The organism is Pedobacter sp. N23S346 (genome assembly GCF_048515415.1).
Taxonomy (GTDB): domain Bacteria; phylum Bacteroidota; class Bacteroidia; order Sphingobacteriales; family Sphingobacteriaceae; genus Pedobacter.
Map to the genome: position 1 here is coordinate 1 of NZ_JBLYEE010000013.1, position 115,343 is coordinate 115,343.

The following is a 115,343-nucleotide window of genomic DNA, read 5'->3' on the forward strand; positions in this document are numbered from 1 at the left end:
ATTTAGGTGCCTATATCGGTGGTGTCCACCTCTTCCCATTCCGAACAGAGAAGTTAAGCCCACCAGAGCCGATGGTACTGCGGTAACACGTGGGAGAGTAGGTCGGTGCCAAATCTTAAAAGCCCAAAAGGCGTTTAACAAGAACCCTTGCAGTAACAACTGCAGGGGTTTCTTCGTTAGTGAAAAGTTGTAGGTTATAAGTTACAGGTTGAAGGTTACAGGTCTGGGAGCAGATAGCGATAGATGACAAGCAATAGTTTATAAGAATTGAAAGTTATAGGTTTAAAGGCCAGCAACGAACAGCAACAAACGATATCAAAACGAAATCAATTCAAAAATCCTTCGTATATCCATCACGCGTCTTCCTGAACTTGATTCAGGATCTCTTCATAGCTTATGAAACAAACGAAAAACGAGCAAACTCACTATTACTTCCCGCAGATTTCAGGGATCTCGCAGATTAATAAAAAGTTGTTAGTGGTGTTTTAACGGAAGTAATACTTAGGTTGAGGATTCTTCGCTATGCTCTGAATGATAGGAAAATTGAATAAACTTCCCTCATTTAGTTATAGTTTGAAAGTTAAAGGTTATAAGTTGAAAGTTCAAAGCGCATAAACCAGCAACGAACACTGATGGACGGCAGACGATAAAAACAAACCCATTACTTCTACTAACAATAGTGCAAAACTATAAACGTTATAATGATTACTAATCTAGATTTAATGTATTGGTAATAGCAAAGTTAAATCTATGTATTTACATCTATAGGGGTTAACATTTATGGTAAACGCTATAGTTACTAGATCGATAAATTTTATATTTGTGAAAATTTGTATTCTTATGCAGACGTTAGAGCAATTGAAATGTGGAGTATTGGAGGGTTGTTCTTCCTTAAAACTATCTGAAGGATTAACAAGCTTTCCAATAGAGATTTTTACATTATCAGATACCCTGGAATATCTGGATTTATCATCCAATAATCTGTCTGAGTTGCCTAAGGATTTCGGAAGGCTAAAAAAACTAAAGGTCTTTTTTTGTTCTAATAATGAGTTCGTCACTTATCCTCAAGTTTTAGCAGATTGCCCAAAATTAGATATTATTGGCTTTAAGGCTAATCGTATTATTGATATTCCTACTAATGCAATAAGTGCCAATCTGCGGTGGTTGATTTTAACAAATAATCAGGTATCAGCAATACCGGCATCTATCGGTGAATGTTATCGTTTAGAAAAATTAATGCTTGCTGGAAATCGGTTAACTGCCTTGCCTGATGAGTTACAAAATTGTAAAGCTTTAGCACTTTTAAGGCTTTCTGCGAATGAGATCGAAATTATACCCGAATGGTTATTTACCCTGCCAAAATTATCATGGTTAGCATTTGCTGGAAATCCTTGCAGTAGAAATTCTACTGCGGAGATTGAAGCTCCGGTTATTGCTTATGATAGCTTGCAAATTAAGGATAGGTTAGGGGAAGGTGCTTCAGGAACGATTTACCGTGCATCGAGAGCAGGCATACTTCAAGATGTGGCAGTAAAGGTTTTTAAGGGAGACGTAACCAGCGACGGATATCCGGAAGATGAAATGAGTTCGAGTTTGCAAGCAGGTGAACATGATACATTAGTTAAAATTCTCGGCAAAACAGATAACATTGTTGAATCTAAAACTGGCCTGGTAATGGAACTCATCCCGAAACATTATATAAATCTAGGTAATCCGCCAAGTTTGAAGTCATGCACGCGGGATGTTTTTGAACCTAATGTTCAGTATTCTGCTAAACAAATTATAAATATATTAATTTCTATTTCTTCGGTTGCAAATCATTTGCATGAGCGGGGAATTATGCATGGTGATTTATATGCACATAATATGCTGATCGATGATGAGGGTAATACCTTATTTGGGGATTTTGGGGCAGCTACGATGTATGATCGAACCAAACTGAGCAATGTTTATGCTTTAGAGCAGATAGAGGTAAGTGCTTTTGGATATTTGGTTGACGATCTTTTATCATTATATGCCGCTAATCATAATGATGAATTCAGTATGGCATTGGGGTCAATAAAAGATGCCTGCCTTTCAACAGAAACTCATAGCCGGCCGAATTTCGAGGAAATTGAATTACAACTGGCAGAAATTAAGCTGGCTGTTTAGGCTTAGCTTTCTTTTACAGCCAACTGACCACAAGCTGCATCAATATCTTTTCCGCGACTACGGCGAATGTTGGTTGTAATCCCTTGCGATTTCAGATAATTTGCAAAGGCATCAATTTTATCTCCTTCTGCATTTGTAAAATCAGCAAATGAGATCGGGTTGTATTCAATTAGATTTACTTTACAAGGAATGTGTTTGCAAAACTTTGCCAAATCCATTGCATCTGATATTTCATCATTGAAATGGTTAAAAACAATATATTCGTAAGTGACAGGATTTTTTGTTTTTGCGTAGTAGTATTTTAGTGCTTCTGATAATGCCTTTAAGGTGTTAGCCTCATTTATTGGCATGATTTCATTTCGTTTTTTATCATCCGCAGCATGAAGCGAAAGGGCCAGGTTAAATTTTGCGCCGTCGTCTCCTAATTTTTTAATCATTTTTGCAATTCCGGCGGTAGAGACCGTGATGCGTTTGTAACTCATATTTAAACCATCGGGCGCAGTAATGCGTTCAATCGATTTTAATACGTTGGCATAATTCAGTAAAGGCTCACCCATACCCATATATACGATATTGGTAAGCGGGTTATTGTAGTTTTGTTTGGCTTGTTTATCAATCAGTACTACCTGATCATAAATTTCATCTGCATTCAGATTTCTTTTACGGTCCATATAACCTGTGGCACAGAATTTACAGGTTAAGCTACATCCAACCTGAGAACTTACGCAAGCAGTCATGCGATCTTCCAGCGGAATCAATACACCTTCAACAATATTGCCATCTGCTAAACGGAACGTATTTTTAATGGTATGATCGTTACTGAATTGTGAGTTATTTACCTGAACGGCATTAATGATAAAACCTTCATCCAATGTTTTACGCAAATCTTTAGAAAGATTGCTCATCTCATCAAAATTAGTAGCTGATTTCTCCCATAACCACTGATAAATCTGCTTGGCCCTGAAGGCAGGCTGCTGCATAGCCACCAGGTGCTGCTGCAACTGTGCTAAATCAAGTGAGCGGATATCGATCTTTTTTGCTATTACCATTTGCTGCAAAGGTACTTAAAAAGCTTTTAAGCTAAAAGGCTAAAGCAAAAAGCAAATGGTTTTGATTCAGAATTTTACAATTATTTAGTTTTATATCTTATTTGCTGAAGAATGTAAGAGGGATTAGGGAAAAGGTAATAGGGAAGATGGTAGAGGGAAATTGAGGTGCCAACTTACAATAATTTAGCTTTGCACTATCTTCCTCTGCCTCTGGTGTTTGATTTTGCAGCTACTTTACCTTTTGGTGGTCTGGAATTTCTGTTGCCAGTATTACTTTTTCCAGTTGGCTTTGCTCCGGAATGACCCGTATTTTTTTTAGCTGCTGATTTAGGGCCCGATGGTTTGGGTTTGAATGATTTCTTAGGTTGATCTTCCTTGAGTTCAGGAATTTCTTCCCAGGTGTTTGACTTTTTCTTCACAGAACTTTTAGCTTTCGGACTTGCCTCTGAAGATGATTTTTCTACGCTTTTCATTATCCCAGACATTTCTTCTTCAGAAAGTTCTCTGAATTCGCCAGTGGGAATACCCTTTAGATTGATGTTCATGATGCGTGTCCGTTCTAATTTTGTTACTTCATAGCCAAAATGTTCACACATCCTTCGGATTTGCCGGTTTAATCCCTGAATTAAAATGATATTAAATACGAAGGTACTTATTTGCCGAACTTTACATTTTCTGGTGTTTACGCCAAGGATAGGCACACCGTTACTCATTTCAAAAACAAAATCTTCGGTTATCGGCTTGTTTACCGTAACCACATATTCTTTTTCGTGCTTATTGCCAGCCCTAAGGATTTTATTAACAATATCTCCGTTATTGGTCAGGAAAATGAGACCGGAAGAATCTTTATCTAATCGCCCGATAGGAAATATGCGTTCGCTGTGGTTAATATAATCAACGATGTTATCTTTTACATTAGATTCTGTTGTACTGGTAACGCCTGTTGGCTTATTAAAAGCCAGGAGGATGAAATTGCTTTCTTCTTTTGGCTCGATGTTATGCCCATTCACCATCACCCTATCGCCGGCGAAAACCTGATCACCAATTTTGGCTCTTTTTCCGTTGATAAATACATTTCCCTTTTCTATAAACCGATCGGCTTCCCTTCGGGAGCATAATCCACTTTCGCTGATGAATTTATTTAATCTGGTTGCAGGGTTATTGTTCATGCTACAATTTTACGGAAATATATTTAGTATAATCCATCATGTTGGATGAAAGCTGAAACTTTGCCTGCTCCTTTCAAAAGGAATTTCTTTCTTCGCTAAGTTTGAAGATTTAAGACATGATTGCCAATAAATACTCAAACTTTCACACTTTACAGGTTCGTTTTGTGTAAAAAGAATACAACATTGTGGAGGATAAAGCTGAAAATTTATCTTATTTTTGATCAGTTAATTACGGCAATTGTACCAGTTTGTTTTATCAAAACTATAAATGATATATAATCATTCAGATGATTCATTTGATCTGTTTTTGTAATAATGGTATTAAAAAGTAATTTATATTCCACCATGTTTCCCATTGCAAGATCCAGAAGAATAATTTATAAGCAACTAATAATTAAATCGAATGTCTGCTGAAGTTCCCGGTACAAATCCTTTATTTAAAATAAAAGATACTGCATACACTTTTAATGTTGAAGAGTACATTAGTTTTCTAAATCAATGTGAAGACTTTATGTCTGTAGATAAAGAAAATTTTGAAGTAATGCTTGAATGCATTTCTGAGCGGTTAATTAATTGCGCAGATGCTAAGACTCCAATTGGAGAAATCAGGCCTCAAATCAAGTTGCTTAAAGAACTTGGTTTCTTTCTTAAAAATATAGTAAGTGTTGCAGCGACAGAATAACTAATACGGTACTTTTGTTTTTGATGCAAAATTGTAAGAGCTCATTGTATTTCTCCAGCAAATCGATGTATTTATCTTTCCAGTTTGAATCGCCCGTACCCACTACATTTTCTGTAGATTCTGTATAGTGAAGTGTATTTTTGCCAATGGTTTCACCTTTAACAAATAAGGATGGGAATTCTGATGAGAAATCATGATTTAATACGGATCCTATCCTGAATATAATTTCAGGTTTAAGGTGTCTTTGATTAAACCAGTTATATACTGATCTACGGTTTACCTGAATAATTCTTGCAAGTTCGGCGATGCTGTATCCGTTTCTTCTAATTATTCTTTCTACTGTTTGGCCATGATGGAGTTCCATAATGATTATGAAATTGGGATTAAGTGATTTAATTTAACGATTGGATGAAATTGTCTTTGCCTGATCAGCGATGATATTACCAATATCTACTCTAATTTTTGCAACCAGGGCACAATCTAGTTGGCTTAGCACCAGTAATACTGTTTTTTCTTCCACTTCTAATACCTCTGCCTGGCTGCCAGCTTTAAAGCCTTTATTAATTAACACCTTATCACCAACAACCAATTGCTTACAATTGATTGTTTCTATTCCATTATAATTAGAAAGAATACCATTAATCCTGCTGATGTCTTCATCTGGCATCACCGCTGGCTTACCGCAGAAATTTACATAATTTAAAATGCCGGCAGTAGCCAATACTTTATGTTCTTCTACAGCACTTACATATACAAATAGATAAGATGGGAAAAGTGGTTTCTCTATAAGCTTATACCGGTCTGCCCATTTACTCTTAATGGTAATAACCGGGCAAAAACTGTGCAATCCGTATTGAGCTAATAGCTGATGTGCTTTCTTTTCATAGTTGGATCGTGTATACACGACCTTCCATTTTCTTTTATTCGCAACCTGTTGCGGGAGGGGTTTTAAACTCATATTTATAGGTAAGACGTTGTAAAATAACCGAAAATACGCCAAATATGTAGCTTAAAGATTACATTTGTATATCATTATGTGAATTTATGTAAACCCACTTCTTTGATAATTAGTGTTTTGTACTCTTTTTGTGTTTAAGTATTGATTTATTGGTAGTTATCTACAGGTTAGGTTTCCATAAGTCAACACATTTTCACTTTTGTGAAGTATTTTGCCAGGAAAACCTTCCCAAAATACCACGTTCTGCTAACCAACCCATTCGAAAATTCGTTCGAAAATAAAATCTCCCCTACTTTCGCAGAAGCTTTTTAGGACGCTCAAAAATTAAATCCCCGAGCAACCAATTCGTCAAAAAGGATCACTGTAAGTGAAATGGCGAAGCTATACCCCCCAGTGTAATCAACATTATTATGAAAAACAAATTTCTATTGCTTTACGCAGTAGCAGCCATGTTGTTGCTTTCTGCGTGTAACGCTTACAAGAATGTACCCTACTTTCAGGATCTAGACAAGAGTAAGCAAACTACTGAAAACATTGAAAACTTCAGTGCCTTAACCATTCAAAACTCTGATATACTAAGTATTACAGTTAGTAGTTTGAATCCAAAGGCCTACAGCGATTCCAGTGCAAGAGTATCAGGTTATTTGGTAGATCAGAAAGGTGAAATCAGATTGCCGCTTATCGGTAAGATTCCGGCTGCAGGTTTAACAACAGGTGTTTTGGCTGATCAGATCCAGGCAAAACTGCAAACTTATTTAAGAGAGCCAGCCGTAACGGTTAGAATGCTCAACTTCAAAGTATCTGTAATGGGCGATGTTTTAAAACCTGATGTGTATAAGATTCAAAGCGAACGTGTAACCGTTACTGAAGCCTTAACAATGGCGGGTGATTTAAATATTACCGCGAAAAGAAAAAACATCCTGCTTATTCGTGAGGTGGATGGTAAAAGAGAATTTATACCGATAGACATTACATCTGCAAAGCTTTTTACTTCGCCATATTATTATCTAAAGAACAATGATGTTCTTTATGTACAACCAGACAAAACCAAATATGCATCAGTAGACGGAGGTTACCGGACAGTGAGTCTGGTACTTTCGGCACTGTCTATCGTTGCAATCGTTCTTTCCAATTCATTAAGATAAATTATGAAAACTAATAATGAACAATTTATTTACACTCCGTTTGTAGAACAGGCAGAGGTAAAGCAAAATAAAATATCAGAGCTGGTGAGTAATTTACTTTATCACTGGCCACTTGTGTTGTTGAGTTTAATCGTAGCGATTGTACTTGCATTTGTATATATCGGTTCTACTAATTCGGTTTATAATGTAAAGGCGAAGATATCCATTAACGACAATAAAAATAAAGAGACGAATGTAAAGGAGGCTGCTATGGAACAGCTATCGCTATCTACCGGCAACAAATTGGTGGAAAGTGAAGTAGAGATTATCAAATCTCGTCCATTAATTAGAAACGTGGTTGATTCTTTGCAATTGTGGGTGAATTACAGCGTTAAGCAAAGCCTTAAAACGGTTGATATTTATACCTCATCACCTTTTCGCCTTCAGCTGATTAAACCTAAAACTTCCTTATCAACACAAAATTTTGAAGTAAAAATTATTGATGGCAAAGAATTCAAAATCATCCACAATGAAGATGAGATTCCAGGAAAGTTCGGCGCACCGGTAAGTACCAGCTTCGGAAGCTTCACTTTACTGGCTACCGATAAATTAAAAAACTATGAAGGCGAAACCATTCAGGTAGATATGGTTCCGTTGGAAACTGCAGTAACTGCTTACCAAGAAAAAATATCGACCAGTTTTAATAAACAGGCCCCATTGGTTGAGCTTAATATTGAAGACCAGGTTCCATTAAGGGGGATCAGAACTTTAAATACATTGATCAGCGTTTATAAAAATTCTAATATCCAAAACAAGAATAAGGAAACGCTTAATACCTTAAAGTTTATTGATGATCGTTTAACCTCTTTAAGAAGAGAATTATCACAAGCAGAAAAAACAGTTGAAGGTTATAAGAGTAGTGTCGGTTTAACGGAAATTTCTTCGAAAAGCCAGTATTATTTAGATAATGCACAATCGAATGATGGAAAACTTGGTGAAGTTAGCGTACAGTTAAATATCATTAATGGCATTGAGCGGTATGTAAACTCTGAGAAAAATTCATCTAGTCCGCCGGCAACAATCGGGATCGAAGATCCGGGATTGGTAGCATTGGTTGGGAAACTGAGTGCATTATTATTGGAAAGGGATCAGTTATTGGCTACTGCGCCAGAAAGTAACCCAATATTTTTTCCGATAAATTCTCAGATAAAAAGTACTAAAACGGCAATTAAAAACTCCATCAGCAATATTAAAGCTTCATTGGTTTCTACCAATCGTGAGTTGCGTAAAATCAGTTCAGGGTTTGAAAGTTCGATAAAGGATATTCCGGTACAGGAACGCCAATATGTAAGTTTTAAACGCCAGATGGATATTAAGCAGGGTCTTTACATCTATCTTTTGCAAAAAAAGGAAGAGGTAGCGCTGAGTTATGCTTCAACATTGAAAGATGCACGTATTGTAGAAAATGCGTATGCCGGTAAACCGGAGTCGAAGAAAAAAGGACCGATCACGGTTGCCCTTCTTTTAGGGATGTTGTTTCCGGTAGGCTTATTGTCTTTCAGAAAAAATCTTCGCAACAAGGTATTAACGGTTAATGATATCCAAATTGGTACATCGGTGCCGGTAATTGCAGAATTGATTCACGAAAGTGGAAAAAATGAGTTGGTGATGCTTAAAAAAGGTGCTTTTGCCATTACAGAGCAAATTCGAAATCTCCGTACCAATATCTTACAGCAAACCAGCGGCTCAGTTAACCAGGTGATTTTGTTTGGATCTAGCGTAGCTGGAGAAGGCAAGAGTTTCGTAGCGAGTAATTTCGCCTTATCATTGGCGGCTACAGGCAAAAAAACAATCATTCTTGAGCTGGATCTGAGAAAGCCACGGATAGCCAAAATATTTAAAGTCAAAAATTCAGCTTTAGGTTTAAGTACCTTCCTGGAGGGTAAAACTGATCTTCATTCCATTATAGAGCCATCTGTTTTTAATGAAAACCTATCGATTATTGGTGCCGGTCCTATCCCGATGTATCCATCAGAGTTACTGGAAGGTGATAGAATGGCAGATCTTATTATGCAGTTGAGAAGTGAATATGATCACATAGTGATTGATTCGCCACCTATGCACCTGGTTACCGATGGATTAATTCTTTCGCAGTTTGCAGATGTTTGTTTGTATATGGTAAGACATAATCATACCGCTAAGAGCGAACTTAATTTCGTTGAGAAATTGTATCAAGAGGAAAAAGTAAGAAATATGTTTATCGTTTTTAACGGTATTTATATGGATAGCAGATTTGGTTATGCATTGGATTATGGCTACTACGCCGAAAAAAGTAATAGAAAACTGGATTCAGGAGCATTCACCGATCTTTCGCTGAGGTTTTAAAACCACTCCTTCCATTTTAATAAAATCACTTTCCATGTCTGCCTCAAAGAGAATACTTTCCGGAACAATTGCCTCATGGGTACAAATTGCTGTAGCGATGTCTGCGCAAATATTATTGGTACCCCTTTATTTGAGCTTTTGGGATGCAGCAACTTATGGGTTATGGCTCGCTGTATTGTCTTTTTCGAGTTTGCTTAGTGCTTTCGATTTAGGTTTTCAGGAATACATGACTTACGAGTTCTTAAAACTTGGAGATCGGTTTCCGAAGAAGATGAGTAAACTCCTGTCGTCAGGGATGATGGTGGCCGTAATTTTAGGTCTGATCCAGGTTGTGGTGGTTTTACTGATTTACTGGCTGGATATTTTACCTATGATTTTTAAAGATCTGGGATCATCCTTAAAGGGAAAAGCCATTCAGGCCTTTTATGTTTTATTCATCCAATCTATTATCTGGCTTCTTTGCAACACTGTTGGTGGTTTGTTAAACCGGGTAATGGCCACTTTTGGTTATTTCCCGAGGATGGCCTGGTGGAGTGTATTAACCAATACGGTTTTACTGGTATCGCCAGCAATTGCAGTGGTGTTTGGTGCAGATTTGCTAACAGCAGGTTTGGTAATGGCTATAGCTAAAGTGGCTTTTGATATTCCTGTTTGGTTTGATATGTTAAGGCTGTTGAAAAGACATCATATAAAAGTGATATCGCCTTCTTTTGAATTAGGCTGGATTAGTTTTCGAAGATCTACCAACTTATCGGTGACTGGCTTTTTAGAAAATGTTCGTCAGCAGGGTGCACGGCTAATTATGTCGCCACTAATTGGCGCTACAGGTATTGCTGTGTTTTCAACCATCAGAACAGGATCTAATGTGGCATTGCAAGGCTTAAGGACGATTATCAATCCATTGATGCCCGAACTGATGACATTTTTGCACAAACGTGATCAGGAAAGAACGGAAGTTGCCTTTGGAACACTTTGGCTGGTTACTATTGCTGTAATTGCACCGTGTTTATTGGTTGTGCAAACTTTTATCCCGGTCATTTATAATGCATGGACGAGGGGTAAGCTGAGTTTTGATCCCTGGTTATTTGCATTGCTTTCGCTGGGTGTATTGGTTTTTGCTTTATCTCAACCCAGTATTGCGGTGGTAAAAGGGAATAATCTTTTAAAGCCACAGTTAACCATTTCGATTATGAGCGCGATAATAGCGGTACTGGGTATCATTTGCCTTGTTCCTTTATTTGGAATTAAAGGTGCGGGTATGGCTTTACTCTTATCGGAAATTGCAGCTTCAGTTGCTTTCACCAAAATTGCAGAGAAGTGGCTTGTAGATGCAGGTCTTCAATGGCCGCATCAAGGTTTTAGAATTGCATTATCATCCGTAGCCTTAACAAGTCTTGGTGTGGTACTGATGATCATTATACCCAATTACGAACATTTAATTCTCTGTATCTCGATCCTTTTATTGGTCTGGAATCTTTACCGTTACTGGTTAACCTTACCGCAACTGGCGGTGATAAAGGCTAAGGCCATATTGAACGGATTCGGGAGTAAAAATTAAATCATATTATGAATATTTCGGCATATCAAAAAGATAAATCCTTTCAAGGCAGGAAAACCATGCCACTTGTAAAAGTGATGGTAGGCTCTGCATTTTTGGGGCAAGCGAAATTTTATTCAAGGTTGATCCTGTTTATTGCACTATGTTTTCAGTGTTATTTCTTTTGGACAACTGATAACATTATCGTACTGGCCAACATTGCAATAGTTTGGTTAATTGTAACTGAGTTTATCATTACTGATGAAATGGTTAAAAAATATCCATTATCATTATTTATCATTATTGGCTTTGCCTCTACACAATTTTACTTTCCATTACTGTTTACGTCAATGGAATTTAAGGCTGTTGTTTACAATTTAGAGAAACCGCAGGATGTATTTTTTCATTCCAGCCTGGTTTTAATTGTCCTGTTCATTGCACATTACATTTACAGGCTCTTGCCGGTACAAAGAGACCGGGAATCTTCTATTTTAAGAAGATTGGGTTTCTTCCAAACGCCCAAGGATACACAATTGTGGATTATGGGTTTGATTGGATTTCTCGCGAATATTTATGTATTGGTATTTAACCAGGCCTTGGCAACCGAGATTAGTGGAGATGCCTCTGGAAAAGCAATTCAGGCGCTGTTTCCTTTTGCTTATGCACCTTATTTCATTCCTTTTAAAAGCCTGTTTGGCGGTGTAGGTAAAGTTAAAAAATCTACCATCTACCTTTTGGTTGGCTTTACGATTATGCTTTTCATTGTAAGTATTGCCAGAAATAGCCGTGGTGTGTTTATGATCGGGTTTACCTCTATCGGCTTTGCTTATTTTTTAGGCTTGTTAATCGGGATTTTCAGCGTACCGAAGATTAATTACAAGATGGTGATTCTGGCTATTTTCGGAATCTGGTTTATTAATGGCCCGCTGGGTAATTTAGGAACAGCAATGTTGCTTGTGCGTTCAGAACGTTCCGATCTCAGCAAAAAGGAGCTGATTGAAAAAACCTGGATTGCGATGAAAGATGATCGGGCAATCGCCTTACGCCGACTGGAGGATAAGCAGTTTGAAAGTGATTGGGATGAACGTTATTTAGATAATGCTTTTGCATCTCGTTTCGCAACCATTAAATATAGCGATGCCAGTTTGGTTCAGGCCGAAAAAGTGGGGTTGAATAATCCGCAAATGAGGTCGCATACCATCAATTATGTTTGGGGTGCGCTTCCTGATCCAATATTGAGGGTAATCAAACCAGGAATTGATAAAGAGAGTTTATATGCTCAATCTTTCGGAGATTACATCTACAACCTGGCAGGTGCCGGAAATTCGACCTTTGGTGGTTATAGATTAGGAAATATGTCTGGTACGGGAATGGCCGCATTTGGTTATTGGTATTTGGTTATTCTTGGCCTGGTGATGATTCCTGTGTTTATGTTGTTCGATAAGTTTGTGATTAAAGGAACCCGAAAATACAAGCTTAAAGGCAAGCTGGAGCATAATATTGTGTTCAGCGTATGTGGTTTACTGGCCTTGACTTCTATTTTTCAGTATTTACCTACAGAAAGTGTTGCCGGCCCTTTTACTTTCTTAATCAGGGGTTATGTGCAAAGTTTGTTTCTATACTTTATCGTTTTTAAATTTTCGGGTTTATTCGTTAAATCTGGTCAATAATCCAATTGGGTTAATATAAACCGTTTTCAAAATCAAATTACAGGTAATGCTTAACATATTATATTTCGGTGATAATCGCCATTTTTCTACTGCCTTTCATCGCGCAAAGGCACTGGAAAGAATTGGGCACAGGATATTGCTTTATCACAATCCTGAAGAAGCCTTACCAGGTTATTTCAAATCTTCTGTAATGAGCGCTGTAAACTTTAGAAGTGGTTATCGCCTCGTTCAGCCCGCTATTCAGGGTGAACTGAAAAAGATTTTACAATCTGGCATAAAACCAGATATCATCTGGGTAGATAATGGTGAGTTTTTTGGTGAAAAATGCCTGCAGATCTTAAAGCAGTTTAACTGTCCTGTTATTTTATACAGCATTGATGATCCGACAGGGAAAAGAGATGGAAGAAGGTTTGATAGTTTCTTAGCCGCTATAAAATTATACGATTTAATTGCTGTGGTGAGAAAAGAAACTGAGGATGAATGCAAATTACTTGGCGCTAAAAATGTTTTACGGGTAATGAGAAGCTATGATGAAGTTGCACATGCACCGTATGAAAATGCGGATGAAATCCCTGCAAGTTTTAAATCTGAAGTGGCCTTTATTGGTACCTGGATGCGGAACGAAAATAGAGATGAATTTCTTAAGGTACTAATTGATGCTGGAATTTCTGTTTCCATTTGGGGAGATCGCTGGCCTAAAAGTCAGCATTTTGATTTGCTGAAGCCGTTCTATCGCGGGCCAAATTTAGGTGGGAAAGATTACATCGCAGCCATACAGGGTGCTAAAATTTGTCTCGGTCTTCTTTCAAAAGGAAATCGTGATTTACATACCACCCGATCTATGGAAGTGCCTTATGCAGGCGGCATGTTATGTGCAGAACGCACCAGCGAACATATAGAACTTTATGAGGATGGTAAGGAAGCTGTTTTTTGGAATGATGCACAAGAATGTGCAGCACTTTGTAAAAAACTACTGGCTGAAAAGAATATCGAAACGATTAAAAACGCCGGGATGAAAAAGGTTAGAGACCTGAAACTGGGAAATGAAGATATCTGTAAACTCATCCTTGAAAAGGGATTATCAATGGCAATTTAACTGCTCAATTATATGCTCAATGAAAGGGATAAACAACGACAAAAACGCCATCGCAAGCGGCTTGAAGCCAGGATAGATGCATCGGCGATTGTAGTTGCAATTAATGATTATTGCTTCAAGCCCGAATTATTTAGCTTGATTTATTCAATGCTGGGTGAGTTGCCAGATCACATCCGATCTAGAATTCATTTATATGGAATTGATTCCGGAGATGCTGCTAATCAGTTTACCGATCTTGGATTGAAATCGTTAATCGATCATGGCGTGCCTTTACATTATGTCGGTATGGATGATCAGCATGATTTATCCAGTCATTATGATGCCATTGATGTGCTACTAGTTACTGAAGATAACGAACCAGGTTTAAGTGCAGTAAAATCTGCACTATCTGCAGGTTGCTCGGTGGTTACAAAGCTTAAAATAGCAGAAAAAATTAACCTGAATATTAAAGAACGTTTACGGGTAATCGATAAACCGAATGCCACCGAACTTTCGGATCATATTACTGCATTTGCTGCACAACGAAGAAAATTTGATTGTGCCTTAGCAAGCTAACCCATTTAAACCTGCCTCAACCTAAATATTATGCAAATTATTTTCTTTTCAAACCCTGATTTTTTTGGATCAGAGAAAAGGCCAGCGTTTTCCAGTATGCCACGCTTTACCAATATGCTTGTTGATGGCATGAAGGATAAAGCACACGACGTGAGCGTTTGGACACCGAAGTCTACCTTCTTCGATTTGCCTTTTCCGACTAAACTGAAAAAATGGATGGGCTATATAGATCAATATGTAATGTTTCCCATCCAGGTAAAAAGAAGGCTTAAAAAAGTAAGTCCGGAAACCATTTTCGTATTTACAGATCAGGCACAGGGGCCATGGATACCATTGGTACAACATAGAAATCATGTGATGCATTGTCACGATTTTCTATCTCAATGGGCCGCAATGGGCGAAATTAAAGGTCAGGAAGTTGGTTTCACCGGAAAAATATATCAGAAGTTTATTCGCGATGGATTTAAAAAGGGAAAACATTTCATCACCAGTTCTTATAAAACGGATGCTGATTTAAAGAAATTATTGCCTGAGGCCAAGATGAATACCTACATGATTTATAACGGACTTGAGGCATTTTACAAACCGTTAGATAAAATTAAGGTTCGGGCTTCCTTGTCGCTTGCTTTGGGGATCAACTTAAGTAACGGCTATTTGTTGCATGTTGGCGGTAATCACTGGTATAAAAACAGAAATGGCGTAATTGAAATCTACAATGCCTGGCGATCGATGACTAAAAAAAGAATTCCATTGCTACTGGTTGGTCCACCTCCTGATGATTTTATAGGAAAGGTTCAGAAAGAATCGTCTTACAGAAGTGATATTCATTTTCTGGTTGGGCAAAGCGATGAAATTGTAAGCCAGATTTATGCAGGCGCTTCACTTTTCCTTTTTCCATCTTTTGCTGAGGGCTTTGGCTGGCCTAGTGCAGAAGCCATGGCCTGTGGTTGTCCGGTAATTACGAGTAACGAAGCACCGATGACAGAGGTGGTAAGTGATGCAGGGTTTCTTATTCCGCTGAGGGATACAGAAAATCCACGCCAGTGGGCAAATGATGCTGCATTCGTTGTAGAAGAGGTTTTGAATGCGCCAAATCAGGAAGCGTTAATTACAAAATCGATAGAAAATGCCAAACGGTTTAACAAGAAAAAAGCGATGGATGACTTTGAGCAGGTCTACGTTCGGATAGTGAGCTAAATTAATAACTACTGCTTAAAATTTACCTATGGTTACTCTAGTTACTTCGCAAATTCCAAAAGCGAGCCCGGATATTTCACATTTAATGGCGTTTGAAGATTATTGTAAAGATCAAAGCAGCTGGACCATTAAACGCGGCCCTGTTCTATATAATCCACGATCTTTTTCGCTCCGGTTTTATTCTGCCATACAAACACTGATTAAACCCGTGTTGAAACGGGTAAAAATTAAAGGTGCGGTACTGTCACTTGGCTTGCCATATTACTATTACCTCACTGCAAAAACATTTCCATACTATGGTACCAATTGTGATTTGCGGGTATTGTGGACTTATGATGTTTGGGAGCCTGATTATGAGCGGGTAGCAGAACTGGTGACTAAGAGTAACCTGGATCTGCTATTGCTTTCGTCTTATCAGGCAACCGAGCATTTCAAAAAGTTAAACTTAAGCACCTGTAAGGTTCATTGGGTACCAGAAACTATCGATGTGCATGCCTATCAACATAAAGAATGGAAAGACAGATCAATTAATCTACTTTCATTCGGCAGATCATGGCAACAGTATCACGAAGTTATTGTAGACGGTTGTGAGGAACATCATATCAATTATCAGTACCAGGAACGTTCTGCAACACATGATGTTGCGGTTCATGGCTTAAAAAAGAAATTACAGTTTCCAACCACAGCTGATTTTACAGCGGGACTTGCCGATTCGCAAATTTGCATCTGTTTTCCACGTTGTGTTACGCACCCGGCATTGGCTGGAGAAGTTTCTACGCTAACGATTCGCTATTTGCAGGCCATGGCTTCGAAATGTGTTATTCTTGGCGCAGCGCCGAAAGAAATTACGCAATTGTTTGATTATAATCCGGTTGTTGAAATAGACTGGGAAAAGCCTGTAGAACAGATCAGACATATTCTTGATTACCCGGAAGAATATATGGCCATTGTAGAAAAGAATTACCAAATGGTTCATCAGCATTTTCATCACCAGAATGCGATAGATCAAATTAATGAACTTGTCAAATCCAATTTGACTTAAAAACTAAATATTATCATAATGAGCGAGCAGCCAGTGCAAAAGATTCTCCACGTCGTATCCTCTATGGATCCAAAAGAAGGGGGTGTGTGTCAGGCAGTAAGGACAATCGTTGCGGGTTTATCTACCAGAAACATTTATAGCGAAGTTGTTAGTTTAGACGATGCTGAATCTTTTTTCTTCAAGTCTGATCCATTCACGGTTCATGCGCTAGGGCGTGGAAAAGGGCCGTGGAGATACAATAAAAGACTTACATCATGGTTTGTAACCAATTTATCTTATTTCGATAAGATAATTGTACACGGACTTTGGACTTACATGGGCTTCTCTTTGCAGAAAGCCATTAAAACCATATCTGCAAAAAAAGACGAAAAAGTACCTCAGGTATTTGTAATGCCACACGGCATGCTCGATCCTTATTTCCAACGGGCATCGGGAAGGAAAATGAAAGCATTGAGAAATACTTTCTACTGGAAGTTTATCGAGAATAAACTAATCAACACCGCTGATGGGATTTTATTTACCTGCGAGGAAGAAGCTGCCTTGGCTAAGTTGCCATTTAAGCCTTACCAACCGAAGAAAACCTACATTACGGGTTTAGGCGTAGAGCATCCGCCAGTATATGTTGATGAAATGAAAATTGAATTTGAGAGCCGTTGTCCGCAATTGGATAATTCACCATATATCCTTTTTCTAAGTAGAATAAACGAAAAAAAAGGAGTTGATTTATTGCTGGATGCTTATTTATCCATTATAGAATCAGTGGAAGTAAATCCACGTTCAGAACTTGCCGGCTTATTGCCAAAACTGGTTATTGCAGGGCCAGATTTAGAAAGTGAATTTGGTAAAAAGATTCAGAAGCAGGTAGATCAACATCATTTGCTTCGGAAATCGGTCATTTTTACAGGCATGTTATCCGGTCTTTCTAAATGGGGTGCATTTTATGGCTGCGAAGCCTTTATCCTGCCCAGTCACCAGGAAAATTTCGGAATTGCCGTGGTAGAGGCACTTGGCTGCTCGAAACCGGTTTTAATTTCCAATCAGGTAAACATCTGGCGGGAAATTAATGAAGATGGAGGCTGTTACGTTTCCAATAATACCATCGATGGTACGAAGAAGTTGTTGGAATCGTGGGGGCAAAGCTCTTATAAAACAAAGAAAATGATGTCTAAAAATGCATTTTATTCCTTCACCAAAAACTTTGCTACCGTATCGGCGACGACCAAATTTGTTGATGCCATCTCTAATCCAAACTAAAATGAGTGTTGAAACCGCAAACCTATTAGAAAGTGATCTTTCGAAGTTCGATATCGGAGATTATAATGCCGGGAATAAATGGAAGGATGTACTTTGGTATCCCTTTAATTACCTGATTTTTAACAGTTGCATTCCATGGCCTAGTTCGATGAAAGCGAGTTTACTCAGGTTATTCGGGGCTAAAATTGGAGCAGGTTTAATTATCAAACCAAGGGTGATTATTAAAAGCCCAGGCAGGCTAACTATTGGCGACAACTGTTGGATTGGTGAATCGGTTTGGATCGATAACCTGGACGATGTTGAAATTGGCAGCAATGTTTGTATCTCTCAGGGGGCAATGTTGCTTACCGGAAATCACGATTATAATAAAATAGATTTCCCTTACCGTTTAGGTACAATCATTTTAGATGATGGTGTTTGGGTAGGTGCAAAATCGGTGGTGTGTCCGGGAGTGAAGTGTTTATCACATGCGATACTTACTGTAAATTCTGTGGCGACAAAAAATCTCGAGCCCAGAAAAATTTACTCCGGAAACCCTGCGGTATACATTCGGGATAGAAAAATTACAGATTAATTAATCTTTAGCTATTATTAAACCGCTTATCGAAATAAATTGCCAATACTAATAACCAATGGTGTTCCGGTTTGCGGTAATCATCAGCTCATCATAACATTCTTTTTAAAGAATAAAAATATTGCCTCTTTCTGCTAACCAGTAAGCATACACAAACGCATCAATCTTTGGATGTGCTCGCTCAAAACAAATTTTATGGAACAAATCAACATCGCAAAAAAGCGCATTTTATTACTTGGAATTAATTTTTCGCCTGAACTTACTGGTATTGGGAAATATTCAGGAGAGATGATTGATTGGTTAGTCAAGAATGGATATGATTGTACGGTAGTTACTTCATTTCCTTATTATCCAAACTGGAGTGTTCAACAGCCTTACAGAGGATTATTCTATAAGAAAGAGGTGAATGAAACGGGAGATCTGAAAATTTACAGGTGTCCGCTTTATGTACCCTCTACACCAACAGGGAAGAAGAGAATTCTGCACGATATCAGTTTCTTTCTCACCTCCTTATTGATGATGATTTACCTGCTGTTTAAGCCGAAAAGCGATTATGTTTTTTGTGTGGCACCACCATTTCACCTTGGTTTTTTAAGTAGTTTTTACTGCTTTATTAAAGGAAGTAAAATGGTATATCACATTCAGGATTTGCAGATAGAAGCCGCCAGAGATCTAGGTGTAATCAAGAATCAATCGTTATTCGGCCTGATGCTGAAAATGGAAAAATTTATCCTCAAAAGAACAACATACGTTTCTACTATTTCTGAGGGAATGTTAGAAAAAGTAGCACTAAAGACAGATAAGAAAGTGCTCATGTTTCCAAATTGGGTAGATGTAGAGGAATTTCATCCTATTAATAAAAGAGATGAACTGAAAAAGCAATGGGGCTTTACGCCAGATGCTAAAATTGTATTGTATTCCGGAAGCATCGGTGAGAAGCAAGGTTTAGAAAGTTTGATTTCTATTGCCGATAATTTTCAGCAATATCCATTAATTCAGTTTATTATCTGTGGAAACGGCCCATACCGGAATAAGCTGCAACAAATCGCAAGTGATAAAAAACTAATGAATATCAGCTTCCTGCCCTTACAGCCACTTCATATTTTTAATGAGTTTTTAAATATGAGTGATGTCCACCTGGTGCTGCAAAAGAAAAATGCCTGTGATTTAATGATGCCATCTAAACTGGCTGGAATACTTTCTTCGGGCGGCTTAGCGCTGGTTACTGCAGAGCAGGGAAGTACACTGCATAAAATTATCAAGGAGCATAATATGGGCGTGGTAATTAATTGTGAAGATGAAAATCTTTTAGCCAGTACCATACTGGCCTGCTGTTCAGGCGATCACCAGGCGAGAACACATAATGCCCGCGCATATGCCATGAGAGAGCTGAACAGGGAGGTGATTTTAAAACGGTTATTCACTGAGATAGAAACCGGGAAAGAATCAAAAGCCATTGTGCCGAAGATTAAGGAAATTAAAACAGAATTGGTTTTCAGCAATAATAATTAAGCCTCAACAGCCATGAACAATTTCAACTTATCTGATGAATCGATTATAGAACATTACGAAACCGAACTATCAGGAAACTTAAACGGCCAGTTTGTTTTGGGTGACCCACTTGAAGCAGCCAACCGGGAATATTTATTTCAGCAACAGCTGAAAAGAGTGTTTGATGTTTTATTCAGTTTAACGGTTTTGGTTGCTTTTAGCTGGGTTTACGTCATCATTGCGATCCTGATCAGAGCAGATAGCAAGGGTAAAGTAATATTTAAGCAAAAGCGAACGGGTAAGGATGATCAGGCATTTTGGTGCTATAAGTTTCGAACCATGGTGGTGAATGATCACGCACACACTAACCATGCGCAAAAGAATGATGCCAGAATTACGGGTATTGGCCGGTTCTTAAGAAAATCCAGTTTAGATGAATTACCGCAATTTTTCAATGTGCTTAATGGCACCATGAGTGTGGTTGGTCCACGGCCACATATGTTAAAGCACACCGAAGAGTACAGGCAAACCATTGATAATTTTATGGTTCGCCACAGCATCAAACCTGGTATTACAGGTTGGGCACAGGTGAAGGGTTTTAGGGGAAATACAACCGGAAACGAAATGATGGAGAACCGGGTAAAACACGACATCTGGTATTTAGAAAACTGGTCGAATAAACTTGATTTAAAGATAATCATACTTACTGCAAGACAGGTTTTCAAAGGTCATGAAAACGCATTTTAAAGAAAAAATAAAAATATTTAAATAAAAAAGGCAATGAAAAAAAAGGCATTAATTACAGGGATAACCGGTCAGGACGGTGCGTATCTAACAGAACTTTTATTAGAAAAAGGTTATGAAGTACACGGAATTAAAAGAAGAAGTTCACAGTTTAATACCGATAGGATTGATCATTTGTATCAGGGACCGGAAGTAGAAAACAGAAATTTGGTTCTTCATTATGGTGATTTAACAGATTCAACCAACCTGATCAGAATCATTCAACAGGTACAGCCTGATGAGATTTATAACCTTGGCGCAATGTCTCACGTACAGGTAAGTTTTGATGTTCCGGAATATACTGCAAATGCAGATGGGATTGGAACATTGAGAATTTTAGAAGCCATCAGAATTTTAGGCCTACAAAAGAAAACCAGAATTTACCAGGCTTCTACTTCAGAACTTTATGGATTGGTACAAGCGGTGCCACAAAGTGAAACCACTCCTTTTTATCCACGTTCGCCTTATGCAGTAGCCAAAATGTACGCGTATTGGATTACTGTAAATTATAGAGAAGCCTATGGCATGTATGCTTGTAACGGGATTTTATTTAATCATGAAAGCCCACTTAGAGGCGAAACTTTTGTAACCAGAAAAATTACAAGGGGTGTTGCTAAAATTGGTTTAGGCCTTCAGGATATGCTTTATTTAGGGAATCTTGATGCCAGAAGAGATTGGGGCCATGCGAAAGATTATGTTGAAGCCATGTATTTAATTCTTCAACAAGAATCGCCATCAGATTTTGTAATTGCAACAGGAATTACGACGCCGGTACGCGAATTTGTAAAATTGGCATTTGCTGAAATTGGTATCGAAATTGGTTTTTCTGGTACTGGTGTAGACGAGAAAGGATTTGTAGTATACTGTAATCACCCTGATTATCAGTTGGAAATTGGAAGAGAAGTGGTTGCAGTTGATCCGAAATATTTCAGACCTACTGAAGTTGATCTTTTGGTTGGAGACCCGACTAAATCAAACCAATTATTGAACTGGAAACCTAAATATGACCTGCAAATGCTGGTAAGTGAAATGGTTGAAGCAGATGTTGAGCTTTTCAAAAAAGACCAGTTACTTAAAGAATCAGGTTACGTAATAAAAAACCAATATGAATAAAATGGAGCAGACGGATTTAAAAGATTTAGACGCGAAGATATACGTTGCTGGGCACAAAGGAATGGTAGGTTCGGCGATAGAGAGAGCCCTTATTAAACAAGGTTATACCAATATCATTAAAAGAACTTCAAAACAACTGGATCTTACTGATAAGTTGGAAGTAGACCATTTTTTTGCAACACATAAGCCAGATTACGTTTTTTTAGCTGCGGCCAAAGTTGGCGGGATTCTGGCCAATAATACTTACCCGGCAGATTTTTTAGTTCAGAATATCAATATTCAGAACAATGTGATCCATGCATCGATGGTTAACAAAGTAAAAAAGCTTTTATTCCTGGGTTCGTCTTGTATCTATCCTAAACTTGCACCGCAGCCCATAAAGGAAGAATATCTTTTAACTGGCGCCCTGGAGGCAACTAATGATGCGTATGCGATCGCCAAAATTTGCGGAATAAAAATGTGTCAGGCTTATGCTAAGCAATATGGTGTGAATTATATTAATGCCATGCCGACCAATTTATACGGTAAAAATGATAATTATCACCTGGAGAATTCTCACGTTTTACCCGCTTTGATTCGCAAAATCCATGAAGCAAAACATGAAGGTACTCCAGAGGTTACCGTATGGGGCACCGGAACGCCCAAAAGAGAATTTTTATATGCTGATGATTTAGCAGAAGCCTGCGTTCACCTGATGAAAGTTTATAACAGTAGCGAGATTGTTAACATTGGCACAGGTGAAGATCTGACCATTAAGGAACTGGCGACTACCATTTCAAAAGCTTTAGAATATGAAGGGAATTTAATTTTCGATGTTTCGAAACCAGATGGAACGCCAAGAAAACTGCTTGATGTTTCAAAAATTAAAAACACGGGTTGGCAGCCTATAGTGGGGTTAGAAAAAGGTGTCCTGCTCGCTTACCAGGATTATTTAGAACAGATAGATTACCCAAAAATAGCTGTCGGCAATAAATCGCTTTGTGCATAAGGCACTGAGCAATTTATACTGATGGTAAATCCAGTATAATAAAGAAACACTTTTGTTATAGTGTGTCACTGGGGACAATTGAGAAACCCTGTGCCGGATGGCCAGGGTTTTATTATTTTCTAGTTTTTCAGCGATTAAAAGCTTTGATCATCAGCACTTGGGCCATAGCTGCCAGGGATGGGGATATTTAAAATTCTTAAATAAACACCTAGCTGTGCACGGTGGTGAATGATTTGACTCAATGCGGTGCGCATCATTTCATACTTGGTCCAGTCGCCTAAAATATGCTCGCCGTTACGCAAAATCCACTGCTTATCGAAATCTTCTACTTTCGATTGCGCCAATTCTGATTTCCCTTTCTCATAGCTTTCTTCCAGCAGCTTAAGCAAATCATCATTATTTTCTACCTTTTTTTCCTGATAAGGAGCAGTCTCAAAATCCAATCCATCGGTAGTAAGCGCCAGGCTAACCCATTCAGGAAGTTCTGCAATGTGGCTAGCAAGTGATTTCATTTTCATGCTTTTCTCATGTGGTGCCCAATCAAATTTATCTGCTGGTACAAGTGCCAGAAATTTCTTAGTCGTGATAAATTCTGATTCCAATTCCTTTAATAATGCTTTAATAATATCCATATTTTGTTGTTTTGATTTTTCAATTCCTTGTAATTCCATTAATAATATGTCAGCGAAACTCATAGTTTTTTGTTTTGGTGATACAAAGGAAATACGCCGTACTGACAACCCTATGGCAGTGCTAAAATTAAAATGAAATATTTTTAATCGTACGGAGATATGACTATACATTTTGCTAACTAACTTTAATAAAGTACAGGCCTCACCGAAGAGCGCCGTTAATCCCAAGGGCCGGGGAAATCAAAAAAACAGTTGTACAGTAGTATAATATTGCACTGACAAACCTTAAACGCAGTGGTTTTGTGTATATAAAGCGGATTCAAAGCTTTAAAAGGTATTGAACACAAAACGAAGTGCTGCTGTTTTTTTGATGAGTGTGGGACGTGTGAAAGGCCCCTAGTTGGATTGACAAAGCATTTTGGGTACTTTGGCGCTCCAAAATGCGCAGCATTCTTGAACACCGCTAAAAACAATATTAACTGTGAAAAATTACCATGCCTCCGCGGCAAAGAGCGGGCAAAAGATCTTTATAAATTTATGGTGTCTACGTGATAGTCCAACGGAGGGGGTGGTCGCAGACCGGGATGTAAAAGGCAGTAAATATTATCAAAATCAGGTTAAGAAAAACGGAGGGCATTAAAAATTAACAGGTAACATACTCATATAGTCGCTTAAAGGCATATGGTCTTTTTTCGAGAATGGTGTTTCCAGGTTTTTTAAACAAAGAATTCTGGTTAGATTGAAATCGCGGTATTGATTTCTGAAATGACACCATGCAATCATGTGCCAGCTGAAAGCATAGAAGATAAGTCCAATGGGCTCAACACAGCGTTTGCTTGCCACTTCCTGTACATTTTTATATTCCAGTTCTATTAAATTTTTTTCGGAAATGGCATGCTGAATAAGGGAAAGGTAAGTATAGTTGAAGGTTAAGCGTTCTGGAATCTGTAGTTTGATGTGTTGATTTAACGATTCTAATTTCTCTTTTTGTGCGGTTTTCAATACAGCTTTTACTTTCGTAAGCGCGGTAGAATAATGAGAACGGATGGAGTGATCTGCAAAACCATTTACCAGGCTTTCTACCAGTAGTAAGGCATTTGCTTCATCTGTATTGAAAGAAACCGGAGGTAAAAAATATCCCTGAACAAGAAAATAACCCTTATTATGCTCAAAGCTGATCGGGATTCCCTGTTCGCCTAAAGCCTTTACGTCACGGTATACCGTACGAATACTCATGTCAAAACGCTGCGCAATTTTCTCTGCCGTAATGTATTTAGCAGATTGAAGGAGGGTTAATATGCCGAAAAGGCGATCGATGCGGTTCATGTTTTCAGGGTTGCCATAAAATTAGCAAATAAATCAAACCTTTAAGAGGAAGCATTGTATTCTAATGTTTGTTATGTCTTTTTAGCGAAAAATTCGTTAATATTAACATATACTCAATAGTTCATGGCAGCCGCAATTCAAAAGCGTTTTTTCAGGGCAATCAAAAGTAAGGTAATCATCGGGTTTCTATTCGCCTGTTTTGCCTTATTACTGGCTTGGGGAATCAGCAAGTTTGCCTTTACGCGGATGCTGAACACGGTAGAAGAAATTTCTGCGCCAAATGATCGGTTAAGAATAGTAAATGATTTATCACACAAGATAGCAAGGCTGGATCAACTGCAGCGTGACGAAGCTTTTAATAAGCAGGGCAATTATAATTTCTTGCGCGAATCCAGAAGGTTAAGATCAAGTTTAGATACTCTCCGAACGCTCTACGCCGGCGATTCCCTGCAGCTTAACCGAATAAAATCGATTAAAAGTTTATTAATACAACGAGATAAACAGTTCATTGCCTACCTTAAAGTCAGGGAGACGTTGGTAAACACCAAATCGTTTTCAAACGAAGTGCAGAAGCTAAATGAACTGGTAGCTACGCGGGCACGCCAAACCGATAGTGCTGTTTTAACCACCGAAACCACCACATCTACTACCACTGTTGCACCAGAAGAAGAACAGAAATCAAGAGGGTTTTTAAGTAAGCTTTTCGGGAAAAAGAAATCTGATGTTTATAAAATCATCAACGAAGAATTTAAGGTGAAACGTGATACACTGAACGCGAAAGCGGAAGACAGTATTATGAAGAGTATGACGGGCTCGTTGAAAAACATTGAGAGTGAGCAACGTCGAAAAAGCCAGAAATTCTTAAAACGTGAAGCAGACTTATCTACCGCAAGTAATGCTTTAACCGGTCAGATGCTGCAAATTCTAAGAGAAGTAGAAGGTGAGGCAGTGGCTCAGGTAGATTTGAATGGCATTCAAGCCAAGGAAGTGGTGAACGATGGGATAACACAAATCACAGTGATCATCATTACTTTCTTTTTTCTTACGGTTATCCTGCTGTATTTAATCCTGACTGATATTACCCGGAGTAATAAATACCGTAAAGCGCTGGAAGAGGCTAAAGATCTGGCCGAATATCATGGCAAGGCGAAGCAACGCTTTCTTTCTAATATGAGTCATGAGATCAGAACACCATTGCAGTCTATTTTGGGCTATGCAGAATTGATTGCTCAACAAGAGCAGCCAAAGAAAAAAGATGTTTATGCCATTTACCAATCTTCTATTCATTTGCTTCAGATTGTAAATGAGGTGCTGGATTATAACAGGATTATTTCTGGCGAGTTCAGCTTTAATCACCAGGTTTTTGATGTTAAAAAGATTATTGAGGAAGTTACGTCCGTTATCCGTCCGTTGGCTGCACAGAAATCACTCACACTGGTTACAAACTTAAATTTAAGTGATGTGGAATTTGTCAGTGGCGATGCTTTCCGGCTGAAACAAATCCTTTTCAATTTGTTGGGGAATGCGGTAAAGTTCACTTTAAAGGGAGAAATTACCCTCTCTGTAACCTGCAAAAAGCAGGATGGAAACCTCCATTTTAATTTCACCATTAAAGATACGGGGATTGGCTTTGACGAAAAAGACATTCCGAAAATATTCAACGAGTTTGAACAGATCGAATCTCCTGAAAAATATGTGCTCAATCAAACCGGAACAGGTTTGGGCCTGCCTATTGTAAAGGCTTTAATTGATGGCCAGGGCGGAAGAATCCATGTGAAAAGTAAAGCGGGGATTGGAACTATATTCAATATTTACCTTACCTATCAGGAAACTACAGAAAAGGTAATTGATCCATTGGATCTGGATCATTATGCCATTGTAAACCCTGGAATGGTTTGGGTTATTGATGATGACAGGTTAATTCTGGAACTCTGCGAATTAATTTTTGAGAAAAATAAAATTCCATATAAAAGCTTCAATCAGGTTGCCGATATTTTGCATGAGGAGGCTGATCCTGAGCTAAAGTATGTTTTGGTAGATATGCGTTTGCCTGAGATAACTGGCCTGGAACTATGTCATATCCTGAAGAAAAAACTCCCTGCTAACATTAAATTCTATGCCATTACTGCCCAGGTATTGCCAGAAGAGCGGGAGATGGTATTAAGTGAAGGTTTTGATGGATTGATCTTAAAACCTTTCCGTGCGGTGGATTTACTTTCCATTTTCGAAAAAACGGAACTTTTAATCGAATCACCTGAATTTGACTTTTCTTCCATTGAAAAAATGACCTTTGGTGATCGGCAGATGCTGGAAAAGATCATCGCAAGATTTAAACAGGATTGTATCGATGATGCGGAAATATTGAAAACCAATCTGGAAGAAAATGATCAGGATAAAAGCCGTTTAATTGTTCACAGGCTTGCTGGCCGAACGGCACAAATGGGCTCGAAAACTTTGGCGCAAGCATTGCGGCAGCTCGAAATAGAAATTGCAGAAAATGGTTTAAACCCGGAGATAAAAGATGCGGTATGTGAGCAGCTTAAGAAGTTAGCTGCATTAATTGCAATGATGGAAGAGCTGGAACCACAATAGTTACAGACTATCGTGTGGAAGCAATTAATTTGTTAAGATAAGGTATTAATGAAAAAGCTTAAAAATTAGGCAATCCCATATCTTTCCATTTTTGAATAAAGCGTTTTCCTGTCGATATTAAGCATTTTCGCTGCCTTCGATTTGTTGTGCTTGGCTTTAATTAAGGTTTCAGCAATTAATGTTTTTTCATTTTGCTCGGTCACTGCTTTTAAATCAGAAGAACTTCCGGGCATGGTTTGCCGGTTTACTGAAATCATCATTTCATCTGGTAAGGCATTTACCTGGGCCACCTCTCCGGGCGTTAGCAACACCATGCGTTTAATTACATTGCTAAGTTCCCTTAAATTTCCTGGCCAGTCGTAATTGAGGAGCAAAGATTTTGCTTCTGCAGAAATACTCTTTACATTTCTATCCAGATCACGGTTAGAAAGTTGTACAAAATGATTGATAAATAATTCAAGATCACTACCACGCTTTCTAAGTGGGGGTAGCTGGATTTTAAATTCATTCAGGCGGTGATATAAATCTTCTCTGAATTCGCCACCCGCTATACTGTTCAATAAATCATCATTGGTGGCTGTAATAATTCTAACATCTACAGTAACATATTTCGTGCTTCCTAAAGGTTGAATTACCCGCTCCTGAAGTGCACGTAGTAATTTAATCTGCACTTCGTAGCTCAAATTCCCCACCTCATCTAAAAATAGAGTTCCGCCATTTGCCGCTTCAAACTGTCCTTTTTTATCATTTAAGGCACCTGTAAAGGCACCCTTTACATGTCCGAATAGTTCGCTTGCCGCTAAATCTTTTGATAAAGCACCACAATCTATTGCTACAAATGGTTTATTGGCGCGTTTACTTTGCTGATGTAAAGTTCTGGCTGCGAATTCCTTTCCCGTACCACTTTCACCCTGAATAATAACCGACATATCTGTTGGTGCAACCAGGTCAATGTGTTCATACAACCGATCGGCAATGGCACTTTTACCTTTTATCAGATCGGCATCAGCAGTTTCAATTTCAACAGTTTTTGATTCCTTTTTAGTTAAGGAATTTTTAATCACCATTAAAAGTTCGTCGGGATTAACAGGCTTGGTAATGTAATCGAAGGCTCCCATTTGCATGGATTTTACTGCCGTACGAACATCATTAAAGCTGGTCATGATAATGATTGGTGTGGAGATACCCAGGTTTCTGTTGTGCGTAATCACATCAAAACCGATTCCATCAGGTAGGCGATAATCGATTAAAAATAGATCGAAGGTTTCATTTTCAATCAATTTAAACGATGGTTTTATATGCGTAGCCAAAGAAATTTCATGGCCATGTTTTGTCAAAAAACCTTCGAGTAATTGGGCAAATGTTGTATCGTCTTCTATAATCAGGATTTTGGCCATACAACAAAAATAAGAAAAGCCAGTTAAAAACTGGCTTTCTTATACTAGGTAGATGTAATATTTGGGATTATTCAACTGGTTTACCGTCTTTATCAATTTTAATAGAACCTGTTTCAGCTTCTTTTTTCACATTGATAATGTAGTATTCTTTTGTTCCTTCTTTAACAGACCATGCTTCGGTAGGCGTCCAACCTTTATAAGTATCGGATTTTAATGCTGTTGTTATTGGCTCTGGAAGTTCTTCCAATTTTACTGGTGTTTTTACTGCACTATCCTGAACTGCAACAATTGCAGCATTTTTCATTGTATTTACTTCACTCGCTTGTACTGCTGAGAATCCTGCAAAAGCTAAGAACGCAGCTGATAAAATTAATTTTTTCATCTTATTATATATTTAATGGTGATGAAACTATCAAATAGTTTCGTGATTCGTTTAGTTGAGCGCAACCAAAAGGTTATGCTTATTGATTATGCCTCTGGGGCAATTTATTATTGAACTGGTTTACCGTCTTTATCAATTTTTACAGAACCTGTTTCTGCTTCTTTTTTAACATTGATTAAAAAGTATTCTTTAGTGCCTTCTTTAACAGACCAGGCTTCTGTTGCTTCCCAACCTTTATACGCATCTGATTTTAATGCTGTTGTTACTGGCTCTGGAAGCTCCTCTAATTTAACCGGAGTTTTTACTGCGCTATCTTGAACTGCAACAATTGCAGGATTTTTAATTGTATTTACTTCACTTGCTTGTACTGCTGAGAACCCTGCGAACGCTAAGAATGTAGCTGATAAAATGAACTTTTTCATAGTATGTAAATTTTAATATTTAATATGTGTAACAATACTTGCTCATGTTTCATAATGGTGCCAAATCACGATAATATGTTAAATTGCTTTATTTCAATTGTTTAAGTATGTGTCAAAAAAACAAAAGTGGGGAATATCTCTACAACTTGTGGGGATTGGCAACAAGTTTGGTCTACAAATCACTTAATCTTCCACCTATCAAGACTGATTTTCTCTCTAAATGGTGATACTATGATATTAATCTTCTATTTAAGAAGCTGTCTAAAAATTATAGTTTATCAACTTACGAAATTTCAAAAGGCTGTGCGCTGAAGAATTTCACAAGTTCTAGTAACGGTACCCCAAAACTTTCGAAGTATTTCCCCAACAAAGGCTAGCAAAACTTCGCATTTGATCTTCATTAATGAAATTAGACCAGTTTTAAAAAAAGATAAAATAAAATTTTTACCAAAAGAATATTTTTTCTATCATTGCAGCCCGATTAAAAGCCTCCTTAGCTCAGCTGGTAGAGCAACTGACTTGTAATCAGTAGGTCATTGGTTCGATTCCGATAGGAGGCTCTTTTAATTTACGATTGTAAATTTATGATTTTAGATCGTTCTTTCAATCTCAAACTACTTTTCGCTAAATCTTCTTGCATACTGGCAAATCGTAATTCGTAAATCAAAATTCCTAAATTTGTTTCATGCTAAAATACTTATCGGCCGATTGGGTCTTTCCAGTAAGTACACCACCTATCAAAAATGGTGTAGTTTCAGTTAACATAGGTGGAACAATACAAGAAATTCTATCTGAAGCCACGGCTCAGCAACTCAATTTACCAATAGAGAAATATAAAGGTGCCATCGTTCCTGGCTTTGTTAATACCCATTGCCATTTAGAGTTATCGCACATGTTAGGCCAGATTCCGGAACAAACGGGGCTGGTAGAATTTGTGCAAACCGTTATTAAAAGCAGATCGGCTGATACGGAGGAGATTCAATTATCTATGCGTAAGGCCGACCACCAAATGTTTGCAAATGGGATTGTAGCTGTTGGTGATATCTCCAATCAAATCATCTCAAAGGAAATTAAGCAACAGAGTAAAATCTATTACCACACCTTTGTTGAAGCATTGAGCTTTAATCCGGAAAGGGCAATGGCTACTATGGATTTCGCCAACGCGATCAAAGATCAGTTTTTACCTTTGTCTGCGTCTGTGGTGCCGCATGCCCCATATTCTGTTTCACCTGAACTTTTTAGCTTAATTAATAAGGCTGCAGAAAAAGATCATGCATTCATCAGTGTGCACAATCAGGAAACGGCTAATGAAAATGAATTTTTTGAAAGTATGTCTGGAGGATTTCTACAGCTCTATGAATTTTTAGGTTTGAATTTATCATTTTTTAAGCCATCAGGAAAAACTTCCTTACAAACCTGGCTACCTTATATTAAAAAGCAAAAAACATTGCTGGTTCATAATACGGTTTCCAGTAAAGCAGATATTGCCTTTGCAAAACAGCATCATCCTTATTTGTATTGGTGCTTATGTCCGCAGGCTAATTTATACATTGAAAATTCCCTTCCCGATGTTGATTTATTTCTTTCAGAAGAATTAAAAATCACCTTAGGAACAGACAGTCTGGCAAGTAATCATCAGCTTAATATTTTATCTGAGATGAAAACATTGCAATCTTTAAAGAAGGTAGAATTTGAGAGGCTTTTGGAATGGGCTACGATCAATGGTGCTGAATTTCTTGGGCTGGCGGATAAATTAGGGTCTATAGAAATTGGTAAATCTCCAGGATTAAACCTGATTAAATTATCAGCAGATTTTACCATCGAAAATGATCAGGTGGTAAAATTGGTATAGTATATTATACTTTATAAATGAATTTACTTATCTTCGCATCAACAGTACACGCCACGCTACCCTTAAGAACAGCGTCCCAGGGCGTGTCTTTTGCTTTATAGGCTTTTTGTTTTTTTATTATGTACAATAAGCAATCACTAAAAATAGATGAACAAATAGCTCAATTGATAGATCGAGGTTTATCAATCTCTGATCCTGATCTAGCTTTTCATTTTTTGTCTCATATTAGTTATTATCGCCTGGCAGGCTATTGGTGGCCAATGCAATCTGAGCCGAAGGATGACCACATTTTTAAATTCGGCAGTAAATTTGAAGATGTAATCTCGTTATATAATTTTGACAGAGAACTTCGTATGATTGCTTTCGATGCCATTGAAAAGATAGAAATTAGTTTACGAACAAAGTTAATTTATCATTTATCTCACGAATTTGGCCCTTGGTGGTTCCAAAAATTGGAGATATTCCAAAATGTACCAGAAGCTGTAAAAACTTTAGCAGTTATAGAAGAAGAATTAGCTCGATCTAAAGATATTTTTATTAAATCTCATAAAACTAAGCATAAGGATGATTTGCGTTTTCCTCCATCTTGGAAGACATTGGAACTGACAAGCTTTGGGGCGCTCTCTAAAATTTATGGCAACCTAAAGAATGATGTAAATTCTAAAGATACTATTGCTAAAGAATTGGGATTAATTAACCATACCTTTTTACCTAGTTGGTTGCAATCTTTATCTCAAATACGAAATTACTGCGCACATCATAGCAGGCTTTGGAATAAAAATCTACCTGGCAGGCCCAAACTTTTACCAAATCCACCATTTGATTGGATTAAGGAAGTGCCGGAGGAGAAGGAAATGCATATGCTTTATATTCACTTGTGTTGCATCAAATATTTGCTAAATATTATTCAGCCTCAAAATAATTTAAAAATTCAATTAGTTTCCCTGTTGGAGAAATATCCGAATGTTGATCCATACGCTTTAGGATTGAAACTTAACTGGAAAGATGAACCATTATGGAGTTAAAAAACCCAATTTGCAGACTCTTTAATATCAAATATCCCATTATCCAGGCAGGTATGGTTTGGTGTAGCGGCTGGAAACTGGCATCAGCGGTTTCTAACTCCGGAGGTTTAGGTATCATTGGTGCCGGTTCTATGTATCCTGCTATTTTACTGGAGCATATTCGGCAATGTAAGCAAGCAACAGATAAACCTTTCGGGGTAAACATTCCGCTCTTGTATCCAAATGTTCAGGAAATTATCGACATCGTTATTCAGGAGGAAGTTAAGATTGTTTTTACTTCAGCAGGTAATCCGGTAACCTGGACAGCTATTTTAAAAGAAAAAGGCATCACAGTTGTGCATGTTGTTGCCAATACAAAATTTGCTTTGAAAGCGCAGGAAGCTGGGGTAGACGCAATTGTTGCAGAAGGTTTTGAGGCAGGCGGACATAACGGACGAGAAGAAACCACAACAATGTGCTTAATTCCGATCATTAAAGAAGCCGTACATATCCCGGTTATTGCAGCAGGGGGGATAGCCAGTGGAAAATCTATGCTTGCTGCCTTTGCACTTGGTGCAGATGCTGTACAAATCGGTTCCGCCTTTGCCATTGCAGAAGAATCTTCAGCCCATCCGGCATTTAAAAATAAAATTATTTTATCAGCCGAAGGCGATACCAGACTGGCAATGAAAAAACTGGTTCCGGTACGGTTGCTTAAAAATGAATTTGCAGATGCCATTGCACAGGCCGAAGCCGAAGGTGCAGACCAAACTCAGCTCAAGGAAATGTTAGGTAAAGCGAGGGCAAAATTAGGAATGTTTGAAGGTGATCTTGCAAATGGGGAACTGGAAATCGGGCAAGTATCAGCCATGCTAAAAGAAATAAAACCAGCAAAACGAATCCTGGAAGAGATTTGGGAAGAATTTCTAAAGGCCAAAAATGAATTAGCTGCTCAAAATTTCGATATTTAATCTACCCGGTGGACGTTATAGAACTTGATTCGTAACTTAGCGCCATAAATTTTCCATTAATGAAACACATTGATATCAAAGTAATCGGTAAAGTGCAGGGGGTATTCTTTAGGGCGAGTACAAAAGCCGTAGCCGATCAAATGGGAATTCGCGGCTTTGTTAAGAATGAAAAGGATGGTTCTGTTTATATCGAGGCAGAAGCCGAACAATTTATTTTAGATGCTTTTATAGATTGGTGCAAAGAAGGACCAGATAAATCGGTTGTTGAAAATGTAGCGGTAAGCGATGGCATATTCAAAGATTTTCGCAATTTCGAAGTGGTGAAAAAGAATTTACTCTGGTAAGGTTAAGTTAAGATTTTAGATTGACGAATTACGATTTAAAACCTGGAATCATATTATTATTTTTATAATTAAATCGATTTTAATTTTTAGAACCCCGAATGGCTATTCAATCTAAAACCTAAAATCCTAAAATCTAAAATCACTTGTCTGTATATAAAAAGTTTCTTGGGCAAACGATGGTTTATGGGATCAGTACCATAGCATCCCGGTTATTAAACTTTATTTTAACCCCAATCTTTACCAGAAGCTATGGCGCCGCAGCTTTAGGTGTTTTTACCAAAATGTACGCCTATGCTTCCATGATAAATGCCATTCTTGCGTTTGGAATGGAAACTACTTTCTTCCGGTATTTAAATAAGTATGAGGATCGGAAAGCGCAGGTTTACAATAATTCATTTCTAATTGTTGCCTTTATTTCTACTCTATTTTTAATTACTGGCCTTGTTTTTACTGAACCAATAACGAAATGGCTACTGAATAACAATATGTCTCATTACCAGGATCAAAAGAGATATGTGCAGTATTTTCTCTGGTTGCTATTTTCTGACGCCGTATGTGTGATTCCTTTTGCCAGAATAAGGGCCGATGGAAAACCTTTCCGATATAGCCTCATTAAGTTTATAAATATTTTGAGTTATGTATTGTTAAGCTTATTTTTCATCTATGGCATTCCTTTAATTATTCAGCACGATTTGCCTGGGCACGAATTTTTTCAAAGCTGGTTCAGGGATAAATGGGTGGGATATGTATTTATCTCCAACCTGATTGCAAGTGGCATCACCTTTTTATTATTGGTGCCAGAGTTTTTGAAGGTGCAGTTTAAATTTGATGCTGCATTATTTAAAAATATGTTGTCGTACAGCTGGCCGGTTCTCGTTGCTAACTTATCTTTTATCATTAACGAGAATTTAGATAAGATACTGTTAGACCGCTACACTACTGAGGCACAGGTAGGGATTTATGGAGCAGTGTGTAAGCTAGCCATCTTCCTCAGTATTTTTAACATGGCTTTCCGGTTAGGTGCTGAACCATTTTTCTTTAGCTACGCTAAAAATGAGAATGCAAAAGTTACGTATGCCAAGATTTTAGAATATTTTGTGATTGCACTTTCCATTCTCTTCGTTGCTTTAACAGCCAATATCGAAATCTTGAAATATTTTATCAGCAGAGATCAGGCTCACCTGGCAGAATATTGGGTTGGGTTGCCAGCCGTTCCTTATCTGCTGGTTGGTTATGTGTGTTTAGGTATCTATATGAATCTTTCGATCTGGTATCGGTTATCTGATCAAACCCGGTTTGGCTTATATATTTCCTTAGTCGGCGCAGTAATCACCATTGTTTTTAACATGATTCTCATTCCAAAATACAGTTATATGGGGTCGGCATGGGTCTCGATGGCCACGTATGGCACCATGATGATTATTTCCTACATTCTAGGACAAAAATATTATCCGATTCCCTACAACCTAAAAAAGATTCTGGCTTATTTAATTGTTTCCACTATTATCGTATTTTCATCGTTCTTTATCTTTAATAAAAACATTTATATCGGCAATGCCATGCTCATCGCATTTATTGGTGGTGTGGCTTATTTTGAAAAAGACGATTTAAGGAAGATTTTAAAACGATAATAGATTTTATTTACACAAAACCCGCTCTTCTCTATAAAATGAATATTAATATCATTAATAAATCTGAACATCCACTCCCTCAATACGAAACAGCTCATGCTGCGGGGATGGATTTAAGGGCATCAATTATAGAAGAAATTACACTTAAACCATTGCAGCGCCAACTCATCCCAACAGGTTTATTTATTGAATTGCCTATTGGTTTTGAAGCACAAATCAGGCCCAGAAGTGGACTAGCCTATAAACATGGCATTAGTATTGTAAATTCGCCTGGCACTATCGATGCAGATTATCGTGGCGAAATTAAAGTGTTATTGGTTAATTTATCGGATACAGATTTTAAGATCGTTAACGGAGATCGCATCGCACAAATGGTAGTGGCTAAACATGAAACTGTGCAATGGCAAGCAGTTGAAACCCTTGGCGAAACACTAAGGGGAGATGGCGGATACGGACATACAGGGAAAGGTTAAACTAAATGAGAGAGGGATAGGATTTTGAATGAGAGAGTTTTGAATGAAAGAGTGATTGAGTTTTGAATGAAAGAATTTTGAATGAGGATTTATAGAATTTTAAAACCTTCAATCATTTTTATAATTCACTAATTCAATTATTCCATCCTTCAATTATTCCATCCTTTACTCCTTTAATCAATCCTTCATTTTTTAATATATGATAAAAAGGTACATTTTACTTGCATTGTTAGCTTTTGGCGGAAAAACTTTTGCTCAGGTTCCTGTTGTGGCTACTGCCCGTGATAGCAACATGGTAAAACAATTATTTTTTGCCGGCTTGCGAGATAAAATGACCGATAATTATGCCCTTGCATTAACTAATTTTAATAAGGTTGTTAGTTTAGAGCCAAGTAACGATGCCGCTCTTTTCGAACTGGCTAATGCGAATTTGCGTTTAGATCGTCTGTCGGATGCTGAATTAAATATCAGACAAGCAATAAACATTAAGCCAAACAATCCATGGTATCAACGTTTACTTGCCGAAGTTTATAAACGCACCAATAAAATGCCTGAATTGATTGGGGTGTTTAATCAGTTAATTAAGCTAGATCCGGAGAATGAAGCTTATTATTTTGATAAGGCAAATGCACAGTTTCTATCCAATCAAACAGAAGCTTCACAAAAAACATACGATGAAATTCTGGCGAAATTTGGTGAGTCGAATGAACTCCTCATCGCCAAAAAACGTTTTCAACCAAATTCAGGAGCCTCAGAAAGCGACATTGTAAAGCTGCTTGAAGGTAATCAGGCCGATATTAAAAATTACCTTTACGCTGCTGGCTTATTGCTTCAAAAAGGTAATGATACAGAAGCGCTAAAAGTTTTATTGAAAGCGCAGCAGTTGGCACCTGGTAATTTTGAAGTAAACCTGGGTCTTGCAGATATTTATGGCAAACAGAAAAATGATGCGCTGGCATTTGCATCATTAAAATTGGCTTTCGAAAGCGCTGAAATGCCGTTAAATGAAAAGGTAAAAATTATTGCGGCGCTGTTTTCAAAGTTGAGTGATCCGGTGGTGGCTGAAAATGTTACCGTATTAAGTAAGCTTGTAGCAGAAAAAAATCCAACGGATGCAAAAGCACTGGCACTTTATGGTGATGTTTTATATCAGCAGAATAAGTTAAAAGAAGCTTTAGTTCAGTATCAGGCTGCATTGAAATTAAACGACCAGGTTTATATGGTTTGGGAGCAAATTATTAATATCCAAACGTTGTTGGGTCACTATGATGATGCCGTAAAAATGGGTGATGAAGCACTAACAATTTACCCCAATCAAGCCAGTCTTTATTACTATACGGCTTATGCGCTATTCAAAACAGGTAAGTTGGATCTGGCACAAAGTAATTTAAAAACCGCTTTGCAGTTAGATGTCGATAACAAAAGTTTACAGGCACAGGTTTTTGCTTTGCAGGGCGATATCTATGTTAATCAAAACAACTTTGCCTTGGCAAAAACAGCCTTCGAAAAAGCAATTGCAATAGAGCCTGATAATTATTTTATCATGAATAATTATGCTTACTATCTTGCCTTGAGAAATGATGACCTGGCCAAAGCCTCAAAATATTCGGAGACAGCCGCCAATGCTATGCCTAATAATTCATCCATTACAGATACTTATGCCTATATCTTGTTCAAGCAACAAAAATATGATCTGGCCAAGGTTTGGATAGAAAAAGCACTGCAAAACAATACCAATAAAAACGGTGTTTATCTGGAACATTATGGTGATATCCTCTTTATGAAAGGGGATAAGGAAGCCGCACTTGTACAGTGGCAGAAGGCAAAATTGGCAGGAAACGGATCTGAAGTATTAAACAAAAAAATTAATGAGAAGAAGTATTTTAAATAGTTTGCTAATTGCAGGAACAGTGATTTCTGTATCTGCCTGCAAGCCTAAAAAAGCAATCGTTGTTGCCCCCCCGGCTGCTACAGAAGTTAAGACAGATAACACAAAGGCCGAAGCTTTAGCTTCGTTAAATAGTAAACAACTGAAGTTTAATACCCTTTCATTAAAAGCGAAAGCCACCTTAGATATTGCTGGTAACTCGAATGAGGTGACCATGAACTTCAGAATAAAAGATAAGGAAATCATTTGGGTAAGTATCACGGCATTGGGTGGTGCGTATGAGCCAGCCAGAGCCATCATTACACCCGATAGTATTAAGGTGATGAACAGGGCGAAGAGTGAATATTTGAGTAAGCCTTTTAGTTACATTTATAATTTCACCAATAAGCAAGTTAACTTTAATACGCTACAGGCGATGTTAACCGGCAATGCAATGGGTGAGTTTTTAACACCAGAATCTAACTTAAAACAAGAGAATGGCGTTTGGGTGGTAACAGGAAGTAAAGAAAGCCTGGATTACAGGTTGTTATTTAATACACTTTTAAAGGTGGAAGAAACAAACCTGAATGATTCAAAATCTGGGCAGGCATTGAAGGTAACTTATTCAGATTACCAGGATTTAAATGAGTCTTTATTTCCCAGTGCACTTAAAATCAATACCCTATCGGGGATGAAAAAAATAAATATCGACTTAAAATTTGTGAAAATTGATGGTAATGTTCCATTGGAGTTTCCGTTTAAAGTTCCAAATAGCTACAAATTAGTGAAGTAAATTTATCAGTACTCGCTTAACAGCTATCCTACAGTCATCAAATATTTGGGTTGAATTTTCATCCGCTTATTTGATGACTGTTTTTTTTATGGCTGGAAATTTTCGGATGAAGATGAGGTGAAGATTATTTGTAAAGCCTTTTGTATCTAAATTTTAATGTCTTTTCCTATAAAATTTTTATACTTTTGGCTTGATGAAGCTACAGAAAATCATATTTATCCTGTTTTTAAGCGTATTTGCCTATTCGGCTACTGCACAAACCGAAAGCCAGCTAAGAAGGAAAAAAGAAGCTATCCAGCGTGAAATTGAACAGCTCCAAAAGAATTTGAATAAAACGGCCAGCGGTAAAAAATTAACCCTGCAGCAGATTAATGCCATCAATGCGCAGATTCGCCTCCGCCAGGATAAAATCGGAACCATTAATTCCGAAATAAAAAACCTTGATAATCAAATCTCCCAGAACACAAATACCGTACATACACTACAAGGTCAGTTAGGTGATCTTAAAAAGGAATATGCCGGGATGATCCGTTTTGCGCAGCGAAATAGAAATGCCTATGAGAAGATGATGTTTATTTTTGCTGCAAGAGATTTTAATCAGGCTTACAAAAGGATAAAATATCTGCAACAATTTAGTCAGTACCGTAAGAAACAGGCTGGTTATATCGAAAATACCCAGCAGGATTTAAATGGAAAAATCAAGGTATTGGATAAGACCCTGAGGGAGAAAAGTGATCTTTTGAAAGAGCAGGAGCGGGAAAGAGAACGTTTAGGAAAAGATAAGAATCAGCAGGCTGTTGCCTTAAATCAGCTAACGAAGCAAGAACGTCAGTTCAAGCAGGATATCAATTCAAAGAAAAAAGAACAGGCACAAATTAACAGGGCAATTGCTGCTGCAATTCAAAGAGCCATTGAAGAAGCGAGAAGGAAAGCAGCAGAAGAAGCACGTTTAGCAGCAGCAAAACGCGCAGCCGAAGAAAGAGCTGCTGCGGCAAAAGCAAAGGCAGAAAATAAACCTGCCCCAACTACAAGTACTGCACCGGCTGCACGGGAGAAAAGTACTTCAGAGCTGCTAACTGCTACTCCGGAAGCAGCAAGACTTTCAGCAGGCTTTGAAAATAATAGAGGTAGATTGCCATGGCCGGTAGCTACCGGAACGATTACGGAGCGGTTTGGTTTACATAAAGTAGATCAGGCATCTTATTCTAATGATGGTGTAGACATTACAACAGCAGATGGTGCTGCGGTAAGAGCAGTATTTGCAGGTAAAGTAGTGATGGTTCAAAATATTATGGGTAGAACGGCAGTGGTAATTAACCATGGAGAATACTTCACTGTTTATCAGAATTTGAGAGGAGTGAGCGTAAGTGTGGGTAATTCTGTTGATACCAAGCAAACGATTGGTGCAGTAGCCAAAACGGGTGACGATGCGATACTTAAGTTCCAGATTAGAAGGGGTCAGGGGGCTTTAAATCCTGAAGCCTGGATTAGTAAATAGAAAGTTTTAAAATGTTTATATTTGTATAAAATAGATTAGTGATGTATCAAGGAACGTTATTAGAGTTTTTAAATATGGGTGGGTCTGAGATCGTACTCATTTTAGTGGTAGTTCTTTTGCTATTTGGAGGTAAGAAATTACCAGAATTGGCAAGAGGCTTAGGGAAGGGAATCAGAGAGTTTAAAGATGCTTCTGATGGTGTTAAACGTGAAATCCATAGAAACATCAATGCGATGGATTTAGATAAAGAAGAAGCTGAAGAAAAAGTTGCAAATAATCAATCTCATCAGCCCGCAGCAGAAACTGCTCCGGTAGATGAAAAGGTGACAACAACAGACAATCATCCGTCAAGCACTCCAATAGATGAAAAAATTGTAACTGACAGTCAAAAAGTTTAAACAAAAAAGTTATGTTAAATACAACAATAGCAGCAATGCTTGGAACACCAGAAATTATCATTATTGCGGTAGTGGTATTGTTATTATTTGGTGGTAAAAAAATTCCCGAACTGATGAGAGGTTTAGGTAAAGGTGTTAAAGAATTTAAAGATGGTAAAGATGGCGTAGATGGAGAACAAGTTGATCCCTCAAACCGTGATAAAACCGTTTAATTATTATAATTTTAAGTTTTGAAGAAATACAGCGCTCTAAAAGAGATCCAGGCACTCATTTCGCAAAAGCAACTTACTTTACCCGATTTATTGGCTTATTATTTTAAGCAAATTTCAGATAATGAACACCTCAATGCATTTAATGAGGTGTTTTTTTATTCGGCCGAAGTTCAGGCGAAAGCAGTACAGCAGAAAATAGAGCAAGGAACCGCAGGTAAACTTGCCGGGATGGTAATTGGTATTAAAGATAATATCTGTTATAAGGATCATGTAGTAACAGCATCATCCAAAATGCTCGATGGCTTCGTATCGCCCTACTCATCTACCGTTGTTCAGCGCTTGCTGCAAGAAGATGCCGTAATTATTGGTCGCTTAAATTGCGATGAATTTGCCATGGGCGGCTCTAATGAAACTTCATACTTCGGGCCAGCCAAAAATGCGGCAAACCCAGAACTAGTGCCCGGTGGATCTTCTGGTGGCTCTGCCATTGCTGTTCAGGCCGATATGTGCCTTTCTGCCCTTGGTACGGATACTGGCGGGTCAGTGAGACAACCAGCTGCCTTCTGTGGTCAGATTGGTTTAAAGCCAACTTATGGGCGAATTTCAAGGTATGGCGTGATTGCTTATGCCTCATCATTTGATCAGGTTGGGCCCATTACTTCTTCTGTTGAAGATGCGGCGCTTTTACTTCAGGTTTTAGCTGGTGCTGATGATAATGATTCTACTGTATCTCCATTAGCGGTGCCAGATTATCCGGCGCAGTTAAATGAGGCGAAAAAACTGAGCATAGCTGTTCTTAAAGAAACCATAGAAAGTGATGCACTTGATCCGGAAATCAAGGATGCGATCTTAAAATCTATAGCCGACCTTAAAGAAAAAGGCCATACTGTTGAGTATGTATCTTTTGATCTTTTAGATTATCTTGTTCCTGCCTATTATATTTTAACCACTGCAGAAGCATCTTCGAATTTATCCAAGTATGATGGTGTGCATTACGGACACCGGAACCTGGAAGCAAAATCACTAACGGATCTTTATAAATTATCACGTGCAGAAGGTTTTGGCGAAGAGGTGAAGAAGCGTATTTTATTGGGAACTTTTGTTTTAAGTGCAGGTTATTACGATGCTTATTATCAAAAAGCACAGCAAGTTCGTCGGTTAATCAGAGAAAAGATGGATAATTTGTTCCAGGATTATGATTTGATTTTATCGCCCGTGGCACCAACAACAGCTTTTAAAATAGGCGATAACATGCAGGATGCATTGGTGATGTACCTTGCCGACATCTTTACAGTGTTGCCTTCGTTGAGCGGAAATCCGGCAATTGCCTTACCTTTAGGCAATAATACAGCTGGCTTGCCGTTAAGTATTCAATTTACAGCCAAACATTTTGAGGAAGACAAGCTCCTTGCTTTTTCTCAGGCATTTTTAAAATAAGCATATTTTTTAAAATATGCGCAGCGTTTAGTTGTGTTTTTCCGGCAAAATCGGAAAACATTCTGATTAAGATTTCAGTAGGATAACTGAAAAATAACGCTGGATAAACCAAATTGCCCATGATAAAAAAATTACTTTTTACCAATGTATGTGCCCTCATAGGATTAGTTTCTGTCACGTCTGCCCAGCAGAAAGTTAAGATTGATAGTCTTCCACAAATACAGGATAATATTTTCATCAATACCGACCCGGTTTCGGTGCCGCTTATCTACGAAAACCCATTGTTGATGGGGCAAAATTATATCTACAAGCTCCGTTTAGATTCTATTGCTAAAACCGTTCCACTCCCTTATAACGAATACGTTCAGCAGTATATCGATATTTATGCCAAGCGAAAAGATTTATTTGGCAAAATGATGGGCTTATCCAATTACTATTTTCCAATTTTTGATAAGGCGTTAAAAGACTTCGATATTCCGCAGGAAATTAAATACCTCACCATTGTTGAATCGCAAATGAATCCACATGCCATTTCCAGAGTGGGGGCAACAGGTATTTGGCAGTTTATGTTTGGTACCGGGAAAGCTTACGGTTTAAAGATGGATAATTTTGTAGATGAACGAAAGGATCCCATACAGGCCAGTTACGCTGCCGCACAATATTTTAGAGATGCCTATGAAGAACTGGGCGATTGGTTACTGGCCATAGCTGCCTATAATTGTGGTAAAGGAGCAGTAACACGTGCGATGATTAAAGCAGATTCAAGAGATTTTTGGGCCATCAGACAGTTTTTGCCCAAAGAAACTAGAAATTATGTGCCGGCATTTATAGCTGCAGTGTATGTAATGAATTATTCAAACAAACATCAGATTTCTCCTCAGGCTTGTAGCTTATTCTTAAAAACAGATACCGTTCAAACCAATAAGTTTGTTTCTTTAGCCGATTTGGCAAAAGCTTTAAATGTTGATGAAACAGCTCTTTTTGCACTCAATCCTTCATATAAGAAAAAGATTGTAAATGGTACTGATGAAGATCCGAAACGGATCATCATGCCAAAACTTAGAGATATTGATTATGCCGGAGTTTATGAGGTATTAAATAATACAGACTTAGAAGTAAGCATGCGCGTGGTTCAGGCGAATACCGATGATATAAGGGATCTCCGAAAAGCAAAGGCGGTTAAAACTGTTTCCAGTAATTCTGTAGTGTTGCATAAGGTAACAGCAGGACAATCGCTCACAACAGTTGCCAATAAATATGGTGTAGAAGTGCAGGATTTAAGAGTTTGGAACGGATTAAAAAGTAAAACAATTGTACCGGGTCAGAAACTGAAAATATTCACTAAAAATGTTAGTCACTTAAAAGCACCTGTCTCTTTCCAGAATTATACGGTAAAATCAGGAGATACCTTATCAGAAATTGCTGAAAAATTTAACGGCGCCACTGTTCAAAGTATCAAGCGTGATAATAAATTATCCAAAGCTGGATTGCATGCCGGTATGATCCTGAAGATTAGTAAAGGATAGTAAACGATACCTTTTAACTAATGGCTAAAAATGCTGTTACAGCATCATCACTTCTTTCTCTCATAATATTAAATATATTGTCCGTTTAAAATATCAGGGCAATATATTTTCAATTTTACCCGTCATAAAAACTGGCATTGCCTTGGTATTTCATGAGGTTGTAAGTCCATACTTTTTTCTTTCAACCTGGATGTTCGTTTAAAACTGAACAAAATAAATAGCTGCAACATTTGTTTATTTTTAAAATCACAGCAATAACGGTTCTTCCTATGTGACTGTTTACTAGTTATGTGTTGATCATCACCCATGGTACCTCACGACTTAATTTGCTTACATAATGTTTTCTGCCTGACAAAAGAATCGTACCTTTGCCCCGTCACTAATAAGTTACTTAATGAGTAATATCAATAGAAAGCAAGATGCGCTCGATTACCACTCGCAAGGGCGGCCAGGAAAAATACAAGTAGTACCTACAAAACCAACCACTTCACAACGTGATTTAACCATGGCCTATTCGCCAGGTGTAGCGGAACCCTGTTTAAAAATAGCAGATAATACTGATGATGTTTACAAGTATACCGCAAAAGGGAACCTTGTTGCTGTAATTAGCAATGGAACGGCCGTTTTGGGATTGGGAAACATTGGTCCTGAAGCCAGCAAACCGGTGATGGAGGGTAAAGGTTTATTATTTAAAATCTTTGCAGATATCGACGTATTCGATTTAGAACTGGATACTAAAAATATAGACGATTTTGTTAAAATCGTTAAAGCGCTGGAACCAACATTTGGAGGCGTTAACCTCGAAGACATTAAAGCACCAGAGTGTTTTGAAATAGAAACCCGTTTAAAACAGGAAATGAATATTCCTGTGATGCACGATGACCAGCATGGTACGGCCATTATTTCTGGCGCCGCTTTATTAAATGCCTGCGAAATTCAGAAAAAGAAAATCGATAAGATTAAGGTCGTGGTAAGTGGGGCAGGTGCTGCTGCAGTTTCCTGCTCAAAAATGTACCTTTCTCTCGGTGTAAAGAAAGAAAATCTGGTGATGTTCGACATCAACGGATTAATCAATACTGAACGTACTGATCTTGATGAGATGCGGATGTACTTTGCAACCAGCAGAAAAGACATCGGTACCATAGGTGAGGCGATGAAAGGTGCAGATGTTTTTATCGGCCTTTCGGCAGGAAATGTGATTCAGCCGGAGATGTTGGTTGGCATGGCGAAAAATCCGATTGTTTTTGCAATGGCTAATCCCAATCCTGAAATTGCTTATGATTTGGCCATTAAAGCCCGTAAGGATTTAATTATGGCGACTGGTCGTTCTGATTATCCAAATCAGGTGAATAATGTGTTGGGTTTCCCATACATTTTCCGTGGCGCTCTAGATGTTCGTGCAACAACCATCAACGAAGCCATGAAAATTGCAGCTGTGAAAGCGATTGCAGAATTGGCAAAGAGATCCGTTCCAGAGGCGGTAAATCTTGCATACAATGCCCGTAACCTCAAATTTGGTAAAGATTATATTATTCCAAAGCCAGTAGATTTCAGGTTAATTACAGAAGTTTCCATCGCCGTGGCAAAAGCTGCCATAGAAAGTGGTGTAGCCCGTAAAATAATTACCGATTGGGATGCTTATTCTGAGGAGTTAAGAAAACGTTTAGGCTTAGACGATGCCATTATGCGTTCCATTACCACTAAAGCTAAAACTGACCCTAAACGGGTTGTTTTTGCAGAGGCTGATAATTACAAGATTTTAAAGGCCGCTCAAATTGTTAAGGACGAAAATATCGCAATTCCTATTTTGTTAGGAAACAGAGAAAAAATTCAGGCGATTATTGATGAGCATGCACTTGAACTGGAGGGCGTAGAAATCATTGATCAGATGCAAAACCCAGCCAAGACAAAACAATATGCGGCAGCACTTTACAAAAAAAGACAACGTAAAGGGGTATCCATAAACGATGCAACGAAGTTGTTGAGGGATCGTAACTATTATGGCGCATCGATGGTGGAGTTTGGTGAAGCAGATGCGATGATTTCTGGTTTAACGAAAAATTATGGTGATACCATTAAGCCGGCATTGCAGGTGATTGGAGTAGAGCCGGGCGTTAAACGTGTAGCCGGTATGTACATGATGATGACAAAGAAAGGGCCGGTGTTTTTTGGTGATACCACTGTGAACGTAGATCCTACGGCAGAAGAGTTGGTTGACATCACTTTGCTTTTAGATAAATCGGTAAAACAGTTCAATATCAAGCCCCGGATTGCATTATTATCCTATTCAAACTTCGGTTCGAATGATGGTGTAACGCCAAATAAAGTTAGGGAAACCGTTAGAATTCTTCATAAAAATCATCCGGAAGTTGTTGTAGATGGTGAGATGCAAGGCAATTTCGCCATCAATAATGAACTTTTAAAAGATAACTTTCCATTCAGTACACTGGCAGATGAACCGGCAAACACGCTGGTTTTTCCTAACTTAGAATCGGGAAATATTGCCTATAAACTTTTACAGGAGTTGGGAGGAGCAGAAGCTGTTGGGCCGATTCTGTTAGGATTGAATAAGCCTGTTCATATTGTTCAGTTAGGAAGTTCGGTGAGAGAGATCGTAAATATGGTTACTATTGCAGTAGTGGATGTTCAGGCTAAAGAAGAAATTGCGGAAACATCAAAACGAAAAGGTATATTTACAAAAACAACTAAGAAGTAATACCCATGTACGCCTATATTGATGGTAAATTAACATACAAAAACCCAGCGTTTGTTGTGGTTGAAGCTGGTGGTATAGGCTATCATATAAACATTTCATTAAATACTTACAGCGCCTTGGGAGACGCAGAAAGGTGTAAGCTTTACACCTGGCTGTACGTTAAAGAAGATGCTCATACATTATACGGGTTCGCTGATGAAGGCGAACGCCGTTTATTTTTACATCTGATATCCGTATCTGGGATAGGACCAAATACGGGTAGAATGATTTTATCCTCAATTACACCCGAGGAAATTCAAACTGCAATTGTTAAAGCAGATCTGCCGCTAATCCAGCGGATAAAAGGCTTAGGTGCAAAAACGGCACAACGCCTGGTTCTGGAGTTGCAAGACAAACTAAAAAAAGAAGGCGTAGATTCATTAATTTCTATGCCACAGCATAATACGGTTAAAGATGAAGCGTTATCCGCATTAGTAATGCTCGGATTTGCCAAACAAACAGCAGAGAAAACTATCGACCAAATATTAAAAGTAACAGAAGGAACGCTCTCTGTGGAGCAACTAATTAAACAAGCTTTAAAAAAATTATAGACCTTAACGCCTTTGAAGAGAATATCTACACTCCTATTTCTCATCCCACTTTTCTTGATTGCTCCCAAAAATGCCTTCTCACAAGTTGTTCAGAGCAAAGCAGATACCGCTTTGTCAAAAAATACCTTCGGTTTAAAGGAAAAACAGCTTCTGGGTATCAGTCCTTTACGTAGTCCGTTTTATCCGCTGCCCAACAATGTCAGGCAGGTGGTGGAGTATGATGCAAAAAATAAACGATACATCATAAAGGAATTAATCGGCGATAAATATGTTACGCAAACCCAATATCTAACTATCGATGAGTATTCGCGATTGGTAAATAGTGAAGTAAAACGTGGCAACTGGCGGAGTATTTCGAATACAGAAGTTGGCGATTATAGAAGTACAGGAATTATTCCAAAAATTCAGATCAACAGCAAAGCATTCGAGAAACTTTTTGGTGGAACAACCATCGATATTCAACCCCGCGGCGAGGCAGAGCTTACCTTTTTAGGCCGTAGAAATAAAAATGAAAATCCTTTATTTAATGAGCGGCAAAGGGTGCAAACTAATTTTGATTTCAATCAAAGAATTCAAATGGATTTGGTGGGTAATATTGGTACGAAGCTTAAAATAAAAAGTAATTATAATACAGAAGCACAGTTTGATTTTGAGAACCAGATTAAATTAGATTATACAGGCGGTGCAGATGATATTATCAAAAAAATAGAGGCAGGTAATGTGAGTTTGCCCTTAAATACCAGTTTAATTACAGGTACCCAGGCATTGTTCGGGATTAAGACTCAATTGCAATTCGGGAAACTGAATGTAACCAGTGTTTATACCCAACAGAAATCAGAGTCAAGAGAGCTGCGCATCACCAATGGTGCACAACAAAATGAATTTTCTCTCTCAGCTGATAATTATGAAGCTAATAAGCACTATTTTCTGGCTCAATATTTCCGAAATAACTATAATAAGCATTTAGCCAATGCACCCATCATCACCTCACCTATTCAGGTTACAAAAATCGAGGTATGGATCACCAATAAAGCCGGAAATACTACAGATTCGAGAGATATCCTGGGTTTCTTGAATTTGGGTGAAAATCAGCCTTTTAATCCAGGTGCAATAGCTGGTGGCGGCTCGGCACTTCCTGCAGGTACAACAGCAACAGGATTTCCACAACAGTCGAATAATTTATTATCAAGTTTACCAGCAGATGCCAGGTTTACGAATTCCAATTCGATTATATCTTTTTTTCAGGCCAATGGCGCCACAGATCAATATGCGAAACTTACCTATGCAAGGAAATTAACCGAACGTGAGTTTACCTTTCAGCCTCAATTGGGCTATATTTCCCTGAACAACCCACTCAATGCGGATGAGGTTTTAGCAGTAGCCTACCGTTACACGTATAACGGAGTCGAATATCAGGTGGGTGAATTCTCTACAGATATATCTTTCGATGCCGTAAACCCAAAAGTACTTTATGCGAAACTGTTAAAAAACGAAACGACCAAAATCAATCTTCCAACCTGGGATTTGATGATGAAAAATATTTATTCGATAGGCGGTTATCAAATTAGTCCACTTAATTTCAAACTGGATGTCTTTAGAATCGACAATGAAACGGGGGTAGAAAAACCGATCATGACGGAAGGACAAAATACAGCTAACAGGCAATGGATTTCCTTAATCGAATTTGACAGGCTGAACCAGCAAAATGAAAAAAAGCCAGATGGAATCTTTGATTTTGTAGCCTCGAACAATGCTTTTGGATCTTACTTTTCTAACAGCTCAACTTCCAACAGTACCTTTGGATCCAACTTATCACTTAGCGGATTAGCTTCCTTAATTAACAATACCAATACTGGATATATCACAATTGACCCTGCGAACGGCCGGATTATATTTCCGATCGTTGAACCATTTGGCCAGGATCTTGCAAACAAGTTCTTACCCAGCGAACAGGCATTAATCGATAAATATACTTTTACTGCGCTTTATGATTCCACACAGTTGATTGCAAAGCAGCTGTTTCAAAATAAAAACAGATACGTAATTAAAGGGCATTACCAATCAGAAATTTCTTCAGAGTTCAGCTTAAATGCAATTAATGTTCCGGAAGGATCAGTTAAGGTTTTTGCAGGAACAATGCCTTTACAAGAAGGTGTAGATTTTACAGTAGATTACCAAGGTGGTCGGGTAAGCATCATTAATCAGGCGTTGTTAACCTCAGGTCAGCCCATTCGGATTACTACGGAAAATAATGAGCTTTTTGGTTTGCAACAAAGATCATTGTTCGGAACCCGTTTAGATTACCGCTTAAATAATAAGCTTAATCTGGGCGGTACGTTTATGAACCTAACAGAAAAACCCCTCACTCAAAAAGTTAATCTTGGTGAGGAACCAATTTCTAATACCATTTGGGGTGCCGATGTTAATTATAGTTCATCCTCCAGATTTTTAACTAAACTGGTTGATAAACTTCCATTCATTTCTACCAAGGCGCCATCTAGTGTTAACTTTTATGGTGAGTTTGCGCAATTGGTTCCGGGCCATCCGCGGGCATTGAATTTCGCAGGAAGTAAAAATGGTGTTAGTTACCTGGATGATTTTGAAGCATCAAGATCAGTGATAGATCTAAAAAGTGCAATTTCCTGGCAATTATCTGGAACACCACAAGATTTTACCGAATCTCAATTGGTAGATGATCTTACTTATGGTTATAACCGAGCGCGGATTGCATATTACAATATCGATCCAACTTTTTATAATTCTAATGCCACCACTACGCCAACCAACATCAGGAACAATAGAAACGAGCTTTCTAACCATTATGTAAGGCAGGTAATTGAACAGGAAGTTTTTCCATTTAAGGAAACTGCTACCGGACAAGCGCTCAATATCACCACGCTGGATGTTGCTTATTATCCAACTGTTCGTGGACCTTACAACTATTCAACCACAGGTTTTTCGGCTGATGGAAAGTTAACAAACCCAAGACAGCGCTGGGGTGGTTTTCAACGTAAAATTGAAACCAATGATTTTGAAGCATTGAATGTTGGTTTTATCGAATTCTGGGTATTAGATCCTTTTATCTATAACAGAAACTCTCAGGGCGGTGATATTTATTTCAATTTGGGTAATATCTCTGAGGATATTTTAAAAGACGGGAGAAAATCACTTGAAAACGGACTGCCAGCCACGAATGATGCCTCTAAGTATGAAGAAACTGCGTGGGGGCGTGTTCCAAGATTACAACCGGTAATTCAGGCTTTCGATAATGATCCCGATGCAAGAAGAGCCCAGGATGTTGGTTTAGATGGTTTATCAGATGCAAATGAAAAAGATAAATTTGCTACAGCCATTAACCAAATTAAATCTCAATTAAACACCACTGCTGCTGCGGAAATTGATGCGGATCCATCATCAGATAATTATTCCTATTTCAGAGGGCCAGCCCTGGATCAAATCAATGCCGGGATTTTAAAACGTTACGAAAAATATAATGGCCCGGAAGGAAATTCTAAAACTTCTCAGCAATCACAGGCAGAGTTGGGGATAGAAAATTCTGCATCAACCTCACTTCCGGATGGTGAAGATATTAATCGCGATAATAACATGACCCAAAGCGATGAATATTACCAGTATAAAGTAACCATGAGGCCGGGAATGGATGTAGGTCAAACACAATTTATTACTGATAAAGTAACCTCGCAAGTGAGGTTGGCAAACGGAAATACACAAGCCGTAACCTGGTATCAATTTAGGATTCCAATATCACAGTATGAGAAGAGAGTAGGTAACATTCAGGATTTTAAATCGATCCGTTTCTTCAGAATGTTTATGACAAACTTTGCAGATACAGCCATTATGCGTTTTGCAAAACTTCAATTAATAAGAGGAGAATGGAGAGAGTTTAATACTAAAAATACGGCAGATCAGGTAATTGTAGAGCCAACGTTACCTGCGCTAACGCCAGATAATTCAACCATTCAGGTTTCAACCGTGAACATTGAAGAAAATGGAAGAAGAAGTCCGATTCCTTATGTAACACCTCCAGGAATTCTTCGTGAACGCGATTTCAGCAATTATCGAGGAGATACACGACTGAACGAGCAATCGCTATCTGTTACCGTAAAAAATCTTCGTGATGGGTATGGAAGAGCTGCGTTTAAAACCGCTTATAGTGATTTCCGTTCTTACAAACATTTAGAAATGTTTGTTCATGCCGAAGCGATTAATAATCAACTTTTAAATGACCGCGACCTGAATGCATTTTTAAGAATTGGAACAGATAATCTGGAAAATTATTATGAATACTTAATGCCTTTGAAGATCACTACGCCAGGTACCAGTGATCCTGATGCCATCTGGCCAGAGGCAAATAGAATGGATATCAACCTCACTTTGTTCCAGAATGCAAAATTAGCCCGTAATGTGGCGAAACAAGCAAACGGACAGCCTTGGCCAATTAATGTGCCATTTACCTTTACAGATGGCGACCGGACAATTATCGTGAAAGGGCAGCCGGATATGAGTAAAGTGAGGGTGTATATGCTTGGGGTAAAAAATCCGCTACGAAACAACCTATCTGAAAGCGACGATGGAACAGAAAAGGATGTGCTGGTATGGTTTAACGAACTTAGGTTAACAGAGTTTGATGAAAGAGGGGGTTGGGCAGCCACTGCCAGGTTAAATTTAAAACTAGCAGATTTTGCGGATGTGAATATCTCAGGCAGTAAATCCACCATTGGTTTTGGTTCGATTGATTCTAAAGTGAGTGAACGTAACCGTGCCGATAATGTTTTGTTGGATGTATCTTCTGCGGTTGAGCTTGGTAAATTTTTGCCACAAAAATCTGGGGTTAAAATACCAATGTTTGTAAATTATTCTAAGCAGGTTTCTACGCCACAGTACAACCCAAGAACGCCAGATATAGAACTGAAAAATGCTTTGGATCGATCAACCAAATCGGAAAAAGATTCGATATTAAATTTTGCTCAGGATTATACCATACGTAGGGGAATCAACTTTACCAATGTGCGTAAAGAAAGAACAAATAATAGCAAACCAGTTCGGCTTTGGGATATAGAAAATTTTGCAGCCAGTTATGCTTTTACGCAATACGATCATAGAGATTTTATTAATCAAAGCAGTATTCAGAATACCTACAGGGCATCCTTGCAATATAGTTATGCGAAAGAGGCTAAAACGTACGCACCTTTCGAAAAGATTATTAAGTCGAATATGTTAGCCATACTAAAGGATTTTAACTTTAGTATTTTCCCAAGTGCCATCAACTTTAGAATTGATGTAGATCGCCTATATTCTGAAAATACGTTAAGAAATAACGATCCGAATAATTCAATTCCAATATTTCAGAATGGGTTCGGAACAACTTTCAATAAGAACTTCAGAATGAGCAGAATCTATGGAATTGCATGGAACTTAACGCGTTCATTGCAATTGGATTTTAATGCCACTAATTACTCTATTATTGATGAACCAGACGGAAGAATCGATGGCGTGAAACGAGATACGGTTTGGCAAAACCTAAAAAAGTTAGGTCGTACTACTGATTATAACCATAACCTGAATGTAACCTATACCTTGCCAATAGATAAAATTCCTGGCTTTAACTGGGTAACGGTAAAAACCAGATATGGAACAAACTTTAACTGGCAAACAGAGCCTTTATCTACACTTTTAGATCCCACTATTAATTTAGGAAACACGGTTCAAAACAGCAGGAACATTCAGGTTAATCCAACCTTAAACCTGGCCACTTTATACAATAAATTTGGCTTCATTAGAAATGCAGGCAATAGCGAGGAAACGGGAGATAAGCTTAAAAACTTCTTTGTAAACCTATTAACCAGTGTGAAAAATGTTAGCGCAAACTATGTTCAAACCAAGGGTGTTTTCTTACCAGGATATCTGCCAACAACCAAATATTTTGGGATAGATAATGTAACTGGTGCACCTGGCTTAGGCTTTGCTTTCGGAAGTCAGCGGGATATCAGAGATATGGCGCTAAATAATGGATGGTTAACCACAGATACTTTACAAACCCAATTATATGTGAATACGCTTCGCGAAGACTTACAATTTACCGGACAGATAGAACCTTTCCGTGATTTAAGAATTACCATCAGGGCAAACAAATCGCAAACCAGAAACTATTCGTCAAATTATAGGTATGTGGCCAGTGTAGCTTCTTTTGAAAATTTAAGCGCTATTACTACTGGCGATTATAGCATATCATACATTGCCTTGGGTACCGCATTTAAGGAGAAAAATTCTAGTGTGATCTCTTCTTTATTCAATCAATTTATGGCAAACCGGATCATCATCTCCAGAAGGTTAGGTTCGCAGAATCCAAACTCGGCTGGTCAGGCAGGAGGTTATTCAGATGGTTATGGAAAAGAAAGTCAGGATGTGATTATCTCTGCATTTATGGCGGCCTATTCTGGTAAAGATCCGGGTAAAATGAGTATGAATTCGTTTCCAAGAATTCCACTTCCAAACTGGACTTTAACTTATAATGGATTAACCAAAATTGCTTTTATTGCAGATCGCTTCTCCTCTATTGATATCAGGCATGGTTATCGCTCTGCATACAATATTAATGGTTTCAACTCTTTATTGAGGTACGAGGAAAGCAATGGTTTCTCTGTAAACCGTGATGCAAATAATAACTTCCTGCCGGAGTTCCAGTTTGCACAAGTAACTGTATCAGAATACTTCTCCCCATTAATTGGTGTAGACACTCGATTTAAAAATAACCTGAGTGCTACTTTTGAGCTCAACAGATCACGTTTGTTGGGTTTGAGTTTAGCGAATAGTCAGCTTGCTCAGCTATCAGAAAACAATGTGGTTTTAGGAATGGGTTACCGAACAAATAAATTCCGTTTTCCATTCGGTTGGTTCAAAAGTTTAAAAATGGACAATAATATGGATTTCAAGCTGGATGTGGCCATTCGTGATAATAAAACAGTTATTTACCGAGCCGATGTAGAAGAAGCCGAAATTTCTTCAGGAGCGAAGAACATCACTTTGAGACCGAGTGTAGATTATGTATTGAACCAGAAATTTAATGTTAAGCTTTTTTACGATTCAAATATCACGAAACCTTATACATCACAAACGTTTAATACTTCTTTTAGCAATTTTGGTTTTAGCTTAAGGTTTACGTTGAATTAGGATTTGTGAGGGTGTAACCTGTAAAATACAACCTTTTATTTTTTGTAATTAGTATTATGAAATTGAGTTGATAAACACGTAATTAAATCATGAGTAAAATTATAATTGAAGGTAAAGATATTACCATTGATAATTCCAGAGGAGATAATGATTATATTTCATTAACCGATATAGCTAAAAGTCAAAATGAAAGTATTGTAATTGGAAAATGGCTAAGCCTCAAGCACACAATAAATATCTTGGTGAGTGGGAAGCGTTAAATAATCCTGATTTTAATTATACCGAATTCGGTGTAATTAAAATCGGGATTATCTTTTGCTTTCTTCTGTATCCTTATAAGAGCTGTATTGCATTATTAGCTACGTTGTGATTAATGGTATTGGCTTATTGAAAGTCTATGTCGCACTTATCGAGCGTAATCGATCATTATATCCCTTCTTTGTATTAAAATATATTTCTATTTTTAAAAATCTGGTGCTAATCGTTACATTTTAGGTTAAGAACAAAGTTTTCTAGTAATATTTCGTCATCTGGATTAAGAATTGCTTTTTTTAACAATTCTTTTGAAAACCTATCTGTAACTTTTAAATCACTTTGCATAACGCAGAATAAGATATTTAGGCTTGTTCCTCTCATAGATACTTCAACCTGCCCATATATAGACACTAATTCCATTTTTTTTATCTGATCTTCTTCTTTGAAAAGGACGAGCCTAGCGCTATCAGTAGATATAATTATCGTTTTACCATGTAACATATATGCGATACAGTTCATTATATTATCACTTTGTTGTTTAATTATTGACTCATTAAATTTGATTTTTATGTTATTAAATAGATTAATTAAATCATCTATAAAACTCTTCTGTATAATGACTGGCTGAGCAAATAGTGAATTTGTAAGAGTCCTTAGAATCTTATCAAGATCTGTAATGTTTTTTGTTATTTTTACTGCACTGTAATGGCTTAAGTTTTTTGGGACTTTAGGTATAGAATTAATCACTTGTTTACATCTTTCCCGTGAAATTGGTAAGTTTTTATCCTCATACAAACTTAGTTGCAACTCCAGCAGATATTTTAACCAAATGGGAAATTGTTCAAAGTCAATGATTTCTTTTTGAGTTATATATTTTTCGAAAAAAAGCATGAAATAAAAACTCCGAGTAATGCCATCTTTTATTAGTCCCTTATCCCTATTAGGATGAGCTATAAAATTGCATATTTCTTTTAATTTATCAAATTGAGGTTCTATCGCTGATTCTCGGATAGCAATCAAAAGATTATCAACGTCTAAATCATCAAAGTTTCCCGTTTGTATTCTATTAACAAGGCGTTGTGTTTTATTAAATTGTGTTTTGTCCATTATTAGTTTTGTTTTGATTATAGAGTAAGATCGACAAAATGTTTGCAGACTCTATATTTAGTGTTATGTTATAATGATATTAAAACATTATTTTTACGCCGTTGCTAATCCTTAAACTAAATTGTATTTTTGACCCATAGACATACATACAGTTTACGAACAAAAATTTAATTTTTGCAATTGCATGTAGAATGCTGAAAATAAAACTAACATAAATTATTTATAATCAAGACTTTAATTATAATGAACTTTCCATCAGAATTAAAATACACTAAAGACCACGAATGGGTTAAGGTTGAAGGTAACGAAGCTTTCATCGGCATTACAGATTTCGCACAACGCGAATTGGGTGATATTGTTTATATTGATATCAATTCTGTAGGCGAAGAGGTTGCAAGAGAAGAAGTTTTTGGTACTGTGGAAGCTGTAAAAACGGTTTCTGATTTATTTATGCCGGTAACAGGTACTGTATTGGAAATTAACGCAGAATTGAATGATAATCCAGAATTGGTAAATTCTGATCCTTATGGAAAAGGCTGGATGGTAAAAGTATCACTATCTGAGCTTGCAGAAATTGAATATTTATTAACTGCTGATGCTTACCAAGCATTGGTTGGCGCTTAATTATATTATTTTGTACAAAGCACTGAAACGGCAAAAATGGGCCATCTTCTGGACGCTGATCGTTTTGGTGCTTTGTAATATCAAGTTGCCAGCTAGTGAGGGCGACGGATTTTTCTTCGTAGGTTTCGATAAGATGACCCATCTTGGATTCTTTTTTATACTTACTGTGTTTCTATTTTACGGAAAAATAAAATACCAGCACAGTTACGGATTCAGAACTTTAACCATTTTTAAAATCCTTCTGATAAATTTAATTATTGGAGGAAGTATTGAACTATTGCAATGGAAGGTTTTTACCTATCGATCAGCAGAGTGGTGGGATCTTGGAAGTGATATGTTAGGTGCCTTGATGGCCGTTTTCAGTTATATATTGCTCCATAAATTGAATTTCGATGAAAAAAATAATTAGTTCGACATTGGTAATTGCAGCTTTATTATTAAGTGGTTGCAGCATCTTTAAAAAAGATTGCAACTGCCCAAAAGTTTATTACAAAAGTTATCCATCCCAACACCGGTAACAAATATTATCATCCTCAAATGATATTACAGCTGCACTCAAATTGCTGTATTTAAAATGTTACCAATCATTTAACAATCTATAACAAACCTTTGGGCATTCACGTAGTCTGATAGCTTAGTTTTGTATATATCATCTAAATTTTTTTAATGAAAAGGAACGTTCAAAGGGCAATCTTCATTGTTCTTATTTTTTGTAGCTATATCGCTCAGGCGCAGAATTCGGGTTCAATAAACGGTAAGATTATCAATGCAAAAGATAAGCAGCCAGTAGATTTCGCAACCATAGCCGTCAGAAATCTAAAAGATTCTGTCGTGGTAGCATCAGGTCAGACAGCACCCGATGGTACATTTAATTTTAAAGCAATTGCCCCAGGCAAGTATCGTATTTATGCTGCGTTTTTAGGTTTAAAAACAGCTACAAAAGATGTTGAAGTAGCAAAAGTAGCGGTTAATGCGGGCGAAATTTCAATGACTGATGACGGTGTAGATCTAAATACGGTAAATGTTACTGCAAGCATTCCTGTAGTGGTAAAAACTGATACATTGGAGTTTGATGCAAAAACCATCAAGGTTCGAGAAAATGCTGTTGTAGAAGATGTATTAAAAAAGCTCCCTGGTGTAGAAGTAGCTAAAGACGGAAGCATTAAAGCCCAGGGCGAAACCATTACCAAAGTGAAAGTTGATGGAAAAGAATTTTTTGGAACAGACCCATTGCTGGCAACCAAAAATTTGCCGGCAGATATGGTAGATAAAATTCAGGTGATCGATGAGCAATCAGAGCAATCGCAATTTTCTGGAGTGGATGATGGTACAAGAACTAAAATCTTAAATATCACCACTAAAGCCGGAATGAAAAAAGGATATTTTGGAAATAGTACCGTTGGATATGGAACACAGGATAGATATGATGCCAGCATTAATGTAAATAAGTTTGATAACGACCAGCAGTTTAGCGTAATTGGTCAGTTCAACAATGTAAATAAGCAAAATTTTGGTCAGGGGAATGGCGCAGGTAATGGTTTTGGCGGAGGCGGTCGTGGTAACTTTGGTGGTGGTGGAAGCGGTGCCGGAAGTGGCGGAATTACCAATACCAACGCTGGCGGGATAAACTTTGCAGATACCTATAAAGATGGAACCCAAATTCAGGGAAGTTACTTTTTTAACAGATCTGACGTTGCTAATCAACAACAGAGTTTTACGCAGAACTTTTTAGGTAATAGCATTACAACCGTAGCTAACAATGCCGATAACAACACCGATCGAATTAATCATAGGTTTAATTTTATGATTGATACCAAACTGGATTCATCAACAACGATTAAAATTCAGCCAAATGTATCTTACACACAAAGTGATGCTACCAACCTGAGTAACTACGACCGGAATTTGCTCGAATCTCAAACAACAGGTTTACAACGTTATATTAGTGATAGTTCTACGCCAAATATTACCAATAATTTATTGGTTAGAAAGAAATTTAAAAGAAGGGGAAGAACATTATCGCTTAACGTTAATACATCGATAAATAATAACGACGCCGATAATTACAACTATATATCTGAAGCAAATACGATCAATAGCGTGGTAACGAACACCCTTACGGATCAATTAAATAGGGTAAATACCAACTCAATAAACAACACTTCCAGGTTAGTTTATACCGAACCGTTATCTAAAACCACCAGTTTAGAATTTAATTACCAGAATGGGTATAGTCATGATAACCAGGGCCGACAGGTATTAGACTTTAATTCAGCTAGCGGCCAATATGATTTAGTTAATTTTGATTATACCAATACCTACGAAAATCAAACATTAACCAATGCAGGCGGAGTAAGCTATACCACTAATGAGAAGAAATATAACTGGAACATTGGTTTAGCTGCGCAGCAAACTAATCGTGTAAATTCTAATCTTACTACCGGACTGGTGCGTACGCAAAATTTCATTAACTTAACTCCTTCAGCAAATTTCAGGTACAATTTTAGTAACTCCAGAAGGTTAAATATTCGATACAGAGGAAATACACAACAACCAAGTATCAGCCAGATCCAGCCTATTCCGGATAATACCAATACACAAAGTGTTTTTATTGGTAATCCTGGGTTGAAGCCAGCTTTTAACAATACCTTGAACATTAACTATAACAACTTTGATTTTGCAAAAAGTAGAATGTTCTTCGCTTTCCTAAGCCTAAATCAAACTTTTAACGCCATTGGAAATAGCAGTCAGCTGATCACCGACCGGAATGATGAAAACTTTGGTAAAATTAGAACAACATATGTTAACGTTGATGGTGTTTATTCTGGAAATGGAAGTGTGAATCTTGGTATACCAATTTTACCGGAAAGAAAGCTAACATTAAATGCATCATTAAATGCAAATTATAACCGTAATGTGAATTTCACAACAGGCAGTGATAATCCAAATGATTTGGTAAGAAATGTGACAAATTCAATCGGGATCACTAATCGATATAATTTCGTAACCAACTTTGATAAGTTTGATTTAACCGGCGGAATCTCTGGGACCTACAACAGGGCAACCTATTCAGCGCAACCCAATGCCACAACTAATTTTTACACCTTGAACCCAAGCTTTGATGTAAGCTATGTATTTCCAGGTAATATCCGCCTAGCGGTAGATTTAGATTATATTAAAAATACCGGAAGGGGAGAAGGCTTCAATACCCAGTTCACATTGGTAAATTCGTACATCAGCCGTCAGTTTTTCAAAAACAGAGGAACTTTCAAAATTGCAGTGAATGATGCTTTCAACCAAAATCAGGGAATCAGCAGAACAGCTACGGATAATACCATTACCGATTTAAGTTATAACGTATTGAAAAGATACTATATGTTCTCTTTCACTTATTCACTTACCAGAATTGGTGGAAGGAATATGAGTGGAGATATGCAGATGCCTACGCCAGGTCAGGGCGGGGGACAACGCATGAGGATGTAGTATTACTGATTTTACTTTTAAAGGCTCGTTTGATACGGGCCTTTTTCATTTATTAAAGATTAATAACTGTTTAGGTAACGTTTATGTATTTCATTTGTTACCTGATCCAAATAAACCATTAAAGTGCGGAAGAGTCTTTAAGTTTAAACTCAGAAAACTAACCGAATGAAACATCTTTTTACGCTGCTCCTTCTTTTTTCATGCGCCATTACTTATGCCCAGAAAACCGGTTCTGTTAGCGGTCGTGTTATTCAATCGAAAGATAATAAACCCATTGATTACGCCTCTATCGCCATAAAGAATCTTGCAGATTCGACTACTATTGGCGCAATGAATACCAGTGAAGATGGGGTGTTCAGTTTTAGAGGACTCAAGCCGGGTTCCTATCGGTTGTATGCCGCCTTTCTCGGATTAAAGAATAGCACTAAAGACTTTGTTATTTCAGCAGAAAAGCCTGAAGTAAATATTGGCGATCTAATTTTAGAAGGTGGGGTGATAGATTTACAGACTGTAGAAATCAAAGCAGATATACCACCAATTGTGGTAAAGCAAGATACCTTAGAATTTAATGCCAATTCTTTTAAGGTAGTAGAGAATGCTGTGGTAGAAGATTTACTTAAGAAGCTCCCTGGGGTAGAGGTTGATAAAGCCGGAACAATAAAGGCGCAAGGGGAAACGATCACCAAGATTAGGGTAGATGGGAAAGAATTTTTTAGTAATGATCCGCTGTTGGCCACAAAAAATCTGCCGGCAGATATGATTGATAAAATTCAGATCATTGATGAACTCTCAGATCAGGCGCAGTTTACAGGCATAGATGATGGTTCCAGAACTAAAATCATCAATATCACCACCAGAAAAGATAAAAAAAATGGCTACTTCGGCAATACAACTGCTGGTTATGGCTCCGATAAAAGATATGATGTTAATGCCAATATTAACCACTTCAATCAGGATAGAAAACTTAGTGTTATTGCTCAGTTTAATAATGTAAATAAACAGAATTTTGGAGGAGGTTTAGGCGGTGGAAACGGAGGAGGCAACGGCGGCAGGGGAGGAATTACCGAAACCAATGCTGCGGGGTTCAACTTTAACGATACGTATGCAGATCAAACAGAGATAAGCTTAAATTACTTTGTTAATAAATCTGATAACTTAATTCTAAGAAATAGTGTTACACAAAATCTACTGGGTGATGTGACCACCATTTTCAATAACGATCAAACTAACAATGCAGACCGTTTAAACCATCGGCTGAATTTTATAGTGGATACGAAACTGGATTCATTGACATCGTTACGGATTCAGCCAAATTTAAGTTACACCAACAATGGAGGCCTAAATAGCAGTATATACACCAGGGATTATAATACCTATACCATTAACGGTACCCAGAATTTAAGTAATAACAATACATCTCCATCCATCAGTAACAATATTCTTTTTCGAAGAAAGTTTATGAAACGGGGAAGGACACTCTCCCTAAATTTAAGCACCAATATTAATAATAATGATGCTGATAATTACAACCGGAATGATGAAGCCCGAGTGGAAGGTGGCGTAACTACACAAAAAATAACCGATCAATTGAATGATCAGGAAAGTGAGTCGATTAATCAAAATACACGGCTAGTGTATACAGAACCACTTGATAAAACTTTAAGCCTGGAATTTAATTATCAAAATGGCTATAATCACAACAAGTCTGATCGGTTTACTTACGATTTTAATCCGGCAACCCTGCAATATGATTTACTCGATACCACTTTTAGTAACGCTTATGAAAACACCATCCTCATTAATACCGCAGGTTTCAGCTTTAATAAAAACGGGAAGAAATACAATTGGAATATAGGAATGGCTGTTCAAAATACAGATAGAACCAATAATAATATTACCCGGGGATTTATCCTGAAGCAAAGTGTTTTCAATTACACCCCATCAGCAATGTTTAGGTATAACTTCAGTAATAGTAAGCGATTTGTAGTCAATTATCGTGGTACGACCAATCAACCAACAATACAACAGTTACAGCCTATCCCGAACAATACCAATACGCAGAATATTCCGGTCGGAAATCCTGATTTAAAGCCCGAATTTAATAATAACCTGCGACTGGCATTCAATACTTTTACGGTTGGTAAGAACAGATCTCTGTTTATTAATGTTAACCTCACGCAAACTTCAAATAAAATTGCCAATAGCAGTAGTTTAATTGCCAACGGGCCAGACCAAGGGAAATTAGCCATTCTTCCCGTAAACGTAAACGGTGTTTATGCAGGTTCTGTAAACTCATCAATCAGTTTACCGTTAATGACCGGAAATAAACTAAATTTTCATATTAATGTTGGTGGCAATTATAACAGGGATGTGAACTTTACCAATTCACTAAAAAATATTACCAATAGCTGGGTGTTGAGTAATGGATATCGTTTGGTTTCCAATCTTGATCGGTTAGATTTAACGGCCGGTATAAATGGATCTGTTAATCGGGCTACCTATTCGATACAACCAAATTCCAATACCCGCTTTTACACTTTTAGTCCAAATATTAGTGTGAGCTATTTGTTCCCCGGCGAGATTCGTTGGGCAATTGATGCAGATTATAATCAGAATACCGGAAGGGGAGAGGCTTTCGATACCCACTTTACTTTAGTGAATTCTTATCTCAGTAAACAGTTTTTCAAAAACCGCGGAACTTTTAAAGCGGCTGTGAATGATTTATTGAACGAAAACCAAGGCATTAGCAGAACAGCAAATAACAATACCATACGGGATGAGCGCTACAATGTGCTGCAACGCTACTTTATGTTCTCATTTACGTATTCTCTAAATAGAATGGGTGGTAAAAACCGGATTAGTGAAAAAGGCGAAGGGCGAAACCGTGGTGGCGAAGGTTTTGGGGGAGGAAGGGCAAGAAATTAATCATGGCTTGGTCATACCTGATTTTCAATATCAGGATGCTAGTCTTCTATTTGGAATAAATCTAAAGAAAGGCTAACTTGCGCGAGATTTAGCACATGAACCCGAAGAGATTGAGATAATATTTTAATCGTGGCGGCTCCATCTGAGCATAAAATATAAATACAGATGAAACTTTCAAATTTAAAAGTTGGCGAAAAAGGAACGATCATTGCATTTACAGACCTTGATCTTTCTGTAAAGTTGATGGAAATGGGTTGTTTGCCAGGAGAAGTTGTTGAGGTTGAGCGTTTTGCTCCGCTTGGCGACCCAATGGCCATTCGTGTTGCTGGTTATCAGCTTTGCTTACGTAAAAGCGAAGCCGATGTCATTATCATCAATAAATAAGCTGGTTTGGATATTAAAGTTGCGTTAGTTGGTAATCCCAATACAGGTAAATCTACTCTATTTAATCGTTTAACAGGGTTAAATCAAAAAATTGGAAATTTCCCGGGAATTACGGTAGATAAGAAAACGGGTTTTATGAAGCTTGCTGATGGCAAGGGTGCGGAAGTGATTGATTTGCCCGGAACGTATAGTCTGTATCCAAAAAGTGCTGATGAGAGTATTGTTTTTCAGGTTTTAGCTGATGCAAAAAACAATAGCTATCCTGACATAATTGTACTGGTGGTTGATGCATCAAACCTAAAACGTAACATGTTGCTTTATTCGCAGGTTGCAGATTTAGGAATCCCGATGGTGCTGGCTTTGAACATGGTCGATCTTTCTGAAAAACAGGGAATAAATATTAATTTAGATAAACTTGCTCAAAAACTAGGCGTGCAGGTTGTTTCTATTTCTGCACGGAATAACATTGGTATTGATAAGCTAAAATACGCGATTACCAATACCACCAAAATTGCCACTCAGTTTCAGGATGTGGACGTGAATATCCTGGCACCAGCAGCGATTAATGCCATTAAATCAAAATTAAATTCTGATAATGATTATTATGCCTTGCAGGTATTGCATCAGCATGAATACCTTAAATTCTTTTCTGAAAAAGAACAGGAAGAAATCGAAGCGATAGAACAATCACATCAGTTTGAATCTTCTAAAACACAGGCTGCAGAGACTATTGTACGTTATAAGTATCTGAGTTCAATTTTGGCTGATGTTGTTACCGATGAAGGAGTTGCTAAAAAATTCACTTTCAGTGATAAACTTGATTCGATATTAACACACAAAATCTGGGGATTTGCTATCTTCATATTAATCTTATTTGTTATCTTCAATGCTATTTTTGCCTGGTCTTCTTACCCAATGGAATGGATAGAAGCAGGCTTTGGTTTTATTACAGAATTTGGTCATCAATATTTACCTGAAGGGATGCTTACCAATTTAATTCTCGACGGTATTATCGCCGGACTGGGTGGAATCTTCGTATTCATTCCTCAAATTGCCATTTTATTTGCTTTTATTTCAATTTTGGAAGATACGGGTTACATGTCAAGAGTAACCTTCATGATGGATAAAATCATGAGCAAAGTTGGCTTGAATGGAAAATCGGTAGTGCCTATGATTGGTGGTTTAGCTTGTGCTGTACCTTCAATCATGGCAGCCAGAAATATCGAAAACTGGAAAGACAGGATGATTACGATAATGGTTACGCCTTTAGTAAGTTGCTCTGCCAGACTTCCGGTTTATATTTTAATCATTTCGCTTATTATTCCTTCGGAAAACATATTTGGAATTTTTAACATGCAGGGGTTGGCTTTAATGGTGATGTACCTGGTGGGAGTCATCGCTGCGGTATTAGTGGCCTGGATCATGAAGTTCATCATTAAAACCAAAGAGCGGGCGTATTTTATCATGGAGTTGCCAATCTACCGTATGCCAAGATGGAAAAATGTGCTTTATACGATGTACGAAAAATCAAAAACTTTTGTTTTTGAAGCAGGTAAGGTGATCATTGCCATTTCTATTATTTTGTGGGTAATGGCAACCTTTGGTCCGGGTAACCGCTTTGATCAGATTGATAAGAAATATGAATCAGCTCTTACAGATACCACAAAAAATACCAATCATGTTAAAACACTTATCGCAACGGAAAAGCTGGAAAATTCCTACGTTGGTATTTTAGGGCATTGGATTGAGCCAGCTATTCGTCCGCTTGGTTACGACTGGAAGATTGGTATTGGTTTAATTACTTCTTTTGCAGCACGTGAGGCTTTTGTAGGTACAATGGCAACGATCTATAGCGTAGATGGCGGAGATGAAGATACCTCTACGATTAGTGCGCGCATGTCTGCTTCCGTAAACAGCCGCACAGGTTTACCTGTTTACACCTTTGCTACAGGCATTTCACTAATGTTGTTTTACGCATTCGCAATGCAGTGCATGAGTACTGTTGCAATTGTATACCGTGAAACAAAAGGCTGGAAATGGCCTGTGATTCAGTTGGCTTACATGACCGCCATGGCTTATTTTGCTGCATTGATTGCCTATCAGGTGCTGAAGTAGGGGTAGCGGGTAGTAAGTATTAAATAACAGGTATTAAGTAGTAAGTATCAGGTATCAAGACAAAAGGCTAAAATAAAACGTGCGGTTTTTGTTCTTGCTAAACTTCACACTCATGATTTATTATGCATTAGAACTTACAATTAAACGATAGTATCAAGTAGTAAGTATCAGATATCAAGACAATAACTAAATAACACGTGCGGTTTTTTTCGTGCTAGAATTCTCACCTGTTATTTTTTATGCTATTTCAACTTATAACTAATCGATAGTATCAAGTAGTAAGTATCAGGTATCAAGACAAAAGGCTAAAATAAAATGTGCGATTTTGTTCGTACTAGAATTCTCACCTGTTTTTTTTATGCTATTTGAACTTATAACCTATAAGTTACAACTCACAATGTTCAACTTATAACTTTCAACCTACAACTTTCAACTTAAAACAATCGCCCAGAGACTCCCGACTAAAGACTCCTGACTAAGCTTACCCCAACTCAATCTGTCTTTTAATACTTTCCTCTAAAGAGATTAAAGTCTCAGTACGTTGAATACCATTAACGGCCTGAATTTCTTCGTTGAGCACATGGCGTAAATGGTTGGTATCTCTGCAAATTATTTTGGCAAACATGCTATATGCACCGGTAGTATAGTGTAGTTCTACTACTTCTTTAATTTTACTAAGTTGGGCAACAGCATCTTTATATTGAATCCCTTTTTCCAGGTAAATGCCTAAAAAAGCGCAAATATCGTAACCAGCTTTCTGCGGATCAATGATCAGGTGTGAACCTTTAATGATCCCCATTTCCTGCAATTTCTTCATTCTAACGTGTATTGTACCGCCAGAAACGATGAGGTCTTTTGCAATTTCGGTATATGGTTTAGTAGCATCCTGCATTAACTGCTTCAATATATCAATATCGAGGTTGTCAATTTCTAAATTGGAATTGTCTTTTTTGAGCATATTTTTAAATTTTGATAAGCGAATTTACAAATATTTATCAATATTATAAAAATAAAATTAAATGTTTAAAATATTTGCAAGGTATTAGATGTTCCGTTACATTTGTATCAAGCAATTAACAAAAAGGAACGTTCTTTAACCAATTGCTAAACATACTGTAGGGTGGTGAAACAGGCAGACACACCTCCTTGTCTCGGTGGCGGAGAATAATGGGAATACCAGCAATGGCTAACCACTCCTTGGAGGTTCGATTCCTTCCCCTACAGCGATTTAGTCCAAAGTCTTTAGTTCATAGTCATAAGTAGACTATCGACTAAAGACTTTGGACTAATGACTAAAATGTTGGGTGGTGAAATTGGCAGACACGCCTCCTTGTCTCGGTGGTGGGGAATAATGGGACAAACGCAGTTTATTGGGTTGACCACAATTAATTTTTTGAACTGTAGCTAACTACCCCTTGAAGGTTCGACTCCTTCCCCAACAGCATTTTTTATGAATAATAAGTTAGTTAATTGAGCAATCCTGGATAGGTTGCTCTTTTTCATTTCATAACCTTCTAAAAAATATCGAAAATATTAAATCAGTTATTACTATATTACCGGTTGATTACACCAAATATCTTGTAGTCCCCTGTAATGAAGAGAGTATCAATTAAAGACATAGCCAAACAACTAAATATTTCGATTACATCTGTCTCCTTTGTAATTAACGGAAGAGCAAAAGAAAAGAACATTAGTGATGCACTGACTAAGAAGGTTTTAGACCTTGTTGCAGAGCTAAATTACCAGCCAAATACACTTGCCACAAGCTTGAGAACGGGAAAAACCCGGATTATTGGCTTTCTGGTTGATGACATATCAGAGCCATTCTTCTCTGGCATTGCGAAGCGTATTGATGAGATTGCTTCTGAATTGGGATATAAAATTTTGTTTAGCAGTACCCGAAACGATACAAAGAAAGCGATAGAGTTGTTGCAAATTTTTAAAGACAGGCACGTAGATGGATATATTATGGCACTGCCGGAAGGTCTGGAAGATGAAGTTAAAAAACTTATTTCTACAGATGCACCAGTTGTGTTGTTCGATCGATATGTGCAGGATGTGCAAGCTGATTATGTAATTATAAATAATAAAGAAAGTACAGCCCTCGCAACAGAGCATTTAATCGCTAACGGATATAAAAATATTGCTTTTATTACAATTGATTCCATTCAGCTGCAAATGTTAGATCGCCTTGCTGGCTATGAAGAAACGATTGCTCAGCATCAATTAAAGCCATTCGTTAAAAAAATAAATTATAGTACATCGGCAACGACAATAAAAGAGATGACTGAATTTTTCCAGGCGAATAACAATCTTGATGCTGTTATCTTTGGAGCAAATTACATCAGCCTGGATGGTTTGAGAACCTTTCGGGCTATGGGCTTGCGCATCCAGAAAGATTTGGCTGTGGTATCGTTTGATGATTTTGAAATCTTAGAGTTTTGTGATCCTCCGGTAACAGCAATCGCTCAGCCTTTAGAAGCTATCGCAGAAAATATTATGAAAACGCTGATGGATAGGCTGAAATCTACCAGTACGGATAAGAAATATAGCGAAGTGGTGGTTCCAACAATTTTCAACATCCGCGAATCGAGCTCAAAAACCAAGAAATAAAAAAAGGGAACAAATTCATCATCTGTTCCCTTTTTCTTTATCGTATAACTGATTAAACAGTCATTACATCTTTTTCCTTTGCCTCTGCATGTTTATCAACTTTGATGATATAGGCATCAGTTAATTTCTGAACTTCACCTTCACCTGTTTTAATTTCATCATCGGAAACGCCTTCGCCTTTAAGCTTTTGAATTTTCGTATTTGCATCCTTACGGATATTACGTACCGTAATTCTTCCACGCTCAGCTTCTTCCTTAACTTTTTTAACCAGGTCTTTTCTGCGTTCTTCTGTTAGGGGAGGTACTACCAAACGGATTACAATACCATCGTTCTGAGGATTGATACCAATATTTGCAACTTGAATAGCTTTTTCAATAGGTACTAAAAGTGATTTTTCCCATGGCTGAATCACGATTGTTCTGGCATCAGGAGTGTTGATACTAGAAACTTGTGATAGTGCTGTAGAAGCACCATAATAATCTACAAAAATACCATCAAGCATTCCTGCCGATGCTTTACCAGCTCTAATTTTAGTTAGTTCAGATTCACAATGATCGATCGCTCTATCCATAGCAGATTCAGCATCCATCAATTGTAATTGTATGAGTTCGTTCATAATGTGTGTATTTCTACAAAAGTAATAAATTTTAAATGCTTATTTAACCAAAGTACCGATCGATTCGCCGTTTGCAATCTTCATAAAGTTTCCATGTTTATTCATGTCAAACACAATAATTGGAACTTGGTTTTCTTCACAAAGGGTGAAAGCAGTCATATCCATCACATTCAAGCCTTTATCGTAAACTTCTCTGAAAGAAATTTCTTCATATTTGGTCGCCAATGGATCTTTTTCTGGATCTGCAGTGTAAATACCATCTACACGGGTTCCTTTCAAAACAACATCAGCTTTAATTTCAATGGCACGTAAAGCGGCGGCAGAATCAGTAGTAAAATATGGATTACCTGTACCTGCTCCAAAAATAACCACGCGGCCTTTTTCTAAGTGACGCACGGCTCTTCTGCGGATGAATGGTTCACAAATCTGTTCCATCTTAATGGCAGTAAGTAAACGGGTTTTAATTCCTACCTTTTCTAATGCATCTTGCAAAGCCATAGAGTTGATTACTGTGGCTAGCATACCCATATAATCGGCTTGCGCCCTGTCCATCCCGCTTTTTTCAGCACTTAAACCTCTAAAAATATTTCCACCACCAATAACGATTGCGATTTCCAAACCTTTATCGTGAACAGCTTTGATATCTTCAGCGTATTGTTTAACGCGTTCATTATCAATGCCATATTGTTTATCGCCCATTAGCGATTCGCCGCTAAGCTTTAGCAGGATGCGTTTGTATTTCATGACCTCAAAAATATTAACATTTTTTTAATACCTGGCTATGCTTTTGATAATTGATGTAAATTTTTAGCAACACAGATTTAATATTTAAAAAGGAGTGTTTATTATATTTTATTTGCTGCCAGATTTGTAGCTAATGTAACGCTGCACCGTGATTGTCAAACCCACAAATTGAGCCGTATTTTAGCAATTGAATTGGTTTTGAAAAAAAAATGGCTGGGTTAAATATTCAACCCAGCCATTTGTAACATTGTAAATTTTATTGATTAAAGCGGTACCTTAATCCAAACTGGATTCTCCAGCGTGCGGTTTCATCCACACTGCTAGAAAAGGTATTAACCAAAGGTGTGTTATTGTCTGCATTTAAGTATGGGAAAGAGAAGGTAGGCTTACCCGTAGCATCAACTCCTTTAAAATTAAGTAGTCCGTTAGCCCTGTTTGCGAACTTTGGAACACCCCAGGTTTTGTTGATCATATTTCCGAAATTGAAAATATCGAAAGTAAGTTGAAGCGAATGTTTCTTACCTTTCAGGCTTGCAAATAAATCCTGAGCCAAGCGGATATCAAGCGTTCCGATTACATTGCCAACCAAACCATTTCTTTGAGCGTATGCTCCTCTTCTTTTATTTAAATAGCTATCCTGACTGATGTAGCTGTTTAGTTGCGACCAAAGTTGATCTGGTGTGCGGAGATCGGCAGTATTTTCAGGTACCAGAACAATGTCCGATTTATTTGCAGGTACAAAAATTAAATCATTGCCACTTAATCCATCATTGTTTAAGTCATTGCCATAAGTATAAGAATATCTGAAACCATCCTGTAACTGATAGAACATTGAAAAAGTTGTTCCTAAGTGGTTAATATATTCCTTTCTGTAAACCACAGATGCAATAAAGCGGTTTTTAACCATATAACTTGAGTACGAAAGCGCATCTGTATTCGGGCTGCCAGAAACCTGACGATCTCTCCACATAGACTGAGCAATAGAACCACCATCATTAACCGACCTTGAATCTGTATAAGTATAACCTGCTGTTGCAAAAAATCCTCCGACAAATTCTTTTGATACTGTTCCGGTGATGGCTAAACTGTGTCCTTTATTGGTATTTGTCATTACGATGGCATCAGAAATATTTGGGTTTGCAGGTGTTGGCGTCGCTGCCCCATAAATTCGGGAGGCCGTATATCTTGGACGGTTATCTGCGCCTTGAAGAAGCGTATATGCAGACGTATTTAAATTCGCATTGCGGAAATAAACAGAATTAATGTCTTTTGAATATAAGGCTTCTAACGTTCCGGTGAAGCCTGCAGGTAATTTCTGATCAATGGCTAAATTGGACCTCCAAACCTGCATAAATTTAAAATTTTGCTCTGCCACTGCAAGGTTATAAGCGGTGTTATTTGCTGCTGTAGATTTATTAACGTTTCTGTAAGCATCAACATTAGGTGTAAAAGGTCGGTTTGTAGGGTTAGCGATAGATTCCGAACCAAACTGAACGCCGTTGTTACTGGCCTGGTTGGAGATCCATACCAAAGGAGGGCGACCGGTAAATAACCCTGTACCACCTCGAAGCTGAGTTTTCCCTGTATTGTTTACATTCCAGTTAAAGCCTAATCTTGGCGACCATAATATGGAGTTCTTCGGAAATCTGCCAACATCAATTTTCTCTCCGTTTTCAAAAGTGAGCTTTTCTACATTGGGGTTGCTAATTAGTGATGAAGAGGAAACATTTGTTAAATCTGCACGTAAACCTGCCGTTAATTTCAACTCATCGCTAACAGTGAATGCATCCTGCGCGTACAAGCCATACATGTTCGATTGAATTTCTGCATAAGGGAAAGAACCATCAGCAAGAACAGAATATTGAACCTGGTATCTGGTTGCATTTGAGACACCATTATTCGCACTGTTATAAAAATCATCTAAACTTTTGAAAGTATAAGTTCCATAGTAGTTTGGCGCAAAACCATTGCTGGTTCTGTAACCTTCATAATTTGCACCAAGGGTAATTTCATGTCTGCCAGCATAAATATTAAAGTTATCAGTAATCTGGTAAACCTTAGTCTTTAAGCTGTTAAATGCGGTGAAGGGTTCATAACCAAATGCAGTGTACGAACTTCCATCAGGATTCATGATATCAACAAGAGGAAAAGGTTTATTCCCTTTAGATTCCCTGAAATCATTCATGTTGTTGTAACCCACCGTTAATTGGTTAGAGAATTTATTATTGAACCGTGTTCTGAACTCCAGGTTCACGTTATCCATGTTGTTGTTAATTCCATATCCTGCAGATTGGAATGGAAGTCCAAGTTGCGATGGCTGACGGTTGTTTTTTGGCGCACCGCTATTACTTGGTAAAATATCCTTATAAGATCTGAAGTAAAAATATTTTAAACTCAGGGTGTTTTTATCATCAATGTTATAATCCAATTTAGCAGATAATTTATCACTTCTGGTTTTTAGTGCATAGCTTTCATATCCGCCAGCATCATATCCCAATGTTTGCAGGAAAGCACTTAATTTATCAAGATCTTCTCCTTTGGCCTGTGAGATGTTCGGGCCAGTGCTTCCACCTCTTGATGCTGTAAATCCAGTACCCGGATCTGATCTTCTTTCCAGTTCACCGCTGGCAAAGAAAAATAGTTTGTTTTTAATAATCGGCCCGCCAAAAGTAAAGCCATAACCTTTCAGGTTGAAATTGGTTACCGGTACTTTAAGGTTGGCATAATTATAATCACTTACCAGATCCTGATTTCTGTAATAAGTATTTAAAGATCCCTGAAATTCATTGGTACCACTTCTGGTTACAGCATTTATCGCCGCACCCGTAAAACCACTTTGGCGAATATCATAAGGTGCAATGTTTACCGTAATTTCTTCAAAGGCATCCATGTTAATGGGCTGAGAACTGGTTTGACTGCCTATAGTACCCTGCAAGCCAAAGGCATTATTAAACAACGCCCCATCTACGGTAAAATTGTTGGCCAGGTTGCTTCTTCCGGCAATACTCGGGCTTCCGAATTGTAGAGAAAACTGTGGTGTAAGTTTAACAAAATCGGTAAAGCTTCTATTTAACGTTGGCAAATTTTGAATAGCCGTTCTGGAGATATTTTGCGATGCGCCTGTTCGTCCTGAATTGAAGATTTTACTTTGTTTGCCAGAAACCATCACTTCTGATAAGTTATTGGCATCTTCATTTAAGGTAATATCTAAAGTAGAACTCTGTCCGAGCGCTAGTTTCTCCACACGCTGTATCTGATTTTTAAAGCCGATAAAAGAAACGGTAATCGTGTACGGTCCACCAATACGCATGGCTGGTAGATTATAGCGGCCATCAGATCGGGTAGAAGTGGCATACCTGGAACCTGAAGGTTCGTGTATTGCGATAACGGTAGCGCCACTAATTGGCCCTTTGGCATCGGTAACAATTCCATTAATGGAGGCTGTTGTTTCGTTTTGGGCTAGCGCATCTATTTTTATAAATATTATAAATATAAATGCCGTAAGTAAAAGTAAGGTTTTCTTCATGAATTTTTTTTCACAAAAGTACACTCACTTTTCTGTATCCAATATGTTACTTATGTTAATTTATTGTTAATAGCTTTCCTTGGTTGGGGAATATCAACTTAAATCCAGGCGCATTAAGTACCCGTAACTGTTGTTTTATTGTAAGCATATTTTTTACCGGAGGTTTCCTATGCGTAACAATAAAAGATACTTTTTTCAGGGCTTCTGGAGTTGTTATATTTTGCAGCTTTGCAAGCTCACTAAAGAAAAGCTGGGGCGTAAGGTGGCCAAATAATTGGTTTACAGGTTGTTCATTTGGGAATGACACTTCCATAAATATTGCCTTCAGGTTGCCAGTATTGATAAGAGGAGCCACCTCTTGCCATAATTCTGAGAGCTTATCAGATTTTTCTATTTCATCTGCACCAGTATCACCCAGATATAAAACGTAGTTATCTTTTGCCTGAATTAAAAATGCGGTACTTTTATAAGGCTTACCATGGCTGAGTTCAAAAGCACGAACTCTCATTTCAGTTTCAGCAAGTGGGTAGCTGAATTCTTCCTCTAAAGTAGTATAAGTATATTTTTTAAGTTGAGGTTTTTCGCCTTCGTTTCCAAAATTTGCCCAGGCATCCCAGGTGAAGTATTTGTCACGAAGGATGTTTAGTACAGAAGATAATCCGTAAATGTTTTTTGAAGTGTCTGCAGGAGAATTGATAATTAAACCCGCAACATGATCTAAATGTGCATGTGATATTAAATAGCCTTTTATTTGCCTGCGCTGAATTTCTTCACTAACACCTTTTAATGCTTTCTGATCTATGGCCTTTTGAATGCCAGCATTGATGGTTCCTGCATCCAGGCAAATGAAACTGTTACTGCCTTTCGGAGCCAGCAGGTATGACGATAAATTGCTTTCATCATCACCGCCCTTTACACCAAGTGGAATAATCTTGAAGGCGTAATCTCTTTGTTGCGACCTAGCATTGATGAAATATGTGGATGAAATCATCAAAATCAGGCAAATCTTTTTTAACATCTTTATTCGTTTGAAATGATTTTCTATAATAAATTACCTTTATAAATTACTTTTTTCAGGTTCAAATCTTCATCCAATACCAATAGATTTGCAGATTGATCAGTATCAATTTTTCCAGTTAGTTTTTCAATACCAATTAATTTGGCAGGATATTCTGTTGCCATTTTAATGGCTTGTGATAATTCGATATCGCAATAATTCACACAGTTTTTTACCGCTTCCAGCATGGTTAAAGACGAGCCTGATAATGTTCCATCTGGCATCACGAATTTGTTATCTTTTTCTATATGCTGATAAGGGCCGGTTGAACAAGGTGTTACGGCATCGGTTATCAAGAACAACCTTTCACCTCCCAACTTATACGCCAGCTTAACTGCTTCAAAATCTACATGTTTGCCATCTACAATGATGCTTGCCATTGCCTTATGGTGATTAAAGAATGCTGTAGGGATGCCGGGTGCTCTATGATGAATTGGAGTCATAGCATTAAAAAGATGCGTTGTCGTTTGGACTCCTCTATCATATGCACTGGTTGCTTCCTCAAAAGTAGCGTCGCTATGCCCCAAAGATACCACAACGTTATGATCCAGAAGGTATTGGATTACCTCATCATCATGTAGTTCTGTTGCAATCGTCATCATTTTAATCACGCCGTCTCCAAAATCCAGAAGCGCTTTTATTTCATCTAAGGTAGCTTTTTTTACGAAGGCAGGTACATGAGCACCTAAACGTTTTGGATTTAAAAAAGGTCCTTCCAAATGCAAACCCAATAAGTTTCTGGCAGTTGAACGATATTCTTTTGCGGCCGTAATGCAGGCTTTAAAAACTTCTGGAGAGTTGGTAGCCATACATGCCAGGAATCCAGCTGTACCTTTTTTAAGTAAATCATCTTCCATAATCATCAACGATTCTACTGTAGGTTCTGCTGAGAATAATTTTCCTCCTGCACCATATATTTGTAAGTCGATAAATCCTGGAAAAATGAATTCTTCCGGAGCATCTGAATTTGATTTTTCTATCGTGTTTATTTTGCCGTTGCTAATGGTAATGCTTTTTCTTTCTTGTAAACCATCGTTCGCATAAAATTTAGCATCAGGAATATTGATCATAAGATTTTGTTTTTACTCGTCTAAGTTACTAAGTTGATTGCTGAATTTTAGTGTTATACCTTAATTGTAATTCTATGTTAAAGAAATTGCCAGAATAATTTAGACAAAAAAAATCCGGTTAACTTTTCAGCTAACCGGATTTTATATATCATTTTAAATGCTTATGCACCTAACTGAACACGTTTGAAAGCAGATACTGTTAAACCTTTAGACGTATTATCTAAGAATTTGCGAACATCTACTGAACTGTCTTTAACAAACTCCTGGTTTAATAAAGTACTGTCTTTGTAGAATTTGTTCAACTTACCAGCAGCAATTTTTTCAACCATTTCTTCTGGTTTGCCTTCTTGACGGATTACATCTTTAGCAATTTCAATTTCACGTTCAATGGTAGCAGGATCAACACCGTCTTTATCAACAGCAACTGGGTTCATTGCAGCAATTTGCATTGCAACATCTTTACCAGCTTCAGTAATATCTGCACCATTAGCGCCTTCAAATACCACTAAAACACCCATTTTGCCATTAGAGTGGATATAAGAAACGATTTTTTCACCAGATACATTTGCGTACTCTTGAATAACGATTTTCTCTCCGATTTTACCGGTTAGTTCAGTTATGGTTTCGGCAACTGTACGACCATCTTCTAAAGTAATCGCTGATAATTCTTCAATAGAAGCAGGATTGTTGGCAACTGCTGCTGCTAAAACAGTCTGAGCTAAATTACGGAAATCTTCAACTTTAGAAACTGGCTCAGTTTCACAAGCTAAAGCAACTAATTTACCATTTGTGCCGTCTGCTGAAACATTGATTGATACCAGACCTTCAGAAGTTGCATTACCAGAACGAGCGGCAGATACTTTTTGACCTTTTTTGCGCAATAAATCAACAGCTGCTTCGAAATCGCCATTAGCTTCTACTAAAGCTTTTTTGCAATCCATCATACCTGCACCAGTTTGTTGGCGCAATTTGTTTACATCAGCGGCAGTAATTTGTACTGTAGACATTTTATTTCCTTTTTTAAAGTTTAAAATCTTGTTATAACAATTACAGGTTACAAGTTACAAGTACTAAGTTAAACTCATGTTAAGCCAACTTAAAACCTGAAACCAGTAACCTGCAATTAAAAAATATTACTATTCTTCTGTTTTAGTTTCTTCTGATGAAGGCGCTTCAACTTCAGCTTCAGCAGTTACCTTTTTAGTCGTTGGTCTTTTTTCACCAGCACCCCTAGGTTCTTTAGCTTCTGGAGCATCAGCTGCAACTTTCGCTGCTACTGCTTCTTTTTCAGCTTCATCGTCTTTTTCGCGTTTACGTTCGTCTAAACCTTCTTCAATCGCTTTGATAATTACATCAGTAATTAAAGAGATTGATTTAGTTGCATCATCATTCGCCGGAATAGGGAAATCGATGTTTGAAGGATCAGAGTTAGTATCAACCATCGCAAAAGTAGGGATGTTTAATTTTAACGCTTCAGTAACTGCGATGTGTTCTTTCTTAACATCAATTAAGAATAATGCTGCAGGTAAACGGTTTAAATCAGCAATACCACCTAAAAGTGATTCTAATTTAATACGCTCACGTTGAATCATTAAACGCTCTTTTTTAGATAAGATCGAATAAGTACCGTCTTTAGTCATTTTATCGATGTTAGACATCTTTTTAATTGACTTACGTACAGTAGCAAAGTTAGTTAACATACCACCTAACCAACGTTCGGTTACGAAAGGCATATTTACTTTCTTAGCTTGTTCAGCTACGATTCCTTTTGCTTGTTTTTTTGTTGAAACAAATAAAACTTTACGTCCTGATTTTACGATTTGTTTAATCGCTGCCGCAGCTTCTTCAGTTTTAGTTAATGTTTTATTTAAATCTATAATGTGAATTCCATTACGCTCCATGAAAATGTAAGGAGCCATTTTTGGATTCCATTTACGGGTAAGGTGACCAAAGTGTACACCTGCATCCAATAAGTCTTGATAAGTTGTTCTTGCCATTGTCTTTGCCTCCTGTGATTAACGTTTACTGAATTGGAATTTCTTACGGGCTTTAGCACGTCCTGGTTTCTTACGCTCAACCATACGGTTATCACGTGTCATTAAACCTTTAGCACGTAGAGCAGGTTTTTTCTCCGCATCTAGTTCAACAATCGCTTTAGCAATAGCTAAACGAACAGCTTCTGCTTGTCCTTTTACTCCACCACCCTGTACATTTACAGTGATATCATAACGACCTGTAAGCTCAGAAACTTCTAAACTTTGGTTTACGATATATTGCAAAGGTAAAGTTGGGAAATATACTTTGTGATCTTTACCGTTAACGGTAATTGCTCCGGCACCATCTTTTAAGTAGATACGTGCAACAGCTGTTTTTCTTCTGCCTGAAGTGTTAGTAACTGACATTTCTTAAAGTTTAATGGTTTTTGGAGATTGAGCTGAATGTGGGTGGCTTTCACCTGCATACACAAAAAGATTAGTGTATAATTTTTTACCCAATTTAGTTTTCGGTAACATACCACGTACCGCTTTCTCGATTACACGTTGAGGGTGTTTCGCCATTAACTCTTTTGGAGAGATAAAACGTTGACCACCTGGATAACCAGTATAAGAAACATATTGCTTTTCGCTGAATTTGTTTCCTGTCAATTTAACCTTGTCTGCATTGATAACGATAACATTATCTCCGCAATCTACGTGTGGGGTGTACTCAGGCTTGTTTTTACCACGGATGATCATAGCGATCTTCGATGACAAGCGCCCCAAAATCTCGCCTTGCGCATCAACAACAATCCACTGTTTGTTAACAGTTTTCGCATTGGCCGAGACAGTTTTGTAACTTAACGTATTCACTTGCTTGTATTTAATTTATTAAACAATTTATTATTCCCATTAAAATTGGGACTGCAAAGATAGATAGAATACTTTTATTATCAAATAGTTGAAGGAAAAAAGTTGAAAGTAATTAGTGAAAGGTTTAAAGTCTAAAGGCTATGATAAGGATTACCCTCTTTAGATGATGTGTTTGCAAAGCATTTTTTTGTAAAGTGATTGCAGTAATAGGAAATAGTGGGTCATGCTTTTTATCTCAATCTAAATTATAAAGCTATTACTCTCAAGATATCCGTCTTTGCGAAGAGGTACGACGAAGCAATCTCATTAATCACAATTGCCTTAATAATATATTCAGTAAGAATATCAAAAATACAATCACTTATTAAGAGAATCAAGTAATTAGGTTCCGGTAGCTTGCAAAAAGCAAAAAGCCTGAGTTTTAAGTTCAGGCTTTTGTTTAATGTGTTTTTTTGGTTACAATTTTATTTCTTCATCTTTTGATGAGATAAAATGAAACTCATTTAAGTAGTATGATGATTGTGCCTTAACTTTAATCCACTGGCCATATTTAAAAAACCAGCGGCGTTGTAAGTTGAAGATTCCTTTAGTAATGAAAGCTTCAATATAAGGGTGTACGCTTAGCGTTACACCTTTTTCATTCTGCTCACGTAAAATATAATTAAGGTTATTCTCAATATCATCCATTAAAACAATACTTGCTTTAATTTCTCCGGTTCCACCACAAGCCGGACATTTTTCTACCGTAACAATATTCATCTCCGGACGAACACGTTGTCTGGTGATTTGTACCAAACCAAATTTGCTTGGAGGCAAAATAGTGTGTTTGGCTCTATCCAATAACATCAGCTCACGCAAATAATCGAATAGCATTTTACGGTTTGTTGGCTTGTGCATATCGATAAAATCGATCACCACAATGCCGCCCATATCACGCAAGCGCAACTGTCGGGCAATTTCTTTTGCCGCCTCTTTATTTACCTGTAAAGCATTTTCCTCTTGGTTTTCTTTACTGGCCGTACGGTTTCCACTGTTCACATCTATAACGTGAAGTGCTTCGGTGTGCTCTACTACTAAATAAGCACCACCTGGTAAGTTTACTGTTTTTCCGAAAGCATTTTTAATTTGCTTTTCTATTCCGAAGTGATCGTAGATGGGTTCTTTATGTTTATAAAGTTTCACGATTTTTTCCATTTCCGGAGAAATATCATGTACATAAGAACGAATATCATCGAACAGCTCTGGCGTGCTCACATAAACGTTTGTAAAATCAGGATTCAGAATATCACGTATTAACGTAGATGATCTGTCCATTTCTCCCCAAACCCTTTTCGAAGGTTCGGTAGAAGGCACCTTTTTAATGAAGTTTTCCCATTTTGCAATCAGATCTAATAAATCTTTTTGCATTTCGGCAACTCCACGTCCTTCAGAAACGGTTCTGATAATTACCCCAAAATTTTGAGGTTTAATACTTTCAATAATCTTTTTTAAACGATTACGTTCAGTATTACTTTTAATTTTTTTTGATACAGATATGGTATTGGAGAATGGCACCAGTACCACATACCTGCCGGCAATCGAAATGTCGGAGCTTAAACGTGGTCCTTTTGTAGAAATTGGCTCTTTAGCAATTTGTACGGGGAGGAGCATGTTTTTTGCCAGCACATCAGAAATTTTACCTGCCTTATTAATATCGGCTTCCAGTTTTAAATTATCTAATAATGTGCCTGTAACCGAGCCATTACGCTTGATTTTAGTTAGCTTGATTAAAGATTGCACCTGAGGGCCCAAATCAAAATAATGCAAAAAAGCATCTTTTTCATAACCAACATCCACGAAAGCAGCATTCAGGCCAGGCATAATTTTTTTAATGCGACCTAAATAAATATCGCCTACGGCGTAGTTATTATTGATTTGTTCTTTGTGAAGCTCAACAAGTTGTTTGTCTTCAATCAACGCTATGGTAACTCCGGCAGGAGTCGAATTGATAATTAATTCTTTTACCAACAGCTACAGATTTAAGGCTTTCGCCTATTAACAAATGGATAGTAAACGAGAAAAAAACTTGATATAGCCAGATACCTATGCGATTAAAAAAATCATATAAATACTTTAAACCTCACAGTTTTTACTATGAGGTTTAGAAGGCTTCTATCAAAATAAGAATCTATTTTTTCTTATGTCTGTTTTTTCTTAAACGTTTTTTACGTTTGTGGGTAGCCATTTTATGTCTCTTTCTTTTTTTACCGCTTGGCATAATTTTAAGTTTTAAATGTTTTTATTAATCCGTTAATTAATTTTTATTCTTTAGTTCAGCTACTTTCTTATCAATGAATGATGATAAGGTTGGGTTCGCTGCTAATTTTTTGCTAGATAAATAAGCATCAACTGCTTCTTTGTTCTTGCCTAAATTTTCTAAAGCTGTTCCTAAATAAAAATAGGCTTCAGGCGTAGGAGCAGTTGCAATCACCGTGTTAAAACGAGGAATTGCTTTGTCGAACTGGCCTGATTTTATAGAGAAGATTCCTAAATTCATATTTGCTTTAACATTCTTTGGCTCTTTAGCAACAACCTCCAGCAACATTGCAATACCTTGCATTGGTGCTCCTAAGCCATTTACTATGGTTACGCCTAAGCCTGTTTTAGCTTCAATGTTATTTGAGTCCTTCTCCAATACATTTTTATAAGATGTATTGGCCTTTTGCAATAATGCAGGCTGGGCCAAGCTATCTTGTGTACTCTCAAACGCTTTCATAAATTGATTGCCTGCAGCTAACCATGTTTTAGTTGATGGTTCTCCTTGTGCAATCACTTCTAAATAAAGTGCTGATGGAGTAATTTGCTCCACATCGTCCCATTTCTGAGCCAACTGTTTCGCTACTTCAATTTTTTCTGCGCCTTTAGCACCTTTATAACTATTTTCTAATGCTGTAATGTCTGTAGCCAAATTCTTGTTAAGTACATTCTTAGCTGCTATAGAAGAAGTTTCGATGCTTAGAACTGCAGTAGATGGTGTTGATGCTGCGCCAGTCATTTGTTCTCCGGCAGCAGGCATTTTGCCATTTTCTTCTGTTGGTTTAACCAACCCCTTAATGTCTCTTGTGAATAAAAAAGCAACCAGCAATAAAACTGCTCCAATGATAATGATTTGTTTTGATCTGATGCTGCTATTCATAATATGACTTAGGCTTCTACACTAATTTTTTTAGAGTTGCTTTTAACTTTATCAACAAAAACTTTTGCTGGTTTAAAGCTAGGTACAAAGTGTTCTGGGATAATTATTGCAGTGTTCTTAGAGATGTTTCTAGCAGTTTTTTGTGCTCTCTTTTTAACAACAAAGCTTCCGAAGCCTCTTACGTATACATTTTCACCGCCAATCATACTTGTTTTGATAACCTTGAAAAATGCCTCAACCGTTTCCTGTACATCAACCTTCTCAATTCCGGTTTTTGTTGATATTTCTGAAATAATATCTGCCTTAGTCATATTTACTTATTTATATATATTGTGTTTTAATATTATAACTGTTTTGGGGTTGCAAAAGTATTGCTTTTTAATGAGATAGGGAAATAAAAGATGATTTTTTTATCTCCTCAGATATCAGGCAAATGCAAGATTTTTTTTTATCCAATAAATACGCCGTAATTTGCACCAATGACATTCCAGATTGAACTTATAAATTGGTATCAAAATAATAAAAGAGATCTGCCCTGGAGGCACACTAATGACGCTTATATCATTTGGTTATCAGAGATTATACTACAACAAACCAGGGTAGAGCAAGGCCTTCCATACTTCAACAGTTTTCTCGAAAATTTTCCTACTGTAAGTGACTTTGCTGCTGCTACAGAAACGAGGGTTTTGAAACTTTGGCAAGGATTGGGCTATTACTCACGGGGTAGAAACATGCATGCCACGGCTCAAAATGTGGTGAATAATTTTGATGGAATATTTCCAACCCGTCATGATGATCTGATCAAACTTAAAGGAATTGGAGAATATACAGCCGCCGCGATTTCCTCTTTTTCTTCTGGCGAGGCGAGGGCTGTAGTCGATGGAAATGTATTCAGGGTATTGTCCAGATACTTCGGCATTGAAACGCCTATCAATTCTCCGGCTGGTAAAAAAGAATTTTTTAAGCTGGCTAATGAACTTCTATATCAGGAAGATCCGGCAACCTATAATCAATCAATTATGGAGTTTGGGGCAATTCAGTGCAAGCCGAAATCGCCAAATTGTGGTATTTGCCCATTAAATCAAACCTGTTTTGCTTTTACTCAAAATCAGGTTAATCTACTGCCGGTTAAGCTTCGTAAGGCAGCACAGAGGCATCGCTATATCAATTATTTTATTTGTGAAAAGGATAGCGAGGTTTTGGTTCGCGAAAGGCAGGCAGGTGATATCTGGCAACATCTTTTTGATTTTCCCTCCATCGAAACATTAGAAGAAGTGGATTTAAGTAGTTCGTCGTTCATTGAAAAGGTTGCTGCAACTTTTGGTGCAAATGCCGAGTTTACACCGCTAATGAATAAAAGGCATATATTAACTCACCAAATTATCCACATACACTTTTTTATGTTAAAAAATTATATATTTAACTTTGGTAAACAAAAGGAACTTAATTGGGTTTCTTTAAGTAGATTAAATGAATTGCCGCAACCAAAAGTTATCCACGATTTTACTACAGGATATCTTTTAAAAAACGGAATGGCCTAACTAACCATTATGCATTTAATTTAAAATTTTAAAAAACTAACCAAAAATATTTATGTCTGGCATTAACAAAGTTATTTTAGTAGGCCATTTGGGCAAAGACCCTGAAGTACGTCATTTAGATGGTGGCGTTACCGTAGCAAGCTTCCCTCTTGCAACGTCAGAAACCTACAATAAAGATGGAAAACGAGTAGAACAAACAGAATGGCACAATATTGTATTGTGGAGGGGCCTTGCTGAGGTTGCTTCAAAGTACCTGCAAAAAGGGAAACTGGTTTATATTGAAGGTAAGCTAAGAACAAGATCTTTCGAGGATAAAGAAAAAGTTAAAAAATATGTAACTGAAATTGTAGCAGAAAACTTCACCATGTTAGGTCGTAAAAGTGATTTTGAACAAAGTCCAACAGCCACCATTCAGCAAGCACCTGCAGAACGTAAAATCGAAGATGAGTATACCATAGGCCCTTCAGATGAAAATGGTGATTTGCCTTTTTAGCCTTTTATGGAAAGAGATAAGCTTCTAAATCCTCTCTTTTTACTTTCTTTAATATTACTGCTTATTAATGATTTCTTTTTAAAAGCAATATTTCATAATCAATTAACGGGAAAGCTATCAGATCTCACAGGTCTGTTTGCTTTCCCTTTTTTCTGGAGTACTATTTTTCCTAAACGTATCAAGTCGATTCACTTATTAACGGTGATTACATTTTTATTTTGGAAATCAGGCTGGTCACAACCGATAATCGACTTTTTAAATTTCTTTGGTCTTCAAACTTTTCGTGCAGTAGATTATACTGATTATTTCGCTCTGATCAGTGTACTTGCTTCTTATGCAATTTTCTCTAAGTCAAACTTTACAGCGCCGAAACTATTTTTAATCAGGTTGATAGCATTGGTGTCAGTCTTCGCATTCGTTGCAACCACTCAAGAGAAACAAAAACCTACGTATGAGGAAAGTTTTAAATCGATTGATTTCCAGAATCAAGGTACGCATCGATTAACTGTGATCGTGAATTTTAAATATTCAAAAGCTGAATTAGCCGGAGATAGTAGTCTGGACAACGAATTTAATTTGATCGATACCCTTAATCTAGCTGCCGGTGGATATGAAACAATTACGACACCTATTTTTAATGGGAAGAAAATAAAATTTCCATCTGGTTTTAAGATTACAATTGCTGATTCTTTGGGGAGAATACGAAAGGTATATGATAAAACCCTATTTCTTAAAGCTGTTGATTCTAACTATAATCACCAGGTGCATAATGAAAATGCTGATTATTGGAGTCTCAAAGTTGGAGAGAAAAGGCCGGAACAGATACGTCCATTTACGATCTATGGGAGATGGCATACAATTTCATCATCAAAAAGAAAGCATACTTTTGAAATCAGAGAACGTTATTATTATGATGTCGATCCTGATAGTGACTTAGCTAAGTATGAAATAAAAGATAGTGTAATTACCATTTTCTATCCAAAGCTAAGTGTTCAGGGAAAGATTCTTAACGTCACCACAAAAGAGTTGTGTATTAAGTGGTATGACCGAAAAACTTTACAATATGTTAAACTATATGATTAGACCTACCTCATTTGAAGTAGGTCTGGTTATTTTATTCAACAGTTACAGATTTTGCCAGATTTCTTGGCTGATCTATGTTACAGCCCCTTAAAACTGCAATATGATAAGATAACAGTTGCAATGGAATGGTTGCTAAAAGCGGTAGAAAAGCTTCATTTGCATCAGGTATTTCAATACAGTAATCTGCCATTTTCTTCACTTCTATATCACCTTCAGTAACAATTGCGATCACTTTACCTTTTCTGGCTTTAACTTCCTGGATGTTGCTGATTACTTTTTCATAAGATGAATTTTGAGTTGCAATAAAAACCACAGGCATTTCTTCATCTATTAATGCGATAGGACCGTGTTTCATCTCTGCAGCAGGATAACCTTCGGCATGGATGTACGAAATCTCCTTAAGCTTTAAAGCACCTTCAAGCGCAACAGGGAAGCCGCTTCCACGACCGAGAAATAAACAGTTCCGTGAATCTTTAATTTTTTCAGCAACCTCCTTAATCAGCTTATCTGATTCAAGGGCTTTCTGAATTTTTTCCGGAATATGATCCAACTCTGTTAAAAGCTCAATCATTTTAGATTCTGTAATGGTTCCCTTTTGCTGTGCCATGTAAAATGCCATTAGCGTTAACACGGTAACCTGGGCAGTAAATGCTTTGGTAGAAGCAACGCCAATCTCCGGGCCTGCATGAGTATAAACGCCTGCATGCGTTAAACGGGGAATTGATGCACCTGCTACATTACAAATTCCAAAGATCGTTGCGCCACGCTCTTTAGCCATTTCAATAGCCGCCATGGTATCTGCAGTTTCTCCTGATTGCGAGATGGCAATTACCACATCTTTCTCCGTAATGATGGGATTACGGTATCTGAATTCAGAAGCATATTCCACTTCAACAGGGATTCTGGCATATTCTTCAATGAGGTATTCGCCTACCAAACCAGCATGCCAGGAGGTACCGCAGGCTACAATAATGATTCTGTCAATATTTTTGAGCTTCTCTGCAAATTCTTTTATTCCTCCTAATTGAACTTTTCCTTCGCTTGGATAAATACGGCCACGCATACAGTCTTTAATGGAGCGGGGCTGCTCATAGATTTCCTTTAACATGAAATGCTCAAATCCACCTTTTTCAAGCATCTCTAACTTCAACTCAAGCTCTTGTATTAATGGCGTTTGTACAATATTATCCAATTGCTTTACCAATAAGTCATCTTTGGTAACCAGGGCAATCTCACCATCTTTTAAATAAATTACATTTTTAGTGTATTCTATAATTGGCGTAGCATCTGATGCAATGAAATATTCTCCTTTACCAACGCCTATAACCATCGGACTGCCTTTTCTGGCTGCAATTAAACGGTCTGGATGATCTTTATCCATGATCACAATGGCATAAGCTCCGCTAACTTCGTGTAAAGCCAGGCGAACTGCTTCCAGTAGATCTAAATTCTCTATTTTTTGAATTTCTTCAATTAAATGGATAAGTACTTCGGTATCTGTATCACTTTTAAATTCATGACCACGACCCATCAGTTCCTCTTTTAAAGTAGCATAATTTTCAATGATGCCATTGTGGATAATCGATAGTTTTTCGTTATTTGAAGTATGTGGATGTGAATTCCGATCTGATGGTACACCATGGGTTGCCCACCTGGTATGTCCCATTCCGATAGTGCCTGAACGGTCTTGGTTTTCGGCGAACTCTTCTAAAACAGCAACTTTTCCTGCTTTTTTATAGATGTTTTGTCCACTATCATTCATCAATGCGATGCCGGCACTGTCATAACCTCTATATTCTAATCTTTTCAGACCTTTTAAAACAATTGGCCAAGCCTCTCTATAACCGATGTAACCTACTATTCCACACATAAATTTGGGGTATTTCTAAAGTCGACGAATATACTAAACAAAGATTGTTTAGCATGAAAATAATTTTTCAAGGCATAAAAAAAGCCTCAGCATTTTGGGCTGAGGCTTTTATAAGAATTAAAACTTGTTAATTTATTTTCGTGTAATAAATATTCAGCTTTATTTTATTTGTTGCATTACCAAAAGACCCAATAACAGCTCTTCCAGCAGAAGTACCTGATGGTGTAATGTCATAAGCAGCGGTAGATGATGGTGCTATGAATGTTCCATAATCGGTAATGGTTTTATCAACAAGACCTTGTACATAAGAAGTAACATTAAATACATACCTGTTAGTTAACGATTGGTAAGCACCGCCAAACAAACCAGTAGCATTAGAACTTACTAAGCTATTGTAATCAGGTAATGTAGTAGGTTGTTCAGCAATATCCCAGCGATACAGTGCTAATCGCTCTGCCGGAACAAAAGGATTTGCAAATGAACCATTACTTACATCAACTACTAATTCTGCTTTATTCACTACAACTTTACCATGAGTATTCGTAAAGTTTGCAAGATTTGGAAAAGAGATTTTAGTTTTTACTCCAACTAAACCTTGTAAATAAGTTACATTATATTGTGTTGCAGCATTGGTTAATTGTGTTTGAACATCTGTACCTGTATAATCATGCTTAATGTTTGCCGCAGCACCCTTCGAAATCGAAATCGGAAAATTTACACTGGTGGTATCAACGCCATTACTGGTATTTGGTTTCTTGTAAACCAATTGCACATAAGAATTGGTAGAAGCGAGATCAATAAAGGCTACTCCACCTCCAGCAATGGTTGATGATGTTTTGTTAACCTCAGCATATAAACCTTTAAAATAATCAATAAACTTAGCATCGGTAGTAAATGTAGTGGCTGGTTGTGCTAAAATAGTACTTTGAATAAACGCCCTGTTAAGCGGGATTCTAATCTGCGCTTTAACTGTTCTTAAAGTATCTGTTTTACCAGCAATAATATCAAAAATTTTAATTGGTGTTTTCGGGAAAATTTTACTGTTGAAATTACCTAATAAGGTGCTGTTATGTGCCTGTACATCAGAACTCTTAAAATTTGTAATTTTATTAGTCAACTGATAAACATCAATACTATATTTAGAAGTAGTTGTATCTCCATAGAACTGAGTTCCCAGATTTAAAACCAATATAGCAGAATCTAGCGTAGAATTGGTGCCAAAATCTTGAGTAAACGAGGCAGGAGGCGCCACAGACATGGCCAGGCTTGCTTCTGTTTTTCCGAAAATCGGATCAACCATATAACCTATTGGATGTTGAGTCAATCCACTGGTAACAATATCGTTTTCTTTAATTGTTTGTGAGTTGATCTGCTCATTATTAACCAAAGTACCTTGGATAGCCGCATTTGGATCAACATCTAAGCCAACGGCACCTGGGTTTTTACATGATGCAAAAAGAAAAAGACCTATCAACAGGGTTAATAAGTCTTGTTTTGTAAATTTCATATTTAAAATAATAATACCTAATTAAGCAACTGAAACCAATTCATCATTTGAAATTTCTTCATAAAAAGTATAGAAGTTTTCAAAATTATCGGTTAAGTTAAAGGCTAATGTTGGTTTATTAGAATCTTTAACAAATTTTAACACCGTTGCATCAAGATTTTCATCCGCTAAAACCACTGCATCTGCGTGTGTTATTGCGCCAATGTGCATGCTGTTACAATCTGCAGGAACGAAAGCTTTCGTGTCTTCCTCAATCATATTAGCCATTATAGCTTTAGATGCGAATTTATCATTCAGTTTTTCTGTAAAACCATCTTCATAAATCGAATACACTACTTTTGAATTCTTGAAAGTAGGATCATTTTTATAAGTAGTTTTTATGTAAGCAGGAACTAAAGAACTCATCCAGCCGTGACAGTGAACAATATCCGGAGCCCATCCTAATTTTTTAACCGTTTCCAGTGCGCCTTTGCAGAAGAAAATTGTACGCTCGTCGTTGTCATCAAAGAATTTTTCATTCGCATCTCTGAAAACTTGTTTGCGTTGAAAATACTCTTCGTTATCAAGAAAATAAACCTGCATACGTGCAGCTGGGATGGATGCTACTTTAATAATTAAGGGATTATCATTGTCATCAATAATGATGTTCATTCCTGATAAGCGGATTACTTCGTGTAAGCGATTTCTTCTTTCGTTGATGTTGCCGAACTTAGGCATCAAGATGCGGATTTCAAATCCTTTTTCTTGCATAGCCTGTGGTAGTTGACGCGTAATTTCAGAAATTTTAGTAAGCTCGAGGAAAGGCGACATCTCGTGTGTAACAATCAGCAGCTTCGTTTTGGCCATCTCCATATTCTAAGAAAATATTAAGTTAAATAAAAGATAATGAGCTGCAAAGGTAAGCATAATAATACTATTTATCAATATAGCAAGCATTTGTTTGGTTTCGTTTAGATTAATTTACATCTTTACCATTTAATTTAGATAGACCAAATTGGAAATATTTAAAACCAAAGCAACGCTTAAAGCTTTCTTAAAACCATTAAAAGAATCTGGTAAAAAAATAGCACTCGTGCCTACAATGGGTGCCTTGCATAATGGCCACATTTCTTTGATTAAACTTGCCCAGCAAAATGCCGATATCATTATCTGCAGCATTTTCGTAAACCCTACGCAGTTCACAGATCCTAAAGATCTGGAGAAATATCCACGCCCCATCGAACACGATTTAGCCATGCTCGAAAGTGCAGGCTGTAATGGTGTGCTGATGCCAAATGTAGAAGAGATGTATCCTGCTGATGAAAATGAAAACTGGCATATCGATCTTGGTAAAGCAGAGTTCTTGCTGGAAGGCGAGTTTAGAAAAGGTCACTACCAAGGGGTTACGCAGATTGTAAAAAAACTTTTTGATGCGGTTGACCCCGATATAGCGATGTTCGGACAGAAAGATTTTCAGCAGGTATTGATGATTAAAAATATGGTAGAGTATTTCAACCTTCCTATCCAGATTATTACCTGCCCTATTATTCGGGAAGATGATGGCCTGGCCATGAGTAGCCGTAACATTCACTTATCTCCTGCTGATAGACAGCACTCTTTGGTATTGAATGAATCCCTCCGGTTTGTGGTTAAACATTTTGATGAATATGGATTAGAAGAACTGGAAGCAAAAGCAAAAACATTTTATAAAGATATAGAAGGGGTGGAGTTGGATTATTTTACCATCGCCAATGGAAATACACTTGAACCGGCAACTTCAAAAAATGAAGAAAATCTCGTGGTACTGGTTGCTGCAAAAGTTGGATCGACGAGATTGATCGATAATATAATCATTAAATGATTGGAAGAAGTTTGAGGTAAGATGGATAATGTATCACTTTACCGTCTCCCATTTTTCTATCTTCCATTTTCCATCATACATTTTTTCCATCCTCCATTTTACATTTATTATCATCAACCTTTTTATTACTAACTTTGCCAAATGGTTATTACAATATTAAAATCTAAAATACACCGTGTTAAAGTAACACAAGCTGAACTAAACTATGTTGGCAGTATTACGATAGATGAAGATTTGATGGATGCGGCCAATATTATCGCTAATGAGAAGGTGCAGATTGTCAATAATAATAATGGTGCCCGTTTCGAAACCTATGTAATCAAAGGCGAACGTGGTACCGGAACAATCTGTTTAAATGGTGCAACAGCTCGTTTGGCTCAGCTAGGCGATATACTCATCATCATGTCTTATGGAAGCCTTCCGATAGAAGAGGCGAAAAAATATAATCCTATCCTTGTTTTTCCGGATGACAATAATCATTTATTAAAATAACATTGTGACACTCGACCTCAAAACGGCAGTAAAATACCTCATCATGCTTTTGATTGGAGTGGGTATTTTATACTTGGCGTTTCAAGGTCAGGATCTGGAAAGGATTTGGCTGGAAATTAAAACAGCCAACCTTTTTTATGTGATCATTTCTTCGTTATCCGTTTGGCTTGCCTATGTATTGAGGGCGTTAAGGTGGCAAATGCTTTATCATTCTATTCATTATCAGGTTAAGTTCTGGAATGTTTATCATGGAGTAATTGTGGGTTACTTAGCAAACTTAGTTTTGCCTCGTTTTGGCGAAGTTGTTCGCTGTTCTGTATTGCATAAGACGGAGAAAGTTCCAATTTTTTCTTCACTCGGTACCGTAATTACGGAAAGACTTTTCGATGTATTAGTGCTTTTTTTAACCAGTTTAGCAATGCTGGTTTTTCAGTACGATTTGGTTTTCGATTTTCTTTATTATCGCATTTACCAAAATATCTCAAATTATTTAATACAGCTTAACTATATCTGGCTGGCTGCATTTGGGGTTTTAATACTTTCGCTTTGTGGTGTGTTAGTGTATATTTTGCGCCAAAGAGTGAGTAAAAAGTTACTAAGAATTTTTGTAAGCCTCAGGCAGGGATTCGGATCCTATCGCAAAATGAAAAATAAGTGGTCCTTCCTGCTTTATACTTTTGGAATCTGGAGTTTTTACCTGATTTCTATGTATTTCTGCTTTTCATCCCTTCCATCAACCAGTAACCTGCATTTTAATGCTGCATTTACTGCTTTAGTGTTTTCTGGATTTGCTATGGCCGCACCCGTGCAGGGTGGGATAGGTGTTTTCCACTGGATGGTTGCACAATCTTTAGTGTTGTATTCCATTTCCTTTAAAGATGGATTGGCTTATGCCACAATTATCCATTCCTCCCAAGTTTTACTTATCCTCATTTTAGGATGTTTAAGTATGTTTTTAACGTTTATGAAGCAAGATTCCAAACAATCGAAATTATAAGTTCGTTTAGCCCAACTTGTGTTAACGGCTTTCAGTTTCAGTAGCCTGTATGCTTTCTAAATAATATTTCAATAAAATTACTATGCAGCCATAGTAATTTAAGATTTGAAATGCTACATTTGATTTACTAACCTTTTATACCTAAATGTTATGCATTTTGAATTAAGTGAAGAGCAGATAATGATACAACAGGCCGCGAGAGATTTTGCACAGCAAGAACTAAAGCCTGGTGTAATCGAACGTGATGAGCATCAAAAGTTTCCTGCCGAACAAGTGAAAAAGCTTGGTGAACTTGGTTTTCTGGGCATGATGGTGAGCGAAAAATATAATGGGAGTGGTTTGGATGCCATTTCTTATGTTTTAGTGATGGAAGAACTTTCTAAAATCGACGCATCGGCATCAGTTGTGGTTTCCGTAAATAATTCTTTGGTTTGTTATGGTTTAGAAGCTTATGGGAGCGAAGCACAAAAAGAAAAATACCTGAAGCCATTAGCATCCGGAGAAAAAATTGGGGCATTTTGCTTATCAGAGCCAGAGGCCGGATCAGATGCTACATCTCAACGCACGACGGCTGAAGATAAGGGTGATTATTACCTGCTAAACGGAACGAAAAACTGGATTACGAATGGTAATTCAGCCTCAACATATTTAGTTATTGCGCAAACTCATCCTGAATTGAGGCATAAAGGAATCAATGCATTTATTGTTGAAAAAGGAATGGAAGGCTTTACCATTGGAGCTAAAGAAAATAAATTAGGCATTCGCGGATCTGATACCCATTCTTTAATGTTTAATGATGTTAAAGTACCTAAAGAAAATAGAATTGGTGAAGATGGTTTAGGTTTCAAGTTTGCGATGAAAACGCTTGAAGGTGGCCGCATCGGAATCGCTGCACAAGCGCTGGGAATTGCTCAGGGCGCCTTTGAACTCGCAACGCAATATGCTAAAGAGCGTAAATCGTTCGGAAAACCGATATCTGAACATCAGGCCATTGCCTTTAAATTGGCAGATATGGCCACGCAAATTGAGGCGGCCAGATTATTGGTTTATAAGGCAGCATGGCTGAAAGATCAGGGTTTGCCTTATACACAGGCCGGTTCGATGGCTAAATTATTTGCCTCTAAAGTAGCTATGGATGTAACCATTGAGGCCGTTCAGGTGCACGGAGGATATGGTTTTGTAAAAGAATACCATGTAGAACGCTTAATGCGTGATGCGAAAATTACCCAGATTTATGAAGGAACATCTGAAATTCAGAAAATGATAATTTCAAGGGAAGTTATAAGGTAGGATCTATTCTGAAGTCAACAGTCTGTAGTCTTGAGTCAGTTGGACTCAAGACTACAGACTTTTTTATTTTATCGAAGAAGTCTCTCTACTAACGACTTTGGACTAAGGACTCTCGACTAAAGACTCCAAACTCCCAACTATTCTTTCTCTCCGGCAACAGCGCCAAAGATTGCTTTTATTAGGGCAACAATGATGGCTAAAAACGCAGCGGCAAAGAATCCGGTTGTATTAAAAGATGTCATCATGCTATCCACCAGAAGAATCATCAGAACGGTGATAATGAATGATACCAGCCCTAATGTTAAAAAGTTAATTGGAAAAGTTAACAATCTTAAAATAAAACCAATAGTTGCGTTAGCGAGTGCTATTAACACGGCTGCGCCCAATGCACTCATAAATCCGGTTACTTCTACTCCGGGAACCAGTTTAGCCCCAATAAAAAAGGCAAGTCCCATTAAAAGAACTTCAATAATTAATCTCATAATGTTTAAATTTGTTAATGATTAAAAGCTTGTGTAAATTTTTAATAGTTGCAGCAATAGCAGTATTCTTAATTTCTTGTTCTGGTACAAACAAAAAACCAGTCATTAAGTTTTCAGCGGATAGTGCATCAATAGTAGTCAAAAATATTGATGAGGCGAGTTTACTTCAGGTTAGAAACCGGTATAAGGGCAATGCTGATTCCGTAGCTTTGATTTCAGTTATCTTAAAACCCGGAGATCTGGATAGTTTGCAGGATGATATTGAAGTGTCTGGGAAAGTTAAGGTAACAGGAGATTCTGTTGTCTTCATGCCTGAACAGCCTTTTCAAAAAGATAAAAGTTATCTGGTAGAAAATTATATTGGAATTAAGTTCGCGGGGCTGAGTAACTTACTTAACGGTACTGCCAGGCATAATTTACAGCCGCAAAAGCAGATACTTAAACGGTAATAATCAGCATAATAATGAGATAAGTATTTGATTTTTCGCAAGAAAGTACTATATTTGCATCGTAATCGAAGAAAAGAGAAGGGGACAATGTCCCCTTTTTCTATGAAATCAGGTTAAAATATGCAGGTAGAAAAGAAAGTTGCAAGCCTCGTCGAGGAAAAAATTGCTGATCGGCCAGAGCTTTTTCTGGTTGAAGTGAAAATGTTGCCAAACCATAAGTTAATTATTCATGTTGATGGCGACGAAGGGATTAGCATACAGGATTGTGTGGCCATTAGCAGGCATGTAGGTTTTCACCTAGAAGAGGAAAACGTAATTGAGCAGGCTTATAATTTAGAAGTTTCTTCTCCAGGTGTTGGTGAGCCATTAAAATTAAATCGCCAATATGTTAAAAACATTGGCCGTACTTTAAGTATTAAATTTAAGGATGGACTGAAAAAGGAAGGGAAACTTTTAGCGGTTACAGAAGACAACCTAATTTTAGAAGAATCGGTTAAAGAAAAAGGGAAAAAAGCGGTAAATGTTGAAACGACGGTACCGTTTAATGATATATTAGAAACAAGTGTGTTAATTTCATTTAAGTAAAAAATGAGTACTACAACAATTAATTTAATCGACTCTTTCCAGGAGTTTAAAGATTTCAAAAATATAGATCGCCCTACGGTGATCAGTGTGCTGGAAGAAGTTTTTCGTAGCATGTTGCGTAAAAAATACGGAACAGATGAAAACTGTGATGTGATTGTGAACCCGGATAACGGGGATTTGGAAATCTGGAGAACCAGAAAAGTAATGGAAGACGGCTTCTCTGAAGATGACGATTTAGAAATTGAGCTTGCTGAGGTTTCTAAATTAGACAATACATTAGAAGTTGGAGACGATTATATTGAACAGATTACTTTAGAAAGTTTCGGTCGCAGAGCAATTTTAGCTGCACGCCAAACATTGGTTTCTAAAGTATTGGAATTAGAGAAAGATGAAATTTTCAAAAAATATAAAGATCGCGTAGGTGAAATTATCACTGGTGAGGTTTATCAGGTTTGGAAAAAAGAAACTTTAGTTTTAGATGATGAAGGCAATGAGCTTTTAATGCCTAAAACAGAACAAATTCCTGCAGATTATTTCAAAAAAGGCGATTCTGTGAGAGCAGTAATCTCTAAAGTGGAAATGATTAATGCGAATCCAAAAATTATTATCTCCAGAACAGCACCTGAGTTTTTGCAACGCTTGTTCGAATTGGAGGTTCCAGAAATTTTCGATGGTTTAATTACCGTTAAGAAAATTGTTCGTGAGCCAGGAGAGCGTGCTAAAGTTGCTGTAGAATCTTACGATGATCGTATTGATCCGGTAGGCGCTTGTGTGGGCATGAAAGGATCTCGTATCCATGGTATTGTTCGCGAATTGAAAAACGAAAATATTGATGTGATTAATTTCACAAATAATATCTCATTATATATCACCCGTGCTTTAAGCCCGGCAAAAATCACCTCTATTAAATTGGATGATGAAACTAAACATGCATCGGTTTATTTAAAACCAGATCAGGTTTCATTAGCAATTGGACGTGGCGGACATAACATTAAATTGGCTGGTAAATTAACTGGTTATGAAATTGATGTTTACCGTGAGGCTGGAGAAGAAAGTGACGAAGATGTGGATTTGGAAGAATTCTCAGATGAGATTGATAGCTGGATTATCGATGAATTAAAGGCTATCGGGTGCGATACTGCTAAGAGTGTTTTGGCACTTACAGTAGAAGATTTGGTAAAACGCACAGACTTAGAAGAAGAAACCATTAAAGAAGTGGTTCAGATTTTACAGTCAGAATTTGAATAAGTGGTGTAATTGCCAAATAAACACTACTTTTGTATTATATTAAAAAATAACAGGAGCTAAATGTCAGACGACAAACCAATCATTTTAATTAAAGCTATTAAGGAACTTAATATAGGCATGGGTACGGCCGTTGAGTTTTTAAACAAAAAGGGATTCTCTGCCGAGAAGAGCCCTATGTTTAAACTTACGGGAGACATGTATAGTGCCTTATTGAAAGAGTATCAGGGAGATAAGATCGTAAGAGAAGAAGCCAAGCAAATAGTGATTGGTAAAATACGTCGTGACGAGCCTGAGACTGAAAAACCAGTAGAAGCGCCGAAGAAGAATACCGATTTTGAGAAAAATGAAGAGGTTCTGATTAAGAATACTCAAACATCTACTCCTCCAGTGGAAAAACCTAAGGTTGTTGAAACCCCTAAGGTAGAAACTCCGGTACCAACTCCTGCGGCAGCAGCGCCAGTTGCACCTGCTAAGGCAGAAGATAAAGCTGAAGAAAGCGGATTACCTGGGGTGAAAATTGTAGGAAAGATCGATTTAAATGATCTTAACTCAAAAACACGTCCGGCTAAGAAAGAGGAAACTCCTGCTGCTCCGGCACCTACACCTGCGCCAGTTGCAAAAGTACCAGAGCCAGTGAAGCCTGTAGAACAACCAAAAGCTGAAGAAAAACCAGTGGAAGTTAAAAAGGAGGAAACTCCTGTTGCTCCGGCACCTACGCCAGCGCCTGTTGCAAAAGCACCAGAGCCAGTGAAACCTGTAGAACAACCTAAGGCTGAAGAAAAACCAGTAGAGGTGAAACCTGCAGAAGTTAAGCCAGCAACTAACGAACCTGAGGTAATGAAAGCCCGTACCGTTAAGTTAACTGGTCCGAATATTATTGGTAAAATTATTTTACCAACAACTCCGGATAGAAGAAACGGTCCTGTGGCATCATCTAGTGATAGTGAAGCTGCTAAACGTAAACGTAAACGTAAAAAAACTCCAGGAGCACCAGGACAGCCAGGTCAACATGGTGGTCAGGGTCAACAAGGACAAAATCCTCCAGGCCCGGGTCAGCCAGGTGCATCGGGTACTCCCCGTACGCCTTATCAAGGTAACAGACCGGGTGGTGGTACGCCATACCAGGGAAACAGACCAGCGGGACAAGGTGGAACACCATACCAGGGAAATAGAAATAACAACAGACCAGGAGGTGGTTTTCAAAATAGAAATGCTACACCAAGCGGACCTAAAGAAGAACCGACTGAGAAAGAAATTCAAGATCAGATCAAAGCAACACTTGCTCGTTTAAGTGGAGCTGGTAAATCTGGTAAATTTGCTCAACGTGCTAAATTACGCCGTCAGAAACGTGATGATGTTGCATTTAACGCAGAAGAGGCAGCAAATGAACTTGAATCTCAATCCAAAATATTAAAGGTAACTGAATTTGTTACGGCGAATGAGTTAGCAAGCATGATGGATGTACAGGTTACCAAAATTATCGGTACTTGTATGAGTCTTGGAATGTTTGTATCAATCAATCAACGTTTAGATGCAGAAACCTTAACCATTGTTGCTGATGAGTTTGGTTACGAAATTCAATTCGTTAAGCCAGATGAAGACGAAGAAAATGTAATCGAAGAAATAGATAACGAGGCAGATTTAATTGAAAGAGCTCCTGTTGTTACGATTATGGGTCACGTCGATCATGGTAAAACATCATTGCTGGATTATATCCGTAAAGCAAATGTGGTAGCTGGTGAGGCGGGTGGTATAACTCAGCATATTGGTGCTTATATGGTAACTACACCTTCAGGTAAAAAAGTAACTTTCTTAGATACGCCGGGTCACGAAGCCTTTACAGCGATGCGTGCACGTGGTGCTAAGGTTGCCGATATTGCAATTATTGTAGTAGCAGCGGATGATGCAGTGATGCCTCAAACAAAAGAAGCAATTAATCACGCACAGGCAGCAGGTGTACCATTGGTATTTGCTTTCACGAAAGTGGATAAGCCAGGTGCAAATGCAGATAAAGTACGTGAGCAGTTATCGGTAATGAATATTTTGGTTGAAGATTGGGGTGGAAAATATCAATCACAAGAAATCTCAAGCAAAAGCGGCTTAAACGTAGATTTACTTTTAGATAAAGTATTATTGGAAGCAGAGTTATTAGAACTTAAAGCTAATCCGAATAAGAGAGCAACAGGTTCTGTAATTGAATCTGCATTAGACAAAGGTCGTGGTATTGTAACTACGGTATTGGTTCAGGCTGGTACATTAAGAGTGGGAGATCCAATCTTAGCAGGTAGTTACAGCGGACGTGTAAAAGCATTAACCAACGAACGTGGACAAAAGGTTGAATCGGCTGGTCCATCGCAACCGGTACAGGTTTTGGGTATGCAAGGTGCACCGACAGCGGGTGACCGTTTCAATGCACTTGAAAGTGAAACTGAGGCACGTGATATTGCAAACAAACGGATGCAATTACAACGTGAGCAGGGATTACGTACGCAGAAACACATCACACTTGATGAGATCGGTCGTCGTTTGGCTATCGGTAACTTTAAAGAACTTAACATCATTGTTAAGGGTGACGTGGATGGTTCAATTGAAGCATTAGCCGATTCATTGTTGAAACTTTCGACTGAACAAATTCAAATCAATATCATTAGTAAAGGTGTTGGTCAGATTTCAGAGTCTGATGTATTGTTAGCATCTGCATCTGATGCGATTATCATCGGTTTCCAGGTTCGTCCATCAACTGGCGCACGTAAATTAGCTGAACAGGAGCAAATTGATATTCGTTTATATTCTATCATCTATGATGCAATCAACGAGATTAAATCAGCGATGGAAGGTATGTTGGATCCAGAGTTCGAAGAGAAAATTGTGGCTAACGTTGAAATTCGTGAGACTTTCAAAATTACTAAAGTGGGTACCATTGCAGGTTGTATGGTATTAGATGGTAAAATTACCCGTAACAGCAAGATCAGAATCGTTAGAGATGGTGTTGTAGTTTATACGGGTGAATTAGCATCATTAAAACGCTTTAAAGATGATGTAAAAGAAGTGTTAAAAGGCTACGAGTGTGGTTTAAACATTCAAAACTTTAATAACATCGAAGTGGGTGATATTGTAGAAGCTTACGAGCAGGTAGAAGTAGCAAGGAAACTATAAGTTTTCTAACCTATTATAAAATTTAAGTGACCCCAAAAGGGTCACTTTTTTTGTTTGTATAAATTTCAAAACTAAAAAGTAGCTGATAATTTTAAGTTTGAATAAGGCTTACATTAATGATGAATTAAAAATAAGCTTAATCATTAATAATATTGATGCCCTTTTTATTGTATTGGCATGATTTGATTTTTATTAAATTTTGAGTGCAGGATGATTTGATGGATAGGTACCTCGTATAGCTCTGCGATTTTCATCAACTGTGAAAGTGCAAAATCAACTTCATTGTTTTCCCATTTTCTATAAGCTACTCTGCTTATTCCTATGATGTTGGCTACGTATTGTTGCGTATATCGGCATTCATCTCTATACCTTCTCAAGGTATTTCCTATATCTAACATTTTGAGAACAGATAATTATTGTGTTTCTAAGGTTTTACAAATGTAGATATAATAAGTAAATATTGATAAGCATAACTTATCAATATTTACAATTTAAATGGCTTAATTTGTATCGGAAATATTGCATTAACGTCTTTTATTCATGTTGCTGTAATTGATTGATTATTTAAGAATTAAGATTTGAAAATTCACATTACAACAAAAGATTGGCAGGGGTGTAGAAATGCTATTCTATTTATTTTAATATTCTTCGCCTTTACAGGCTGTAAAAAGACGGAGATGCCAGATACCCAAGAGGAAATTGTTTCTCCAACTACAGGTACCCGATTCGAACTCACTTTAGATTCCATTTATTTATATGCTAAGCAGATTTATTTATGGAATGATGTTTTGCCCTCCTATCAGGATTTCGCTCCAAGGCAAAAGTATTCATCTGTTCATCCTGAAATAACTGCTTTTAAGAAAGAACTTTTTGATCTTTCACAGTTAAAATTAAATACTGAAACAGGGATTCCATATGAGGCATTAGGTTTCAATAATAATCCAAAATATTCCTATCTTCAGTCAGGAATATCCAAAAGTGGAACTTTGCAAGCGGGCTTTGTATTAAGCGAAGCAATTCCATTTAATGAGATCATACAATCTGCAGATAAAACTATTGGCTATATAGCGCTGAGTTCTTTTCCTCGCTTGAAAGATGCTCAACAAATGCTAATTAAAGCCTTTGAAGAGGTAGCGTTAGCAAAACCTAAATACTTGGTTTTAGATCTTAGATACAATGGAGGAGGATATGTGGAGACCGCAGAATACGTTGCGAATTTAATTGTGCCTAGTAAGTTAAATGGTAAAGTAATGTATTCTGAGCAATTCAATTCTACTCTTCAAGCTGGAGATGGTAAGATTTTAAGGCACCAGGCATATCTGGATGAATCGGGGAAAGCTGTTTTATATAAAGGTCGGGCAGCTACATTAGCAGATGTAGATTATTCAGAAAAGGGAAATACTTACTATTTTGATAAGAAAGGAAATTTGGAATCTGTAGAAGAAATATATGTGATTGTTTCAGGACAAACTGCTTCTGCAAGCGAGTTGATTATCAGTTGTCTTAAACCTTACTTCAACATCAAACTCGTAGGAGAGAAAACATACGGGAAACCAGTAGGTTTTTTTGGTGTGAATATAGATCAGTATACAGTTTATTTAAGTAGTTTTTTGATTAAGAATGCGCAAGGTTGGTCTGATTATTTTAACGGAATGGAACCTAATATTTCTGTAGCACTTCCAGCTAATCCAATTTTAGGTGATTCGGAGGAACCGTGTTTGAAAGCCATCATTTCTGCGATTAATGGTTCAGTAAAACTTGCATCCAAGGCAAAGTTAGCCGATATTTCAAAGGGTAAAGCACGCCAGCAATTGTCAATTATTAATGACAATGGTGGTGTTGGTATGATTGAAAGTAGATTAAGGTTAAAATAATAAGTAGTTTTAATAATACTTTATTTGACTTATTTGTTTTTTTTATAAATTGTAATATTTTTTTATATTGATAACTGCTAGTTGTCATCTGTTATTTTTTTCATGGGTAGTTTTGAAAAAAAATATTTATGAAAAAAAGTTACAAGTTAAAAATTGTTTGCATGCTGTGTATGTTTACAGTTGCGTTAGGTAGTTGCAAGAAAAATGAACTTACGGAAGAAAATGGACTGGCGGGGAATCATAAAAATTTAGCTATTCACGGTGATGGGAGATGGGATTTATTGGGGTATGGCTATGATATGACTGGTGAATTGTTTGCTTCAGCCAATGCATCAGATGCCGCAATTATTGATGTTGATAGATTTAATACAGATTATCCCAATAGAATAAATACACCCACAGATACTTACGGTTATTTCGCTACATATAGTGGTGCAACAGCTTCTGATTACATAAAAGAAATTAATACCAAAGAAACATATGGTTTAACCGTTAGTGCTGGAGAAAAAGAAAAAAACACATTTGGTTCTGGTAATTTTTCTAAAGCTAACGAAAATCAAAGTACTTATACTTATAATAGTAAATATTCTTATTCATCTTTTGAATCACGAGTAAGGATCAAAAGCATCAATTTTACTGATGATGCAACCCTTGATATATTAAGAAATTACTTAACCCCATTATTTATAGCCAATTTATCTAATTATAGTGCTGATGCATTGGTAGAAAGATATGGAACACATGTATTGTTAGGTCTAAGTATAGGAGGTCGATTAAAATACGAATATCGTGGATCAGTAATTAAAGAAACAACTGCAGAGAAAAAATTACGAGCTATAAAGGCAGGTTTTTCTATTGGCGTTGATAAAATATTTGGTATAAGCTTTAGTTCAGATGTTAGCAAAGATGAAAAAACGACTATATCAAATGAAACGACTGAGAAATCTTTTATTGGTACCTATTATGGAGGCACCAATTCAGGAACTTCATTTTCAAGTGATGCAGCTGGAAATACTTCGCAATCTGTAAATCTTGCCGGATGGCAACAAAGTATTACTGTAAACAACGCTACATTGGTGAATATTAACAAATCTGTTCCACTTTATGAATTCATTACAGATCCTATTAAGAAGGAACAAGTTAGGCTAGCTGTTGATAAGTATATCAGTGATAGACAGGTTAAAGAATTAGGTGAAGTACCAATCTATAGATATTTTAATTCTGCAAATGGGGATCATTTGTATTCTCAAGGGTCTCCGGCTCCTGGAGGTTACGTTGATGAAGGTATCGGCTTCTATGCATTTAAAAATGCTGATAATTTGAATACAGTTCCAATTTACAGGTATTATAGCCCGCAAACTGGCGATCATTTATTTTCAGAAGGTTCTCCAGCTCCAGCCGGTTATGTTTCAGAGGGTATTGGCTTCTATGCTTATAGTTCATCAGTAGCTAATTCTGTTCCCATTTACAGGTATTATAATCCAAATAACAATGACCACTATTTTTCTAAAGTAAATATTACTCCATCTGGATATGTTTCAGAAGGTATTGGATTTTATGCATTAAATTAAAAATAATTGATTTTCGCACTAAATTTTTGAAATTCGCTTATTTTAAATAAAAACAGATTTAAAATTTACTGTGTCCTAAAATTTACAGAGGATTAATTTTAAGTGGCAGCTAGATTATTCTAGCTGCTACTTTTCTGTTACCAGCTGCCGAGATTAAAGTTTAAAAAAGTATTAATAATAAATAAAGTAATGTAATTTTTTATGGTTATCATTTAGATTGATAATTTGAATTTGTCATCTGTAAAAAATAATTATGCATTATTATATGCCGTTAATATTAGGGTCAATACTCTTCATGGTTAGTTGTAAAAAAGATTTACACAAGCGAATGAACCATCTAAGGTTGTTGTTGTTACAAAATCTGTTAAGATTTTAAAAGTTCGAAAGTTTATTTCTATAATTTCAGAAGTTCCGTTTGATAAAGTAAAATTTAATTCAACTTCAAATCAATATGTTTTTGGAAGTAATCATTTTGAACGGGAAATGATTGAAAACCTTTATGATAAATCAAATATGTATCAATATGAGTATGAAAGTAAGTGGAATTAAAATGAAGAAGAGACTACTATTATCATTGCTATTTTTGATGAATTTAACAAAAAAGGCACTTGTAAGACCGTTGACTATCAAAATTTTAAATGGTTCTATGCTTTATGACAAGTTACCTGTTGTAGCTTCTATACCAACACCATTTACTGCCTCTCTTAATTTCTTTTCAATAGAATAGTCCGCCCCAAGATCAATTGAAGTAATATTATATCATCATGCACTTGATGGTACAGATACTCCAATAAATAATCCTATTACACTACCGTTGTTCGCTATGGGTGCTGCAAGGCTTTATCAAGGTAGCTTTAATTCATTCTACCAGCTGGATTTACAACTGGAAATATAAGGGTAAAATTTCGTGCTGAGGGTGAATCGAATGATAATTTTACTAATTTTTTCATGCCAATTATTCTTGTCCCATCTTCTGATATGATGCTCCTAACTCGTATGTTCAATCCTAAGGGAGGGCGGCATATAATTACTGCTTCAGTTAGAGAAAAACGTGATCTTCTAAAGATTGGATGGCAATCTGAAGGAGATTACGGACTTATTAAAGTTATACAAGAAGGGCCTTACGTGCCGCTTTATAGATTTTATAGATCTCGCGCGGATGATCATGTATTTCAACCTGATAACCAGACGGCTCCCCCAGGCTATGATTCAGAAGGAATCGCAGGATACGTTCTAACATCATTGACTAGTGGTGCGAAGGCAGTTTATAAATATTATAATACAAAAAGCAGCGACCGACTTTATACTAGCGATGCGGGTGAATTGACAGGAGTTAGAGATTGGCAATTTGAAGGAATTGCGTTTTATGTGCAATAATGGATTGTTGACATTTTTTCTACAAGAAATATATAATTTTAAAATGTTTCTGTAATATTTTACGTACATAAATGTTAAAAGAGCTTCAGCATAGTTTGAAGCTCTTTTTTTTTGAGATATTCGCCAACTTAATTATTAAAGTCAATGGATATTGAATTAAAGAATGAAGAGATAAAGAAAACTAAAAATTTTGATTTCGTCGATACTATTAGGTGTATTTCCATGATAGGAATAGTCCTTGAACATAGTCCTGCTGTTGGAAATGATATCTATTCCAATACATTCGACACATTTATTGGCGCATCATTTATTCAACTCTTTAAATTTAGTACAATTGCTTTCTTTTTAATCGGAGGCTTTTTAATAAATTATAAGTTTCAAGAATATAATTCTTTACAGTATTTAAAAAATAGATTTAAGAATACAATAAAGCCCTGGCTGTTTTGGGTTTTTGTATTTATGGTTCTTACGACTATAGATAGATATGTTGCTTACCGTAAAGGAGGAGAGGGGATGCTCGTTAATCATTTTTATCAGTATATATTGGAGCTTCTGAATCATGCACTATTCTATACAACTTACTGGTTTATATTGAATTTTCTAATTTGTATTACCATTCTATTAATATTCAAAAAGTTTTTATACAAGATTTGGTTTGGGGCAATTTTAGGATGTATCTCCGTTGTATATAGTATTAATATATATTACAATTGGTTTATAACATTGCATTCTGCTGCCTTATTTGGATTTATTTTTTTTCTATGGCTAGGTATTTATCTTAATAAATATTATGATAAGATTATTGTCTTTTTAAATAAAATTTCATGGTATACATTGCTATTAATAGGAATGATATCATTTGGGCTGGCTATTGCAGAGTCATTTCATTTATTGAATCTTGGCTCAAAAGATGCTTATAATACCTTGCGTATCTCAAATATTTTATATTCTTTCATCATTTTTGCAATGCTCCTCAAAATTGGAAATATACCAATTATACAAAAGAAGTTTCAACCTAGAAAAACAACATTTGGTATTTATTTAATCCATTATTTGTTAATTAGTAGGTTTCTACCACTCATATTTCAACCACTAAAATTGGATTACGAACATTTATCAATCTGGACAAATACTGGAATCCTTTTGATTAGATTTTTAATCACTTACTCTTTGAGTTTCCTCCTTACTTCTTTAATTTTAAAAACAAGACTAAAATGGGCCATCGGGCAGTAATCCTATAATGTTCTGTCTTTTGTAGTTCAATGCTTATGGGCTTTTTTTTTGATTTGAGAGAAAATTGTTATGGTTTGAATAGAAATGCAAAATAATATTTTAACATAAGTTGATACATTTGCCTTAAATTCGCAGATACAATATCTTAAATTTATATAGGATATTGGTAAAATAGCATGAAATTTAAATAAGTAGTTACTTTTACAATGGAGGAAATTAGTACTGCAATAACGCAGCCAGTAATTTTGCTAACAGGATGCATAAATCCTGAAGGAATGACTTTTACAAAGTTGACAAATCCTGAAATAAGAAGACTCCAATATATTGAAACCATTAACTTTTATCTAGACAACACAAATAACCTTATTGTATTTGTAGAAAATTCAGGAATTGATATATCCGAAACATTTCAACACTCAGCTCATAGAGCAAGACTAGAAGTTTTTACTTTCATTGGAAATAATTTTGATAAGCGTTTAGGGAAAGGGCATGGAGAAATGATAATTCTGCAACACGCTTTTCAACATTCTAGATTTATAAGCAGTAATAATAGTGTTTGTAAGATAACGGGCCGATATAAAGCTTTAAACATTAAGCCAATATTAAGAAGCTATGAAAAATATAAATGTAATGTTATGGTAGACTTAATTTGTCAATTAAAATATTCAGATTCTAGAATATTTATTGCTGATAAGACCTTTTTTACAGATTTCTTGTTTTCAACTACAGATTTGATTAATGATAGCGAAGGCTACTATTTAGAACATGCACTAAATAGAGCAGTATTATTTTCGATAATGGAAGGGAAATATTCATATTTACCCTTTAAATATAAACCTAGATTAAAAGGCCAGTCAGGTACAGATAATCTAAATTATGATTATTCTTTTTCTTACTGGTTTCCTCTTAACATTAAACAAATTATTCGGTTTAAAGTATTTTCAAGGAAATTAGAAATTAAATTTTCTAATTAATTAAATTTATAATCATCTGTTCATTCCATTTTATTCTTTTAAAATTGAAGGTATCTATTATAACAATTAATTATAACAACGTAAACGGTTTAGAAAAAACTATTGAATCTGTTATCAATCAAACCCATAATGATATTGAATATTTAGTTATTGATGGTGGATCTAATGATGGAAGCGTTGAGATCATTACGCAATATTCTGAGAGGATAAATTATTATATAAGTGAGAAAGATGGTGGTATTTATAATGCGATGAATAAGGGCATAAATAAATCAACTGGAGACTACCTTCTTTTTATCAATAGTGGGGATAGTCTTATTGATACAAATATCTTAGCCGAAATAATGAGTGAAAATAGGGTAGAAGATATAATTTATGGAAACCTATTACTTTATGATGCAGAAAAACAATGGACTTGGAACTCACCTGATAAATTAACATTTAGAGATTTTTATAATTCTACAATTCCCCATCCTAGTACCTTCATTAAACGCGAACTATTTAATAAAGTTGGGTTATATGATGAAACATTAAAAATTGTATCAGATTGGAAATTCTTTCTCTTAGCATTTACTAGGTATAGTGCAAGCTATGTGCACGTAAATAAAATAATTACTGCATATAGCTATGATGGAATAAGCTCTCGAGAAGAAAATTTTAAGAAAATTGAACAAGAGAGGCATGAGGTATTAAGAAGTGAGTTTAATTTTATGGTAGATGATTATGTAGAGCTTGAAAAGCTTTCTTCAGAAATGAAAAGGATAAAAAAATTTTTAAAAATCAGAAAATTTTTCAAATCAATATTTAATAAGTAGTTCTGTTGTATTTTTCACACTTAACAGTAAACAATTTAAGGTAAAAGTCTCAATTTGAATTGAAGTAGCAATGAACGCATTATTTTTGGTGTTTTTCTTTCTCAAAAATTGTAACATAAGCTTCTAATTCCCCAGTAATATTTGAAGATTAATTTATCCATTCTATTTTTAATGAAAAAAAGTATATTATTCATCACTCAACATTTAGGTAGAACCGGATCAGAAATGGTACTGTGGTATTTATTAAAAGATTTAGATCCTAATAAATATTCAATTACACTTTTTTGTAAAAGTAAAGGTGAGATGTTTGACTCTTTACCTTCTCACATCGAAAAACATATTCTTTATAAATACCACCCTAACAAGTGGTGGCGCCTTTACAGAAAGCTTATTAAATTTTTTGGTATAAATCCAATACAACATCAATTAAATATTATTCAGCAAAAAAGTAGTGCTGATATTTGGTTTGTAAATACAGTTGCTTTCCCTGAAATATTTGAAGTTGATAAACCAAAGAATATAAAATTCTTTACATACGTTCACGAACTATTATATGCTTTTAGCGAGATTAAGCGTAGTACACTCGAAAAGGCTATTGCTTATTCTGATGTTTGCATTGGCTGTTCTGATGTTGTTTGTAATGCATTATTGCCAATACATCACTTTGTGGAAAAGCAATATAGCTTTATAGATACAGATACGATAAAAGTTGACCAAAAAGTTGTAGATAAGCTAAAAGAATTGCATGATGTTTTACCGACAGATTTTATATGGGTTGTTTCTGGGGGAACAAAATATATGAAAGGATTCGATTTGGTATTGCCTATCTTAGATCGATTCAGCAATCGAAATATTAAGATATTATGGCTGGGTAGTGAGGTTAAAAATGGGTTGACCTATTACGTAAAACACATTGCAGGTAAAAAGTACCCTGGAAGACTAATATGTATTGGTGCTGAGTCTGACAATTATTATAACTATATGGCTATAGCAAATGGCTTTTTACTGTTGTCAAGAGAAGAAACTTTTTCCTTAGTGATGTTGGAAGCGGCATATCTTCAAATCCCAATTATGGCTTTTAATGTTGGTATTGCTGCTGATTTTGTTAAAGAGGAAATGGGCTTTGTAGCTTATAATAATACATTGGCTGAAGTAATTGATGGCATGGAGAAAATCCATCAGAATACACCCATTAATAAAGAAAAGTTAAAGAGGGAGGCTATGAAATTTAGTAAGGATCAACAATTACCTATGTTTGAGCAACTTTTGGAAAGGATAATTTAAAGACGTGGTTTTTTTTCAGCAAATCGATTAAATGTCAAATCTTAGATTTAAAAAACTTACTTTTTAAATTTTTAAAAAAAGATTTTTTTTGCGTGTTGTTTTTGCTTGTATAATAATTTTGCCTATTGATATAAAATTCATATTCATTTTGTTTTAAAGCTGTATGATACTGTGCTAATATCTGTTTTAAATCAGGACGTACTTCTGCAGTAAATAGAGACCACTTAGAAATTTCTATCGGATTGTTGTAATCCCAGCCGCTATAATGATAAAAACAAAGTGGTGTAGTTTCATTTACTAAAAATGTTCCATCTTTCTCTGAAATTTGTCGCTCATGTAAATTCCAGTAAGCTACATTTAAACCCGCATTAGTTTCTATAAAAACATTTTTGAAATATAGGGGAACAAGATTTAACCATAACTGTTCTCCATAAAATCCTCTTTTAAAATCGTATATACATTCTTTAACAGATCGCTCTCTTAACCAATCGATGTAGCTGTCAGTTTCTGGTGATTTGTTCAGTTTAAAAAAACCACCATTATATAGCCCGGCATTCAATACTTCTAACTCCTGACGCTTCATATCAATATTTGGTGGATGTGTAAAATGAGGGCTTATTACAATTGCACTGCTATTAACTGTAGTATCAGGCAGTTTTCCAAAAAAGTAAGTATCCGAATCACAAAAAATAACCTGATCAATATGTTTTTGATTTAAGAAATGTCTTGCAAAGAGTACCTTCGAGCAGTTTGCTAACTGCATAGGATTGTAATTTTGAGTAATGAAATCAAACTCTTCAATACCTAACTCATGTAGTTGAAGAATTGGATATTTTTGCATCAGATTATTTGTGGTAATTTCGTCATCGCTTAGATAATCAGCAAGACAGATGCAGAACTCAAATTCTGGATGATATTGTTTAGCCGAATCTAGTAATGACACAGCGAATGGCAAATAATTAGTGGTAACTACCGTAAAAAATAAGGTCATTTCAAAAATAGTTTATCAAGATTCTTATAGCAATGTTCCTTTTCATAATTGAGGTTAAAAGCAGCCAATGCATTTTCTGCTTGTTTTTTATATTCCGATTCGTCTGTTAACAGTTTCATAATGTTATTCCCAAATTCGACGGAGTCATCACTAACCAAACAGCCATTATTTGTTTTGTCTATCAACCCATCTACACCTCTGGTATTACAAACTATTGGTAAGCCATAAGATAGGGCTTCTACAACTTTTATCTTGGTTCCGGTACCCGTTAGCATAGGGCATAATGCTACCTTAGCCTTTTGATAATAGGTTGATAAATCTTCAGCAAAGTTTATTGAAGTGATATTCGGTGCATTGATAGAAAGATGCTCGTTGATCTGCCCAATAACACATATTTGCACATTGGCTGGTAACAACGGATATACCTCCTTAAAAAACCAATTGGCAGCTTTTTGATTATGTATATTATCGCTTGCCACATAAATCAGATCCAACGATTTTTCTTTAACAGCATGAAAATTTTCAGGTTTATCCAGCATCATCGGAGCTAACACAACCTTGTTTTTACAGAATTGACTAAATATATACTGTTCTTCAACAGAGATGGCTAGAGCAATATCAAATAAAGAAATTCTTCTGATCTCTTCTTTAAAAGATTGACCAATATTATTTTTTTTTTGATGTTGAGCTGTTATAAAGTCGTGTGTGTCAATTATTTTTGTTGATTTTTTTGCTAAATGATTGTTTTCTACTAATGTAGCCCAACTGGCATAGTTAATGTAAATATAATCGTAATTGTTTTCTCTTAAAATTTTTTTGAAAGCCCTTTTAAATCTTAAAGTTACCAATTCAGGGAATTGAAGCGGAAAGAACCACGCCTTATTCTGGTAGAAAAAATTCGGTAGCTTATAAAAAAGGAGATAATAAAGTATATTTTTTTTAGAAGGTTTTTTTTTAATTACATAAGTATTATTAGCCAGGCCTGCTTGCTCAAATGCTTTAATGTCTGTCTCGTTCCAGCGTCCGGTGTAATACTCGCTTACAAAATCAATCTCAAAATTTCTTGATTTGAAATAACCTAACATACTTAAAGCCCTGGTTCTATTTCCCGCATTTTTTTTTAGCGGATTATCGGGCATGAAAAATAATATTCTCCTCATCTAAATATTTAGTCGCTAAAGGCCTGCATGTCAATTAAACGCCTATACAATCCATTTTTATTCATTAATTCATTATGGTTTCCGGTCTCTACTATGGTGCCTTTATCTATAACAACAATTTTATCGGCATGCTGTATCGTACTTAAACGATGGGCAATTACGATTGAGGTACGATTTTTCATTAAATTATTTAAGGCATCCTGAACTAATTTTTCAGATTCGGTATCTAATGCAGAAGTCGCTTCATCCAGTAACATAATCGGAGGATTTGCTAATACAGCCCTCGCAATACAAACACGCTGTTTCTGCCCTCCCGAGAGTTTATTTCCTCTGTCTCCAACAAAAGATTGATAACCATTTTCTGTATTTTCGATAAACTCGTGTGCATTCGCAATTTTTGCTGCGGTAACAACTTCTTCAATGGTGGCTTCTGGTTTGGCAAATGCAATGTTGTTAAAAATGGTATCATTAAATAGAAAAGATTCTTGATTAACTGTTCCCATTTGCGCCCTGATACTTTCTGCCGTAAGTTCTTTATAATCGTGGCCATCAATTTTGATCGTTCCGGATTTTGGATCATGAAAACGTGGAATCAGATCCATTAATGTACTTTTTCCGCCTCCGGAAGGGCCTACAAGTGCTACTGTTTGTCCTTTATCAATGTCAAAAGTTATAGAGTTGAGGATCTGTTTTTCTCCGTAGCTAAATGAAACATCATGAAAGGTGATTGCACTATTGAAATCATTAATTACTTCCGCATCGGGTTGATTAACCAATAATGGCTTGGTATCAATCAAATCTAAAACCCGCTCTCCTGCAGCAATACCGGAGTGAATTCCACTAAAAGAATCAGTTAATGCTTTTGCTGGACGCATTACTTGAGAAAAAATAGCAATGTAGGCTATAAAGTCGGCAGCTGCGAGTGCATTTTTATCATTATGTAAAATTAAACTCCCGCCATACCAAACGATTATTGCAATCATTAAAACACCCAAAAATTCAGAAACAGGAGAACCTAATTGCTGTCTTCTTACCATCTTTCGGTTTAAATTTGAATAAAAGATATTTTCATTATTGAATTTGTCCTTAGTTCTTTCTGTTGCATTAAAAGCTTTAATAATTTTTATACCGCTTAAAGCCTCATCTAAAAATCCAATCATTTTTGCAAAGGATTCATGGGCTTCTTTTGCCTGTTGTTTTAGTCTTTTTACAATCTTACTAATGATAAAAGCTGAAATTGGGATTACTAAAAGTGAGAATAGTGTAAGTTTAGCCGAAATGTTAAATAACAAAACCACATAAACAATTAGCGTTACAGGTTCCTTAAAAACTACCTGTAATGTATTTGTAACGGTAAATTGTACAACCTGAACATCAGAAGCTACTTTTGAAATAATGTCTCCTTTGCGTTCATTACTAAAAAAACCAACATGCAAATTCATCACATTATCAAACACCCTCTTTCTAAAATTTAGTAAGGTATGAACCCTCAAATCTTCCATATACCGTTGAGAGAAATATCTGAAAAGATTACTTAGTAGAACAGATATTACGATGACAATGCAAACATAAAATAAAGTCTTTTCTATAGAGTATTTGGCTATAGAATCTGTAACCAATTCTCGGAGTTCGCGAAGTAAGCTAAATGATTCAGTGGCTTTATCTGTAAGTGTTGGACTTTTAGCTACGGGTTTATTTGCATTTAATAACGTTTCAAACAGTGGTGAAAGTAGTGCCAGATTAAGTGTGCCAAAAAGGATAGATAATAGCGTTGCAATCACATAAGGAATAGCGAACTTTTCTATAGGCTTAGCAAAAGATAATAAACGAAAATAAGTTTTCATTCTATGTAAAATGGAATATGTAAAATTTGATGTGCCTAAAAAGCAGAACAAAAAAAGTCAAAATAAAACTTGGCAAATGTACGGTTTTTCACTTATATCAATAAGATCATGGTAATCTTATGTGATGAGTCTTGATTTATGATTTAACTATAATTTGATAGATGGTATAAAGATTATAATAAATGCAATATACATACTTGTTAACTTCTCATTATTGTTCTTCAAGACATTTTTGATATAGGTCTAAATACTGTGCAGCTGCTATTCCCCATGAAAATTTTTCGGCTTGAGCAATTGCTTTTTTATCATGATTGTTTTGAATAAAATCAATCATTCCTTTTTCAAAGATTTCCTGCATATGTTCTGGTTCGAAGCTATTAAAGTAATATGCTGCATCGCCACCTACTTCTGGTAAAGATGTGAATTTTGAGAGAAATACTGGTTTACCGAAATGTAAGGCTTCTATAACAGGTAATCCAAAACCTTCAGCTATTGAGGGGAATAAAAAAGCACTACAATTTTTATAGTACCAAGCCTTATCTTCATCGCTAATCTGTCCGATGATGTGTACCCGATCTAAACAGTTGTATTTTTCAGCCTCTTCTAAAATTAGTTGTTTATGAGGCGTTTCTTTACCAGCTATTATTAATTCATAGTCATTATCTTTTAATAAAGCAGGCAATAAATGAAAGCCTTTTTGAACTGAAAGCAGACCAATGGTAAAAAGAAATTTCTTGGTTGGTTTAAATAAGGGCTGATGATTTTCTTCGGGAATTAATTTGTCAGCACCATTGTATATCACACTAATTTTATCTTCAGCTTCAGGGAAATAGTGTTTTACATCGTTTGCAACGAACTGAGAGATGCAAACTACTTTATCACATTGGGAGATAAGTTTACCCAGTTTTTTTAAGTAGGCTTGAATTCTGTGCGGTCTGCTAAATTTTAAATGAACTTTATTCATATCATGAATGGTCATTATCTTTTTAGCATTTACCTTACTGGGCCTCAACCTACAAGTTTGATCAGATAGGTGAACAACCTCAAATTCATTTTTTTTTCTGAAAAACAGTCGGTCAAGTTTGGAAAGATATAAAATATCAACTAGACCATTGAAAAGGTATTGAGTCTGCTTAAATAAATAAAAATTTAATTTAAATTTTCCTTTATTTTGTTGAATCAATGCATCACCAAGTCCTTTTCCAAAAGAGAAATAGCCACAATTGGCATCTTTCATAGAATCAAAAGTTACTAGAACTGAAGGTTTTCTCATTAATAATATATTTTCTGTTTAAAAAATTGAGTAAGTATAGCAAGCTAATTTTCTCATTTACTTCACAATTTTGTAGTTACGATATTCAAAAAGACGCAAACCGGTTAAATCTTCAATTTTCTGTAGTAGCTTTCTTCTGAAATTCATTTTGGGAGTCTCTTTAGTTAAATCCTTTTCGAATTTCCAGTTTGCAGCTGCAATTCTTTGTTCCATCACTTTAGGGTGAGTACCTTTAAAATGCACTAACCGATCTGCATTGTGCATATCAAACGTTTCCTGAACAGGATAATTTTCTTCAATCCATTTTTCCGTTTGGTAAAACTGATTGAAGTTTCGAACTTTTCCCTGTAGACCCTTTGGCGGTTTCACCCAGCCATAATGATAAATATAGGCATCAATCAATTTAACTTTCAGCTTACGGTCATCAATTCTGAAACCCTGTGCATCCCGATAGGAGTGAACGCCTGGCAAATTTTTTAAAATTCTAACTTCCCTTCGGTACCAGCGCCTTGATTCGGCCAGGTAATCGTATGAAGCATAAAAGTGTTTGTATTTTAAAAGGAGTGCTTCAACATCATTGTTGTTTAGCGCTAACTCCATTTCTTTTTTAATTAACGGAAGATAGTCTTCATGAATGGCTTCATCTCCCTGAATATAAATCATCCAGTCCGTATCTTTTGAGATGGCAGCAATGGCTTTATTGGTTTCATCAGCAAAAACACGCCCGCCCTCGCGAATGGATTCATCCCAAATGGTATCAATAATGCGGATTTTTTTAGGGTCAATGCTTTTAACCAACTCTGCAGTTTCATCGGTAGAATTTCCGAGCGCAACTACAAAATCGTCGCATAAAGGAAGGACAGAAAGTATAGCCTCCTTTGCCGGATAATCGTTTATAATTGCATTTCTTAAAAAGGTAAACCCGGTAACTTTCATCTTTTTAAATGTGTTTTTAGCGGTGATGAAGCTATCATGATTTGTTAATAAGTTCCTTTTGGGTCTTGGTAAATCCTGATGGTTTCATCCAGTCTTTATTGTTTTGCGCTTTGTGGCGTATAATTTTGTTAATTTGTACAAAGATAGTTTTATTGATGAATACCCCTCTATCCATTTTAGACGAAGTTAAGCAAGGTAATTATAGGGTTTTGGCCAGGACATTAACCCTTGTTGAAAACGATATTTCGCCTGCAGATTCCATTCTGAAAAATTTGGATAGTCGCTCAGGTACACCTGTGATTGGCATTACTGGTCCTCCTGGTGCCGGAAAAAGTACATTAGTTAATGCCATCACAAATTTTTTTACGCACCAAAATAAACGGATTGCCATTTTAGCAATTGATCCAACTTCACCTTTTAATTTTGGCTCATTGCTCGGCGACCGGATAAGAATGGCCGGACAATTTAATAATCCGAATGTTTTCATTCGTTCTTTGGCAACGAGAGGCGCTTTAGGAGGTGTTTCTGCCAAAACTATAGAAATGGTTGATGTATTGAAAGCATCTAACTTCGATTTAATTTTTATCGAAACGGTTGGAGTGGGGCAGTCTGAAGTGGAGATAGCAGGCTTAGCAGATAAAACGATTGTGGTTTTGGTTCCTGAATCGGGAGATGAAGTTCAAAATATAAAATCCGGATTAATGGAAATTGCCGATTGCTTCGTAGTTAATAAAGCCGATCGGGATGGAGCAGATACTTTTGCGAATAACTTGAAAAAGATCGTGCATCAAGGGCTGAAATCAATTCCGATTTTAAAAACGGTAGCTGATAAAGATTCTGGGTTGGATGAACTGTGTGATTGGATCGCAAAGCCGATTGTTAATAGCCATCAACGGAAGGAGTTTCTTTTTGCCGAAAAAGCATGGAAGATTATTCAGCATCAAAAAATGCAGGCAATTGATAAGAATAAGTTGAGGGCAGGTATTCAGGAAGCCTTGATACAGAAAGATTTTAATATTTATCGCTTCGCGGAAGAATTTGCTTCTACATTATGATGCTATAACCTGTATGCGAAGATTGTTTTCCTAGTATATTTATAATTTTCGATTGAACCCTATATAAACTCAGATGATGGTTTTAAGATGAAAAACGACGTTAAAACAAAGTTTTGATTCAGAATAACAAGCAAATTTGGAAGGATTTCGAATATTAATAATTTTATTTTTAGTAAAAATGTAGCTTAAAAGCCAGTGAGACAGTGTATTTAGCTGATATTTAACTTTTATTAAATAAAAAATTGATTTATAGGTATTTAACCATTATCTTTGGTCAAAATTAAAATACAATATAATGCAACAAGGAACAGTAAAATTTTTTAATGAAACTAAAGGTTTCGGATTTATCACTCCATCTAATGGCGATGCCGAAATTTTTGTTCATGCTTCAGGCTTAATCGACAACATTCGCGAGAATGATACCGTAAACTACGATGTAGAAGAAGGTAGAAAAGGCCTTAACGCGGTAAATGTAAAAGTAGCTTAAGAAAACTCGAACACATAAATCGTAAAAAGTCCCGATGCAAATCGGGACTTTTTTTGTGAAAAATATTTTGAATACTTATATCTTAATCTTCTAAAATTGTATAATATTCGTTAACAAAAGGTTTCAATGATTTTGTAATGCTGTCTGTAAAAAAGTTGATCCATATTCCTTGTGGCACATTTAATAATTTCATATAGTTAAAATCTGTGCTTCATGAATGGGTAAAAGATGTTCAAAAGTTTTAAGTTCCACAACGATGATATGATCTACCAATAAATCTACTCTTAACTCTGCATCAATTAATAAGTCGTCATATTCAACAGGGACCATTGCCTGCTTAATGACCTGATGTCCATCTTCTCTAATTCATAACTTAGGCATTTTTCATACAATTTTTTTTGAAACATTGAGTTTTAGCATACCAACTAAATAATTTTTAATCTTATTTCTTCTTAATGCCTTAATGTTTTAACCTTTTTATTACGCATGGCTATATCTCTCAATTTTTTGAACCATTAAGCCATTAAGATAAAGTTGGTAAGGTTTTGCGTTTGTATGAAAATTCTAAATCTTAATGTCCTTAATGTTTTATTACGCAAGACTTACCAATAATAAACGCTCGTATTCTCGATTCATTTTAGAAGACTCTTAAATTCAAATTATAGCAAATTCTTTCAATTTCTTTCGTTTCTGACTTAGAATGTTTCTAAATAAATGTTTTATCGCCCTTTTGTCATAATCGTTTATAAATTAAACTCATAATTAGATACTTTTGCAAGAAATTTAGATATAAATCTTAATCAAATGAGTGGTTTCGGAAA

General features: G+C 36.8%; 97 protein-coding genes, 2 tRNA genes and 1 rRNA gene (1 of these 100 running past the window's edge). 66 read left to right on the forward strand and 34 right to left on the reverse strand.

Translation table 11 applies throughout. The features are described 5' to 3' along the window. The first annotated feature begins 2 nt into the window (after window positions 1-2). Both rrf and ACN1CD_RS19420 read left to right on the forward strand, forming a co-directional pair. Window positions 3-114: ribosomal RNA gene (rrf, locus tag ACN1CD_RS19415) — 5S ribosomal RNA — on the forward strand. A 726-nt stretch (window positions 115-840) separates the two neighbouring features. Beyond that, the gene (locus tag ACN1CD_RS19420) at window positions 841-2,151 is read left to right on the forward strand and encodes a protein kinase domain-containing protein (protein ID WP_419132076.1); all 1,311 of its coding nucleotides are present in this window, start codon (window positions 841-843) and stop codon (window positions 2,149-2,151) included. Between the two features lie 2 nt (window positions 2,152-2,153). Here ACN1CD_RS19420 and rlmN read toward each other — a convergent pair whose 3' ends face one another. Continuing rightward, window positions 2,154-3,200: a 23S rRNA (adenine(2503)-C(2))-methyltransferase RlmN gene (gene rlmN / locus ACN1CD_RS19425; protein ID WP_419132077.1), complete on the reverse strand. Its 1,047-nt coding sequence runs from the start codon at window positions 3,198-3,200 to the stop codon at window positions 2,154-2,156. Between the two features lie 194 nt (window positions 3,201-3,394). Continuing rightward, the gene (gene rluF / locus ACN1CD_RS19430; RefSeq protein ID WP_419132078.1) at window positions 3,395-4,369 is read right to left on the reverse strand and encodes a 23S rRNA pseudouridine(2604) synthase RluF; all 975 of its coding nucleotides are present in this window, start codon (window positions 4,367-4,369) and stop codon (window positions 3,395-3,397) included. A gap of 403 nt (window positions 4,370-4,772) precedes the next feature. Here rluF and ACN1CD_RS19435 point away from each other — a divergent pair, with 403 nt between their 5' ends. Further along, the gene (locus ACN1CD_RS19435; RefSeq protein ID WP_419132079.1) at window positions 4,773-5,051 is read left to right on the forward strand and encodes a hypothetical protein; all 279 of its coding nucleotides are present in this window, start codon (window positions 4,773-4,775) and stop codon (window positions 5,049-5,051) included. Here the strand turns inward: ACN1CD_RS19435 and ACN1CD_RS19440 are convergent. Further along, window positions 5,017-5,415 (reverse strand): helix-turn-helix domain-containing protein, encoded by a 399-nt coding sequence (locus tag ACN1CD_RS19440; protein WP_419132080.1) that lies wholly within the window; start codon window positions 5,413-5,415, stop codon window positions 5,017-5,019. The two genes, ACN1CD_RS19435 and ACN1CD_RS19440, sit on opposite strands and share 35 nt — an antisense overlap. A 33-nt stretch (window positions 5,416-5,448) precedes the next feature. Next, entirely contained in the window at window positions 5,449-6,009 is a 561-nt protein-coding gene (gene nusG / locus ACN1CD_RS19445) for a transcription termination/antitermination protein NusG (protein ID WP_419132081.1), read from the reverse strand. Between the two features lie 410 nt (window positions 6,010-6,419). Here nusG and ACN1CD_RS19450 point away from each other — a divergent pair, with 410 nt between their 5' ends. The 14 genes from ACN1CD_RS19450 to ACN1CD_RS19515 all read left to right on the forward strand — a co-directional run bounded on the left by ACN1CD_RS19450 (window position 6,420) and on the right by ACN1CD_RS19515 (window position 22,818). Next, complete coding sequence (locus ACN1CD_RS19450; RefSeq protein ID WP_419132082.1) at window positions 6,420-7,154, forward strand: polysaccharide biosynthesis/export family protein; 735 nt, start codon at window positions 6,420-6,422, stop codon at window positions 7,152-7,154. Between the two features lie 3 nt (window positions 7,155-7,157). Continuing rightward, window positions 7,158-9,518: a GumC family protein gene (locus ACN1CD_RS19455; protein WP_419132083.1), complete on the forward strand. Its 2,361-nt coding sequence runs from the start codon at window positions 7,158-7,160 to the stop codon at window positions 9,516-9,518. Window positions 9,519-9,552: 34 nt separating this feature from the next. Then, complete coding sequence (locus tag ACN1CD_RS19460) at window positions 9,553-11,076, forward strand: lipopolysaccharide biosynthesis protein (protein ID WP_419132084.1); 1,524 nt, start codon at window positions 9,553-9,555, stop codon at window positions 11,074-11,076. 8 nt (window positions 11,077-11,084) lie between these two features. Beyond that, the gene (locus ACN1CD_RS19465) at window positions 11,085-12,725 is read left to right on the forward strand and encodes a hypothetical protein (protein WP_419132085.1); all 1,641 of its coding nucleotides are present in this window, start codon (window positions 11,085-11,087) and stop codon (window positions 12,723-12,725) included. Between the two features lie 46 nt (window positions 12,726-12,771). After that, entirely contained in the window at window positions 12,772-13,821 is a 1,050-nt protein-coding gene (locus ACN1CD_RS19470) for a CgeB family protein (protein WP_419132086.1), read from the forward strand. A 12-nt stretch (window positions 13,822-13,833) separates the two neighbouring features. Further along, entirely contained in the window at window positions 13,834-14,376 is a 543-nt protein-coding gene (locus ACN1CD_RS19475; RefSeq protein WP_419132087.1) for a hypothetical protein, read from the forward strand. Between the two features lie 30 nt (window positions 14,377-14,406). Further along, window positions 14,407-15,573 carry a glycosyltransferase family 4 protein gene (locus tag ACN1CD_RS19480; RefSeq protein WP_419132088.1) on the forward strand — a complete coding sequence of 389 codons (1,167 nt, stop codon included), beginning with the start codon at window positions 14,407-14,409 and terminating at the stop codon, window positions 15,571-15,573. A gap of 28 nt (window positions 15,574-15,601) precedes the next feature. Next, window positions 15,602-16,615 carry a glycosyltransferase gene (locus tag ACN1CD_RS19485; protein ID WP_419132089.1) on the forward strand — a complete coding sequence of 338 codons (1,014 nt, stop codon included), beginning with the start codon at window positions 15,602-15,604 and terminating at the stop codon, window positions 16,613-16,615. 18 nt (window positions 16,616-16,633) lie between these two features. Continuing rightward, complete coding sequence (locus tag ACN1CD_RS19490) at window positions 16,634-17,869, forward strand: glycosyltransferase (RefSeq protein WP_419132090.1); 1,236 nt, start codon at window positions 16,634-16,636, stop codon at window positions 17,867-17,869. Between the two features lies 1 nt (window position 17,870). Then, window positions 17,871-18,443: a WcaF family extracellular polysaccharide biosynthesis acetyltransferase gene (locus ACN1CD_RS19495; RefSeq protein ID WP_419132091.1), complete on the forward strand. Its 573-nt coding sequence runs from the start codon at window positions 17,871-17,873 to the stop codon at window positions 18,441-18,443. A gap of 195 nt (window positions 18,444-18,638) precedes the next feature. Beyond that, the gene (locus ACN1CD_RS19500) at window positions 18,639-19,955 is read left to right on the forward strand and encodes a WcaI family glycosyltransferase (RefSeq protein ID WP_419132092.1); all 1,317 of its coding nucleotides are present in this window, start codon (window positions 18,639-18,641) and stop codon (window positions 19,953-19,955) included. Between the two features lie 12 nt (window positions 19,956-19,967). After that, window positions 19,968-20,681, forward strand: coding sequence for an exopolysaccharide biosynthesis polyprenyl glycosylphosphotransferase (locus ACN1CD_RS19505; protein WP_419132093.1), 714 nt, complete (start codon window positions 19,968-19,970; stop codon window positions 20,679-20,681). A 33-nt stretch (window positions 20,682-20,714) separates the two neighbouring features. Next, window positions 20,715-21,830, forward strand: coding sequence for a GDP-mannose 4,6-dehydratase (gene gmd / locus ACN1CD_RS19510; protein WP_419132094.1), 1,116 nt, complete (start codon window positions 20,715-20,717; stop codon window positions 21,828-21,830). Continuing rightward, complete coding sequence (locus ACN1CD_RS19515) at window positions 21,823-22,818, forward strand: GDP-L-fucose synthase family protein (RefSeq protein WP_419132095.1); 996 nt, start codon at window positions 21,823-21,825, stop codon at window positions 22,816-22,818. The genes gmd and ACN1CD_RS19515 overlap by 8 nt, the downstream gene beginning before the upstream one ends. A 134-nt stretch (window positions 22,819-22,952) precedes the next feature. Here the strand turns inward: ACN1CD_RS19515 and ACN1CD_RS19520 are convergent, their stop codons facing one another. After that, entirely contained in the window at window positions 22,953-23,513 is a 561-nt protein-coding gene (locus tag ACN1CD_RS19520; protein ID WP_419132096.1) for a DinB family protein, read from the reverse strand. Window positions 23,514-24,086: 573 nt separating this feature from the next. Continuing rightward, on the reverse strand, window positions 24,087-24,776 hold the full coding sequence (locus tag ACN1CD_RS19525; RefSeq protein WP_419132097.1) for a helix-turn-helix transcriptional regulator: 690 nt from the start codon (window positions 24,774-24,776) through the stop codon (window positions 24,087-24,089). A gap of 123 nt (window positions 24,777-24,899) precedes the next feature. Between ACN1CD_RS19525 and ACN1CD_RS19530 the strand changes: the two genes are divergently transcribed. Continuing rightward, complete coding sequence (locus ACN1CD_RS19530; protein WP_419132098.1) at window positions 24,900-27,368, forward strand: ATP-binding protein; 2,469 nt, start codon at window positions 24,900-24,902, stop codon at window positions 27,366-27,368. Window positions 27,369-27,433: 65 nt separating this feature from the next. Here ACN1CD_RS19530 and ACN1CD_RS19535 read toward each other — a convergent pair whose 3' ends face one another. The 3 genes from ACN1CD_RS19535 to ACN1CD_RS19545 all read right to left on the reverse strand — a co-directional run bounded on the left by ACN1CD_RS19535 (window position 27,434) and on the right by ACN1CD_RS19545 (window position 29,569). After that, window positions 27,434-28,765 carry a sigma-54-dependent transcriptional regulator gene (locus ACN1CD_RS19535; RefSeq protein WP_419132099.1) on the reverse strand — a complete coding sequence of 444 codons (1,332 nt, stop codon included), beginning with the start codon at window positions 28,763-28,765 and terminating at the stop codon, window positions 27,434-27,436. A gap of 67 nt (window positions 28,766-28,832) precedes the next feature. Further along, window positions 28,833-29,147, reverse strand: coding sequence for a hypothetical protein (locus ACN1CD_RS19540; protein ID WP_419132100.1), 315 nt, complete (start codon window positions 29,145-29,147; stop codon window positions 28,833-28,835). Window positions 29,148-29,254: 107 nt separating this feature from the next. Then, on the reverse strand, window positions 29,255-29,569 hold the full coding sequence (locus ACN1CD_RS19545) for a hypothetical protein (protein ID WP_419132101.1): 315 nt from the start codon (window positions 29,567-29,569) through the stop codon (window positions 29,255-29,257). Between the two features lie 487 nt (window positions 29,570-30,056). Here ACN1CD_RS19545 and ACN1CD_RS19550 point away from each other — a divergent pair. From ACN1CD_RS19550 to ACN1CD_RS19635, 18 genes are all read left to right on the forward strand, one after another. Next, window positions 30,057-30,129: transfer RNA gene (locus tag ACN1CD_RS19550), tRNA-Thr, on the forward strand. Between the two features lie 125 nt (window positions 30,130-30,254). Beyond that, complete coding sequence (locus tag ACN1CD_RS19555) at window positions 30,255-31,421, forward strand: amidohydrolase family protein (RefSeq protein WP_419132102.1); 1,167 nt, start codon at window positions 30,255-30,257, stop codon at window positions 31,419-31,421. Between the two features lie 119 nt (window positions 31,422-31,540). Then, window positions 31,541-32,446 carry an Abi family protein gene (locus tag ACN1CD_RS19560; RefSeq protein ID WP_419132103.1) on the forward strand — a complete coding sequence of 302 codons (906 nt, stop codon included), beginning with the start codon at window positions 31,541-31,543 and terminating at the stop codon, window positions 32,444-32,446. Continuing rightward, window positions 32,437-33,396: an NAD(P)H-dependent flavin oxidoreductase gene (locus tag ACN1CD_RS19565; protein WP_419132104.1), complete on the forward strand. Its 960-nt coding sequence runs from the start codon at window positions 32,437-32,439 to the stop codon at window positions 33,394-33,396. Before ACN1CD_RS19560 ends, ACN1CD_RS19565 begins: the two co-directional genes overlap by 10 nt. Before the next feature lie 59 nt (window positions 33,397-33,455). Continuing rightward, a complete protein-coding gene (locus ACN1CD_RS19570; RefSeq protein WP_419132105.1) occupies window positions 33,456-33,740 on the forward strand; it encodes an acylphosphatase in 285 nt (94 codons plus the stop codon). Window positions 33,741-33,883: 143 nt separating this feature from the next. Further along, window positions 33,884-35,371, forward strand: coding sequence for an oligosaccharide flippase family protein (locus tag ACN1CD_RS19575; RefSeq protein ID WP_419132106.1), 1,488 nt, complete (start codon window positions 33,884-33,886; stop codon window positions 35,369-35,371). A 38-nt stretch (window positions 35,372-35,409) separates the two neighbouring features. Continuing rightward, on the forward strand, window positions 35,410-35,844 hold the full coding sequence (dut, locus tag ACN1CD_RS19580) for a dUTP diphosphatase (RefSeq protein WP_419132107.1): 435 nt from the start codon (window positions 35,410-35,412) through the stop codon (window positions 35,842-35,844). A 199-nt stretch (window positions 35,845-36,043) separates the two neighbouring features. Then, window positions 36,044-37,735 carry a tetratricopeptide repeat protein gene (locus tag ACN1CD_RS19585; protein WP_419132108.1) on the forward strand — a complete coding sequence of 564 codons (1,692 nt, stop codon included), beginning with the start codon at window positions 36,044-36,046 and terminating at the stop codon, window positions 37,733-37,735. Further along, window positions 37,713-38,504 carry a DUF4292 domain-containing protein gene (locus tag ACN1CD_RS19590; RefSeq protein WP_419132109.1) on the forward strand — a complete coding sequence of 264 codons (792 nt, stop codon included), beginning with the start codon at window positions 37,713-37,715 and terminating at the stop codon, window positions 38,502-38,504. The genes ACN1CD_RS19585 and ACN1CD_RS19590 overlap by 23 nt, the downstream gene beginning before the upstream one ends. 193 nt (window positions 38,505-38,697) lie before the next feature. Beyond that, on the forward strand, window positions 38,698-40,002 hold the full coding sequence (locus ACN1CD_RS19595) for a murein hydrolase activator EnvC family protein (protein WP_419132110.1): 1,305 nt from the start codon (window positions 38,698-38,700) through the stop codon (window positions 40,000-40,002). 41 nt (window positions 40,003-40,043) lie between these two features. Further along, window positions 40,044-40,400 carry a Sec-independent protein translocase subunit TatA/TatB gene (locus tag ACN1CD_RS19600; protein ID WP_419132111.1) on the forward strand — a complete coding sequence of 119 codons (357 nt, stop codon included), beginning with the start codon at window positions 40,044-40,046 and terminating at the stop codon, window positions 40,398-40,400. 11 nt (window positions 40,401-40,411) lie between these two features. Continuing rightward, on the forward strand, window positions 40,412-40,612 hold the full coding sequence (locus tag ACN1CD_RS19605) for a Sec-independent protein translocase subunit TatA/TatB (RefSeq protein ID WP_029287719.1): 201 nt from the start codon (window positions 40,412-40,414) through the stop codon (window positions 40,610-40,612). A gap of 18 nt (window positions 40,613-40,630) precedes the next feature. Further along, the gene (gene gatA / locus ACN1CD_RS19610; protein ID WP_419132112.1) at window positions 40,631-42,049 is read left to right on the forward strand and encodes an Asp-tRNA(Asn)/Glu-tRNA(Gln) amidotransferase subunit GatA; all 1,419 of its coding nucleotides are present in this window, start codon (window positions 40,631-40,633) and stop codon (window positions 42,047-42,049) included. 119 nt (window positions 42,050-42,168) lie between these two features. Further along, window positions 42,169-43,575, forward strand: a complete 1,407-nt coding sequence (locus ACN1CD_RS19615) for a transglycosylase SLT domain-containing protein (RefSeq protein WP_419132113.1) — start codon at window positions 42,169-42,171, stop codon at window positions 43,573-43,575. A gap of 394 nt (window positions 43,576-43,969) precedes the next feature. Then, on the forward strand, window positions 43,970-46,291 hold the full coding sequence (locus ACN1CD_RS19620) for an NADP-dependent malic enzyme (protein WP_419132114.1): 2,322 nt from the start codon (window positions 43,970-43,972) through the stop codon (window positions 46,289-46,291). A 5-nt stretch (window positions 46,292-46,296) separates the two neighbouring features. Then, the gene (gene ruvA / locus ACN1CD_RS19625) at window positions 46,297-46,881 is read left to right on the forward strand and encodes a Holliday junction branch migration protein RuvA (protein WP_154281098.1); all 585 of its coding nucleotides are present in this window, start codon (window positions 46,297-46,299) and stop codon (window positions 46,879-46,881) included. A 12-nt stretch (window positions 46,882-46,893) separates the two neighbouring features. Continuing rightward, window positions 46,894-54,072 carry a cell surface protein SprA gene (gene sprA / locus ACN1CD_RS19630; RefSeq protein WP_419132115.1) on the forward strand — a complete coding sequence of 2,393 codons (7,179 nt, stop codon included), beginning with the start codon at window positions 46,894-46,896 and terminating at the stop codon, window positions 54,070-54,072. A gap of 89 nt (window positions 54,073-54,161) precedes the next feature. Then, a complete protein-coding gene (locus tag ACN1CD_RS19635) occupies window positions 54,162-54,332 on the forward strand; it encodes a hypothetical protein (RefSeq protein ID WP_419132116.1) in 171 nt (56 codons plus the stop codon). Between the two features lie 217 nt (window positions 54,333-54,549). Here the strand turns inward: ACN1CD_RS19635 and ACN1CD_RS19640 are convergent, their stop codons facing one another. Next, window positions 54,550-55,434 carry a hypothetical protein gene (locus ACN1CD_RS19640; protein WP_419132117.1) on the reverse strand — a complete coding sequence of 295 codons (885 nt, stop codon included), beginning with the start codon at window positions 55,432-55,434 and terminating at the stop codon, window positions 54,550-54,552. A gap of 243 nt (window positions 55,435-55,677) precedes the next feature. On the opposite strand from ACN1CD_RS19640, the gene gcvH reads away from it, so the two are divergent. The 6 genes from gcvH to feoB all read left to right on the forward strand — a co-directional run bounded on the left by gcvH (window position 55,678) and on the right by feoB (window position 64,965). Next, window positions 55,678-56,058 carry a glycine cleavage system protein GcvH gene (gcvH, locus tag ACN1CD_RS19645; protein ID WP_419132118.1) on the forward strand — a complete coding sequence of 127 codons (381 nt, stop codon included), beginning with the start codon at window positions 55,678-55,680 and terminating at the stop codon, window positions 56,056-56,058. Beyond that, window positions 56,030-56,467, forward strand: coding sequence for a VanZ family protein (locus ACN1CD_RS19650; protein WP_419132119.1), 438 nt, complete (start codon window positions 56,030-56,032; stop codon window positions 56,465-56,467). Before gcvH ends, ACN1CD_RS19650 begins: the two co-directional genes overlap by 29 nt. A 257-nt stretch (window positions 56,468-56,724) precedes the next feature. After that, entirely contained in the window at window positions 56,725-59,541 is a 2,817-nt protein-coding gene (locus tag ACN1CD_RS19655; RefSeq protein ID WP_419132120.1) for an outer membrane beta-barrel family protein, read from the forward strand. Between the two features lie 165 nt (window positions 59,542-59,706). Continuing rightward, window positions 59,707-62,466: an outer membrane beta-barrel protein gene (locus ACN1CD_RS19660; RefSeq protein WP_419132121.1), complete on the forward strand. Its 2,760-nt coding sequence runs from the start codon at window positions 59,707-59,709 to the stop codon at window positions 62,464-62,466. A gap of 165 nt (window positions 62,467-62,631) precedes the next feature. Then, on the forward strand, window positions 62,632-62,850 hold the full coding sequence (locus ACN1CD_RS19665; protein WP_419132122.1) for a FeoA family protein: 219 nt from the start codon (window positions 62,632-62,634) through the stop codon (window positions 62,848-62,850). Window positions 62,851-62,856: 6 nt separating this feature from the next. After that, entirely contained in the window at window positions 62,857-64,965 is a 2,109-nt protein-coding gene (feoB, locus tag ACN1CD_RS19670; protein WP_419132123.1) for a ferrous iron transport protein B, read from the forward strand. A 481-nt stretch (window positions 64,966-65,446) separates the two neighbouring features. On the opposite strand, the gene ACN1CD_RS19675 is transcribed toward feoB, so the two are convergent. After that, window positions 65,447-65,923 (reverse strand): Lrp/AsnC ligand binding domain-containing protein, encoded by a 477-nt coding sequence (locus ACN1CD_RS19675; RefSeq protein ID WP_025145395.1) that lies wholly within the window; start codon window positions 65,921-65,923, stop codon window positions 65,447-65,449. A gap of 340 nt (window positions 65,924-66,263) precedes the next feature. On the opposite strand from ACN1CD_RS19675, the gene ACN1CD_RS19680 reads away from it, so the two are divergent. Further along, window positions 66,264-66,407 (forward strand) — tRNA-Asp (locus ACN1CD_RS19680). A 151-nt stretch (window positions 66,408-66,558) separates the two neighbouring features. Next, on the forward strand, window positions 66,559-67,578 hold the full coding sequence (locus ACN1CD_RS19685; protein ID WP_419132124.1) for a LacI family DNA-binding transcriptional regulator: 1,020 nt from the start codon (window positions 66,559-66,561) through the stop codon (window positions 67,576-67,578). Between the two features lie 52 nt (window positions 67,579-67,630). Here the strand turns inward: ACN1CD_RS19685 and frr are convergent, their stop codons facing one another. The 12 genes from frr to ACN1CD_RS19745 all read right to left on the reverse strand — a co-directional run bounded on the left by frr (window position 67,631) and on the right by ACN1CD_RS19745 (window position 80,926). Next, window positions 67,631-68,194 (reverse strand): ribosome recycling factor, encoded by a 564-nt coding sequence (frr, locus tag ACN1CD_RS19690; RefSeq protein WP_419132125.1) that lies wholly within the window; start codon window positions 68,192-68,194, stop codon window positions 67,631-67,633. Window positions 68,195-68,233: 39 nt separating this feature from the next. Next, window positions 68,234-68,938: a UMP kinase gene (pyrH, locus tag ACN1CD_RS19695; protein WP_320464592.1), complete on the reverse strand. Its 705-nt coding sequence runs from the start codon at window positions 68,936-68,938 to the stop codon at window positions 68,234-68,236. Window positions 68,939-69,194: 256 nt separating this feature from the next. Beyond that, entirely contained in the window at window positions 69,195-72,464 is a 3,270-nt protein-coding gene (locus ACN1CD_RS19700; protein WP_419132126.1) for a TonB-dependent receptor, read from the reverse strand. Window positions 72,465-72,519: 55 nt separating this feature from the next. Then, on the reverse strand, window positions 72,520-73,482 hold the full coding sequence (locus ACN1CD_RS19705; RefSeq protein WP_419132127.1) for an MBL fold metallo-hydrolase: 963 nt from the start codon (window positions 73,480-73,482) through the stop codon (window positions 72,520-72,522). Between the two features lie 23 nt (window positions 73,483-73,505). Then, window positions 73,506-74,591 carry an N-acetylglucosamine-6-phosphate deacetylase gene (nagA, locus tag ACN1CD_RS19710; RefSeq protein WP_419132128.1) on the reverse strand — a complete coding sequence of 362 codons (1,086 nt, stop codon included), beginning with the start codon at window positions 74,589-74,591 and terminating at the stop codon, window positions 73,506-73,508. Window positions 74,592-74,752: 161 nt separating this feature from the next. After that, entirely contained in the window at window positions 74,753-75,598 is an 846-nt protein-coding gene (tsf, locus tag ACN1CD_RS19715; protein ID WP_132534005.1) for a translation elongation factor Ts, read from the reverse strand. 129 nt (window positions 75,599-75,727) lie between these two features. Then, window positions 75,728-76,588 (reverse strand): 30S ribosomal protein S2, encoded by an 861-nt coding sequence (gene rpsB, locus ACN1CD_RS19720; RefSeq protein ID WP_419132129.1) that lies wholly within the window; start codon window positions 76,586-76,588, stop codon window positions 75,728-75,730. An 18-nt stretch (window positions 76,589-76,606) separates the two neighbouring features. Then, window positions 76,607-76,993 carry a 30S ribosomal protein S9 gene (gene rpsI / locus ACN1CD_RS19725; RefSeq protein WP_025145383.1) on the reverse strand — a complete coding sequence of 129 codons (387 nt, stop codon included), beginning with the start codon at window positions 76,991-76,993 and terminating at the stop codon, window positions 76,607-76,609. Window positions 76,994-76,996: 3 nt separating this feature from the next. Further along, window positions 76,997-77,440 (reverse strand): 50S ribosomal protein L13, encoded by a 444-nt coding sequence (gene rplM, locus ACN1CD_RS19730; protein WP_131557562.1) that lies wholly within the window; start codon window positions 77,438-77,440, stop codon window positions 76,997-76,999. 456 nt (window positions 77,441-77,896) lie between these two features. Further along, entirely contained in the window at window positions 77,897-79,447 is a 1,551-nt protein-coding gene (locus tag ACN1CD_RS19735) for an Rne/Rng family ribonuclease (RefSeq protein WP_419132130.1), read from the reverse strand. Between the two features lie 286 nt (window positions 79,448-79,733). Next, complete coding sequence (locus ACN1CD_RS19740) at window positions 79,734-80,615, reverse strand: tetratricopeptide repeat protein (protein ID WP_419132131.1); 882 nt, start codon at window positions 80,613-80,615, stop codon at window positions 79,734-79,736. An 8-nt stretch (window positions 80,616-80,623) separates the two neighbouring features. Continuing rightward, window positions 80,624-80,926, reverse strand: a complete 303-nt coding sequence (locus ACN1CD_RS19745; protein WP_010601128.1) for an HU family DNA-binding protein — start codon at window positions 80,924-80,926, stop codon at window positions 80,624-80,626. 168 nt (window positions 80,927-81,094) lie between these two features. Between ACN1CD_RS19745 and mutY the strand changes: the two genes are divergently transcribed. The 3 genes from mutY to ACN1CD_RS19760 are packed head-to-tail and all read left to right on the forward strand — an operon-like array spanning window position 81,095 to window position 83,732. Continuing rightward, entirely contained in the window at window positions 81,095-82,156 is a 1,062-nt protein-coding gene (gene mutY / locus ACN1CD_RS19750) for an A/G-specific adenine glycosylase (RefSeq protein WP_419132132.1), read from the forward strand. Window positions 82,157-82,208: 52 nt separating this feature from the next. Further along, a complete protein-coding gene (locus tag ACN1CD_RS19755) occupies window positions 82,209-82,649 on the forward strand; it encodes a single-stranded DNA-binding protein (protein ID WP_320464586.1) in 441 nt (146 codons plus the stop codon). Between the two features lie 6 nt (window positions 82,650-82,655). Next, window positions 82,656-83,732 (forward strand): hypothetical protein, encoded by a 1,077-nt coding sequence (locus ACN1CD_RS19760; protein WP_419132133.1) that lies wholly within the window; start codon window positions 82,656-82,658, stop codon window positions 83,730-83,732. Between the two features lie 31 nt (window positions 83,733-83,763). Here ACN1CD_RS19760 and glmS read toward each other — a convergent pair whose 3' ends face one another. The 3 genes from glmS to ACN1CD_RS19775 all read right to left on the reverse strand — a co-directional run bounded on the left by glmS (window position 83,764) and on the right by ACN1CD_RS19775 (window position 87,955). Next, window positions 83,764-85,602, reverse strand: a complete 1,839-nt coding sequence (gene glmS, locus ACN1CD_RS19765) for a glutamine--fructose-6-phosphate transaminase (isomerizing) (RefSeq protein ID WP_419132134.1) — start codon at window positions 85,600-85,602, stop codon at window positions 83,764-83,766. Window positions 85,603-85,729: 127 nt separating this feature from the next. After that, window positions 85,730-87,109 (reverse strand): DUF4270 domain-containing protein, encoded by a 1,380-nt coding sequence (locus ACN1CD_RS19770; protein WP_419132135.1) that lies wholly within the window; start codon window positions 87,107-87,109, stop codon window positions 85,730-85,732. 21 nt (window positions 87,110-87,130) lie between these two features. Continuing rightward, entirely contained in the window at window positions 87,131-87,955 is an 825-nt protein-coding gene (locus tag ACN1CD_RS19775; RefSeq protein WP_419132136.1) for a glycogen/starch synthase, read from the reverse strand. Between the two features lie 148 nt (window positions 87,956-88,103). Between ACN1CD_RS19775 and panC the strand changes: the two genes are divergently transcribed. From panC to ACN1CD_RS19795, 4 genes are all read left to right on the forward strand, one after another. Beyond that, entirely contained in the window at window positions 88,104-88,949 is an 846-nt protein-coding gene (gene panC / locus ACN1CD_RS19780) for a pantoate--beta-alanine ligase (RefSeq protein WP_419132137.1), read from the forward strand. Between the two features lie 141 nt (window positions 88,950-89,090). Further along, a complete protein-coding gene (panD, locus tag ACN1CD_RS19785) occupies window positions 89,091-89,441 on the forward strand; it encodes an aspartate 1-decarboxylase (protein WP_055909206.1) in 351 nt (116 codons plus the stop codon). Between the two features lie 4 nt (window positions 89,442-89,445). Next, a complete protein-coding gene (locus tag ACN1CD_RS19790) occupies window positions 89,446-90,438 on the forward strand; it encodes a lysylphosphatidylglycerol synthase transmembrane domain-containing protein (protein ID WP_419132138.1) in 993 nt (330 codons plus the stop codon). Window positions 90,439-90,588: 150 nt separating this feature from the next. After that, window positions 90,589-91,728, forward strand: a complete 1,140-nt coding sequence (locus ACN1CD_RS19795) for an acyl-CoA dehydrogenase (protein WP_419132139.1) — start codon at window positions 90,589-90,591, stop codon at window positions 91,726-91,728. 137 nt (window positions 91,729-91,865) lie between these two features. Here ACN1CD_RS19795 and ACN1CD_RS19800 read toward each other — a convergent pair whose 3' ends face one another. Continuing rightward, window positions 91,866-92,210: a phage holin family protein gene (locus tag ACN1CD_RS19800; protein WP_320464579.1), complete on the reverse strand. Its 345-nt coding sequence runs from the start codon at window positions 92,208-92,210 to the stop codon at window positions 91,866-91,868. Window positions 92,211-92,227: 17 nt separating this feature from the next. On the opposite strand from ACN1CD_RS19800, the gene ACN1CD_RS19805 reads away from it, so the two are divergent. The 4 genes from ACN1CD_RS19805 to infB all read left to right on the forward strand — a co-directional run bounded on the left by ACN1CD_RS19805 (window position 92,228) and on the right by infB (window position 97,648). Then, on the forward strand, window positions 92,228-92,659 hold the full coding sequence (locus tag ACN1CD_RS19805) for a hypothetical protein (RefSeq protein ID WP_419132140.1): 432 nt from the start codon (window positions 92,228-92,230) through the stop codon (window positions 92,657-92,659). A 120-nt stretch (window positions 92,660-92,779) separates the two neighbouring features. Beyond that, complete coding sequence (gene rimP, locus ACN1CD_RS19810; protein ID WP_419132141.1) at window positions 92,780-93,244, forward strand: ribosome assembly cofactor RimP; 465 nt, start codon at window positions 92,780-92,782, stop codon at window positions 93,242-93,244. Between the two features lie 3 nt (window positions 93,245-93,247). Beyond that, window positions 93,248-94,492 carry a transcription termination factor NusA gene (nusA, locus tag ACN1CD_RS19815; RefSeq protein WP_320464576.1) on the forward strand — a complete coding sequence of 415 codons (1,245 nt, stop codon included), beginning with the start codon at window positions 93,248-93,250 and terminating at the stop codon, window positions 94,490-94,492. Between the two features lie 60 nt (window positions 94,493-94,552). Next, the gene (infB, locus tag ACN1CD_RS19820) at window positions 94,553-97,648 is read left to right on the forward strand and encodes a translation initiation factor IF-2 (RefSeq protein ID WP_419132142.1); all 3,096 of its coding nucleotides are present in this window, start codon (window positions 94,553-94,555) and stop codon (window positions 97,646-97,648) included. Between the two features lie 164 nt (window positions 97,649-97,812). Here infB and ACN1CD_RS19825 read toward each other — a convergent pair whose 3' ends face one another. Beyond that, window positions 97,813-98,046: a helix-turn-helix transcriptional regulator gene (locus ACN1CD_RS19825; RefSeq protein WP_419132143.1), complete on the reverse strand. Its 234-nt coding sequence runs from the start codon at window positions 98,044-98,046 to the stop codon at window positions 97,813-97,815. Between the two features lie 279 nt (window positions 98,047-98,325). Here ACN1CD_RS19825 and ACN1CD_RS19830 point away from each other — a divergent pair, with 279 nt between their 5' ends. From ACN1CD_RS19830 to ACN1CD_RS19865, 8 genes are all read left to right on the forward strand, one after another. After that, window positions 98,326-99,522, forward strand: coding sequence for a S41 family peptidase (locus ACN1CD_RS19830; RefSeq protein WP_419132144.1), 1,197 nt, complete (start codon window positions 98,326-98,328; stop codon window positions 99,520-99,522). A 128-nt stretch (window positions 99,523-99,650) separates the two neighbouring features. Next, on the forward strand, window positions 99,651-101,093 hold the full coding sequence (locus ACN1CD_RS19835) for an MAC/perforin domain-containing protein (protein ID WP_419132145.1): 1,443 nt from the start codon (window positions 99,651-99,653) through the stop codon (window positions 101,091-101,093). A gap of 523 nt (window positions 101,094-101,616) precedes the next feature. Further along, window positions 101,617-101,820, forward strand: a complete 204-nt coding sequence (locus ACN1CD_RS19840) for a hypothetical protein (RefSeq protein ID WP_419132146.1) — start codon at window positions 101,617-101,619, stop codon at window positions 101,818-101,820. A gap of 221 nt (window positions 101,821-102,041) precedes the next feature. Continuing rightward, window positions 102,042-102,470 (forward strand): hypothetical protein, encoded by a 429-nt coding sequence (locus ACN1CD_RS19845; protein WP_419132147.1) that lies wholly within the window; start codon window positions 102,042-102,044, stop codon window positions 102,468-102,470. Between the two features lie 144 nt (window positions 102,471-102,614). Further along, complete coding sequence (locus tag ACN1CD_RS19850) at window positions 102,615-103,703, forward strand: acyltransferase family protein (protein ID WP_419132148.1); 1,089 nt, start codon at window positions 102,615-102,617, stop codon at window positions 103,701-103,703. Between the two features lie 206 nt (window positions 103,704-103,909). Then, window positions 103,910-104,677, forward strand: coding sequence for a hypothetical protein (locus ACN1CD_RS19855; protein ID WP_419132149.1), 768 nt, complete (start codon window positions 103,910-103,912; stop codon window positions 104,675-104,677). A gap of 44 nt (window positions 104,678-104,721) precedes the next feature. Continuing rightward, a complete protein-coding gene (locus ACN1CD_RS19860) occupies window positions 104,722-105,492 on the forward strand; it encodes a glycosyltransferase family 2 protein (protein WP_419132150.1) in 771 nt (256 codons plus the stop codon). 171 nt (window positions 105,493-105,663) lie between these two features. Continuing rightward, complete coding sequence (locus ACN1CD_RS19865; RefSeq protein ID WP_419132151.1) at window positions 105,664-106,776, forward strand: glycosyltransferase; 1,113 nt, start codon at window positions 105,664-105,666, stop codon at window positions 106,774-106,776. A 34-nt stretch (window positions 106,777-106,810) separates the two neighbouring features. On the opposite strand, the gene ACN1CD_RS19870 is transcribed toward ACN1CD_RS19865, so the two are convergent. From ACN1CD_RS19870 to ACN1CD_RS19890, 5 genes are all read right to left on the reverse strand, one after another. Next, complete coding sequence (locus tag ACN1CD_RS19870; protein ID WP_419132152.1) at window positions 106,811-107,767, reverse strand: hypothetical protein; 957 nt, start codon at window positions 107,765-107,767, stop codon at window positions 106,811-106,813. Next, on the reverse strand, window positions 107,764-108,615 hold the full coding sequence (locus ACN1CD_RS19875) for a glycosyltransferase (RefSeq protein WP_419132153.1): 852 nt from the start codon (window positions 108,613-108,615) through the stop codon (window positions 107,764-107,766). The genes ACN1CD_RS19870 and ACN1CD_RS19875 overlap by 4 nt, the downstream gene beginning before the upstream one ends. A gap of 320 nt (window positions 108,616-108,935) precedes the next feature. Beyond that, a complete protein-coding gene (locus ACN1CD_RS19880) occupies window positions 108,936-110,771 on the reverse strand; it encodes an ABC transporter ATP-binding protein (protein ID WP_419132155.1) in 1,836 nt (611 codons plus the stop codon). A gap of 211 nt (window positions 110,772-110,982) precedes the next feature. Continuing rightward, complete coding sequence (locus ACN1CD_RS19885; protein ID WP_419132156.1) at window positions 110,983-112,044, reverse strand: glycosyltransferase family 4 protein; 1,062 nt, start codon at window positions 112,042-112,044, stop codon at window positions 110,983-110,985. A gap of 57 nt (window positions 112,045-112,101) precedes the next feature. After that, entirely contained in the window at window positions 112,102-112,980 is an 879-nt protein-coding gene (locus ACN1CD_RS19890; RefSeq protein WP_419132157.1) for a glycosyltransferase family 2 protein, read from the reverse strand. 155 nt (window positions 112,981-113,135) lie between these two features. On the opposite strand from ACN1CD_RS19890, the gene meaB reads away from it, so the two are divergent. Together meaB and ACN1CD_RS19900 are read left to right on the forward strand one after the other, a co-directional pair. Beyond that, window positions 113,136-114,035, forward strand: a complete 900-nt coding sequence (meaB, locus tag ACN1CD_RS19895; protein ID WP_419132158.1) for a methylmalonyl Co-A mutase-associated GTPase MeaB — start codon at window positions 113,136-113,138, stop codon at window positions 114,033-114,035. A 295-nt stretch (window positions 114,036-114,330) separates the two neighbouring features. Beyond that, complete coding sequence (locus ACN1CD_RS19900) at window positions 114,331-114,522, forward strand: cold-shock protein (RefSeq protein ID WP_010599638.1); 192 nt, start codon at window positions 114,331-114,333, stop codon at window positions 114,520-114,522. Between the two features lie 189 nt (window positions 114,523-114,711). Here the strand turns inward: ACN1CD_RS19900 and ACN1CD_RS19905 are convergent, their stop codons facing one another. After that, window positions 114,712-114,888 (reverse strand): GxxExxY protein, encoded by a 177-nt coding sequence (locus ACN1CD_RS19905; RefSeq protein ID WP_419132202.1) that lies wholly within the window; start codon window positions 114,886-114,888, stop codon window positions 114,712-114,714. A gap of 438 nt (window positions 114,889-115,326) precedes the next feature. Between ACN1CD_RS19905 and ACN1CD_RS19910 the strand changes: the two genes are divergently transcribed. Then, on the forward strand, window positions 115,327-115,343 hold the 5' end (the start) of the coding sequence (locus ACN1CD_RS19910) for a succinate dehydrogenase cytochrome b subunit (RefSeq protein ID WP_419132160.1). Its footprint extends 664 nt past the window's final position; 17 of the gene's 681 nt are visible here — the first part of the coding sequence; the start codon lies at window positions 115,327-115,329; the stop codon falls past the right edge of the window.

Bases quoted from the DNA above. Each gene is read 5' to 3' on its own strand.
- ACN1CD_RS19475 (WP_419132087.1), top strand. From the start codon at position 13,834: ATGCTCAATGAAAGGGATAAACAACGACAAAAACGCCATCGCAAGCGG.
- ACN1CD_RS19635 (WP_419132116.1), top strand. From the start codon at position 54,162: ATGAGTAAAATTATAATTGAAGGTAAAGATATTACCATTGATAATTCC.
- ACN1CD_RS19455 (WP_419132083.1), top strand. From the start codon at position 7,158: ATGAAAACTAATAATGAACAATTTATTTACACTCCGTTTGTAGAACAG.
- ACN1CD_RS19865 (WP_419132151.1), top strand. From the start codon at position 105,664: ATGAAAAAAAGTATATTATTCATCACTCAACATTTAGGTAGAACCGGA.
- ACN1CD_RS19555 (WP_419132102.1), top strand. From the start codon at position 30,255: ATGCTAAAATACTTATCGGCCGATTGGGTCTTTCCAGTAAGTACACCA.
- nagA (WP_419132128.1), bottom strand. From the start codon at position 74,591: ATGATCAATATTCCTGATGCTAAATTTTATGCGAACGATGGTTTACAA.
- infB (WP_419132142.1), top strand. From the start codon at position 94,553: ATGTCAGACGACAAACCAATCATTTTAATTAAAGCTATTAAGGAACTT.
- ACN1CD_RS19545 (WP_419132101.1), bottom strand. From the start codon at position 29,569: ATGAAAAAGTTCATTTTATCAGCTACATTCTTAGCGTTCGCAGGGTTC.
- ACN1CD_RS19890 (WP_419132157.1), bottom strand. From the start codon at position 112,980: ATGAAAGTTACCGGGTTTACCTTTTTAAGAAATGCAATTATAAACGAT.
- ACN1CD_RS19465 (WP_419132085.1), top strand. From the start codon at position 11,085: ATGAATATTTCGGCATATCAAAAAGATAAATCCTTTCAAGGCAGGAAA.
- ACN1CD_RS19775 (WP_419132136.1), bottom strand. From the start codon at position 87,955: ATGGCCAAAACGAAGCTGCTGATTGTTACACACGAGATGTCGCCTTTC.
- rpsB (WP_419132129.1), bottom strand. From the start codon at position 76,588: ATGGCAAGAACAACTTATCAAGACTTATTGGATGCAGGTGTACACTTT.
- ACN1CD_RS19450 (WP_419132082.1), top strand. From the start codon at position 6,420: ATGAAAAACAAATTTCTATTGCTTTACGCAGTAGCAGCCATGTTGTTG.
- ACN1CD_RS19605 (WP_029287719.1), top strand. From the start codon at position 40,412: ATGTTAAATACAACAATAGCAGCAATGCTTGGAACACCAGAAATTATC.
- ACN1CD_RS19600 (WP_419132111.1), top strand. From the start codon at position 40,044: ATGTATCAAGGAACGTTATTAGAGTTTTTAAATATGGGTGGGTCTGAG.
- rluF (WP_419132078.1), bottom strand. From the start codon at position 4,369: ATGAACAATAACCCTGCAACCAGATTAAATAAATTCATCAGCGAAAGT.
- ACN1CD_RS19565 (WP_419132104.1), top strand. From the start codon at position 32,437: ATGGAGTTAAAAAACCCAATTTGCAGACTCTTTAATATCAAATATCCC.
- ACN1CD_RS19620 (WP_419132114.1), top strand. From the start codon at position 43,970: ATGAGTAATATCAATAGAAAGCAAGATGCGCTCGATTACCACTCGCAA.
- ACN1CD_RS19830 (WP_419132144.1), top strand. From the start codon at position 98,326: ATGCCAGATACCCAAGAGGAAATTGTTTCTCCAACTACAGGTACCCGA.
- ACN1CD_RS19490 (WP_419132090.1), top strand. From the start codon at position 16,634: ATGAGCGAGCAGCCAGTGCAAAAGATTCTCCACGTCGTATCCTCTATG.
- gmd (WP_419132094.1), top strand. From the start codon at position 20,715: ATGAAAAAAAAGGCATTAATTACAGGGATAACCGGTCAGGACGGTGCG.
- ACN1CD_RS19640 (WP_419132117.1), bottom strand. From the start codon at position 55,434: ATGGACAAAACACAATTTAATAAAACACAACGCCTTGTTAATAGAATA.
- ACN1CD_RS19460 (WP_419132084.1), top strand. From the start codon at position 9,553: ATGTCTGCCTCAAAGAGAATACTTTCCGGAACAATTGCCTCATGGGTA.
- frr (WP_419132125.1), bottom strand. From the start codon at position 68,194: ATGAACGAACTCATACAATTACAATTGATGGATGCTGAATCTGCTATG.
- ACN1CD_RS19795 (WP_419132139.1), top strand. From the start codon at position 90,589: ATGCATTTTGAATTAAGTGAAGAGCAGATAATGATACAACAGGCCGCG.
- nusA (WP_320464576.1), top strand. From the start codon at position 93,248: ATGAGTACTACAACAATTAATTTAATCGACTCTTTCCAGGAGTTTAAA.
- rpsI (WP_025145383.1), bottom strand. From the start codon at position 76,993: ATGTCAGTTACTAACACTTCAGGCAGAAGAAAAACAGCTGTTGCACGT.
- gcvH (WP_419132118.1), top strand. From the start codon at position 55,678: ATGAACTTTCCATCAGAATTAAAATACACTAAAGACCACGAATGGGTT.
- ACN1CD_RS19420 (WP_419132076.1), top strand. From the start codon at position 841: ATGCAGACGTTAGAGCAATTGAAATGTGGAGTATTGGAGGGTTGTTCT.
- ACN1CD_RS19535 (WP_419132099.1), bottom strand. From the start codon at position 28,765: ATGGCCAAAATCCTGATTATAGAAGACGATACAACATTTGCCCAATTA.
- ACN1CD_RS19435 (WP_419132079.1), top strand. From the start codon at position 4,773: ATGTCTGCTGAAGTTCCCGGTACAAATCCTTTATTTAAAATAAAAGAT.
- ACN1CD_RS19570 (WP_419132105.1), top strand. From the start codon at position 33,456: ATGAAACACATTGATATCAAAGTAATCGGTAAAGTGCAGGGGGTATTC.
- ACN1CD_RS19660 (WP_419132121.1), top strand. From the start codon at position 59,707: ATGAAACATCTTTTTACGCTGCTCCTTCTTTTTTCATGCGCCATTACT.
- ruvA (WP_154281098.1), top strand. From the start codon at position 46,297: ATGTACGCCTATATTGATGGTAAATTAACATACAAAAACCCAGCGTTT.
- ACN1CD_RS19885 (WP_419132156.1), bottom strand. From the start codon at position 112,044: ATGAGAAAACCTTCAGTTCTAGTAACTTTTGATTCTATGAAAGATGCC.
- ACN1CD_RS19650 (WP_419132119.1), top strand. From the start codon at position 56,030: ATGCTTACCAAGCATTGGTTGGCGCTTAATTATATTATTTTGTACAAA.
- ACN1CD_RS19590 (WP_419132109.1), top strand. From the start codon at position 37,713: ATGAGAAGAAGTATTTTAAATAGTTTGCTAATTGCAGGAACAGTGATT.
- ACN1CD_RS19470 (WP_419132086.1), top strand. From the start codon at position 12,772: ATGCTTAACATATTATATTTCGGTGATAATCGCCATTTTTCTACTGCC.
- ACN1CD_RS19900 (WP_010599638.1), top strand. From the start codon at position 114,331: ATGCAACAAGGAACAGTAAAATTTTTTAATGAAACTAAAGGTTTCGGA.
- ACN1CD_RS19485 (WP_419132089.1), top strand. From the start codon at position 15,602: ATGGTTACTCTAGTTACTTCGCAAATTCCAAAAGCGAGCCCGGATATT.
- ACN1CD_RS19755 (WP_320464586.1), top strand. From the start codon at position 82,209: ATGTCTGGCATTAACAAAGTTATTTTAGTAGGCCATTTGGGCAAAGAC.
- ACN1CD_RS19825 (WP_419132143.1), bottom strand. From the start codon at position 98,046: ATGTTAGATATAGGAAATACCTTGAGAAGGTATAGAGATGAATGCCGA.
- ACN1CD_RS19520 (WP_419132096.1), bottom strand. From the start codon at position 23,513: ATGAGTTTCGCTGACATATTATTAATGGAATTACAAGGAATTGAAAAA.
- ACN1CD_RS19850 (WP_419132148.1), top strand. From the start codon at position 102,615: ATGGATATTGAATTAAAGAATGAAGAGATAAAGAAAACTAAAAATTTT.
- ACN1CD_RS19515 (WP_419132095.1), top strand. From the start codon at position 21,823: ATGAATAAAATGGAGCAGACGGATTTAAAAGATTTAGACGCGAAGATA.
- ACN1CD_RS19655 (WP_419132120.1), top strand. From the start codon at position 56,725: ATGAAAAGGAACGTTCAAAGGGCAATCTTCATTGTTCTTATTTTTTGT.
- ACN1CD_RS19740 (WP_419132131.1), bottom strand. From the start codon at position 80,615: ATGAATAGCAGCATCAGATCAAAACAAATCATTATCATTGGAGCAGTT.
- nusG (WP_419132081.1), bottom strand. From the start codon at position 6,009: ATGAGTTTAAAACCCCTCCCGCAACAGGTTGCGAATAAAAGAAAATGG.
- rimP (WP_419132141.1), top strand. From the start codon at position 92,780: ATGCAGGTAGAAAAGAAAGTTGCAAGCCTCGTCGAGGAAAAAATTGCT.
- ACN1CD_RS19560 (WP_419132103.1), top strand. From the start codon at position 31,541: ATGTACAATAAGCAATCACTAAAAATAGATGAACAAATAGCTCAATTG.
- panD (WP_055909206.1), top strand. From the start codon at position 89,091: ATGGTTATTACAATATTAAAATCTAAAATACACCGTGTTAAAGTAACA.
- ACN1CD_RS19665 (WP_419132122.1), top strand. From the start codon at position 62,632: ATGAAACTTTCAAATTTAAAAGTTGGCGAAAAAGGAACGATCATTGCA.
- glmS (WP_419132134.1), bottom strand. From the start codon at position 85,602: ATGTGTGGAATAGTAGGTTACATCGGTTATAGAGAGGCTTGGCCAATT.
- ACN1CD_RS19745 (WP_010601128.1), bottom strand. From the start codon at position 80,926: ATGACTAAGGCAGATATTATTTCAGAAATATCAACAAAAACCGGAATT.
- ACN1CD_RS19685 (WP_419132124.1), top strand. From the start codon at position 66,559: ATGAAGAGAGTATCAATTAAAGACATAGCCAAACAACTAAATATTTCG.
- ACN1CD_RS19835 (WP_419132145.1), top strand. From the start codon at position 99,651: ATGAAAAAAAGTTACAAGTTAAAAATTGTTTGCATGCTGTGTATGTTT.
- ACN1CD_RS19700 (WP_419132126.1), bottom strand. From the start codon at position 72,464: ATGAAGAAAACCTTACTTTTACTTACGGCATTTATATTTATAATATTT.
- ACN1CD_RS19770 (WP_419132135.1), bottom strand. From the start codon at position 87,109: ATGAAATTTACAAAACAAGACTTATTAACCCTGTTGATAGGTCTTTTT.
- ACN1CD_RS19805 (WP_419132140.1), top strand. From the start codon at position 92,228: ATGATTAAAAGCTTGTGTAAATTTTTAATAGTTGCAGCAATAGCAGTA.
- ACN1CD_RS19845 (WP_419132147.1), top strand. From the start codon at position 102,042: ATGCCAATTATTCTTGTCCCATCTTCTGATATGATGCTCCTAACTCGT.
- ACN1CD_RS19500 (WP_419132092.1), top strand. From the start codon at position 18,639: ATGGAACAAATCAACATCGCAAAAAAGCGCATTTTATTACTTGGAATT.
- ACN1CD_RS19530 (WP_419132098.1), top strand. From the start codon at position 24,900: ATGGCAGCCGCAATTCAAAAGCGTTTTTTCAGGGCAATCAAAAGTAAG.
- ACN1CD_RS19880 (WP_419132155.1), bottom strand. From the start codon at position 110,771: ATGAAAACTTATTTTCGTTTATTATCTTTTGCTAAGCCTATAGAAAAG.
- ACN1CD_RS19870 (WP_419132152.1), bottom strand. From the start codon at position 107,767: ATGACCTTATTTTTTACGGTAGTTACCACTAATTATTTGCCATTCGCT.
- meaB (WP_419132158.1), top strand. From the start codon at position 113,136: ATGAATACCCCTCTATCCATTTTAGACGAAGTTAAGCAAGGTAATTAT.
- ACN1CD_RS19495 (WP_419132091.1), top strand. From the start codon at position 17,871: ATGAGTGTTGAAACCGCAAACCTATTAGAAAGTGATCTTTCGAAGTTC.
- ACN1CD_RS19595 (WP_419132110.1), top strand. From the start codon at position 38,698: ATGAAGCTACAGAAAATCATATTTATCCTGTTTTTAAGCGTATTTGCC.
- ACN1CD_RS19615 (WP_419132113.1), top strand. From the start codon at position 42,169: ATGATAAAAAAATTACTTTTTACCAATGTATGTGCCCTCATAGGATTA.
- ACN1CD_RS19855 (WP_419132149.1), top strand. From the start codon at position 103,910: ATGGAGGAAATTAGTACTGCAATAACGCAGCCAGTAATTTTGCTAACA.
- ACN1CD_RS19440 (WP_419132080.1), bottom strand. From the start codon at position 5,415: ATGGAACTCCATCATGGCCAAACAGTAGAAAGAATAATTAGAAGAAAC.
- ACN1CD_RS19540 (WP_419132100.1), bottom strand. From the start codon at position 29,147: ATGAAAAAATTAATTTTATCAGCTGCGTTCTTAGCTTTTGCAGGATTC.
- ACN1CD_RS19705 (WP_419132127.1), bottom strand. From the start codon at position 73,482: ATGTTAAAAAAGATTTGCCTGATTTTGATGATTTCATCCACATATTTC.
- ACN1CD_RS19675 (WP_025145395.1), bottom strand. From the start codon at position 65,923: ATGCTCAAAAAAGACAATTCCAATTTAGAAATTGACAACCTCGATATT.
- ACN1CD_RS19840 (WP_419132146.1), top strand. From the start codon at position 101,617: ATGAGTATGAAAGTAAGTGGAATTAAAATGAAGAAGAGACTACTATTA.
- ACN1CD_RS19585 (WP_419132108.1), top strand. From the start codon at position 36,044: ATGATAAAAAGGTACATTTTACTTGCATTGTTAGCTTTTGGCGGAAAA.
- tsf (WP_132534005.1), bottom strand. From the start codon at position 75,598: ATGTCTACAGTACAAATTACTGCCGCTGATGTAAACAAATTGCGCCAA.
- ACN1CD_RS19480 (WP_419132088.1), top strand. From the start codon at position 14,407: ATGCAAATTATTTTCTTTTCAAACCCTGATTTTTTTGGATCAGAGAAA.
- dut (WP_419132107.1), top strand. From the start codon at position 35,410: ATGAATATTAATATCATTAATAAATCTGAACATCCACTCCCTCAATAC.
- rlmN (WP_419132077.1), bottom strand. From the start codon at position 3,200: ATGGTAATAGCAAAAAAGATCGATATCCGCTCACTTGATTTAGCACAG.
- ACN1CD_RS19525 (WP_419132097.1), bottom strand. From the start codon at position 24,776: ATGAACCGCATCGATCGCCTTTTCGGCATATTAACCCTCCTTCAATCT.
- mutY (WP_419132132.1), top strand. From the start codon at position 81,095: ATGACATTCCAGATTGAACTTATAAATTGGTATCAAAATAATAAAAGA.
- ACN1CD_RS19800 (WP_320464579.1), bottom strand. From the start codon at position 92,210: ATGAGATTAATTATTGAAGTTCTTTTAATGGGACTTGCCTTTTTTATT.
- ACN1CD_RS19760 (WP_419132133.1), top strand. From the start codon at position 82,656: ATGGAAAGAGATAAGCTTCTAAATCCTCTCTTTTTACTTTCTTTAATA.
- ACN1CD_RS19505 (WP_419132093.1), top strand. From the start codon at position 19,968: ATGAACAATTTCAACTTATCTGATGAATCGATTATAGAACATTACGAA.
- pyrH (WP_320464592.1), bottom strand. From the start codon at position 68,938: ATGAAATACAAACGCATCCTGCTAAAGCTTAGCGGCGAATCGCTAATG.